Raw genomic sequence first — 113,853 nt, 5'->3', positions numbered from 1 at the left:
TCCAGACGACAGACCCTAGCGGGCTCCACTGCGCGGCCGCTTGGCGGTTGCGGGTGGGTTGGTGGTTGCGGTGCCCCGCCCCTCCGCCCCCGGGCACCTTGCGTTCCAACCCTGTCGTCTGCGGTGGGGGAAAGTCCGCAGGAGGCGGACCGCTAGTCCGGACGTTCCGGTGTCGGACGGTGCTCCGGCGGGATCCACGTCGCTGTCCGGGTGTCCTCGGGCTCGGTCCCCGACGGTTCCGGGGGGGTCTCGGGTGGGGCCGGCCAGGTCGCTGTCCGGGTGTCGTCGGGCTCGGTCCAGGCTGGTTCGGGGGTGGTCTCGGGCGGGGGCCAGGTGGGGGGAGCGGTCACGGTGTCGATGGGGTGGGGCGAGGGGCTGCCGTAGTGGCGGTGGCGGCGGCCGGACATCGTGGCGGCGCCGATCAGGAGCAGGGCTCCGCCGCCGAGGGCGTTCGCGACACCGATGCCGAGGCCGTCGCCGCCCGCGGTGAGGGAGCCGGCGGCCATTCCCTGGCGGACCATCCACAGGATGGTGAAGCCGAGGACCAGGACGCCGGAGAAGGCGACGAGGAGCCGGGAGCGCAGCAGGATCCCCAGGAGGGTGATCAGGGTGGCGAAGAGCATGGGGAGGAACAGGGAGCCCATGACGGCGGCCCGGTCCGTGGTGATCCCGTTGAAGAGGTCTTCGATGCGGATCTCGGAGCCGTGACGGCCGTCGTACCAGGCACGGAAGGGGCTCCAGACGGCGGCCGCCGCTCCGAGGAGGGCGATGAGGGACCCGAAGACGTTGCGGATCATCGTGCGTCGTCCAATCTCGGCGCCCCCGTGTGCCCCACGCTATGCCGGGCGGCGTGAGCTCGCCACGCGGGGCAGACTCTGGCCCATGGACACCGGGAAGCTGCGCGCGTGGTGGTCGCACTGTCAGGGGCTGGACGGGGTAGCGGCTGGTTCGGCGGCCGGGACGCTGGGGCGTACCGGGTGGGCGCGGTCCGTGGGTGGGTCCGGGCCGTATCTGGGGCTGTACGCGCGGGCCGGGCTGTCGCGGGAGGCGGTGGACGCGGCGGTGGCGCGGCTGGAGGTCCATGAGCTGCCGTCGGTGCGGGGATGTACGTATGTGCTGCCGGCCGCCGACTTCGCGCTGGGGCTGCGGCTGGGCGCGGGGGCGCCCGAGGGTGAGCTGGCGGCGGCGGTGAAGCACCTGAGGGTGACCGGCGCGGAGATCGAGGGGCTGTGCGAGGCGGTCACGGGCGTGCTGGGGGAGCGGCCGCTCGATCCGGCCGCGATCAAGGCCGCGACCGGTGGCGCCGTCCGCGGGCTGGGCGAGGCGGGGAAGAAGCGCGGGACGGCGACGACGCTGCCGCTGGCGCTCGGGCTGCTGCAGGCCCGCGGTGCGATCCGCCGGGTGCCCGTGAACGGGCGGCTGGACCAGCAGCGGTACGGGTATGTGGCGTGGGGCCTGGACCTGGGGGAGTGGACGGCGGAGTCGGCGCGGGCCGAGCTGGCCCGGCGTTACTTCGGGTGGGCCGGGCCGGCGTCGATGGTGCACTTCCGGTGGTTCTCCGGTTTCACGGCGACCGCCGCCAAGGCCGCGGTGGCCGGGCTCGGTCTGCGGCCCGTCGACGGTACGGATCTGCTGTGGACGGAGGCGACGGCGGCGGAGTACGCGCGGTTCACCGCGCCGGAGGAGCCCTCGTACGCGCTGGTCGCGGGCATCGACGGGATCCATCTGCTGCACCGCGACTTCGGGCGGCTGCTCGATCCGGCGGACGCGCAGCGCCCGGAGCTCACCGGACCGAAGGCGCTGGGCGCCCTGTCGGACTCGCCCGCGCACATGATCGTGGACCGGGGGCGGCTGGTCGGGCTGTGGGAGTTCGACACGGCGGCGCAGGAGATCGTCCGGCAGACGTGGGTGGCGCCGGACGCGGAACTGCGGGCGGCCGTCGCGTCGGCGGAGGCGTTCGTCCGGGATCAGTTGGGCGACGCCCGCAGCTTCAGTCTGGATTCGCCGAAGAGCCGGGCGCCGCGGATCGCGGCGCTCCGGGCGGGGCGATGAGGCTGCTAGCCTGACGCGCTCCTGCCAACCACTGGGGATGGTCAGCCTTGCAGCTCCGCCAACTGCGCCTTGTCGCGGTACTCGCCGTCGTCGTTCTTTCGCTCACCGGTTTCAGCGGGAGCAAGAGCAAAAGCAAGAGTCACAGCAAGGGGGGCGGTTGCAGCAGCAGTCACAGCGGCAGCAGTTCGTCGAGCTCGAATTCCGGCTCCAGCTCCAGCGCGGGCTCCACTTCCGGCTCCAGTTCGGGTTCCACTTCCGATTCCTCGACGTACAGCCCTCGACCGCAGTCCACCAGCACCTACCGCCGGAGCACCAGCTCACCGACGTCCTCCGGTTCGGCCGGTCCGACGGCGCTGCCGGCCGCGATCGACCAGGTGTCCGTCGTGCAGTGCCACAGCTCCGGCGCCGCGCGGCCCACGTCCCAGCTGCGGATCGACAACGGCCGGGGCGCCAAGTCGTACTACTTCACCGCCGTGGTGCGGCTGAAGAACGCCCAGGGCGTGCAGATCGGCAGCTCCACCCTGGCCCGCACCCTGGTGAAGGCCCGCTCGGCGAAGACGGTCGACGTCACCGGGACGCTGGACTCGGGCGTCGCGAGCGGGGAATGGACCGACTGCGCCGTCGCGAGCGCCAACCGCAGCTGAGCTGCTGGGTCCGTGACGGTCAGCGCACCCGGAACTCCCCGCTGCGCGACGTGAACAGCCCCGCCTGACGTTCCGGCGGCAGGTTCCCGAGCGCGATGAGGTGCGGGGCCTGCGCCAGCGCGTGCGCGCGGGCCGCCTCGCGGGCGGACCAGACGGCGCGGACCGTGCCCTGGACCGCCTCCGTCGGGTAGGAGGCGATGACGGCGGCGGCGCGCAGGGCCGCGTCGAGCAGCTCGTCCGCCGGGACGACCTCCGACACGAGACCGGTCTCGTAGGCCCGTCGCGCGCCGATCCGCTCCGCGGTGCCCATCAGCGACATCCGCATCACCTCGCCGTACGGCATGCGCTGCGCCATGAGGACGGACTCGTAGGCGCTGACCATGCCGTACGTCGTGTGCGGGTCGAAGAAGGTGGCGTGCTCGGCGGCGATGACGAACTCGGCCTCGCCGAGGAGGTAGAACGCGCCGCCGCAGGCCATGCCGTTGACGGCCGCGACGACCGGCTTCCACAGGTCGTTGGACTTGGGGCCGAGGCGCAGCAGCGGATCGTCGATGGAGTACGGGGACGGCGGCTGCGGGACGTCGACGGAGCGGTCGATCCCGGTGCAGAAGGCCTTGTCGCCGGCGCCGGTGAGGACGATGGCGCGGACGTCGTCGGTCATCCGGAACTCCCGCCACAGGGCGGTGAGTTCGGTGACGGTGTCGAGGTCGATCGCGTTGTGGCGCCGCGGGCGGTCCAGGGTGACGACGGCGACGCCGTCCTTCGACGTACAGGTGACGCTCACGGCCGCTCCAGCAGCCAGCGCGGCACGGTGACGCCGTCCGCCATCGCGTGGAAGGCGACCTTCACCCCGGCGCCGATGCGGAGTCTCGACGGATCGACGGAGTCGAGCGGGGCGTCGGCCGACGTGACGAGGTTGCCGACCAGGCGGATCCGCGGGGCGTCCAGCAGCTCCACGACGATGGCGTTGTACGGCGCCTGTTCGGCGTAGGCGGGCAGCAGCGGCGGATGCGGGAAGACGTACGACCAGATGCGGCCGCGGCCGCTCATCCGCCGCCACTCGCTGTCGAAGGACTGGCAGTGCGGGCAGCAGGGGCGCGGCGGGAAGCGCAGGACGCCGCAGGCGGCGCACGCCTGGACGCGCAGCTCGCCGCGGCGCGCGTACTCCCAGAAGGGCGCGCCGTCGTCGTCGGGTACGGGCAGCAGCAGTCCGTCGCCGGTCGTGGCGGGGGCGGGCTCGGCGGACCGGGCGGGTTCGGTGGGCAGGGCGGTCATGGCGGTCAGCTCCTCAGCTTCGCAGCAGCAGCGCGGATGTCGGTACGCCCTCGCCCGCCGTGACCAGGCAGGTCGCGGCGTCGGGGACCTGGGCGGTGGAGTCGCCGCGCAGTTGCTTGACGCCCTCGTTGATGAGGTTGAAGCCATGGACGTATGCCTCGCTGAGACCGCCGCCGCCCGTGTTGATGGGGAGCCGGCCGCCGATCTCCAGGGCGCCGCCCTCGGTGAACGCGGCGCCCTCGCCGCGTCCGCAGAAGCCGTAGCCCTCCAGGGAGAGCGGGATGAGCGGGGTGAACGCGTCGTAGATCTGGGCGACGTCCACGTCCTCGGGGGTGAGGTCGGAGTTCTTCCACAGATGGCGTGCGGTGGCCCAGGACGGACCGGTCAGCGGGTCGTCGTTCCAGTAGTTGACCATGCCGTGGTGCTGGGCGGGCAGGCCCTGGGCGGCGGAGTGCACATAGACGGGCTTGCGGCGGCAGTCGCGGGCGCGCTCGGCGCTGACGACGACGCAGGCCAGCGCCCCGTCGGTCTCCAGGCAGTTGTCGAAGAGGCAGAGCGGTTCACTGATCCAGCGGGACGTCATGTACATCTCGCGGGTCAGCGGGCGCTCGTACATCATCGCGGCGGGGTTCTGGTTGGCGCGGTTGCGGCAGGCGAGGGCGACGTTGAACAGATGGTCGCGGGTCGCGCCGAACTCGTGCATGTAGCGGCGGGCGAGCAGCCCGATCTCGTCGGCGGGGCGCAGCAGCCCGAAGGGGCGGGTCCACTGGCCGGGGGTGGGGAGCTGGACCGCGGTGTTGGTCCAGGGGCGCTTGCCGCTGCCGCGTTTGCGGGACCGCCAGGCCACGCCGACGGTCGCCTGACCGGTGGCGACGGCCGCCGCGAGGTGCGCCACGGTAGCGCAGGAGCCGCCGCCGCCGTACCCGACCTTGGAGAAGAAGGTGACGTCCCCGGCGCCGATGGACTTCGCCACCTCGACCTCGTCGGTCTCCTCCATCGTGTAGGAGGCGAAGCCGTCGACCTCGGCGGGTGCTATCCCGGCGTCGTCGAGTGCGGCGATGATCGCGCGGCAGGCCAGGGTGCGTTCGGACTCCACAAGGTTCTTGGCGAACGGGGTCTGGCCTATTCCCACGATCGCTGTCGCGTCCTTCAGGGCACCGCTCACGGACACCTCCCGGCATGGTCATCACTGCTGACAGCCAGTCAGGGTACCGCTAATCTGACGGGTAGTCAGGTAGTGGTGGGCCAGAGGTGACCCGGGATTTCCGGTAGCGGTGGTCAGACAGTCGGTAAGCCCGTTGAGGGGAGCATCATGCGCGGTGACCTGGACTGGGGCAGCATCCCGGGGCTGGTACGAGCGGCGGTACGACAGTACGGCGACCACGAGGCCGTCGTCGACGGCCGGACCCGCATCAGCTACGCGGAGCTGGGCGAGCGCGTCGAGCGGGCCGCCGCCGCCACGATCGCGGCCGGCGTCGAGGCCGGCGACCGGGTCGCCATCTGGGCGCCCAACACGCTCGACTGGATCGTCGCGGCGCTCGGCGCCGTGTCCGCGGGCGGTGTCCTCGTCCCCCTCAACACCCGCTTCAAGGGCACCGAGGCGGCCTATGTCCTGGAACGGACCCGCGCCAAACTGCTCTTCGTCACCGGCACCTTCCTCGGCACGTCCTACGTGGCCTCGCTGCGCCGCGCCGACGCCGAACTGCCGCACCTGCGCGAGGTCGTCGTGCTCTCCGACACCGCTCCCGAGGGGTACCGCACCTGGCGGGACTTCCTGGCGGGCGGCGAGACGGTCTCCCGCGAGGCGGTACGCCGCCGGGCGGACTCGCTGCGCCCCGACGACCCCTCGGACATCACGTTCACCTCCGGGACCACGGGCCACCCCAAGGGCGCGGTCATCAGCCACGCCCAGACGCTGCGCGTCTACAGCGTCTGGAGCGAACTGGCCGGCCTGACCGAGGGCGACCGCTACCTGATCATCAACCCGTTCTTCCACACCTTCGGCTACAAGGCGGGCATCATCGCCTGCCTCATGCGCGGCGCCACGATGGTGCCCCAGCCCGTCTTCAACGTCGACACCGCGCTCGCCAACATCGCCGCCGAACGCATCAGCGTCCTCCCCGGGCCGCCCACCCTCCACCAGTCGATCCTCGACCACCCGGCCCGCGCCCAGCACGACCTGAGCGCGCTGCGCCTCGTCGTCACCGGCGCCGCCGTCGTCCCGCTCGAACTCGTCGAACGGCTGCGCTCCGAGCTGAAGATCGCCACCGTCCTGACGGCGTACGGCCTCACCGAGGCCAGCGGAACGGTCACGATGTGCCGCCAGGGCGACCCCGCCGAAGTCATCGCCTCCACGTCGGGCCGTGCCATCCCCGACACCGAGGTACGCGTCCTGTCCGCGGGGCCGGGCGAACCCGGCGAGGTCCTGGTCCGCGGCTACCACGTCATGCGCGGCTATTTCGAGGACCCCGACGAGACCGACCGCGCGATCGACGCCGACGGCTGGCTGCACACCGGCGACGTCGGCGTCATGGACGCCGACGGCAACCTGCGCATCACCGACCGCATCAAGGACATGTTCATCGTCGGCGGCTTCAACGCCTACCCCGCCGAGATAGAACAGGCCCTGCGCCACCACTCCGACGTCACGGACGCCGCCGTCATCGGCATCCCCGACCCCCGCCTCGGCGAGGTGGGCAAGGCCTACGTCATCCGCCGCCCCGGCTCCACCCTCTCCGCCGACGACCTCATCGCCTGGTCCCGCCGCGAAATGGCCAACTACAAGGTCCCGAGGGAGGTGACCTTCCTGACGGAACTGCCGCGCAACGCGAGCGGCAAGGTGGTGAAGGCGGAGCTGCGGGGGGCGGGGCGGACGCCGCCCGCGTAGCCAGGAAAAAGTGCCTGTTCCTCGAAGACCTCGCAGGTCTAAGCTCTTCGGATGACCTTGGAATGGGAACAGGTAATCGTTCACTCGCTGGACCCGGCGGCCCTGGGACAGTGGTGGGCCGACGCCCTCGGCTGGGTTGTCGTCCACTCCTCCGACGACGAGTTCGAGATCCGCCCGGCACCGGATCGCCTGCCCGGACTGGACTTCGTCCGGATCGATGAGCTCAAGCAGTCCAAGAGCCGACTGCACCTCGACTTCCGGCCCGACGACCAGGCCGCCGAGGTGGCCCGCCTGGAGGCGCACGGCGCCCAGCGCGTCGACATCGGCCAGGGCGAGCAGGCATGGGTCGTCCTGGCGGACCCCGAGGGCAACGAGTTCTGCATCCTGGGCCAGCGGAGCCAGTAGGGCTCCCTCGCGGTGCGCGAGGTGATGCCGAGCAGTGGTATCGATCGCATCGGGCCTGCGGTAGCGGGAGCCAACCCGCCAGGCCGGGATGCACCTCCGCCCCACCGGCCCCCGGTGCTGCCGCTCCGGCCCCGCGCTCTGGCCTCAGCCTGTGAGCCGGTCGTACGTTCCAGCCTTGACGCTGGCTATGAACGACGCGAGCAGGGCGGGGGTGGTGGTGAGGACGACGCCGGGGGCGTCGCTTTCACGGAGGTGGGCGGCTGAGCCGGTCTTTGCTAGTTCGACGCAGTGATCGCCGTCCATGTTGGACGAGTAGGACGACTTCTGCCAATGGAGGGTAGTTGGCATGGGCTTGCCTCTCAGAGTTCTTCGGCGATCCGGTGGATCATGTCCCGCGACTCAGCCGGACCGAGCGCCGATTCCTGGGCTTTGTCAAGGATCGACCGGTACTTCCACAGTTGCGGTTCGGTGTTCACGGCCGAGCCACTTGCTCCGTTCATCAGCACGGTGTCGAGCTTTGCGACCGGGCTTCCCACGTAGTACATCGAGTTCCCAGCACCTCCGAACCCTTCGAGACTGAAGGGGATGATGCGCACAGTCACCCCTGGATGTTCCGATAGGTCCAGGAGATACAGCAACTGCGCGTTGGCAGTCTTACGAGTTCCGACCATGATCCGCAGTGCGGCTTCGTGAATGACTGGCGAGAACTCGGGTGGATCGTCCTTGTCGAGTGCCACCCTCCGTCCCATGCGATGCGCTACACGGGCATCGACGTCCTCGGGTGAGAGCTCTGGTCGGACGTAGGAGAAGACTGCTCGCGCGTAATCCTCGGTCTGCAGCAGTCCGGGGATGTGCGGAATCTCAAGGGAGCGCAAATACGTTGCCCAGTGCTCGAATTCAGCCAGGTCATGGAAAGCAGGAGGCAGGATCCCCCGGAAATCCTCCCACCAGCCTCGGTGGCGTTCGACGGCCATCTTCACCAGGGCGTCGATCAGCGTGGGGTCGCCGCACCCGTAGAAGCCGGCGAGTCGTCGCAACCTCACCTCGCTGAGCCCACTGCGGCCGGACTCTATCTGGCTCATCTGAATCGGGTTCACATCGAGTAGCGCTGCCGCCTCTCGAGCCGTCATGCCGGCTTCATCGCGAAGCCTTCGCAGCTCGTATCCCAGCCGCTCTTGCCGTGCTGTGGGGCTGGTCCTCGTAGGCATGTTCCCTTTTCTCGGGCCGAGTTGAACCGTGTTTGAGGCCCAGGATGGCCGATCTCCCCGATCGGGGCAAGCTTCCGCCGAAAGGTTGCTCCGCCGAAAGCTTTCGGCCTACTGTATGTATCGCCTTGCTCACTCAAAGGTGCGGGCGGCCTACGCCACCCGCACCCTATTTTGCGCTGCCCACAAGGCGAAGTGCACCTTCTGTGAACGGCCGATCGCAGAGGGCGTTGCCACCGTGCGTTGGTGCGGCGCGGAACAACTCCTCACGCTGCCCAGGGAGATCACCCATGGGCACAACCAAGGGCGCCCCCGTGTGGCCGCCGGACGGCCGCGGCGTTCCGCACTCGTACACGATGTTCAGCCCACCACTGGATACGTCACCGAAGATCGCCCGCGAGTTCATCGCCAGCGTGCTGCGGTCGCTCGACCTCGCGCACATCCTCGACGCGGCCCAACTCTGTGTGAGCGAGCTGGGGACCAACTCGCTTCAGCACGCGCCCTGCACCGGGTCTCTGCTGTGGCTGGACGTTCGGAACATCTGTATCCGGATCCACGTGTACGACGCTTCCCCGGCCGGCCCGTTACTGCGTCGCGGCACCCGTGCCTCCGCCGAGCACCGGCGGGGGCTCGTCCTCGTCGACGCTGTCGCCGACCGGTGGGGCACCGAGCCGGGTGGGCCGGTCGGTCTCGGCGGGGTGGGCGGTAAGGGGGTGTGGTGTGAGATCCGTACGCGCTAGCGGACCCCAGTTCGTGCTGCCTCACTCCCATCTCTCTGACCTCAGACCCGGCGCTCCGGATTCCGGCCCATGCGGTTCAGGAGCCGGAGCTGCCGGGACGCTTCCGGCGGGAGGTTCTCCCCGGGCGCCGCGAAGAAGCGGTGGGTTGATTCGGGGGCGGTGGGGGATTCGGCCAGGTCGGCGTAGATCTCCTCGAGGTGATCGTCGATCCAGGCGACCAGGCCGGTGTCCAGGTTCTCGTCGGCGCCGGTGGCCCGGGCGAGGTCCCAGGTGTGGATGACGCTGTCCGTGGTCCGCACGGCGAGGGCCTGGGCTCCGGTCACCCGGCCCAAGGGGTAGTCGAGGACCTGCCGCAGCGCGCCCGGGCGGGCGAAGGCGGCGGCGCACTGCTGGACGGACCGGGTGTACGCGCCGAGCGGTTCGGCGCCGAGAGCGTCGGTGTCCCGCAGGCGGAGGAAGTCCGCGCCGGTGGCACCGTGCAGCAGGCCCACGTAGCCGAGGTTGCCCCGCGTCATGTGGTTGGTCAGGAGGCGCACGTCCCACTCCGTGCACGGAGTCGGCCACGCCCACTGCTCGGCCCGCACCGCCCGCAGCACCCGTTCGAACCCGGCCCCGGCCAGGACGAACCGTTCCATGAGTCCCTCGAAGGCATCGACCATGCCCCCAGCCTGCCCGCCACCGGCGCCCAGCGCTGGCGGGCATCGGACGCCGACCGTTCCCGCGCAGGAAGAGAGACCGGCCACGGCGCCCCCTCCACGCCATGGTCGGTCTCTCGCGTTCCCCCTGTGCGGTCCCGTGCGTTCCGCTGAGTCCCCCCGGACTCTGGATTCGTGCCGGGTCCCCCCGGACCCGTTCACCTGTGGGCTCCCCCGAGCCCCGTGCACTCCTGGGTTCCCCCGAACCCCTGAGCTTCCCCCGTGCGGTCCCCCGGACCGTGGGCTCCCCCGAGCCCGTTCGCTCGTGAGCTCCCCCGAGCTCCTGAGCGTTCCCCCGTGCTTCCCCCCGGTCACCCCTGGCGCTCCCCCGAGCGGGCGGGGCCTGTTGGGTGGCCTCCTACTTGAGGGGCTCCGAGTCGCTGTGCCAGTTGTCGGGCTTGGTCTCGGTGCCGCCGTCGGCGAGCAGTACGTCGGGGATGGGCTCCGTGGTGCTGTCGCTGTGCCAGTTGTCCGGCTTGACGGTGCCGCCGTCGTTCTTTGGCTTTGGCGTCTCGGTGGTCATATGGACTCCCCAGGTTTTGTCGGTCCTGTGTTGCACCCACCCGGTGGCGACCCCCGTGCGCCACCAGGTGGGTAGCTCGTGCAATGAATGGAATCCTGGCATCCCGAGATAATCAACAGATAAACGAGCGCGTTGCTCGGGGTGACCTGCGATTATATGGCGACGGCGGGGGACGATCGGTCGTCGATGAGCCGGCGCACCTCGTCCGCCTCCGGGGAACCGAGCGCGGTGAAGATGCTCAGGGCGTCGTGCCAGCACGCGCGGGCGCGTACGGTCTGCCCGAATCCGGCGAGGGCCCGGCCGAGTACGGTCAGGGCGTTCGCGGTGCGCCATTCGCCGCCGACCTCGCGGAGGATGACGAGGGCCTGCTCGGCGTGGGACGCGGACTGGCGCCACTGGCCGTCCGCCAGGTGCACCTTGGAGAGCCGGAAGAGCGTCATGCCTTCCCAGAACCGCTGCCGCGCTTCGCGGAAGATGCCCAGGCCCTCGGTCAGGCAGGCCGATGCCTCGTTGAGGCGGCGGGTCGCGGTGAGGGCGATGGCCATGGCGTAGAGGCCGTTGCCGAGCCGGAAGCCGACGCCCAGTTGACGGTAGATCGAGACGGCCTGCTCGGCGGTGGAGACGGCCGCCTCCGTTTCGCCCAGTTCCAGCTGGGCGCGGGAGAGGTTGCTGAGCGCGGCGGCCTCTCCGTGCCGGTTGCCGTCCTCGCGGAACGCCTCCAGGGCGTTCATGTGGTACTCGGCGCACTCGGCGAACCGAAGCGCCTGCAGGGCGACACTGCCGCGCAGGTTGGGCGCGTAGCTGCAGGTCAGCGGGTCCTCGGAGGCGAGGCCCAGGATCAGGGAGCGCTGGGCCTCGTTGTCCGCCCCCGCGAACTGCCCGAAGAGCCGGTGGAGTTGGCCGAGGAGCACGCGAGCGCGTCCTTCCACGAGCGGTTCCGCGCAGTCGCCGGCCGTGGTGATGAGGGCCCGCACACCCTGCTCGTACTGCCGGGCGTACACGCCCGACTCCATCAGGTCCTGGGCCGCCCACAGCAGGTCGACCGCCCGCCGCATCGGGCCCTCGCAGCCGCCTCCCGCGGTCTGCTGCACGGCGGCGAGCAGGCCCTGGGCCTCGGAGAAGAGCCATTCCAGGGCCTCTTCGCGGGTGCCGAAGGCCAGGCCGGTCCTTTCGGTGGGGGCGAGGTGGTCCAGGACGCGGTCGCCGGGGTTCTCCAGCTCGTACGCGCACGCGGCGGAGGAGAGGTAGAAGTCGAGCAGCCGGGACAGCGCGCGGCAGCGGGCCTCGTCGGTCTCGTCGCGGTCGGCGCACTCGCGGGCGTAGAGCCGCAGCAGGTCGTGGAAGCGGTAGCGGGCCGGGGCGGCGGACTCGATGAGGCTGATGTCGACGAGGGCTTCGAGCAGTTCCTCGGTCGAGTACGGGTCCATGTCCAGGACGGCGGCGGCCGCGTCCAGCGAGATGTCCGGGCCGTCGGGCAGCGACAGCAGGCGGAACGCGCGGGCCTGGAGCGGCTCGAGCTGGCCGTAGCCGAGTTCGAAGGTGGCCTTGACGGCCAGGTCGCCGGCGCGCAGTTCGTCGAGGCGGCGGCGCTGGTCGGCGAGCTTGCGGGCCAGGACGGCGACGGTCCAGGTGCGGCGCGCGGCCAGCCGGGAGGCGGCGATGCGGATGGCGAGCGGCAGGAAACCGCAGGCGGCGACGACGTCGAGGGCGGACTGGCGCTCGCTGGTGACACGCTCCTCGCCGACGATCCGGGTGAAGAGCTGCAGCGCCTCCTCGGGGCTCATCACGTCCAGGTCGACGAGGTGGGCGCCCGCGAGGTCGACCATCCGGACCCGGCTGGTGATCAGCGCGGCGCAGCCGGGCGTACCGGGCAGCAGCGGCCGGACCTGGGCGGCGTCGTGCGCGTTGTCGAGCAGCGCCAGCACCCGGCGGCCGTCGAGGGTGGAGCGGTAGAGCGCGGCGCGGTCCGCGAGCGAATCGGGGATCGCGTTGTCGGACAGGCCCAGCGCCCGCAGGAACGAGCCGAGGACGGCTTCGGGTTCCGCGGGCCTGGCGTCGGTGCCCTGCAGATCGACGTAGAGCTGCCCGTCGGGGAAGGCCTCGCGGGCGGCGTGGGCGACATGGACGGCGAGGGTGGTCTTGCCGACGCCGCCGATGCCGGCCAGCGCGGAGACGGCCATGACGCCCTTGTCGGCCTCGGTGAGCTGGGCGCCGAGCTCCCGGACGAAGGCGGCGCGGCCGGTGAAGTCGGAGACGGTCGCGGGGAGCTGGGCCGGCCGGACCACCTCGGCGGTGTGCGCGCCGGGCCCGGCGGGGGCGGCCAGGCCCGGATCGGCCTCCAGGATCCGCTGGTGGAGTTCGCTGAGCTCGGCGCAGGGGTCGACGCCCAGCTCGTCGGCGAGCAGCCGGCGGGTGTCCGCGTACACACCGAGCGCCTCGGCCTGCCGCCCGCTGCGGTAGAGCGCGAGCATCAGCAGGCAGCGCAGCCGTTCGCGCAGCGGCTGCTCGGCGGAGAGCGCGGTCAGTTCGGAGACGGCCTCGGCGTGCGCGGCCAGCTCCAGGTCCAGTTCCAGGCGGGTCTCGGTGACGGTGAGCCGCCACTCCTCCAGCCGGTTGCGCTGGGCCTCCGCGTACGGGCCCGGCAGCCCGGCCAACGGCTCGCCGTTCCACATGGCCAGCGCCGTCGCGAGCAACTCGCGGGCCCGCACCGGGTCGCCCGCGCCCCGGGCCTTCTCGGCCTCGGCGGCGAGCCGCTCCGCCGCGGCGAAGTCCAGCCCGTCGGGCGCCACGTGCAGTGCGTAGCCACCGGATTCGGTGACGAGCGCGTCGGCGCCGAGCGCCTTGCGCAGCCGGAAAGCGTACGAGCGCAGTGCGGCCAGCGCGGTGGTCGGTGCGGTCTCGCCCCACAGGGCGTCGAGGAGTTCGGATGCGGTCGCGGTCCGGCCGCCGCGCAGCAGCAACGCGGCCAGGAGCGCGCGCTGCTGCGGGGAACCGGTGACGATCGGCTGGTCGTCGCGCCATGCCCGTACCGGACCGAGAACTGCGAACCGCAGTCCCCGGCCGGGCCCTGTCGCGCTGTCCATGCTGCCCCCTGAGGCGTGCCGGCCGATGCGGTGTCAATCGGCACGACGCGCGTATATCTATCGTTCATCGCGTACCGGAACAGTGTCCGCATGACGGGTGGGGCCGATCGCTCAGCCCCCCGTCCCGTGCCAGTTTGCCGTGTCGGAGGGCCGGGGTCACCCCGTGCTAGGGCCCGACCCGGCGTTACGGGGAAAGTTGTGCTGAATTTGAGGTTCCGTCTGTGTCTGCCCGCGGCTTGTGCTGTGTGAATTTCGGTGGTGCCGGTGTGTTTCCTGGTGCGAGGGAGGTGAGAGGTCAGTCATGTGTTCACAATGCGTACCGGTGGCGGTGACAAGAGGCGGCTCCGGATCCGGTTCCGGGACCGGATCCGGTTCGGGAAGCGGTTCAGGACCGGGTTCGGGGTCAGGGTCGGGTTCCGGCCATGGTCCGGGGTCCGGATCTCGCCCCCGGAGCGGAGCCAGGGGCCTGGCGGCCGTCGACCGCCTGCCCGGACCGTGGTTGCGGCGACGGGCCGCGTGGGCACCGCAGTCGGTGCCGGCGCTGCCGTTCCCCGACGGCGCCACGGCGGGCACCGCCGGTTGCAGCTACCGGGAGTTGGACCGCCGGGCACGGGCGGTGGCCGCCCGCCTCGGGCAGTTGCTGCCGCCCGGCAGCCGGGTCCTGCTCGCCTACCCCGAAGGGGCCGATCTCGCGGGGGCGTTCTTCGGCTGCCTCTACGCGGGGATGACGGCGGTGCCGCTCGTGCTGCCCGCGCCGGGCGTGACGTCGGCGGTGGCCCGCTGCGTCGAGCGCTGCGCGCCGGCCGCGGTACTGACGGGCGGCGACGGCTGGACCGCGCTGGCGGTGGACCGGTCCCGTACGCAGGTGGTGGAGGCGGACGGCACCCTCGTCGGCGGTGAGCCGGTGTGGAGCCTGGCCGAGAGCTGGCGCCCGGTGGGCGTCCTGCGCACCGCGCCGGGCTACCAGCGCTACCTGGACGACGGTCCGGCGGGCGGCCGGCTGGAGCCGGCGATGGGGCACGGGGATCTGGCGGACGTGGTGGCGGAGCTGGCGCAGGCGGTGCGGCTGGGGACGGAGGAGGAGAACGTGGGGTGGATCGCGGCGGTGCACGGGGTCGAGGACGCGGTGTGGCGGATTCTGCTGCCGACGCACGTTTCTCTGTAGCGCGCGGGTGGGCCGGGAACAGAAGGCCGTTCACGTAGCTGACGGATCGTCAGATGGGCGCTACCGTGGTGGCCATGGAGACCTTCCCGAAGATCATCTCGGTGGACGACCACACGGTTGAGCCCCCCAACGTCTGGCGGGACCGGCTCCCGTCCAAGTACCACGACATCGGCCCGCGCGTGGTCCGCGCCCCCCTGAAGGAAATGACCTTCATGGGGGGCAAGTTCGCCCCCGTCATGGGGCAGCCGGGTGACGACGGACCGATCGGCGACTGGTGGATCTACGAGGATCTGCACCGCCCGCTGACCCGCCTCGACACCGCCGTCGGGTACTCCCGCGACGAGATCAAGCTCGAGGTGATCACCTACGAGCAGATGCGTCCCGGTTCCTTCAGCGTGCCCGAGCGGCTGGCCGACATGGACGTCAACCACGTCCAGTCCGCGCTCTGCTTCCCGACCTTCCCGCGGTTCTGCGGCCAGACGTTCACCGAGGCCAAGGACCGGGAGCTCGGGCTGCTCGGAGTGCGGGCGTACAACGACTGGATGGTGGAGGAGTGGTGCGGCCCCGAGGCGCACGGGCGCCTCATACCGCTCACCCTCGTCCCGCTCTGGGACGCGGAGCTGGCGGCGGCCGAGGTGCGCAGGAACGCGGCGCGCGGGGTGCGGGCCGTCTGCTTCTCGGAGATCCCGCCGCACCTGGGGCTGCCCTCCATCCACACCGACGAGTGGGACCCGTTCCTGCGGGCCTGCGACGAGACCGGCACCGTCATCGCGATGCACATCGGCTCGTCCAGCAAGATGCCCTCCACCTCGGCGGACGCGCCGCCCGCGGTCGGTTCGACGATCACCTTCGCCAACTGCTGCTTCTCGATGGTCGACTGGCTGATGTCGGGCAAGTTCGAGCGCTTCCCGAACCTCAAGATCATGTACGCGGAGGGCCAGATCGGCTGGATCCCGTACATCCTGGAGCGCGCGAACGTCGTCTGGGAGGAGAACCGGGCCTGGGGCGGGGTGGCGGACAAGGTGTTCCGGCCGCCGTCCGAGCTCTTCGCCGAGCATGTCTACGGCTGCTTCTTCGACGACGCCTTCGGCCTGAAGAACCTCGACGCCATCGGCGTGGCCAACGTGCTCTACGAGACGGACTACCCGCACTCCGACTCGACGTGGCCCAAGTCGAAGGAGGTCGGCGAGGCGCAGATGGGGCACCTGGCCCCGGACGTCGTCGACCGCATCGTCCGCGGCAACGCCATTTCCCTGCTGGGGCTCACGGACGACGGCCTGTGGGCCGGGCCGGGAGCGTAGCACCGGCCGTGGCCTGACCCCCGCGGGGGTCAGGCCACGGCCTGACCCCCGCGGCGCTGAACCCGGTCGCACCCCTTGTCTGATGGGTCGTCAGCTATCACGATGGACCCCGTCGTAATACTTGACGGTCCGTCAGATAAGAGGGAGTTCCCATGGTGCGGATCCTGCCCGAGGGGCGGCTGGTGTACGGGATGCAACTCCCCATCCAGTCGCAGAGCACCATCTATGCCGAGCCCTGGGAGGCGGACGCCACCCCGGGGGACCTCGCCGCGATAGCCCGCACCGCCGACCGCGCCGGCTTCTTCTACATCGCGAGCTGTGACCACGTGGCCATCCCCCACCGCCTCGCCGGGCCCATGAGCACCATCTGGTACGACCCGGTCGCCACCCTCTCCTTCCTCGCGGGGGTCACCACCCGCGTCCGGCTGATGAGCCATGTCGCCGTCGTCGGGCTGCGCCATCCGCTGATCACCGCCAAGCAGTACGCGACCCTCGACCATCTCAGCGGGGGCCGGCTGATCCTCGGGGTCGGGGCCGGTCACGTGCAGGAGGAGTTCGACGCGGTGGGTGCGGACTTCGCGCGGCGGGGGCCCGTTCTCGACGAGACCATCGACGCGCTGAAGGCGGCGCTGGGGCCCGAGGAGTTCCCCGAGCACCACGGGGAGCTCTTCGATTTCGGCGGCCTCGGGCAGCGGCCCCGGCCGGCCCAGGAGCACGTTCCGGTCTGGGTGGGCGGATCGTCGCCCGCCGCCGTTCGCAGGGCTGCGGTGAAGGCCGACGGATGGCTGCCGCAGGGCGACCCCCGGGACCGGATCCCTGAGCAGATCGCGAAGCTCAGGGAACTGCGGGAGCGGGCCGGCATCGAGGAGCCGATCGAGATCGGCGCGATCGCCGAGCCGCTGCACATCGGCGAGCCCACCTGGAACGTCGGGCGGCGCACGCTGCACGGCAAGCCGGACGCGCTCGCCGAGAGTCTGCGCGAGTACCGCGCGATGGGTGTGGGCCAGATCCAGGTGCGGTTCCGGAGCCGCAGCCGGGACGAGCTGATCGAGCAGATGGAGGCGTTCGGTACGGACGTCGCCCCGCTCCTCAACGACTGAACGGCACGACCGGCCGAACAACGTGAGCGACCGAGGGAGAGACATGGGCAAGCTGGACGGGCGCGTGGTGCTGATCACCGGCGCGTCGCGCGGGCAGGGCGAGCAGGAGGCGCGGCTGTTCGCCGCCGAGGGGGCGAACGTCGTCCTCGCGGACGTGCTCGACGAGCAGGGCGAGGCGCTGGCCAAGGAGATAGGGGACAGCGCGCGCTACGTCCATCTGGACGTGAGCCGCGAGGAGGACTGGGCGGCGGCCGTCGCCGCTACGACGGAGGCCTTCGGCCGGCTCGACGGGCTGGTCAACAACGCGGGCATCCTGCGCTTCAACGAGCTGGCGAGCACCCCGCTGGAGGAGTACCAGCTGGTGGTGCAGGTCAACCAGGTGGGCGCGTTCCTCGGCATGCGGGCGGCGATCCCCGCCATCGAGGCGGCCGGCGGCGGCACCATCGTCAACACCGCCTCGTACACCGCGCTGACCGGCATGGCGCTGCTGACGTCGTACGCCGCCACGAAGGCCGCGATCGTCGGGATGACGCGGGTGGCGGCGATGGAGGGCGCGCCCAAGGGGATCCGGGTGAACGCGATGTGCCCCGGCGCCATCGACACCCCCATGTCCAACCCCTCCCAGCTCGATCCGGAGGCGGACCCGGCGGAGTCCTCGGCGGCGCTGGACGAGTTCTACAGGAAGCTCGTACCGCTCGGCCGGATCGGTCAGCCGGTCGAGGTGGCGAAGCTCGCACTGTTCCTGACCAGCGATGACTCGTCGTACATCACCGGGCAGCCGTTCGTGATCGACGGCGGCTGGCTCGCCGGGGTCTCGGTCTTCTAGTCGCTGAATCTGACACATCATCAGCTATTGACGCTCCGCCGAGGCGGTGCCAGAGTCGTTCGTATCTGACGGAGTGTCAGAAAACTTTAGGACGGTGAACCTCCTTGGAATTCGGGCTCTTTGTACAGGGATATGTGCCTGTCGCGCGCTCCGCGGTCGACCCCCAGGCGGAGCACAAGGTGCTGCTGGAGGAGACCGAGTACGTCATCCAGGCGGACAAGTCCGGCTTCAAGTACGCCTGGGCCTCCGAGCACCACTTCCTGGAGGAGTACTCGCACCTGTCGGCGAACGAGGTCTTCCTCGGCTACCTCGCCCACGCCACCGAGCGCATCCACCTCGGATCCGGCATCTTCAACCCCCTCGCCCCCGTCAACCACCCGGTGAAGGTCGCCGAGAAGGTCGCGATGCTCGACCACCTCTCCGAGGGCCGGTTCGAGTTCGGCTCGGGGCGCGGGGCGGGCAGCCACGAGATCCTGGGGTTCATGCCGGGCATCACCGACATGAACCACACCAAGGAGATCTGGGAAGAGACCATCGCCGAGTTCCCCAAGATGTGGCTCCAGGACGAGTACGTCGGCTTCCAGGGGAAGCACTGGTCACTGCCGCCGCGCAAGATCTTCCCCAAGCCGTACGGGAAGTCGCACCCGGCCATGTGGTACGCCGCCGGATCGCCGTCCTCGTACGCGATGGCCGCCAAGAAGGGCCTGGGAGTACTCGGCTTCAGCGTCCAGAAGGTCTCCGACATGGAGTGGGTGCTGGAGCAGTACAAGAACGGCATCCAGGAGGCCGAGCCGATCGGCGACTTCGTCAACGACAACGTCATGGTGACGTCCACCGCCATCTGCGCGGAGACGCACGCCAAGGCCGTCGAGATCGCCGCCAAGGGCGGCCTCAACCGGCTGCAGTCGCTGGTCTTCCGCTACCACGACACCTTCCCCCGGCCCGAGGGCATCCCCGAGTGGCCGGAACTGCTCCCCGAGTACAGCGAGGAGATCATCGAACTCCTCATCGCCGAGGAGCTGATGATCTGCGGCGACCCGGACGAGGTCACCGCGCAGTGCAAGCGCTGGGAGCAGGCCGGCGCCGACCAGCTCTCCTTCGGGCTGCCGATCGGGATCTCGTACGAGGACACGATGAACACGATCAAGCTCATCGGTGAGCACGTCATCCCGAAGATCGACACGGACCCGGTGCACCGCACCACCCGGTTCCGCCAGGCGGCGGGCCAGTAGAAGCGGGGGCGGCGTCTTCCCGGACCGCCGCCCCGCGCCTCCGGCCGGGACAGGGCGTCATACGGCAGCGGTCTGCCGACCTGTCCGGACCGGAGGCGCAACCACGCCCGCACGACTTCACAACCCGGAGAGGTGAGATCGACCATGCTTGACCACCTGATCAAGGGCGCCACCGTGGTGGACGGCACGGGATCCCCCGCGTACACCGCCGACGTCGGTCTGCGCGGCGGCAAGATCGCCACCATCGCCGAACCCGGCACCGTCACGGAGCCCGCCCGGACCCAGGAGGACGCCACCGGCCTCGTCCTGACCCCCGGCTTCGTCGACCCCCACACCCACTACGACGCCCAGCTGTTCTGGGACCCCTTCGCCACCCCGTCCATGAACCACGGTGTCACCACCATCGCGGGCGGCAACTGCGGCTTCACCCTCGCTCCGCTCAACCCCGCCCGCCCCGAGGACGCCGACTACACGCGCCGCATGATGTCCAAGGTCGAGGGCATGTCCCTCAAGGCCCTGGAGGACGGCGTCGACTGGACCTGGTCCTCCTTCGGCGACTACCTCGACGCCCTCGAAGGACGCATCGCCGTCAACGCGGGCTTCATGGTCGGCCACTGCGCGCTCCGCCGGCACGTCATGGGCCCGGACGCCGTCGGCGGACAGCCGACCGAGCAGCAGCTGGAGCAGATGCTCCAGCTCTTCCACGAATCCATGGCCGCCGGCGGCTGGGGACTGTCCACCACCCAGTCCTCCACCCACTCCGACGGCGACGGCCGACCCGTCGCCTCCCGGCACGCGGGCCGCGACGAACTCATCGCCCTGTCCCGCGCCGTCGGCGAACACGAGGGCACCCAGATCGAGGCGATCGTCGCCGGCTGCCTCGACCAGTTCGCCGACGAGGAGATCGACCTCTTCGTCGACATGAGCGCCGCCGCCGGACGCCCCCTCAACTGGAACGTCCTCACCATCGACGCCTCCGTCCCGGCCCGCGTCCCCCGCCAGCTCGCCGCCTCCGAACGCGCCCGCAAGGCCGGCGGCCGCATCGTCGCCCTCACCATGCCGATCCTCACCCCCATGAACATGTCCCTCGGCACGTTCTGCGCCCTCAACCTCATTCCCGGCTGGGGCGAGATCCTCAACCTCCCCATCCCGGAACGCATCGCGAAACTCCGCGACCCCGCCGTCCGCACCGAAATGCTGCGCAGCGCCAACAGCCCCGAAGCCGGCGTCTTCCGCCGCCTCGCCAACTTCGGCCGCTACGTCATCGGCGACACGTACACCGAGGCCAACGCCGGCGTCAGCGGCCGCGTCGTCAAGGACATCGCCGCAGAACGCGGGCAGGAGGCGTTCGAGACCATCGTCGAGATCTGCGCCAACGACGACATGCGCACCGTCCTGTGGCCGATGCCCACCGACAACGACCCGGACAGCTGGGCCCTCCGCGCCCGCACCTGGGAACACGAGGACGTCCTGCTCGGCGGCTCCGACGCGGGCGCCCACCTCGACCGCATGTGCGGCGCCCCCTACACCACCCGCTTCCTCGGCGACTGCCTCCGCGGCCGCCGCCTGGTCCCGCTGGAACAGGCCGTCCGCATGCTCACCGACGACCCCGCCCAGCTCTTCGGCCTCCGCGGCCGGGGCCGGATCACCGAGGGCTACTACGCCGACCTCGTCCTCTTCGACCCCGCCCGCATCGACGCCGGCATCGCCACCCTCGTCCACGACCTCCCGGGCAACAGCCCCCGGCTCGACTCGCGGGCGATCGGCATCGTCTCCGTACGGGTGAACGGGGTCGAGACGATCAGGGACGACGAGATCACGGGCGCCGTCCCCGGAACGGTGTTGCGGTCGGGCCGCGACACGGCATCCGTATCGACGGTTTGAGAACCCGCCCCAGGCGGGGGCGGGTACGCCAGCCAGCGCGGGTCGCGCCTGCTCCAGCGGGGGGTGCGGGTACGCCAGCGCGCGCGACGCCGTTGCGCCTGCGGCGGGCTTTTCCCCACCCACCCGCCCGATCCCGGCACCGATGCAGGCGCGTCGGCACCCGCCCGCAGACCCGGGGACGGTGTTCCCGCCCGCACCAGCAGCCAGGCTGTGACGTGAGGGGGACGGGGCCGCAGGGGTGGGGTTTCGAAATGCTGCCGAGCTATTTGTGGGCGGCCACGCCCGTAAATAGTCGATTTCGAAGCCCCGCCCCGGAGGACCCGGCCCCCGACCCCCCACCAACCGGCCCGCCCGCTACCGAACGTCCAGCCAAACCGGATTCGTCAACGCAGCAACCGCGCCCGGAAGGCCACTCGCCCCACCGTCAGTAACCGGATGCCGCACCTCCGCCCGGACGTACGCCGCCAGCGACGCCGTCGTCCGCCACTCGACGGAACCCACCCCGGAGGGAGCAAGCTGCGTGGCGAACATCTGGCCCTCGTCCGTCATCAACCGCACCTGCGCCCCGAACACCCCGCCCCCGTCCGGCGCCCCCGGCGCCCCCGGCGCCCCCGGCGCCCCCCTCACCCCCGACACCTCCAGCCGCACCGTCACCACATCCTCCGCCCCCACCACCAACCGCTCCCCGATCCCCGCATGCTCCCCCCGCGGCCCGGTCGCCGTGAAAGCGAGCTGCACGCCGGACGACTCCGCCAGCCAGCTGCGCCCCGCGCGGATTCCCGCGAGCAGAGCGTCACGGTCGAGGCCGTCCGCGAGGACGACCGTCTGGGGGAGGCCCACGACATTCGGCTCGCGGTGGGCGTCCGAGTTGCCCATGGCGGGGATCCAGTGACCGTCGCCGCGGGTGGACGCCGTGAGGAGGTTGTCCCAGGTGTTGAGGGAGAGCTCGTCGTCGGGGCCCCAGGGGCCGTTCCAGACCTCGATGGCGTCCGCCTGGTCGTAGCCGAACTTCCACTGGCTGGCGGGGAAGATCCCGTACGGATGGGCCGGCACCACCAGGCCGCCCGCGCCACGGATCCTGCGCGCGAACCGCGGGTACGCGTCGTCGCGGGCGCGGTAGCGCCAGTCGAACCAGACGCCGGGGTCCGTGCCGATGGCCAGGTAGTGGCCGTTGCGGGTGGTGATCTCCTCGCCGGTGAGGACGAGCAGGTCGTCGCCGGCGAGCGGTCCGTAGGCGGAGTGCGCGGACGTGGTGTTGTGTTCGCTGGTGTTGATGAAGTCGAGTCCGGCGGCGCGCGCGGCGGCGGTGACCTCGGCCGGGGTGCGCTGCCCGTCGGAGTGGACGGTGTGCAGATGGCAGTCGCCGCGGTACCAGGCGCGGCCGCGCCCCTTGGCGTGCTGCGGCGGGTAGGTGGGCGCCGGGGTGGTGTCCCGCGGGCCGTAGCGCAGGGTGATGGTGACGGAGTAGTCCAGCCCCTGTGGCGCGACGGTGTACGGCCCGAGGACGACGTTCCAGGTGCCGGGAGAGACGGGTCCCGCGAGATACCCCGGCGTGGCCTGCTCGGCGCTGATCGCGAACGCGGTGCGCGCGCCGCCGGACCAGCCACGGAAGCCCTTGCCGCCGAGCGCGGTGCCGTGCTGGTCGAAGATGCCGATGTCGCAGGCGTTGCCGACGGTTCCGACGGGCACGGCCGGCCGGTCGTAGGTGTAGGAGACGGCGATCTCACGGACGCCGTGCGGCACGTTCACGGGCAGGTAGACGAAGTCCGCCACACCGGTGGGCAGATGTCCGGTGACGGTACGGGTCTCCTCGGCCGCGGGGGCGCTGTCCTGCGCACCCGCCGGCTCGGCTCCGGCGAAGCTCACAGGAGCCAGCGTAAACACTCCGGTGGCTCCCGCGAGCGCCGTGAACTTCAGAACTTCGCGTCGTTCCATCCGTCGTGCCTCCTGGGCGAGAGGGGTGGGAGGTGCCGCAGCGAAGTGTTCTACTCCGGAGCGTCGGCGGCCGGAACGGCGAGCGGCCGGCGGATGACCGGATCGCATGCAAACGCACACGTACCTGAACGACCTGAACGAAGTTCGACTCCACCCCGTTGCCACCCCACCCCGTTGTCGCCCCACCCTCAACCGGAGGTTGCCCGTGCGGATCAACACCACGATCTTCCTGACCGACGAGACCATCGGCCCCGTCCGCCTCGCCGAGGAGCTGGAGCAGCGCGGGTTCGCCGGGCTGTTCCTGCCGGAGCACACGCACATTCCGGTGGCCAGGACCACTCCGGCGCCGATGGGGGAGCCGCTGCCGCGCGAGTACGGGCGGACGCTCGACCCGTTCACCGCGCTCGCGGCCGCCGCGGCGGTCACCCGGCGGATCGCGCTGGGGACCGCCATCACGCTGGTGGCGCAGCACGATCCGATCGTGCTGGCGAAGCAGATCGCCACGCTCGACCACCTGTCGGGCGGGCGGTTCACGCTCGGGGTGGGTTTCGGCTGGAACGTGGAGGAGGCGGCGGACCACGGGGTGGAGTGGGCGCGGCGGCGCGATCTCGTACGGGACCGGATGCGGGTGATGCGGGCACTGTGGGCGCCCGAGCCGACGGCGTACGCGGGGGAGTTCGCGTCGGTGGCGGCGAGCCAGGCCCATCCCAAGCCGGTGGGTCCGCTGCGGACGCTGGTCGGCGGGGCCGCGGGACCGAAGCTGTTCGGACACATCGCGGACTACGCGGACGGCTGGATGCCGATCGGGGGCGGCGGCCTCGCGGACGCGCTGCCGCGGCTGCGCGAGGTGTGGGACGGGGCGGGCCGCGGGCCGGGCGGGCCGCGGATCGTTCCGTCGGCGGTGCGCCCGACCGAGGGCAAGCTCGCGCACTTCGGTGAGCTGGGCATCGAGGAGTGCGTGGTCCAGCTGCCGCCGGCCGGCGAGGACGAGGTGCTGCGCGTGCTGGACGACTACGCGCGGTTCCTGTGACCGGCGCTGGGCCCCGCGTAAAGCGCAGCGCGACCCGCCCGCCGGAGTTCTCGCGTCCCGATCGAGCCGCCCCCCGGGTGGCCAACGCCATAGCAAGTGCCATGACCCCGGGTGCCGGGCAGCGACCTATGCTCGGGAGATGACCATGAGCCTGTCCCGCCCCGAGGAGCCGACCCCCACTGCCAACGGCATGCGGCGCGCGCTGAAGCGTGCCCGCGACGGAGTCGCGCTGGACACCGCCGAGGCGGCGGTGCTGCTGCAGGCACGTGGTGACGACCTGGTGGACCTGTCCGCGACCGCGGCCCGGGTGCGTGACGCGGGCCTGGAGACGGCCGGGCGGCCCGGGGTGATCACGTACTCGCGGAAGGTCTTCATCCCGCTGACCCGGCTGTGCCGTGACAAGTGCCACTACTGCACCTTCGTGACGGTGCCGGGCAAGCTGCGCCGTGCGGGCCACGGGATGTTCCTGTCTCCCGACGAGGTCCTCGACATCGCGCGCAAGGGCGCGGAAATGGGCTGCAAGGAGGCCCTGTTCACGCTCGGGGACCGTCCGGAGGAGCGCTGGCCGGAGGCGCGGGAGTGGCTCGACGCGCACGGGTACGACGACACGCTCGCGTATGTGCGGGCGATGTCGATCCGGGTGCTGGAGGAGACCGGCCTGCTGCCGCACCTGAACCCCGGTGTGCTGTCCTGGCAGGACCTGCAGCGTCTCAAGCCGGTCGCGCCGTCGATGGGCATGATGCTGGAGACGACGGCGACCCGGCTGTGGTCCGAGCCCGGCGGCCCGCACTACGGCTCGCCCGACAAGGACCCGGCCGTACGGCTGCGGGTCCTCGAGGACGCCGGCCGCTCCAACGTCCCGTTCACCACCGGCATCCTGATCGGGATCGGCGAGACGTACGCGGAGCGCGCCGAATCGCTGTTCGCCATACGGAAGATCGCCCGGCAGTACCACGGCATCCAGGAAGTGATCATTCAGAACTTCCGCGCCAAGCCGGACACCGCGATGCGCGGGATGCCGGACGCGGAGCTGGAGGAGCTGGCGGCGGCGATCGCGGTCGCCCGGCTGCTCCTCGGCCCGGCGGCCCGCGTCCAGGCGCCGCCGAACCTGGTGGACGGGGAGTACGCGCGGTTCATCGACGCGGGGATCGACGACTGGGGCGGGGTGTCCCCGCTGACCCCCGACCACGTCAACCCCGAGCGCCCGTGGCCGAACATCGACGAGCTGGCGGAGCGGACCGCGGCCGCCGGGTTCACGCTGCGCGAGCGGCTCACGATCTACCCCGAGTTCATCCAGCGCGGCGAGCCGTGGCTCGACCCGCGGCTGCTGCCGCACGTCCGGGCCCTGGCGGACCCCGGGACGGCGCTGGCGGACGAGAACGCCAAGCCCGTCGGGCTGCTCTGGCAGGAGCCGGACGAGGCGTTCACCGCCACCGGCCGCACCGACCTGCACGCGACGATCGACACCACCGGGCGCACCGGCGACCGCAGGGACGACTTCGACGACGTGTACGGGGACTGGGAGTCGCTGCGCGAGCAGGCGGCGCCCGGGATGGTGCCTGACCGGGTCGACGGGGACGTACGGTCCGCGCTCGTGACCGCCGCGGACGACCCGACGAAGCTCACCGACGAGCAGGCGCTCGCGCTGCTGCACGCGGACGGCCCGGCGCTGGACGCGCTGTGCCGGATCGCGGACGACGTGCGGCGCGACACGGTCGGCGACGAGGTCACGTACATCGTCACCAGGAACATCAACTTCACCAACGTCTGCTACACCGGCTGCCGCTTCTGCGCCTTCGCGCAGCGCCGCACCGACGCGGACGCGTACACGCTGTCCCTGTCGCAGGTCGCCGACCGCGCCGAGCAGGCGTGGGAGGTCGGCGCGACCGAGGTGTGCATGCAGGGCGGCATCCACCCGGACCTGCCGGGCACCGCGTACTTCGACATCGCGCGGGCGGTGAAGGAGCGCGTGCCGGGCATGCATGTGCACGCCTTCTCACCGATGGAGGTCGCCAACGGGGCGACGCGTACGGGTATGTCGATCCGCGACTGGCTGGCGGCGGCCCAGGAGGCCGGGCTCGACTCGATCCCCGGCACGGCCGCCGAGATCCTGGACGACGAGGTGCGCTGGGTCCTCACCAAGGGCAAGCTGCCGACGGCGACATGGGTGGAGGTGGTGAAGGCCGCGCACTCGCTGGGCCTGCGCTCGTCCTCCACGATGATGTACGGGCATGTGGACCAGCCGCACCACTGGCTGGGCCATCTGCGGCTGCTCGCCGAGATCCAGCAGGAGACCGGCGGCTTCACGGAGTTCGTGACGCTGCCCTTCATCCACACCAACGCGCCCGTCTACCTGGCCGGTATCGCCCGCCCGGGTCCGACCCTGCGGGACAACCGCGCGGTCACGGCGATGGCCCGGCTGCTGCTGCACACCCATATCCCCAATATCCAGACCAGTTGGGTCAAGCTGGGCGCGGAGGGCGCGGCGGAGATGCTGCGCTCCGGGGCGAACGACCTGGGCGGCACGCTGATGGAGGAGACCATCTCCCGGATGGCCGGCTCCAGTTACGGTTCCTACCGGTCGATCCAGGACCTGGTCGCCATCGCGGAATCGGCCGGCCGGCCGTCCCGTCAGCGCACCACCCTGTACGGCGAGGTCTCCGAGGAGCGCCGGGCGGCGGGCCTCGCCTCCGACGGCCATCTGCCCGAGCTGCTGCCGGTGCTCGACGCGTAGCGGTGCGGGGCGGACGGCGGATGGACAGGGGGCGTGCGACGGCCTCGGGGGCGTGCGCGGGGCCACTGGCCGGTGCACCCCCTGTGCCGTCGGGCACACGGGACGTGAGCGGCATTGTCGACTATCGTGCTGCGACTGACAGCTGCTGACCGAAGGGGCTCGCTTTGACGGCGGTTTGGGGACGGGCGCAGCAGCAGGATTTCCGCAGCCGCGTACGCGGCTGCCTGCTCGGCGGGGCCATCGGCGACGCGCTGGGCGCGGGCATCGAGTTCGACTCGCTCAAGGCGATCCGGGCCGAGCACGGCCCGGACGGCGTCACGGACTTCGTGCCGGCGTTCGGCCGCCGGGGCACGGTCACCGACGACACCCAGATGACCCTTTTCACCACAGAAGGCTTGATACGGGCCCAGGTGCGCCGCGACAGCGGCGCCTGGCATCCGCCCACCGATGTGCACCGCGCCTATCTGCGCTGGGCGGCCACCCAGAGCGACTGGGGGCCCGACGAGCGCCGCAAGGACACCGGGTGGCTGGCGCGCGAGGAGTGGCTGTACGCGCGCCGCGCGCCCGGCCGGGCGTGTCTGAACGGGCTCGGCGACGACCGGATGGGCACCGTCGAGAATCCCAAGAACCCCGGCTCCAAGGGCTGCGGCACGGTGATGCGCTCCGCGCCGTTCGGGCTGCTGGTCGGCTGGGAGCCGGGGCTGGTGTTCCAGCTCGCCGTCGAGTGCGCGGCGCAGACCCACGGCCATCCCACCGGGCAGCTGGCCGCGGGCGCGTTCGCCGTCATCGTGCACGGACTGGCGCGCGGGGACGCGCTCGACGGTGCCGTGCAGCACGCGCTGGCGCTGCTCGGCTCGCGCCCTGACCACCAGGAGACCACGGACGCCCTGCAGCGGGCGCTGGGCGCCGTCCGGCAGGGGATGCCGTCACCGGAGCGCGTGGAGTCGCTGGGGGAGGGCTGGACGGCGGAGGAGGCGCTGGCGATCGGCGTGTACTGCGCGCTCGTCGCCGAGGACGTCCGGCACGGTCTGCTGCTGGCGGTGAACCACGGCGGGGACAGCGACTCGACCGGTTCGGTCTGCGGCAACCTGCTGGGCGCGCAGCACGGCGAGACGGCGCTGCCGCCGTCGTGGATAGCGGAGCTGGAGGGGCGCGGCACGATCCTGCAGCTCGCCGACGACTTCGCGATGGAGATGACGCAGGCCCCGGCGCTGCACGGCCCGGCCGGGTCGTCACCGTCCTGGCTGGAGCGCTACCCGAACGCGTAAGGGCCGGTCCCGTCGGAGGATCCCGTCGGAGGACCGGCCCTTACGTCTGGTAGCCGCCGGCTCAGTCGTTGGCGGGGACCGCCGCCGTGTCCTGCGGCTCGGCCGGCTCCGGGATGGCCGCCGCCGCGGCGGAACCGCCGTCGCCGCCACCGTCGGTGTTGATCTTCTCCAGCAGCGCGTCCCGCTCCGGGGTGTCCTCCGGCTTGATGAAGCCGATGACGATGTACAGGACGAGCGAGACCGCGAGCGGCACCGAGATCTGGTACTCCAGGTTCACCCCGCCGTCGATCGCGTCGTTGACCGGGTAGTTGAGCAGGTAGAACGCCAGGAGACCCATCGCCCAGCTGGTGAGCGCGGCGGTCGGCCCGGACTTACGGAACGGTCGCAGCAGGCCGAGCATGAAGGGGATCGCGATCGGCCCCATCAGTCCCGCCACCCACTTGATGACGATGGTGATGATGTCCTTGAAGGTGGGCGAGTTGACCTGGGTGGCGATGGCCATGGACAGGCCGAGGAAGGCGAGCGTGGTGAGCCGCGCGGCGATCAGGCCGGCGCGCTGGGTCCAGGCCCGTGCCGTCTTGGAGAACGCCGGGGCGATGTCGCGGGTGACGACGGCCGCGATGGCGTTGGCGTCGGAGGAGCACATGGCCATCGTGTGCGAGAAGAAGCCGACGACGACCAGGCCCAGCAGTCCGTGCGGCAGCAGCTGCTCGACCATCAGGCCGTACGAGTCCGACCCGTCGGGCTTCTTGGCGGTCACCAGCAGCGGGGAGACCCACATCGGGAAGAAGAGGACCAGCGGCCAGACGAACCACAGGGCGGCGGAGAGCCGGGCCGAACGGACGGCCTCCTTGGCGTTGGCGGTGGCCATGTAGCGCTGGGCCTGGTTCCACATGCCGCCGTTGTACTCGAAGGTCTTGATGAACAGATACGCCAGCAGGAAGATCAGCGTGTACGGCCCCGCGGTGCCGCTGGTGTGGCCCTGCAGCTTCGGGTCGTCCCAGACGTTCCAGATCCCGCTGATGCCGCCGATCTTGCCGAGGGCGGCCACCAGCATGGCGATCCCGGCCAGCAGCTGGATGACGAACTGCCCCAGCTCGGTGAGCGCGTCGGCCCACAGACCGCCGACCGTGCAGTAGATGGCGGTGATCGCGCCGGTGATGACGATGCCCTGGGTGATCGTGACGCCGGTGAACACCGACAGCAGGGTCGCGATCGCCGCCCACTTGGCTCCCACGTCGACGATCTTCAGCAGCACACCGGACCAGGCGAGCGCCTGCTGGGTGGTGAGGTTGTACCGGTTCTTGAGGTATTCGAGCGGTGAGGCGACATGCAGCCGGGAGCGCAGCCGGCTGATCCGGGGCGCGAAGAGGTTGGCGCCGATGGCGATGCCGATCGCGATCGGGAAGGACCAGGTGACGTAGGACGTCACCCCGTACTTGTAGGCGATGCCCGCGTATCCGGTGAACATCACCGCGCTGTATCCGGACATGTGGTGCGAGATGCCCGCCAGCCACCAGGGCATCTTGCCGCCGGCGGTGAAGTAGTCGCCGACATCGTCGATGCGCTTGTGCGACCAGACTCCGATCGCGATCATCACGCCGAAGTAGGCGATGAGTACGGCCCAGTCGAGATTGTTCATGTCCCCTCCAGGGGGTCCGCCTTGTGAACGTGAAACGCACTTCGCTGTGACGTTCGCTGCGGCGGGTGTCCCCGTGCGGGAGTGGGGACTTCCGGGATTGAACCCCCTGTCAGGGCGGGCGGTCAAGGGTCTTCGCGTTCAAGAGTCTGAACAGGAATCAGAAAGCCGAACGATTTTACTCGTTCTTGACCTTCCTTGGCATTGTCGTGACCGTGACGGCGAACACACGATGAGCGGGCACTTCGCTGGACGTCCTGCAGGGCATGACGAAGTACCGCGCGGGAACGGGATCCCGCGCGGTAGAGAGAGGAGGGGGCCTGCCGAGCCGGGTGCCGCCGCGTCCGACGGGCGGCCAGCCGAGTGCCGCCGGGCCTGCTGCCGCCGAGCGTTACCGCATCAGCTCGCCGGCGTTCACCAGCAGCGACTGCCCGGTGATCGCACGAGCCCGGTCGGAGGCCAGGAAGACCGCGGCCTCCGCCACGTCCCCGTCCGTCGCCAGCTCCGGGAGCGCCATCCGCTCGGTGAGCCGGCCCAGCACCTCGTCCTCGGACACGCCTTCGGTGTGCGCCGTGAACTGGACGAACGCCTGCACCGGCGGGCCCCACATCCAGCCGGGCAGCACCGTGTTCACCCGGATCCGGTACGGGCCCAGCTCGCGCGCCACCGAGTACATGGCCGACGTCAGGGCGCCCTTCGATGCCGCGTACGCCGCCTGCCGCACCTGTGAGGGCGCCGCCACCGCGGACTGCGTCCCGATGATCACCACCGAGCCGCCGTGCGCCTTCAGCGCCGGCAGGCACGCCTTGGTGAGCCGCAGCGTCCCCAGCAGATTGACGTCGATGACGCGCTGCCACGAGGCGAAGTCCGCGTCCTCCAGGCCGCCGAAGTAGCCGTCCATGGCGGCGACGTGCACGACCGCGTCGATACCGCCGAACCGCTCGACCGCCAGCGCCGCGAGCGCCTCGCACTGGTCGCCTTCGGCGATGTCGGTGGAGAGCCACGCCACCTTCGATCCCCCGGGGTCGATCTCCTCCGCCACTTTCGCGAGCTGCGCCTCGGTCCGCGCCCCGAGCACCACGTTCGCACCGTCGCGCGCGGCGGTGGTGGCCACGCGCTGCCCGAGCCCGGCGCCGACCCCGGATACGACCACGGTCTTTCCTGACAGCAACATGTTCGCCTCCGGCGCGGTTCCCCTGTCCTGACGGACCGTCAGGTTAGATCCCCGCTGTGCAGAACACCACCCCCGCGCCGTGCGGGTGCCGGTGCCCGGGTCAGCGCACCGCCGGCGCCGTGGACAGCGCGGTGGCCAGGCGCCGCAGGCCCTCCGCGATCTCGGTGGGGGTGTGCGTCGTGAAGGACATGCGCAGGGTGGCCGGGTCGCCGGGGCCGGCGAAGAAGGGGGCGCCGGGGACGTACGCGACATCGTGCGCGACGGCGACCGGCAGCAGGGCGGTGGCGTCGAAGCCGTCCGGCAGCCGGACCCACAGGAACATCCCGCCGTCGGGCCGGTTCCAGGCGCTGCCCGCCGGGAGCGCGGCCGGCAGGCCGGCCAGCAGGGCGTCGCGCCGCAGGCGGTACGCGTCGCGCACGCGGTGGAGGTGGGCGTCGAGGTCGCGGTCGGCGAGATAGCGCGCCGCCGCGGCCTGGTCGACGGTGGAGGAGTGCAGGTCCGCGGCCTGCTTGGCGATGACGCAGGCCCGCCGCAGCGCTTCCGGCGCCCGCAGCCAGCCGAGCCGCATGCCGGGCGCCATGATCTTGGAGAACGAGCCCAGCAGGACGGTGCGGTCGGCGGCCGCCTCCAGGGAGGCGATCCACGGCACGGGCTCCCCGTCGAAGCGCAGCTCGCCGTACGGGTCGTCCTCGACGATCCACAGCCCGTGCCGTGCGGCGACCTCGGCCACCGCCTGCCGGCGGGCGAGCGGGAGCGTACGCCCGGTGGGGTTCTGGAAGTTCGGGATCAGATAGAGCAGTTTCGGCCGCTCGCGGACGACGAGTTCCTCCAGTGCGGCGGGGTCGATCCCGTCCTCGTCGGACGGCACCGGCAGCACCCGCGCCCCGGTGAAGCCGAAGCACTGCAGCGCGGCCAGATAGGTGGGGTCCTCGACGAGGACGGTGTCGCCCGGCTCCAGCAGCGCGGTGGCGAGGAGCGCCAGGCCCTGCTGGGAGCCGGCGGTGACGAGCAGGTCGTCCGCGTCGGTCGGGAGCCCGCGGGCGCCGAGCCGGGCGGCGACGGCGCCGCGCAGCGCCGGGTCGCCCTCGGTGGTGGAGTACTGGAGCACCCGCTGGGGCGCCTCGGCGAGCACCTGGTCGTAGGCGGCGCGGATCCCCTCGGCGTCGAAGAGCTCGGGGGCCGGCAGCCCGCCCGCGAAGGAGATCACTTCGGGGCGTGCGGTGAGCGCGAGGATCTCGCGTACCGGCGACGCGCCGACCGAGGCGGCGCGGGCGGCCAGTGCGGGGACGTCGGCTCGGTTCACTCGATGCATTCGCGTCATGCGCGCAGCCTACGAATAATCGGTGGCCTGTCCACCTATTTGACCAACATGCGAACGGGAACGCGGGGCGCGACCGGCTCTTCCCCAGCTGACGTATCGTCAGCTACACCTGTAGGCATGACAGAAGAGACGCGCAGCGAGGTGTACGCGGAGCTGGCCTCCGTCGGGCCGTACGGGGTGCGGGTCGGGCACGCCCTGATCACCATGGTGGAACCCCTGCCGGGCCATGAGTACGCCTACAACAGGTGGTACGAGGACGATCACTTCATCGCGGGCGCGATGGCCATGCCCTGGATGTACGCCGGGCGCCGCTGGGTCGCCACCCGCGATCTGCAGCTGCTCCGCTACCCGGAGAAGTCCGCCGTCGCCCAGCCGGTCACGGCGGGCTGCTACATCTCCACCTACTGGGTCACCGCCGGCCGCTACGACGACCACATGAAGTGGACCGTCGGCATCAACAAGCGCCTCAACCGGGACGGCCGGGTCTACCAGGACCGCACCCATGTCTTCACGGCGTTCCAGGACCACTCCGCCACCGTCTATCGCGACGGTGCCGCCGGCCCCCGGGACTTCCACGCGCTCGACCACCCCTACGGCGGGCTGGTCGTGGAGGTCATCGACGCCGAATCGGCGGAGCGGCGCGAGGAGCTGCTGGAGTGGCTGCGCTCCCGGCACCTGCCCAAGCGCCTCGCGGGCTCACCGGCCGCGATGGTGACGATCTTCAAGCCGACGCCGCTGCCCGGCGACAGGATGACGTACGTGAAGCAGGTCGAGGGGGTCGACACCCGTCTGACGCTGCTCTGGTTCCTGCAACAGGATCCGCGCGAGGCGTGGGACGCCCATTTCACCGGCCTGGACGACGAGGTCGCCGCCTCCGGTCTGGGCCGCGTCGAGCTGGTCGCGCCCTTCGTCCCCACCGTCCCCGGCACGGACACCTACGTGGACCGGCTCCGCTAGCGGAGCCGGCTGCGGGCCGCTCACGGCCTGCAGTGAGCCCTCTCGGCCAGGACGGCGGGCCGGACGAGAGGGCTCTTCGGCACTGCTGATCGGTGCTGCTGCTCCCACGGGGTCAGTCGAGGTCGTACGAACCCCGGCCGACGTCGGTGACGAAGGCTGCCCAGGACTCCGGCGAGAAGTCGAGGGTCGGACCGTAGGGATCCTTGGAGTCACGGACGGCGACAGCGCTGAGGGTGGGTGAGGCCACCTCCACGCATGCGCCGTTCCCCTGCGAACGCGAGGACTTGGTCCACGCCTTGGTGTTGCCCAGCTGAATTGCCATGATCGCTCCGAGCTTTTCTGGTTGTGCAGCTCTGACGCGACTGAAGCTACTCGCCAACATCACCCACCGCAGGGTCTATTCACTCGACCGGATGGCATATTCCATGTGACTCTTCCGCATTGAGCCGACGGGGGTGTACTCTCCCGCCTTTCCCAGTCCAAGGTGGATCGGAGAGCCGAGTTGCCGGCCCGCCGACCCTCAACTCGCTTCAGCGCGCGTATTCCTTCGCGGCGTCGGCGATGAACTGGCGGCTCGCTTCGGCACTCAGCGCCTGTGCACGGAGATGCTCGTACATCACGCTGTATCCGTGTACATCGACCGGCTTCTCCAGATACAGGTCGGAGGTCACGCCTTCGATGTACACCACACTGGAATCGGTGGTGTCCGGAAATTCGAGAATCGCGAAGTTTCCCGACATGCCGGGGTGTGCGCCGGCTTCGTACGGAAGTACCTGAACGGTCACGTGCGCCTGTGAGCCCATCTGCACGAGGTACTCGAGCTGTTCGCGCATGACGTCCTTGCTGCCGACCACCCGGCGCAGCGCGGATTCGTCCATGACGACCCAGAACCGGAGCGGAGAGGCCGGGTCGGTGATCCGCTCCTGGCGCCGCAGCCGGATGTCGATGCGCTTGTCGACCTGCTCGGGGGTGGCCTCGGGCAGCGTGCCCTCGATGACCGCCTCGGCGTAGTTCCGGGTCTGCAGAAGGCCCGGAACTACGAGCGAGTCGTACACCCGGAGTGATTCCGCTTCGGTCTCCAGGCCGATGTAGACGCTGTACGGCACATCGCCGAACGCGTGCCACCAGCCCTGCTGACGGGATTCCTTCGCCATGTGCATGAGGGAATCGACGATTCGCTGGTCCTCGACGCCGTACACGCCGCACAGGTCGCGGACATCGCGCTGGCTGATGCTGCGGCGGCCGTTCTCCAGCCTGCTGATCTTGGACTGCGAGACCAGCAGCCGGGCCGCCACCTCCTCCGCGGTCATCCCCTTGGTCTCGCGGAGTTTGCGCAACTCCGATCCAAGTCGGCGTCGCCTGACGGTGGGATTAACGTTGGCCGCCACGGGTGGTGCACCTCCGGCTCCGGACTACTTCTCGTACTTCTTCTCTGCCGCACTGGTGACGCTTTTCCTACCGCGTGCGTACTGCTGGTCAGCAGCCTGCCACTACCGGTCATCACCGCGCTGGCGATTGGTCGTACGAACTGCGCAAACGCAACGCGCGGGGTGGGGGACCGGCGTTGACCGGTGCCCCACCCCGCGCGTCGCGGCGGCTCCCTGGATTCCCCGGGCCCGGAGGCCGGGGGAGGGTCGCTCAGGACGACGGGCCTTCGGTGTCCGGTCCCTGCCGCCGGACACCGTGCCCTTGCCTGCCGTCCCTGCTGTCTGCTCACTGCTCGTCCGCCGGGTACCGCGAACTGCGAACCTCGCCCCGCGCACTGCTCCGGGGCGCCGCTATCGCGCTCCGGCCCGGGCCATGCTGTTGTGCCCGGCCGGCCCCACCGCTGCGGGCCGTCCCTGCACGGGAGCCCGTTTCGGCTGAGCCGCGGCGCCGTTCTGCACGTCCATGACGGCGTGCGCGACGAGACCGCCCATCGGGTCGTATCTGATCAGGTCCCGCAGGCGCGATCGCGATGACCGGCCCTCGTTCCCCGGATACAGGTGCTTGCCGAGCCCCACCGCGTGGGCGAGGGCAGCGAGAGCCGCGGTCCGCGGGTCCGGCGGGACGCCGGTGCGGATCGCGTTGTCGAGCCGGGCTCTGATGTCCCGGCTGACCTCGCTGTCGCTCGCCTGGTAGCGAGTCGTCGGCAGCACCCCGCACATCTGTCCCGCCACGGCATGCACCATGCCGCACCGCTCCAGATGCGCGAGATACGTCTGGCGCAGCCCCAGGCGGGGCCCGCCGATCCAGTGGACAGCGCGAACCGGACTGCCACGACGGCGCAGCAGTTCGAGCGCGGAGTCCAGTGTCGGATCTCCTGTCGGCCGTGGGTGTACCACGGCGATACGATCCCCATCAGGGGCTATCCGTCCAGCCAGGGCCAGCTCGACGAGCTGTGCCCCGGCGAGGCCGAGGTCGAGCGACTGCGGCTGCGCTGTGGTCCCGGTCGTCGGGTCCAGAGCGAGCAGCAACAGCTCTTCCGGAATCGTTCTGCGGCTCTTGCCCATCCATGCCTCCCCGCGTGGATGAATGACAGGGTGACGCCTCTCACATTCATCTGTCGAGAGCGCCTGGAGTGTTCGGGAGGGAACCGACTGGTATGTCGTTCTCGTCTAGGGGGTCAGCGGTGGTGTCGCAGACGGGCCGCGATCGGTTCCGGCGGGTCTGATAGGGGCTTCCAGGCCGGGAACTGGAAACTGGTGCAGTGAGATGGGGCGTCGTGCGTCGTGCACGGGACCGCCCCTCGTGATGTGTGGAGGAGGTCTGCGTGGCGGGCGAGTCCCCCGGCAGGGAGCAGCAGCAGGAGTCGTCGGGGGTGGCGGCCGAGCAGAAGGCGCTCGATCCGAGGCTGACGGTGTTCCGTGGGCCGAATGTGGTGCCTGAAGCCGTGCGCGAGGAGCACGGCGCTCTGCCCGACGACCCGGGCGCCGGCACGGACCCCCGTCCCGTAGATCACCCGGTGTCCTCCGGGACCCCCGGCGGGACCGGTGGCGAGGACGAGGACAGCGGCCGTGGGAGCCTGCCGCGCCAGTCCGGCGCGTCTGCATCCGGCAGTGGTCCGGATACGCCGGACGACGTACCCGGCCCGGACGACGCCATCGCGGAACCTACGGTCCCCGAGGACGCGCACGACGGGACGGATGACGCAGCGCCCGCGGATGCGCCCGTCTCCCCGGCCGTGGACACTCCGGAGGATTCCGTCGCGGAAGCGGAGTCCGCGGCCGACGAGCCCGCTGACGAGTCCGTCGCCGTGTCCGCCGAGGAGCCCGTCGGAGAGCCTGCCGACGAGCCGGAGGACGCACGGCCGGTGGGTGCCGGGGACGCGTCCGACGCGTCCGAGGCGTCTGCCCCGCCCGAGGACGGGACCCCGGACGAGCCGGCGGACGAGCCCCGGGACGAACCCCGGGACGCTTCTGCGGAGGAGCCGGCGGAAGAACCGGCGCGGGAGCCGGTGCGGGAGCCGGTGCGGCAGTCCGCCGCGGCGCCCGCCGCCGCGCCCGCCGTCGAGCCTGCCGACCGCCAGCCGGAAGGGAAAGCCGCCAGGAGCGCCCCGGCGGACGTGCTGGCCGCTCCGCGCACGGAATCCCCCGCGGAGCCCCCGCGGGCCTCACAGGAGCAGTCAGCGTCGCCGTACGCCCTCGCATGGCCGGAGGTGGAGCGTCCGGTACGCCCGGCCGCCCCCGAGGCCGCCGCCCCGGCAGCCCCGTCCGCCCCCGCTGCCCCGTCGGCCCCGGCTCCGGCCGCGCCGGCGCCGTCCGCGTTCGGCGAGGCTCCCGACCAGCAGCCCGAGGCCGGCCCGCAGGGCACCCGGCAGATGCCGCTGCCGTTGCCGCCGGCGCCCCCGCAGCCGCTGAAGCTGCTGGCGGAGCTGACGAACACCCCGCCGCCGCCCGACACGAAGCTGCGGACGGTGGTCAGACGGTTCAAGATCTGGACGCCGCTGGTGGTGCTGCTGCTGATCGCCGCCGCGGTCGCGCAGTCGTTCCGTCCGCTGCCGGCTCCGGTGCTGACGCTGACCTCGGCGTCCACGTACACCTTCGACGGCGGTCAGCTGTCGCTGCCGTGGCCCGCGATGGGCCAGTCGGTCGTCGAGGTCGAGGGCGTCGGGGGCATGGGGGTGCGCGGCGCGCAGACCCCGGTGCCGATCGCGAGCGTCACGAAGGTGATGACCGCGTACGTGATCCTCCGCGACCACCCGCTCAAGGGGCAGGAGACCGGCCCGAAGATCAAGATCGACCAGACCGCCGCGGACGAGGCGGCGTCGGTCGACGAGTCCAGGGTGCAGGTCCAGCTCGGCCAGGAGTTCACCGAGCGGCAGATGCTGGAGCTGCTGCTGATCCCGTCCGGCAATAACATCGCCCGCGCGCTGGCCCGCTGGGACTCCGGCACGCAGGAAGCTTTCGTCATCAAGATGCAGAAGGCCGCCGTCGACCTGGGCATGAAGAACACCACGTACACCGGGGCGAGCGGGGTCGAGGCGACGACGAAGAGCACAGCGGTCGACCAGCTGATGCTGGCCCGGACGGTCATGGCGAACGAGGTCTTCCGCTCCGTGGTGGCCATGGAGCACACGATCATTCCCGGCGTGCCGGAGATCTACAACAACAACCTGCTGCTGACCCGCACCCCGGGCGTCATCGGCATCAAGACCGGCTCCAGCACCCCGGCGGCCGGCGCCCTGATGTGGGCGGCGCGGAAGACCATCGACGGCAAGCCGCGGATGGTCCTCGGCGTGGTGCTCCAGCAGCGCAAGGGCTCGACGCCCAACGACATGCTGGCGTACGCCCTGTCCACCAGCGACCCCCTGATCAGGGCCGCGCGCGCCGCGCTCACCTCGGCGGTGGTGGTGAAGAAGGGCACGGTCGTCGGCCAGGTGGACGACGGTCTCGGCGGGACGACGCCGGTCGTCGCCACCAAGGACCTGACGGCGGTCGGCTGGTCGGGTCTGAAGTCCGACCTGAAGCTGGCGGCCGGCACGGCCGGCGTTCCGCACTCGGCGAAGGCCGGGACCGAGGTCGGCACGCTGAGCCTCGGCTCCGGCACGGGCGAGACGAAGGTGCCGGTGGCACTCCAGTCGGACCTCGCCGAGCCGTCCTTCGGGGACAAGCTCATCCGTCTCGGCTGATCCGCCGGACGGCACGGGAGAAGACGGCGGCCGGGTCCAGGTGACCCGGCCGCCCTCGTGTCAGCGGGTAGCAGGCGAAGCCGAGCAGTACGGCGGTGAAGTGGCCGACGTCGGTGAACGTGCGGCCGTGGACCAGGGCGAGACCGTAGAAGCCCAGGACGCAGAAGCCGTAGAAGAACCGCCAGCGGAAGACGAGGAAGTACGTCAGGACGGCCTCGACGACCGCCAGGCCGTAGCTCACGCCCACGTCCAGGGTGTCGACCGAGGTCTCGGGCGCCCGGCCGTGGTGGATCGCCCAGAGCAGCACGCCCTCGCTGATGTACGTCGCCACGACATGGCCGATGAGGACGACGGTGAGCCAGCGCAGGGTGCCGAGCCAGCGCTCGGCGGTGGCGTGGAAGACGGTGTAGAGGAACGCGTAGAACAGCCAGCCGCCGCCGTCGATCCACAGCGCGCTCCTGATCAGCGCCCTGACCGGTTCCTCCGACAGGTTGTGCAGGTTCGTCGACCGCTCGCCGAGCATCTCGTCCAGCTGGGAGGGCGAGACATGGTGCATGACGACGGTCGTCACGAACAGGACGGCCAGCCAGATGTAGGTGCCGGGGGCGCTCCGGATGTAGGACCGTACGGCGCGCAGGAGCGACGTGAGGCGCGACCGCCAGGAAGTGTCCACGCTCGGATTGTGCTCGGATTGTGTCCGATAAGTGGCTTTTGGTGACTCCCGGCGCGCCCCGGACGGCACCGGGGAGCCGGGCCGCGCCTGGTCCCCGCAGGTCGCTCAGGCCGACAGCTCCCGCTCCAGCGGTGTACGGAACCGCGGGGTGACCCGGACGTCCCCCAGCCGGTCGCCGAGCCGCGCCGCCTCGGCCGCGATCGCCGCCTCCGCCTCCTTGCCGGGCCCCTTGCCCGAGCTCTTCCCCGAACCCGTCCCCGAGCTCTTCCCTGAACCCTTTTCCGGACCGGGCAGCAGCCGCCACACGATCTCCCCGTCCGGGCGCTGCGCCCATCCGCCGACGACCCGGCCGTCCCACCACACCGTCGGTCCGACGTTCCCGGTCTTGTCGAAGAGCGCGGGCCGGTGTTCGTCCGGCAGGAACCAGTCGCGCTGCTGCCAGCCCATCGGCGTCGGGTCGAGACCCGGCAGCAGGGCGGCCCACGGGCCGGCGGCCGGCGCGGGTTCCACATCGCCGGGGAGTACGTAGCCGGTGCCCTCGTCCAGCGCGACCGGCTGGGCGCCGACGGCGGCCAGTGCCTTGCGCACCTCCGTCAGCGTCCAGCCCGTCCACCACTTGAGGTCGGCCTCGGTGCCGGGGCCGTACGCCGCCAGCCAGTCACGCGCCAGCGCGGCCTTCGCCTCGGCGGCGGGCGGTTCGGAGAGCGGCTCGGCCACCGCCCACCGGAACTGACTGCTCGTCCACGACCCCACCGGTCTGCGCCGGGTGATCCTGCCCTCCGCCGCGAGCACCCTGATGATGCGGCTCGCCACGTTCTGCCGTGTCTCGTACGGCTTTCCGGCCGCGCGGACCACCTGCTCGCGCAGCCGCGGTTCGTACCCGCCCAGCTGTGCTGCGGTCGACTCGCCGTGCACCGCCAGCGCGGCGACCACCGCCTCCTCGACCTCCGACAGCCAGGCCCCGTCCCAGCCGCCGCCCTCGGCGAGGTACTTGAGCAGCCCCGCCCGTTCCTTCACCGCGATCGCGCGGGCCGCCGCCGCGTACACCACCGGCGCGGAGTCCAGGGTGACGACGAACATCGTCCGGCGCATCGCCAGCAGCCGCACCAGCGAACCGGCCTCGTACAGCGCCCGTTCCACCTCCGTGAAGCCGGGCTCGGTGAGCCGGGCCGCGGTGGAGAGATACACCGTCGCCGCGTCCGTCGCGTGCAGCGCCACCAGCGACCGGGTGACCTCCTCCGCGGACTTCGCGCGCAGCCCCGGCGCCAGGAGATGCCGGACCCCCAGCCGCGCCCGCCGCTCGTCCCCGCCGATCCGCCGCACCGCCCCGTCGACCGTCATTTCCCCATGCTCACACGCACCTCGGACAGTGCCCCGAGCGGCACGTGGCGCACATCACAGTGATCGGGACCGAAGTCACGTAATCCCCGGCCCGATTTCCCTGTCTTGGAGAGGAGTGGACACTACCCAGCGGGAGAGGGACACCTCATGCTGACCGTCATCGACCAGACCCTCCGGGCCCGGCTCTGCGCGTCCCCGGCCGGGGACCGCGTCATCGCCGCGACTTTGATCTACCAGTGCGACGACCCGCTGGCCGCGCGGATGTCGTTCCCGGCGTCGGCGACGCTCGACGGCCTGGACGTCACCTGGACCTTCGCCCGCGACCTGCTGGCGGCGGGGCTCCGGATGCCGTCGGGCGAGGGCGACGTGCACGTCTGGCCCTGCGGGGAGCGGCGGACGATGGTCGAACTCTCCTCGCCGGAGGGCATCGCCCTGCTGCAGCTCGACACCGAGGACGTCCAGGACTTCCTCACCCGCTCCTACACGGCCGTCCCGCCCGGCGACGAGCACCGCCACATCGACCTGGAAGCCGACCTGGCGGCGCTCCTCGCGGACGACTAGAGCCCTGGATCGGGACTGGAAGTCACCCCTTGGAGTCAGGCCTTGAAGCCGCGCAGGCGCAGGCTGTTGCCGACGACGAAGACGGACGAGAAGGCCATGGCGGCGCCCGCGATCATCGGGTTGAGCAGCCCGGCCGCGGCGAGCGGCAGGGCCGCCACGTTGTAGCCGAAGGCCCAGAAGAGATTCACCTTGATCGTGCCGAGGGTCCGGCGCGACAGCCGGATCGCGTCGGCCGCGACCCGCAGGTCGCCCCGTACGAGGGTCAGGTCGCCCGCCTCGATGGCGGCGTCGGTCCCGGTGCCCATCGCCAGGCCCAGGTCGGCCTGGGCCAGCGCGGCGGCGTCGTTGACGCCGTCGCCGACCATCGCGACGGAACGGCCCTCGGACTGCAGCCGCTTGATGACGGCCAGTTTGTCCTCGGGCATGACCTCGGCGATGACATGGTCGGCGGAGATCCCGACCTCCTCGGCCACCGCGCGCGCCACCGCCTCGTTGTCGCCGGTCAGCAGCATCGGGGTGAGGCCGAGGGCGCGCAGCCGCGTCACGGCCTCCGCGCTCGTCGGCTTGACGGCGTCGGTGACGACGAGGACCCCGCGGGCCGCCCCGTCCCAGCCGACGGCCACCGCCGTACGGCCCTTGGCCTCGGCCGCGGCCTTGGCGGCCGCCAGGTCCGCGGGCAGGAACTGGGTCCACTCGTTCAGCAGCTTCTCGCGGCCGACCAGCACCGCGTGGCCTTCGACGACGCCCTGCACCCCGAGCCCCGGGACGTTGGCGAAGTCCTCTGGCACCGGCAGCGGGCCGCCCGTGCGCTCCGCGGCGGCGGTCGCGACGGCCTGGGCGATGGGGTGCTCGGAGGCGTGCTCCAGGGCGCCGGCCAGCCGCAGCACGGTCTTCTCGTCCTCGCCCTCGGCGACGTGCACCTCGGTGAGCGTCATGACGCCGGTGGTCACCGTGCCGGTCTTGTCGAGGACGATCGTGTCCACCGCGCGGGTGGACTCCAGGACCTCCGGGCCCTTGATGAGGATGCCGAGCTGGGCGCCGCGTCCGGTGCCGACCATGAGTGCGGTGGGCGTCGCGAGTCCCAGCGCGCACGGGCAGGCGATGATCAGTACGGCGACGGCGGCGGTGAAGGCCGCGGAAGCGCCCTCGCCGGCGCCGAGCCAGTAGCCGAGGGTCGCGACGGCGAGTGCGATCACGACGGGCACGAAGACCGCCGAGATCCGGTCGGCCAGCCGCTGCACGGCGGCCTTGCCGTTCTGCGCGTCCTCGACGAGCCGTGCCATTCGCGCGAGTTGGGTGTCGGCGCCGACCCGGGTCGCCTCGACGACGATCCGGCCGCCCGCGTTCACCGTGGCGCCGGTGACGCCGTCGCCGGGAGCGACCTCCACCGGTACGGACTCGCCCGTCAGCAGGGAGGCGTCGACGGCGGAGTTGCCTTCGCGGACGGTGCCGTCGGTGGCGATCTTCTCGCCGGGGCGGACGACGAACAGGTCACCCACCGTCAGTTCGCCGGTGGGGACGCGCACTTCGCGCCCGTCCCGCAGTACGGCGACGTCCTTGGCCCCCAGCTGCAGCAGCGCCTTGAGCGCCGCTCCGGCCTTCCGCTTCGAGCGGGCCTCGAAGTACCGTCCGGCCAGGATGAACGCGGTCACCCCGGCGGCGGCCTCCAGGTAGATGTTGCCGCTGCCGTCACCGCGCGAGATCGTGAACTCGAAGGGGTGCTTCATCCCGGTCATACCGGCCGTGCCGAAGAAGAGCGCCCACAGCGACCAGCCGAACGCGGCGAGCGTGCCCACCGAGATCAGCGTGTCCATGGTCGCGGCGCCGTGCCGCAGATTCGTCCAGGCGGCCTGGTGGAACGGCCAGGCCGCGTACACGACGACGGGCGCGGCGAGCGTGAGCGAGAGCCACTGCCAGTTGTCGAACTGCAGCGCCGGCACCATCGCCATCGCGATCACCGGCACGGCGAGCACGACCGCGGTGAGCAGCCGCTGCCGCAGGGAGGTGAGCTCGTCGGGCGCGGACTGCTCGGGCCCGGATCCCGCGGGGTCTGCGGGGTCGGCGGGCGGGGCGGGCAGTACGGCGCTGTAGCCGGTCGCCTCGACGGTGGCGATGAGGTCGTCCACGGCGACGCCGCCGTCGAAGCTGACCCGGGCCTTCTCGGTCGCGTAGTTGACGGTCGCGGTGACGCCGTCCATCCGGTTGAGCTTCTTCTCGATGCGTGCCGCGCAGGAGGCGCAGGTCATGCCACCGATCTCCAGCTCCACCTGCCGGCCGGCGGCCGCCGTGGTCATCGCCACTTCACTCCACTCCTTCGATCAGGGCCGGACTCCGGTCCTTCGGGGCCGGTCTTCCAGGGCCGGTCCTTCGATCAGGGACACGTGCCCTGCATCCCCTACATGCCCTGGTGCGAGGCCGGGCGCGGTTCCGGGGCGGCCGGGCCGCCGCCGTCCCCCCGCACCGCGCGGCCGAGGCCGAACGCGGTGCCGAGGACGACCAGCAGGATCAGCAGATAGCCGCCCAGCCTGACCGGTGCGGTCACGCCCGGCCGACCAGTTCGTAGCCCGCCTCGTCGACGGCGGCGCGGATGGTCTCGTCGTCCAGCGGCTGCTCGGACGCGAGGGTGACCAGCCCGGTGGCGACGTCGACCTTGACGACGGTCACGCCGGATACGGTCGCGAGCTCCTTGGTCACCGCGGACTCGCAGTGGCCGCAGGTCATGCCCGAGACGGAGTAGACGACAGTGCCCGCGGCCTGTGACTCGTCGGTCGCGCCGTCGGTGTGGCAGGTTCCCTCGGGGGAGCAGCAGGACATGGCGTTCTCCTCATGCGTCTCGTGCGGTGACGGCTGTCGCCGTCCACTGGTGACCACCATATACCCCCCAGGGTATTAAGCGAAGCTGGACCCGCCGTGACCCCCGCCCGTCGTCAGGCCCGTCGTTAGGCCCGCCGCTCACCGGGTAGGCGCCGCAGCGACGGATTCGGCCACGTTCGGCCACCGTTCGACAACCGGAGGTGACTCGGATGCTGTTCCTGGGATTGGTGCTTCTCGCCGCGACCGGAACGCTCACGGGACTATTGATCGCGGGCAACCTGGGCGGCGGGCCGGACTACACGGTGGCGCTGCTGGGCCATGACCTGATCACGATGAACTCGCTCTCCATCTTCTGCGCCGGCCTCGCCCTGGCCCTGGTCGCCTGTCTGAGCCTGCTGATGGCGGGCGAAGGCGCCGCGCTGCGCCGCCGCAAGGCGGTACGGCTGCGGGAGGCGCGCAACGACGCGGACGCGGCGGTCGCCGAGCGCGACGCCCTCGCCGCCCGGGTCGAGCGGCAGCGCACCGAGGACGACCACCCCGCGCGGACGTCCGCCCCGGAGATGCCGCTGCAGCAGCCGCGCAAACACCGCGCGCCGCACGCGTTCGGCAGCTGACCGCGGGGCGTCGCCACCCGGGCCCCCATCTCTCCTCTCCTTCTCCGCTCCCCGTGAGTGGGAGAGGGGGATGGGGGAAGCAGAAGGACAGGGGCTACTGATTCTGCGGGGAGTGGTGCGCGATGGACTGGTGGATCTGGATCGTCGTCGTGGTGGCGGTCCTGCTGGTACTGGCCGGATCGGTGGCGGGCGTGCAGGCACGGCGCCGCAGCGGCGGGGTGATCGCGGTACGCCGCGGCGCCATCGGCCGGCGGGCCGGGAAGGGACGCGTGAAATGACCGCACCCCAGCCCCCTTCCTCTTCCTCTTCCTCTTCCGCGATGATGCTGGCCTCGGAGATCACCAAGCGGCCGGTCGTGACACTGGCCGGCGAGGCCGTCGCGCAGGTCAAGGACCTCGTCTTCGACGGCACGGCCGGCCGGATCGCCGGCTTCACCCTGAGTGGCCGCGGCCTGCTCTCCGGACCGCTGCGGCACAGCCTGCCGTGGCCGGGGGTGCACGGGCTCGGCCACGACGCCGTGATGATCAAGGACGAGACCGTCTTCGAGAGCAAGGCCGACGTCCTGGAACGCGGCTCCGCCGGCGGCGGCGACGTGCTCGGCTCGCGGGTGCTGACCGACGGCGGCACCGACCTGGGCAGGATCTCCGACGTCGTCGTCGAGGTCGTCGAGGGCACCACGGCCCACGTCGTGGGCTATGAGATCGCCTCCTCGGACGCCCTCGACCGGCAGGGCCGCAAGGTGTTCATCCCGCTCTCCGAGACCACCGCGGTCTCCGGCGAGGCACTGGTCATCCCGGCGGCCGCGGCCGAGTTCGTCGCCGACGACCTTCCCGGGTTCGCGGCGGCGGTCCAGGCGTACCGCGCCCGCCGCGGAACGGAGGTCTGATGCTCTTCTCGGAAACGGCCGGCCGCCAGGTGGTCAGCGCCACCGAGGCCCGCACGGTCGGCATCGTCGACGGTTTCGTCGTCGACCCGGCGACGGCCTCCGTCGTGGCCCTGCGGCTGAAGAAGACCGACGGCTCCGGCGACACCCTCGTCTGGGAGCACATCCACGCCATCGGACCCGACGCCGTGATCGTCCGCTCCGGCGCCACCCTCGGCACCCCGTCGGGCGAGCTGGCCCCCCTCGCCGACAAGCACCGTTCCCTGCCGGGCAAACGCGTCCTCGACGAACGCGGCGAGGCACTCGGCACCGTCTCCGACGTCGACTTCGACCCCGACTCCGGCGCCCTCCTCACCATCCGCACGACCACCGGCGACCACCCCGGCAAACGCGTCCTGGGCCTGGGCTCCTACGCCCTCATCCTCCGCGAACCCTGACGGACGAACCACCGAACCGGTCCGGCTCCGCCGCCTACGCGAAAGGCCCTCCCGTCAGTGCTGACGGGAGGGCCTCGCGGATGGTGTGCCCCAGGCAGGATTCGAACCTGCGACACCAGCTTTAGGAGAGCTGTGCTCTATCCCCTGAGCTACTGGGGCGGGGGCTTGTCAAAAACCTTGTCGAAAACCCAGTGGTCGGATCTCCGCGCGGAGCGACAAACGCCCTGGTCAGACGGCCTGCAAGCGTCCTTGGCGGTGCCCGTGCAGGGGTTGCGCCGAGATCGCAGCGGGGATAGCCGACCGACCGACATCAGCCTAGCGGATCGTGCTGCCGAGGTTCGCCCCTGTTAAGCACGAGGCTCAGGGCCGTCCGAGAAACTACCTCCGACCTGCGCATTTATCGGCCTGGTGTTGAGGCTTGGGGGAGCTGGCGGGCCGGCCTCTGGGGACTGGGACGTGCCCCGCGTTCCGTTCCGTAGGGACGATGCCTGTTATGGGGCTCATCACCGATCCGAGGAGCGGGATGAGGAAATGGGCCCTCGCACGGTAGTGCCGAAGGAGGGGCCGGGCCCCGTTCAAGGTGCTGCGTCCCGCCGCTTTGCAGCGGCGGGACGCAGTTGGTTCGCCTTCAGCAAGGCGTGGTGCTGGTGTCTGCAGACCGGGTGTTGGGGGCCGGTCAGGCGCTCGGGCAGAGGATGAGGACCTGTTCGGGAGTCAGAGCTGCGGGGATGGTGTGGACGTCGCTGATTGCGGCGTGGGCGGGGTTGTAGAGGTTGCTGCTGCTGGTGAGTTGGATGGCGCCGATGCTGAGGCGGCCGGGGGCGTGCCAAGGCGCGGTGTTGGTGGTGGCACCGGCGTATTTGCCGTTGATGTAGAGGGTCTGGGTGTGGCTGGTGGCGTCGTAGACGCCGGTGAGGTGGGTCCAGGTGTCGATGGCGGCGGCGTTGGCAGGTGCGTTGGCGGCGGGGGCGGCGTTGGCCATGGTGTCGCCGGTGGTGGTCATGAAGGTCCAGGTCTTGGTGTCCGGGCGGTACCCGAGGTCGAAGGCCTGGCGGGTCGAGCCGCCCTGTGAGACGAGGTATTGGTCGCCGGTGAGGGTGTCGATTTTGACCCAGGCGGAGACGGTGTAGCTCTGGGTGGTGTCCAGGGCCGATGAACTGCTGACGACTGCGGAGATGCCGTCGAACGCGGCAGCGCCTGGTGTGACGCCGTTGTGGTCGGCAACCCAGGTGATGCCGCCGGTGGTCGCAGCGGGGTTGAGGCCGTTGGTGTCGGCAGGGGTGCCGGCCAGGGTCCACTGGTTGGCGGCGCCGTTGATGCTTCCGGCGGTGAAGCGGGTGCCGAAGGCGGCGTGGGTGGCGTCTGCGGTCTGACCGGCCCAGACGACAATGTCGTTGCTGCTGGTGATGGCCCACAGGTCGGGGCGGCCGTCGCCGGTGATATCGCCTTCGGATCCCACCAGCGGGTAGGAGCTGGAGGGTGACGTGGCGAGAAATGTGCCGTTGCTGATACCCGTCACTCGCGGGGTGAGGGGCAGCGGGTGGTTGTGACTGTCGTACGGGGTGAAAGTGTCGGTTGTGAGCGTGTAGCCGTTGAGTTCGCCGCTGTTGCGGTTGCGGGCCCAGACTCCGGGGTGGCCTTGGGCCGCCCAGTCGCCGGGGGAAATGAGGTCCCAGCCCTTCCAGCCCGTTACGGAGAGGCGGACCGGGGTCCCTAGGGTGGCGTTGGAGATGGTGGGGTAGAACCACAGACCTGCGTCGCCGTCGGGGCTGGATTCCTCGGTGAGGATGCCGGTTCGATTGAGGTAGTGCTTGTTCGGGTCGAGGTTGGTGGTGGAGACATCGCCCAGGGCGACGATTTGCAGGGTGGTGGACCAGTCGCTGGCGTAGCCGGTGCAGTAAGTGCCGGAGGCGTCCTCGACACAGGCGGGCTTGACGAGAGGTGCCTTCTTGTCGAAGCGACCGTCGGTGTTGGTGTTGCCGGGGTTGTAGTAGAAGTTGAGGTCCGGACTACCGTCCTTGTGGACGATGAGGTCGTCGACGTTCATGGCACCGCGCAGGCTGCCGCGGTGGGTGATGCGGTAGTCCTTCCACGCGTCGCCCGGCTGGGCGATGTCGGCTGCCGTTGCGGCCAGAGAGACGGCGGGGCTGGTGGCCTGGGTGTTGCCGGGAACGGTGTGGTTGTAGAGGTTGCCGTCGGTGCCGGGGGTGAGGATGTCGGGGGAGCCGTCGCCAGTGGTGTCGCCGAAGATGGGGGCGGGGCCGTGGGGGTTCCAGGGCACGTAGAAGGCGTACGGGGTGATCTGGGAGTAGTTCCCGGCGTTGTCCTCGGCCTGGAGGTAGGCGATGTTGGTGCCCCAGTGGGTCGGGGTCACGTTCAGGGTGCTGGGGCGGGCACTGCCGCATTGCCAGGGGCCGTCAGTGAGCTGGGGGTCGAAACCCACGCGCAGACAGGCCATTCCGGAGGCGGATCCTTCGGAGGGGGCGGGGTCGACGGCGGTGAAGGGGATCTGGCCTTGGTGGCCGGGGTACAGGGTGGTGCTCTGGCCGTTGCCGGCCGGAGGGAAGACGGTGTTGGGGTCGGCTACCTGATCGCCTGACGTGGGGGTCGTGATGATCGGGGGGCTCAGGTCGATGCGGAAACGGCAGGTGCCGACGGCGGCGGAGGACAGGATGCCGTCGCTGTCGATGGCGTTCCAGCCGTAGGCGTGTCCGTCGGTGAAGTCCCCGGTGGGAACGGTGTAGGTGACGGTGTTTCCGGTGGGAACGTAGCCGGTGTAACCCTGGCCGTGGGGTGTGATTTTGTCGCCGGGGGCGGTGTCGTCCCAGAGGCTGAAGTAGCCGCGGACCGGTTGGTTGACCTCGCTGGCGACCTTCGCCGTCAACTGGATGCCGCTGGTGCCGGGGTTGCCGACGAAGGCCTGGTTGGTGGGCTCGGCGACATCCACACATGGCTGGGTGGTGCCGTTGGAGGCGTATCGCGGGGTCGGCGTGGTTTTCAGGCCGGTCGGCGGCAGGGGGTGTCGGTCGTACTGGATGGTCAGCACCGGGTCGGTGGTGAGGCGTTTGAACGCGGTGGTGTTGCCCTCGTTGCCGTGCAGGCCGAAGGTGATGTGCTGCCAGCCGGTGTTGGCCGCCTGCTGCACGGTTGAGGTGACATCGAAGGCGAACCCTACGTTGGCGGAACACCCGGAGTGGCCAGAGCCCCCGACCTGCCGGGTCTGCCCCAGTGAGGTGTCGTCCTGGTGGTTGTTCCAGGTGGTGCCCTCGCTGATCTGCGTGGACAGATACAGGGACACCGGGTAGGTGGTGGTGCAGGAGAAGGAGGACGACTCGTACTCGGCGAGATTCAGCGACGCTGAGTGGATGATGTTGCCCAGTAGGGGCGCGGTGTTGTTGAACTGGTAGTAGGCCCGCTCGATGCCCGTTTTGGTCACGTAGTCCTGCAGGCCCACACCGGGATGGGTCTCTTTGGTGACATCGTTCCCCCGCCAGTTGGACGTGGTGGGGTAGCCCTGTTGGATCCAGGTCCAGTCGAGGTTGGTGCGGTCGAACGGCAGCCAGGCGGGGTCGATGTAGACGGGATAGTGGGTGGCCGCACCGGTCAGGACGCTTTGGACCGGGGTGATGGTCACGCTGCCCGCGCCGGCGGTGGTGGGCATGACCGCAGTCTTCGCGCCCGGCCCGGGCCCGGCCGCACTGCTGCCGGGAGCAGGCTCCGCGGCGGTGGCGGTGGCGGCGTCCTGCACGGTGGCAGTCTTCGCCATCCGGGTTGTCAGCGGGCTGGCGGCCGGAGTGGCGGCTGGGGTGGAGTCCCACATGGTGGGGGCGGGGGCGGTGAAGGCCGCCTGACCGGTGGCGCTGTCCGTCGCTTGCAGGCTTCCTGCGGCATTGGCGGTGACGGTCAGCCCCGCGCCGGAGGTGCCCAGTTTCAGGTCTTTCAGCGCCGGATTGGCCGCGGCCGTGGCGGACTTGACGACGAACACGTGGCGCAGGCCGCCCTGTGTGGTGACGGTGACCTGCAGGTCCACGTCCGGCAGCACATTGGCGTAACTCGCGGTGTCCCCGGCCAGTGTTGGGGCGGGCAGCGTGAACGGCACGCTCAACGACAGGGTTCTGCCGGCCGCATTGGTCAATGTCGCCAGCGGTCCGGTGCCGCCGTGCGACAGGACCACGGGGTGGATCGCGGCCTTCGGAGTGATGGTGCCGTCCGCATTCGACCGCAAACCGGCGTCCACCGGCACCCACGCCCCGGCGACCTTCGCCCGCACCGGCGGGCCGCTCGTGGTGGTCGTGAACGTGCCATCCGGATTGACGACCGTCTGCTCGAACTCCGTGGTCATGCTGTCGATAACCACCGGCTGACCTGTCGATGCCGCCTTTACCTGCGAGGCATCGGCAGCAGCCTCATCCGGCGGCACGATCGCGGCATGCTGCGCCTCGGTCGAGTCCGGCGTGCCGTCAGCGTGAGCGGGGGCGCTCACGCTCAGCATGCCCGCGGCGAGGGCCAAGGCGACCAGCCCGGCCGCCCTTCGGTGCGGCCCTGAGCGGGCGCTCTTGGTGCGTGGACGTGCGGTGCTGCCACTCATGGACGGGTCCCCTCCCGACAACGGAGTGCCCGTGCACGTCCGTGAAATGCGCACAGTAACCACACATGCCGACAACAGGGCAAGCACAATTGACCGAATGAAACGGATCAACGATGACATGTCCAGTGTTGTGGATGTGTCTGATGTTAAAGATGAGGAAAAGAGGCGACCATGTGCTGATCAAGTGTTCGATATGGGAGCTACATTCCCCCTTCGGTGATCGCTTGTCTCGGACGGTGCGGCGCTGGGGTGTGGGGGGAGTTTCGTCGTGCGGTCATGGGGAGCGTTTTCGCGGGGCCGCCAGCGGTCGCGGCGCGGCTGGCTGGGCGCCGTCACGGTGTTGGCCACTACCGCGACGCTGCTGGGGCCGGTGTCGGCCGAGGCCGGTGCCGCGTCACCGGACTGGCACAAGCTTTGGTCTCCGCCCGGCACCGCCCTGCCGAAGACCGGCTCGGTCAAGGGAAGTGACGCTCCGCGCCCGGCTGCGGCCAAGCCGCACTACAAGGTCCCCAGGGCGTGGACAGGGCCAACTGCGGGACTGTCCCAGAACGGTGCGGCCACCGCCAACCTGAGCACCAGCCCGACCTTCGCCACCTCACAAACCACTCAGGCCGGCCACCTACCTGTGTGGCTGACCCCGATAGCCACGGCCAACAAGCCCGGTGACCGCGCCACGCCCCCCGGGACGGCGTCTCCGGCCGCTCCAAAAAACTCGGAAGTCAAGGTCACGGTCGCGGCTCCCGCCAACGCACGGGCGGCAGGCATCGCCGGGCCGCTCATCACCCTGCAGCGCGGTGACGCCAGCCCGGCCGGGCGCATAGCGGTCGGCATCGGCGCGGATCAGCTCGACGTCGCCTACGGAGCTGACGCCGCCACCCGCGCTCACCTCGTCACACTGCCCGCCTGCGCGCTGACGACACCCCAGGTCAAAGGCTGCCTGCAGCAGACCCCCGTGGTCTCCCACTACGACGTGAATACCCGGCGCCTGGTCACCGACGTGACCCTCCCCGCCGCACAGAGCCCGATCACCGCCCGCAGCACGACGGGAACCTCAGCCCCGGCACCGTTGGTCCTGGCCGCGACGGCAACCCCGTCCGGCGGAGGCGGCACCTATAAGGCATCCAGTCTGACGCCGAGCGCGGCCTGGTCGGCAGGGTCCAACAGCGGTGGCTTCGGCTATGGTTACCCCATCCCGGTGCCATCCGCCTTGGGCGGTACCGCCCCGCAGGTCGCTCTGTCGTACAACTCCTCCTCGGTCGACGGACGAACGTCCTCCACGAACGCGCAGGCATCGTGGGTCGGTGACGGCTGGGACTACAGCCCGGGATTCGTTGAGCGGTCCTACAAGGCATGTGACAAGGCGGGCATTCCGAAGTCGGGTGACAGCTGCTGGGCCGGATACAACGCCTCCTTGTCCCTGGCCGGGCACTCCAGCGAACTCGTCCATGACGACGCCACCGGGAAGTGGCGGCTGAAGAACGACGACGGCTCGAAGGTCGAATTCCTCACCGGTGCCGCGAACGGGACCGGCTCCGGCGAATACATCAAGGTCAGCGTTGCCAGCGGATCGGTGTACTACTTCGGCTTGAACCACCTGCCCGGTGGTGACAAGAGCGACCCGGCCACCAACTCGGCCTGGACCGAGCCGGTTTACTCACCCAAGGCCGGGGATCCGTGTTACGACGCGGCCAAGGGCACCGCCTCGTGGTGCCAGATGGGCTGGCGTTTCAACCTCGACTACGCCGTCGACTCACACGGCAACCTCACCACCTACACGTACACGCCCGAGACCAACTGGTACTCCCGCGGTGGCGGCCAGAACCAGGGCACCGGAACCCTCACTTCGTACACCCGCGGCGGGGTGGTCGCCTCCATCGGCTACGGCCAGCGACTTGCCGATCAGGTCACTGCCAAGGGAATTCTCAAGCCCGCGGCCAAGGTCATCTTCACCCCGGCTCCGGAGGGACGCTGCTCCACCGCTGGCGGCTTTACCTGCACGGGTGCTGTCCTATCGGCGGCCAATGCCGCGCATTGGCCGGACGTGCCCTATGACCAGAACTGCCCCAGCACCGGTACATGCACCAACTATGGGCCGACGTTCTGGTCCAACACCCGCCTGGCGTCCATCGCCACCCAGGTGCTGTCCGCAGGCGCTTACAAGCCGGTCGACGCTTTTACCCTCACCCACACCTATCCCGACCCGGCGGACGGGAACAAGCCCACGCTGTGGCTGGCGGCCATCCAACGCACCGGCCAGAGCTCCACTCCGGCCATCACCCTGCCGAAGGTCACCTTCACGCCCGTCGAACTGCCCAACCGGGTGGACGGCACCGATCTGGTCCCGGCTCCGACCGCCTTCAACCGGCCCCGCATCCAGGCAATCACCACGGAGACCGGAGAGCAGGTGGTGGTCGACTACAACCTGCCCGCCTGTTCCCGCGTGAACAAGGTCATGCCCGTCTCCGCGGACAGCGACACGATGGCCTGCTACAACGTCAAATGGTCCCCGCCCGGTTCGGCCATTGGCGCGGACCCAATCTCGGACTGGTTCAACCACTACACCGTCAAGGACATCACCGAGAGCGACCCGGTCGCTCACGCCACGGCGAAGGTCACCAACTACCAGTACGGTCCGGCTGCCTGGCACCGAAACGACAGTGAACTGACCGACCCCAAGTCGCGGACCTGGGACGACTTCCGGGGCTTTGCCACCGTCACCATCACCATCGGTTCCGGGCAGGATGGGCCCGTCTCACAGACGGCAACAAAATACCTGCAGGGCATGGACGGCGACGCCACCGCAGCAGGCGGCACCAAATCCGTGCAGGCCACGAACTCGCTCGGAGAGCAGGTCACGGACGCCGACTGGCTATCCGGACAGGTCCTGGAGAACGACACCTACGACCGTGCCGGCGGCAGTATTACCAGCTACTCGGTCACCAAGGCCACCGGTCCCTCCACCACCGGAACGCACGTCCGGGGATCTGGTCTTCCAGACCTGGTCGCGCGGTACAACGAGACCACCACCGTGGCCACCTCCAAGTCGCTCAAAGCCGACGGCACCTGGCGTACCGCGACCACGACGACCCGCACGGATCCGGCCTACGCCAATCGCACTGTCAGCGTGCTGTCCACCGCCGATGCGCAGCCTGACCAGTGCACCGTCAGCTTCTATGCCGCCAGCAGTAACCCGCTGGAGACAGGGCTGGTCTCTGAGAGCAGAAGTCTCTCCGGCAACAACGCGTGCACCGCCACAGCGACGGCTGCCAACACCGTCACCAATACGCGTACGCTCTACGACGGCCAGGCCCTCGGCCAAGCCGGAATCACGGGCGACGCCAGCTCTGTCCAGGTCCTGGACCACTACGACGGCAACGGTGCGCCGGTCTTCGTGACCACTACGACGAGCACCTACGACGCATACGGTCGCATCGCCACGGTCACCGACCCGAACACCACTGATCCTCAGCATCCCGCCGGTGCGACGACCAGCACCGTCTACACCCCGGCAGCCCCGGGCGAACTGCCCTCCACCATCAAGATCACCGCGCCGGCGCCCGGGCAGACCACTGGTTGGACGACCACCAGCACTCTCGACAACACCCGAGACGTTGCTCTGTCGAGTACCGACGCCAATGGCAAGACCACGAATCAGGCATACGACGGGCTCGGCCGCCTGACCCGCGTCTGGCAACCGGGCCGCACGACGAGCCAGGCGGCCAACCTCGTCTACACCTACGCGGTCAACGGTGTTTCCGCCCCCTCGACGGTGACCACCGACACCCTGCGCGCGGACGGCCATCAGTACAACCGGTCGGTCCAGCTACTCAATGGCTTTGGCCAGGTCCGCCAGACCCAGGACACCCCCGGTATCTCTGCCTACCACGGGCGGGTGCTTACCGACACCCTCTATGACTCCCACGGGCGGGCCATCGAGACCCGCTCCCCGTACTACGACGATACTTCCGGTCCCGCCACCACGCTGTTCCAGACCACTGACGGTCAGGTGCCGGGCCAGACCAGCACCGTCTACGACGGTCAGGGTCGTCCCACCGCCACAGTGTTCTCCTCCTACGGCGTAGAACAATCGCGGACCACTTCCGAGTACCCGGGCCTCGACCAGATCAATGTCACCCCGCCCAACGGCGCCACCGCCAACACCACCATCACCGACAGCCTGGGCCGCACCAGCCAGCTGTGGCAGTACAAGACTGCTTCCGCGACCGGACATGCCGCTGATGCGGACATCACCACCTACACCTACACACCCGCCGGCAACCCGGCGTCCCGCACCGATGCGACAGGCAAGAACACCTGGACGTACTCCTACGACCTACGTGGCCGACAAATCTCAGCCACCGACCCCGACACCGGCACCACCAAGAGCAGCTACGACACCGCCGGACGTCTGGTCACCACCACCGACGCACGCCAGCAGTCCCTCACCTCCACGTTCGACCTGATCGGCCGCACCACCGGCACCTACACCGGTATTACCGCCACTCCGGCCAACCAGCTGACCAGCGCAACCTACGACAGCATCAGCGGCGCCAAGGGCCACCCCGTCGCCTCCACCCGCTATGTAGGCGGAGCCGTGACCGGCAGCGCCTACACCAGCCAGATCAACAGCTACGACGTCGGCTACCAGCCGACGTCCACCACGGTCACCATCCCGGCAAGCGAGGACAAGCTTGCCGGCGCGTACACCTCCGAAGCGGACCACGACCCCATCACCGGCGCCCTCACCTACTCCTACGCCCCTGCCATGGGTGATGTCCCGGCCGAGAGCCTCGACTACACCTATGACGTCAACGGTGCTCTGAGCAGCTTCGGCTCCGCCAACATCACCTACGACCTGTCCACCGACTACGACGCCTTCGGCAGGGCCCTGCGCACCACGGTCAATCCATGGGGCACCCAGATCGTGGCGACCCAAAACTATGACCAGGCCACCGGCCGCCTGCTTTCGTCATGGCTCGACAAGCAGACCGCAGCCAACGGTGCCACCCAGCAGAGCACCTACGACTACAACCCCGCAGGACAGCTCACCGCCGTCCAGAACATCCCCGACAACACCCCCGCCCAGACCGACCTGCAGTGCTTCAGCTACGACTACCTCAACCGGCTGACCACCGCGTGGACCGACACCGGCGGCACCACCAGCAAGCCGCAGCCCTCGACTCCGAACGTCGGCGGCTGCAAGAACACCACCCCGACCAGCGGCGCGACCGCAGGGGCAACGACGGTCGGCGGACCCTCCCCGTACTGGACGTCCTACGGATACGACAGCACCGGCAACCGGACCGGACTCACCCAGCACGACACCGCCGGAAACACGTCCAAGGACATCACCACCACTCAGAGCTTCGCCCCCGCCGGGCAGACCAACCAGCCCACCACGGCCCCCGACACCGGAGGGGGGACGGGTGGCCCCCACGGGCTGATCTCCTCCACCAGCACCGGTCCCAGCAACCCCGGCAGCTCCGCCTACCAGTACGACGCAGCGGGAGACACCACAGCTGTCACCACCACGGCCGGCACCACTACCTTGAAATGGGACAGCGAGGGCAAACTCGCCTCTGCCACACCCACAGGCAGCGTTGGCAGCACCTATGTGTATGACGCCGGCGGCGGCCAGCTGATCCGCCGCGATCCTGGCAAGACCACCCTCAACCTCGGCGTCGACGAACTCACCCTCGACACCACCACCAAGCAGCTCCACGACACCCGCACCTACCCCCTGCCCAACGGCCTCACCGCTGTGGTCCAAGGCACCACCCTCACGTGGCAGGTCTCCGACCCGCACGGCACCGCCGAACTCGCCCTGGACGCCACCACCCTCGCCGAAACCCGCCGTCCCACCGACCCCTTCGGCAACCCCCGCGGCACCACCCCCACCGCCTGGGCCGGTGACCACGGCTTCGTCGGCGGCACCCAGGACCTCGCAACCGGCCTCACCAACCTCGGCGCCCGCGAATACCAACCCACCACCGGACGCTTCCTCAACCCCGACCCGCTACTCAACGCCGACACACCCCAGCAATGGAACGGCTACGCCTACGCAGGCAACAACCCGACCTCTAACAGCGACCCATCCGGCATGCTCTGCATGCGTGGTGACTGCAACGCCCCCGGGGCCGGACTCAACGGCGGCAATGGCCCAGCGCCGGGCGACAAGCAATACGACGCCAACGTCAGCTATTGCTCTGCTCACAACTGTGACAACCCAACGCGCCCGCCGACAAAGAACGACATCGACGCACTCAGCGGCAGCGGCGGCGGCGGCGGTGGCGGCAAGAAGAAGCACAGCGGCGCCCTGGGATGGCTCAGCGACGCCGGTGACTGGGTTGAAGACCACGCGGCCCCTATCACTGGCGTAGTCGTCGAGGTCACCACCTTTAGCGTCTGTATGGGCCTTGGAGCCGCCGCAGCACCGGAGACCGCGGGCGGAACCCTCGTCGCGGCTACCGCCGTCTGCGGCGGCATGGCGGCGGACGCTAACTACTTGACGGTGGAAGCCCTCAGCGGGAGTGATAAGAGCACAAGCGAGTCTCTGCAGGAGCAGGCCGTCGTCATTACAGGCGGGGCACTCACCGCCGGAGCTACTTCAGCAGTAACGCAAGTGGTCCTAAACAAACTGGCGTTCCGTGAGGCCGTGACACTCGGCTGCAACAGTTTCCCCGCAAACGTAGGAGTACTACTTTCCGACAATTCACGCGAGGACATAAGCGCAATAGAGATCGGTGACCGAGTCCAGGCCACGGATCCACTCACCGGCACGACGAAACCTGAAACCGTCACTGCCGTCACCGTGACTCAGGATGACAAGGATTTCACCGACCTCACCGTTGACGCCGGTGACAACGACCAGACCATCACCTCCACACAGCACCACCCATACTGGAATGCCAGCCGTAACCAGTGGGTAGACGCAGCAGACCTCCGCTTCGGTGAAACGCTCCGCCAGCCCAACGGCACGCGTCTTACTGTCAAAGCAGTCCGCAATTACCACCGTGCCATTGTTACCTACAACCTCACGGTAAATCAGCTCCACACATTCTACGTAGTCATCGGAGACTCATCTGTACTTGTACACAACTGCCCGATTGATCTAACGCCAAAATACACAAGGAGGGAGTATAAGCGCCCGACCACAGGTGTGCGCCTAGCGGCAATTGCAAAGTCTCCCACCTGTCCTTACTGCGGCGAGCGTCCCTCGGTCGAGTTCGAGCATGTTAGGCCTCAGAAAGAGGACTGGGATTCAGGCGGCTGGCTGAGCAGCAGGGATGTGAGATCTGACCGGGTGAACGATCCCAGTAACACCACGGGTGCTTGTAAGCCTTGCAATGCTAGCAAGCAAGACAAGCCTATCGGGGCCGGCCCTGGTCAATGGTGGCCGCCAGGGTGGACCCCTGGTGTAATGTGGCCCCTTGGAGGTCATCCATGACTAATAGTGAAAGCATCAGGGAATATTACGCCGACAAGTGGGGCGAGCCTGCTCGTGTAGCGGAATTCCGTAAGAGTGGATTGGTTGTCGGTCTACAAAAGTGGAAAATTGAGAGACCAGCGCAGCCAGTCCCGTTTCTGTACGCCACTGCAGGCGCCAGTGACTACGAGTTGCCCAATATGGACCCTCTGCATCGACAGGAGTTCATTGCAACATTCTCCGCAGAGTGCGACGGTGTTGCCCGTACTTTGGCCTGGTTGGGAGTGCAGGCGCACTTGACGGGTAGAGGTTTTTCCCCAGGGGATACCTATCGCGATGGAAACGGGGTTATCGAAGGCCTTGGCTTTGGAGGTTTTCTCGTCATCACGCCTCGTGGAGAATTGCCAACCTCTGTGCTGCTGGCTAACGGCAACCATGTCGAGTTCTTGTTGGCGATTCCTGCCTTCGATGACGAGTTGGCTTTTGCGTCGACCCAAGGGATGGACGAACTCATGGGTGTCATGGAGAATCACCGTGCGCCGTTGTCGGATCCGAAACGAAGGTCGGTCTTCGGCTGATGGAGGCACGAGATGCGCCCCGGTCGAATCGGCGTGAAGGCTGCTGCCCGAGCTGGGATTGGGAGGGGGCTCTAGGAGACCGGCCGGTCGCATAAGTGTGCTCGTAGACGTGCCGGCCGCGACGGCGGCAACTCGGTGGGGAACGAACCGATGTCCCCGATCCCGGTCGGCCCCGCCCCTCGAAGTGGCTCGGGCGGCGACTGCGGTGGCCGGTCCAGTAGCGACAGGTCAGGCTTCAGGCGGCCCGGGGCGAGGATCGTCTCGCTGACCGAAATCGCGTGTGGCGCGCCAGAGCGCCCCGCGCCCTCGGCGATCCCACTTATCGCGTCCATCGGCCGCTCGAACTCGAAGGACGTGGCCTCCACTCCAGAGGTGGCAAAGTGCGCAACACTCTGGGAGCCCAATACGCAGCGCTCGGCTCGGCGTGGGCGGCCGGGGACTTCGCGCACCAGGCGCCTCAGTAGTCCGTTGTGGTGCCTCGAACACCTCGCCCCGATGCCAACCAGGCGAAGTAGCGGCACGTCGTGGGCCACGCCACTCTGCGGAATCAACGAGGCCACGTGGGCGGTGTGGGTGCTGTCAGTGGGATCGGCTTGGATAGGGCTGTGTCTGTCTATGAGCTCACCAGTCAACTGCCGGAGATCTCGATCGTTCGGGATCGCTCCCGCGCCATGGCCGTCCTCGACGCCATCATGAGTCCGGACTGGGAGTCCAGGTACTACTCTTTCGACTCCCAGTGGTCGCCGACCGAGGAGATGGCCTCGATGCGTGACGGGTGTGGCAATGACTACGCGATCCTCTTTTCGCGAGCGGGTGCGTACGCCCGCGGCTTCGATCACGAGTCGCCGATGAGCCCGTATCGGGTCACGCCTCCGGTTCCGTGGCCGGGCCTGTTCGACGGAGTGCCGGAGGTGTTTCTTCATCACCTCTCGGAGCCCGCGTTCAGGGAACAGGACGGGACACCTCGGGCGACCGTGTGCTTCTGGCGTGAACAGACAGACTCCGAGTGGAGGACTGGGACCAGCGAGGCTCTACCGGCGGGTGTGGAGGACGGCGACAGTGCGGAGTGGCTGTTCGACGTTCTGCTGGATGGCCGCCCGGAGGCATATCAGCAGTTCGCGCAGGAGTACTACGAGGTCCCGGTGGATATCGGGGCCATCCGTTACGTCTATGCGCTGCAGCGTCTTACCCAGAGCGTTGTATCTGCGCTGAACCCGGACGTCGACCTCGCTCACCTTGCCGCGGATCTGACGAAGATGGGCTATCCCACTGCAGGGTCAGAAACTGGTCACCGGACAACGTGATCACGGAATGTGCTCTTCCTTCACCGCAACTACAGGCAGTTGCTTTACGGCAACCGGACGCGCGATAGGGCAGAGCCGTGCCTGAAGTGCCGGGAGCTGGTGGGCCGGTCGTAGCTCCCGCAGATGGCTTCGTCGCCCTTCTAAGGGTTGTCCCGCAAAGATCTTGAAGTCGCCTCGGGCATGTTGGCCGCCTTGCGGCCCGCTTGCCTATCCGGCGAGGGTGAGGTTGTGCATCCGGGCGATGCCGAGCATGGCGTGGTGGACGCCGTCGCCTTTGAGGCGGCAGTCGCGGAGAATCTTCCACGTCTTCATGCGGGCGAAGACGTGCTCGACGCGGGCTCGGACCTGCTTGTGGGACTTGTTGTGTTCCTCTTTCCAGTCCGAGAGGTCACTCTGGCCGCGCTGTCGGCGGTGCGGGATGACGAGTCCGGTGCCCGGGTAGCCGCCGTCGGCGATCGTCGTGGTTTTGCCGACGGCGGCCTTGGCACCGGATTCCTCCCCACGCCTTGCAGTCGTTGCGGTTCCCGGCGAGCGGCCGACCGACCACGACGACCAGGCGGGTGTCGGCGTCGATGACGACCTGGTGGTTGGTGGAGTACCGGTAGTTTTTCGACCGCTCGGCGACGGTGTGGTCCCGGGTGGGGACCAGGGTGCCGTCCACGATGAGCACGGTGTCCTTGGCGAACCGCTTGCGGGGCTGCAGTGCGAGCAGGGGGCCGAGGTGGCTGATGACTCGGCCAGCCGTCGACTTCGAGACGCCGAACAGCGGAGCGAGTTGCCGCAACGTCAGATTGGTGCGCCAGTAGGCCGTGACCAGCAACACCCGGTCCTCCAACGGCAGACTCCATGGCCGGCCTCGGTGGACCACATCTGCTCCATCGCGCCGCAGCGTGGTCAGCAGTTTGCCGAAGCAGCGCGGGGTCAGCCCCGCGAACGGGGTTATCCAGGACGGCTCCGACGCCGTGATCACACTCGCCACATCATGATCATCACTCAGGCTGGCCCAATGCCGAGGCAATCCCACAGTTACGCTGATCGGGGCAGTCCACAGTGCGCAAGACCGGGGGAAACCGTGAACCGACCACTGCTGTTCCTCGACGTGGACGGGCCGCTCAACCCTTACGCGGCCAAGCCGGAGAGGCGTCCCGACGGCTACACCACACTCAGAGTCCCCCGGAACGACGCGAATCGGGACGACAGAGGCCTCTCGTCCCGACGGCCCCTGCGAGTCTGGCTTAACCCAGAGCACGGACGAATCCTGCTCCAGCTCGGCTTCGAGCTGTGCTGGGCCACCACATGGATGGACGACGCCAACCGGTGGATCGCACCTGTCCTGGGCCTTCCAGAACTTCCCTTCGTGGACTTCGGTGACGTCCTACTCCGAGAACGCCCTGATGGAGTCCACTGGAAGACCGGGCCGCTGGTGGACTACGCAGGCGGCCGTCCTTTCGCCTGGGTGGACGACGAGCAGAGCGAGCTGGATCAGACCTACCTGAGAGCCCACCACCAAGGTGCCGGGCTCCTGCACCACGTCAACCCGCGAATCGGCCTACGGGAGAACGACTTCCACACGCTCGCCGACTTCGCCCGGTCCCTGGACACCTCACGAACCACCGGCTGAGCACCTCGCCAGCTCTTCCGGATGCTCCGCACTCGGAGCCAAGATCTTTGCGGGACAGCCCTTAGGTACCACGTTTTATGCGGATGGATCACGTGCCGCCACGGGCAACGGGTAATTAATACAGCTGACTCGAGCCAAGGGGTATCCAGGCGGATTCTACATCTCAACTCTGTATCCGAAGCGAGGAACGATGGAAAGATTTACTAGTTTCGACTTCGGTCTATCCGGTCTGGCTGGTCTATTTCACCAAGATTGGACTCACCTGGGTAATGTTGAAGAAGTGGTCCTGTCCTATCTTTCTGTAGGCGAAGAATCATTTGCCGACGAGGCGCAGCAGAAGGAATCCACTGGGCTGGCGAGCGACGTTGTCGTATTGGCGGACTCGATATTGGCCGGTGGGCAGATCGAGATGCTGTTCTCGATGGCCTCTGGGGGGAACTACCCCTTCCGAAATGGCGAGACGGGGCGCGTGCTACTTGAGCGTATCCAAGGTGCTTTTCGATATTGGCAGCAAATGTACGGGGGTGCGCCTGTTGAGGCTGACCCGAAATGGAGTTCTCCGGGTATCCTGACAGAGGTGCGCAGCGTTATTAACCACACGCCCCTAAATCTCCCTGAAGAATGCCGCGTCTATTTCGATTCTGATGCCCAAAAGCTACGCGATGTGCTCGACTCTTGCGCTCGCCACGCTTCGCCCGAGCTAGCCTTTCGGATTCTGCTGAGGATTCATCTCTCGAATTTCATTCCAGTCGAACAGTCTTCTTGGTCAAGATACAAGATTATTGCTGCTGAATTGTCGCTTGGAGAGGAGCTGGTGTCGGCGGTTGAATTCCTGGCCCATTGATACCGGATGGCGAGCGGGTGGACCGGCTGCGGATGTGGGCCGTTGACGGCACCTGGGAGCGGGTCTTCACCGCCCTGGTCGCCCAGGCCGACGCCGACGAGGACCTCAACTGGGCCGTTTCGGTGGACTGCACCATCGTGCGGGCCCACCAGCACGCGGCCGGGGCCCGCGGGAGGGGTCCCCGGCCGGCGAGCCGGACGACCATGCCATCGGCCGCTCCCGCGGCGGACTGACCACGAAGATCCACCTCGCCGCCGACGGCTACTGCCGGCCTCTGTCGTTCGTTCTCACCGCCGGACAGGCCGGTGACGCACCCGCCTTCACCGACGTCATGGCCCGCTTGCGCGTTCCCCGAAGGCAAGGACGGCCCCGCACCAGGCCGGATGTGGTCCGGGCCGACAAGGCGTACTCATCGCGCGCGATCCGCGAGCACCTGCGCAAGCGCGGCATCCCCGCAGCGATTCCCGTCCCCCCGACCAGCGCGCACACCGACTGCGTCGCGGCAGCCGCGGCGGCAGGCCACCGGCCTTCGACCGGGAGACCTACAAACAGCGCAACACCGTTGAGCGCTGCATCAACCGCCTGAAGCAGTGGCGCGGCCTCGCCAGCCGCTACGAGAAGACTGCCACCATCTACCTGGCCGGACTCCACATCGCAGGCATCTTCCTCTGGTCCGCCCGATGATCCAAACGAAACCGCCTAGCGCTGCACTCTCTCAGCCGCCCAGTGCCGCGCATCGAGGAGGTCGTGTGGCGCTGGATCAGAGAGGTGCCCAGGCGAGCGGGCTGTGCGGTTCGGCCCTGACGTCCTCGGCTGGGGCCACCGCAGCGCATACCCAGCCGTGCGTCTGGTGCGCTAAGGCTGGGGGCGTTTTGAAATCCAGGGGTGCCCGTTTTGAGCATCTTGGCGCTAAAGCGCTGACCTGGGCCTCGAGAGTTTCCGACAGATCCTACTGGGGCGGGGTGAGGACAGGTTAGCGGATTCGGGGTGCTCGGCGCTGGCGGGTCCCGTGGTCGCGGTGTCGGGCGGCCGGGTTACTCGGGGGTGGGGTCGGTCGTCGGGTCCGGGGTGGCCGCGTCGAGGGTGGCGGTCAGGTGGTGGAGGCGGGTGCGCAGGTCGGTCAGGTCGGTGAGGGTGAGGCCGGTGGCCGTCGCGATCTGTTCCGGGACCCGCTGGGCGCGCTCGCGCAGGGCGTCGCCCGCGGTGGTGAGGCGGACGGTGACCGAGCGCTCGTCGAGGGCGCTGCGCTCGCGCTGGACGAGGCCGGCGGTCTCCAGGCGCTTCAGGAGCGGGGAGAGGGTGCCGGAGTCGAGGCGCAGATGCTCGCCGATCTTCTTGACGGGGAGCTCGCCGTGTTCCCACAGGACCAGCATCACCAGGTACTGGGGGTAGGTCAGGGCGAGGTCGCGCAGCGCCGTCCGGTAGAGGCTGCCGAACGCTCTGGACGCCGCGTGCAGCGCGAAGCAGATCTGGTTGTCCAGTCGCAGGTATTCCGCGGGTGCCGTTTCGGTCGTCCTCATGTAACAAGCGTACCCTTTAGTTGTGCACAATTCAGTTGTGTGCTCTAGTAGTGCCGAGGGCGGCCCGGGGCAACCGGGCCGTGAAGTGTGGAGAGGGATGGTTCCGATGAGTGCGCTGTACACCGCTGTGGCCACGGCCAATGGACGCGACGGCCGGGCCGTGAGCTCGGACGGGCAGCTGGACCTGCAGCTGGCCATGCCGCCGGCGCTGGGCGGGAGCGGCAAGGGCACCAACCCCGAGCAGCTCTTCGCGGCGGGCTACGCGGCGTGCTTCTCCAGCGCGCTCGGGCTGGTGGGGCGTGAGGCGAAGGTCGACACCAAGGACATCTCGGTGACCGCTGAGGTCGGCATAGGCGCCGACGCCGCGAACGGCGGCTTCGAGCTCGCCGTCACGCTGCGCGTGGAGCTGCCCGCGGAGCTGGAGGGCGAGATCGGCCGCAAGCTCGTCGAGCAGGCGCACGGTGTGTGCCCCTACTCGAAGGCGACCCGCGGGAACATCACCGTCGAGATCGTCGTGGAGTAGTCAGCGGTTGCAGGACCGAGCGGTTCCCCCGGACCCGCTCCTGGATTCCCGACAAGGCGCCGATCGGCCCTGGCTCACCGCAGCCAGGGCAGGTCGGCGCCTTCCGGCTGCAGGCCCTCGGCGATGATGCGGGAGATCTCGCCGAGCTGCTGGACCTGCTCCGGGGTGAGCCGGTCGAAGATCGCCGAGCGGACGGCCGTGACGTGTCCGGGCGCGGTCCGCACCAGAACCTCGTACCCTTCGTCGGTGAGCACCGCCATCTGACCGCGGCGGTCGGAGGGGCAGTCCTCGCGGGCGATCCAGCCGTTCTTCTCCAGCCGGGTGACGGCGTGCGAGAGCCGGGAGCGGGTGATCTTCGTCTGCTGCGCCAGCTCGGTCATCCGCATCCGGCGGGTGGGGGCGTCGGAGAGCGTGGTCAGCAGCGCGTAGTACATGTGCGGCATGCCGGCGTCGCGCTGCAGCTGCCGGTCGAGGTGGTCCTCCAGGAGCGTCGTGGCGTGCACGTACGCGCGCCAGGAGGCCTGCTCTTCTTCGGTCAGCCATTTCATGCTGTCCATCCTACGTCCACTTCTTGAAGATTCAATGAAAGGGTTCCATCGGGCTTGCGACCGGCCGTTCCGTGCCTGGTCGCGGACGTTGATCCGGAATGTGCCGCAGGTCACACGCGGGACCCGAAATATCCGGGGACCATCTCCCCGTTTAGTCTGGTGTCAGAGCGAAGCGGGGAGTGATTCCCCGCTTCAGATCCCACTTTCGCCAGAAGGAGTGTCCGGTGGTCGGCAGCGCCGTGAAATCGCGAGCCCCCCGGTTGCGGGCAGATGCCTCGCGCAACCGGGAGCGGATCGTCGCCGCCGCGCGCGAAGCCTTCGTCGAGCACGGGGCCGAGGTCCCGCTGGACGAGGTCGCGCGTCGCGCCGGAGTCGGCAACGCCACGCTCTACCGGCACTTCGCGGACCGGGCCGAACTCGTCCGGGAGGTGGTCCTGTCGGTGATGGCGCGGATCACCGAGCGGACCGAGGCGGCGGCCGCCCAGGAGCCCGACGCCTTCGAGGCACTGCGGCGCTTCGTCTTCGAATCGGCGGAGGACCGGGTCGGCGCCCTGTGTCCGATGCTCTCCGAGGCCTTCGACGGGAACGATCCGGCGATCTTCGCCGCTCGCGACCGGCTGAATCGCTCGATCGAGGACATAATGGACAGAGCGCGAACCTCTGGCCAACTCCGCACCGACATCGCCGTCGGTGACCTGATGGTCGCGATCACGCAGCTCACGCGACCGCTGCCCGGTAAGGCGTGCATGGACATGGACCGGTTCGTGCACCGTCACCTGCAGATCTTCCTCGATGGGCTGCGCGCCCCGGCACGATCGGCGCTACCGGGCGCCGCCGTGACGTTGGAGGACCTGCAGCAGCAGCGCTGACGAATTCCCACAAACGTCCCCATTTCCTGCCCCTCCGCACCCTTAGTGAGTACAGCTATGCCTGCTATGCCCGACAAGACACTGCAGCCGGATCCCCGGCGCTGGAAAGCACTCATATTCATCGCGATCGCTCAGCTGATGGTCGTGCTCGACGCGACCATCGTGAACATCGCCCTTCCGTCCGCCCAGACGGACCTCGGCATCTCCGACGCCAACAAGCAGTGGGTCATCACGGCCTACAGCCTCGCCTTCGGCGGACTGCTGCTCTTCGGTGGCCGGATCTCCGACCTGTTCGGCCGTAAGAACGCCTTCATCGTCGGTCTGCTCGGCTTCGCCGCCGCCTCCGCGATCGGTGGCGCGGCCGTCAACACCGGCATGCTGCTCGGCGCCCGCGCCCTGCAGGGTGCGTTCGGCGCACTGCTCGCGCCGGCCGCCCTGTCGCTGCTCGCGGTGCTGTTCACCGACGCCAAGGAACGTGCCAAGGCGTTCGGCGTCTACGGTGCCATCGCCGGTGCCGGTGCCGCTGTCGGCCTGATCCTCGGCGGTATCCTCACCGAGTTCCTGAACTGGCGCTGGACGCTCTTCGTCAACATCGCCTTCGCGGTCATCGCCGCCATCGGCGCCTACCTGGTGGTGCACGAGCCGGCCGGTTCGCGTAACCCGAACCGCCTCGACATCCCCGGCGTGATCCTTTCCACCCTGGGTCTGGTCTCCCTGGTCTACGGCTTCACCGTCGCGGCCGAGGACGGCTGGAGCTCCACCAAGACGATCTCCCTGCTGATCGCGTCCGTCGTGCTGCTCGCGGCGTTCGTGTTCTACGAGAGCCGGGCCAAGGCACCACTGCTCCCGCTGCGCGTCATCTCCGACCGCAACCGTGGCGGCGTCTACCTGTCGCTCGGTATCGCGATCATCGGCATGTTCGGTCTGTTCCTGTTCCTGACGTTCTACCTGCAGAACATCCTGGGCTACTCGGCGATGAAGTCCGGGTTCGCGTTCCTGCCCATGGTCGCGGGCATGATCGTCGGCTCCACGCAGATCGGCGCCCGGCTCATGCTCCGTGTGCCGCCGCGCCTGCTGATGGCACCGGGCTTCCTGGTCGCCTCGGTCGGCATGCTGATCCTCACCCAGATCAAGCCCGAAGCGAACTACGTGGGCATCGTTCTGCCCGGCCTGGTCCTGATGGGTCTCGGCATGGGTTCCGCCTTCATGCCGGCCATGAGCCTGGCGACGCACGGCGTCCAGCCGCGCGACTCCGGAATCGCTTCCGCGATGGTCAACACCTCGCAGCAGGTCGGTGGCTCCATCGGCACCGCGCTGCTGAACACCATCGCGGCCAGCGCCACCACCACATGGATCGCGGCCAACGCGGCGACCGCCGGCAAGGTCGGCAAGGTGGAGTTCGGTCACCAGGCGGCCGTGCACGGCTTCTCCGTCGCGATCTGGTGGGCCTTCGGCGCGCTGGTGCTCGCGGCCCTCATCGCCGCGACGTTCATCAACACGGGCGTCCCCGGCAGCGAGGTCTCGGACCAGAGCCTCGAGGACGAGATGGCCGAGGGCCTGCCGATCCCGGTCATCGTTCACTGATCAGGATCCACTCGTAGTAAGTAGTGGTCAGTAGTACGCGGCAAGTCAGTACGCAGTAAGTCAGTACGCGGAACCAGGAAGGGCCCCGTCGCCGGAAATCCGGCGGCGGGGCCCTTCCTGTGTCGGCCGTTCAGTTCGGTTCAGGTCAGGTCAGACCCCCGCCGGGAAGGCGTAGCTGGACGGCACCTCCGTGCCGGGCTTGCCGTAGACGATGGCGATCTCCGCGTGCGCGGTGAGCTTGATGGCGGCCGGATCGCCGCTCTGCTCCTTGCCGTTGACGTAGACGTGCAGCTCCTTGCCGCCGCCGGTCTTCAGGGGGCCGAGCCGGTCCTTGGTGAGCTGCACGTTCCACTCGGTCATGAACTGGCCGAGGGTGAAGTCCGCCTGCACCGGCGACTCGATGTGGACGATTCCGGTGGTGTCGTGCGTGTGCAGCGGGCTGATCTTCTGCTGCTCCAGGTCGATGCCGATGTCGGCGGGCACCACCAGGGACCGGCCGTTGACCAGGACGTCCACGTGGCTGTGGATGTGCAGCACCTGGCCCTCGGCGCCCAGCATCGGCAGCCCCGCCACCTTGGCGCGGGCGGAGGCGTCGGTGGGCGCGGGCCAGGGGGCGCCGCCGGTGACGGGAACCGGAGCGGGAGCGGTGGCGCTGGTGGTGGCCGGGGCGGAAGCGGGAGAGGTGGGCTTCGTGCCGCCGTCCCCGGAACCGCAGGCGGCCAGGGTGACGGTGCCGGCCAGGACGGCCGATCCGATCAGGAGGCGGCGTACGAGCATGGTGAGTGGCTTCCGTTCAGCTGATCGGGCGCGAGCGCTTGGCGCCGTCGAGCGTAGACGAAGGCGGGGGCGCCCGGAGCGGACTCCGGACACCCCCGCCACGCCCGCGCTCCAGGCCCGGACACCGGTTCCGACACCGGTTCCGACACCGGTTCGGACGTCCCTGCCGGACCCGCGCTACAGAGCGGGCTCGATCAGCTCGGTCGCTCGGACGGCTGCCACCAGGGCGTCCGTACTGCCGGTGGCCGCGGCCACGTCGACCGCGGTGTCGGCGAACTTCACCGTGTGCTCGTCACCGTGCCGGGCCGCCCGCGCGAAGAGCTCCTCGGAGGCCTCGGCCACGGATCCGGCCGGCGGCTTCGGCAGTTCGGCGGCGGGGGTGGGCGCGGCCGGCGAGTAGAGCGCGGTCACGGCCGCGCTCGCCGCCCAGGCCGCGCCCAGGCTCGGCACCCACAGCTCGGACGGCAGTGCGGGGAGGGTGCGCAGCACGGCGTTGGGCGCCGTCGCGGAGTGCACCAGCATGACCGGGCTCTGGTGGCCGTAGGCCGCGTAGCGGTACGTGGCCGCCCTGACCAGCTCGGCGAGCAGGTCCCGGGCCTCGTCCGGGGTGGCGGGCGCGCGGAGCGCCGCGCTGGCCGCCGTCCAGCCGGGGGTGCCGGCCAGCAGGGCGATGCCTTCGCGGTACCCCGACCCCTGGCCGGCTATCGGCGGGACGCCGTCCAGGGCCTCGGCCGGGCCGGCCGGGCCGGACAGCGGCGCGAGGCCGGGCGTCGGGAGGCTGCGGGCCGCCCAGTAACCGAGCCCGTGGGCGAGTTCGGCGAGCCGGGGTCCGTCGGTCGCGATCGGGACCGGGCGCCCGGCCTTCCCCTCCACGCTGTCCGCCTCATCGGCGAGCAGGGTGCGGACGGCATGGCCGACGCGGATCACCGGGTGGGTGGCGCCGGCGGCGATCCCGGGGAGCAGCCGGGGCCACCACTGCGCCAGCACGTCACGCCACGGGCGCTCGCCGGTCTCGCGGACGAAGTACTCCGTCCAGTCGGCGGTCCTGCGCGGATCGCCGAGCGCCTCCTGCCAGCCGCCGGCGGTGATCGGCTCGGTGGGGCGCGGCGGATCCTCCAGTTTGGAGCGGTAGTAGTCCAGCCAGTGGTGGACGTCGGCGGCGTGGCCGCCCCGGACCAGGGCCTCGACGGCCATCGGGCCGTGGTTCGTCAGCCAGCCGTGGAATTCCGGGCCGGTGGAGTGCAGCCGCTGGAGGGCCTCGTCGAGTACGCCGGTCGTGTCGGTGGTGCGCCTGGGTTCCATGGGGCCGACCGTAGGCCGGGGGTGTGGTGGGGCGTAACGGGCTGAGGACCTAGGTCCCGGGGACGAGGGACGAGGGACAAGGGCCGTTCGGGGCTTCTTCGCCTGTTTGGGCAACCAATAAGCGGTACGGGCCGTCTTGTGGGTAGGAGAGCAGCCACGGGCGACGAAGCCCGGGGCACGGGACCCGACAGCGGACCCGACAGCGGACAGTGACCGTGGATTCCGGTGCCGGATGCCGGTGACGGTGCCGGATGCCGGTCGCCTGTCACCGGCCGCGGATGTGAGCGGCGTCTCACGGGCACGGCGGCCGTGGAGGTCCCTGAGGGCCTCGGGTCGCCCCGCGACCGGCCCTGACCTGGGCTTCCCGACCACCCGCACCGCTTCGCCTCCCCGTGTGGCGGCACAGGGTACTGCAAGATCGCGAAAATCAGTGATCGACATGGGAATTGTGTCCGGATTCCAGTCGTTATCCAGATCAGAGCGGGCAGCCGAGAGGCAGCATCAAGAGTCCCGCTCCAACCGACACCCGACCGAACCTTCGCAAGGGAGCACGCATGGCAACCCGTGCCGTCGCCCGTCGTTCCGCAGGCGGGAGCAGCAGCGTCCGCGCCGTTGGCGGGGAAGCCGCAGACCGCGACCTCGTCGGTATGTACCTCGACGAGATCGCACGTACTCCGCTGCTCGACGCTGCGCAGGAAGTCGAACTGTCCCGTGAGATCGAGGCCGGCGTCTACGCCGAGCGCATACTCTCCGGTGACTCCCAGCTCGTCGAAGGTGCCGGGGCCGGTGCCGATCGCGAGGAGCTGGAGGCGCTGGTCGCCATCGGCGACCGTGCCAAGGACGTCTTCATCCGCTCCAATCTGCGCCTCGTCGTAGCGGTCGCCCGCCGCTACCCGCGCAGCGGCCTCCCGCTGCTCGACCTCATCCAGGAGGGGAACGCGGGCCTGGTGCGCGCCGTCGAGAAGTTCGACTACGCCAAGGGCTTCAAGTTCTCCACGTACGCGACCTGGTGGATCCGCCAGGCCATCACGCGCTCCATCGCCGACCAATCCCGCACCATCCGGCTCCCCGTCCATCTGGTGGAGGAGCTGGGCCGGATCCGGCGTGTGCAGCGGGAGTTCAACCGTGAGCACGGGCGCGACCCGGAGCACGAGGAGATCGCCGCCGAGCTGGACTCGACGCCGTCCCGCGTGCATGACGTGCTCGACTGGGCCCGTGACCCGGTCAGCCTGAACATGTCGGTGGACGCGGACGGCGAGACCGAGTTCGGGGATCTCGTGGAGGACGGCGCCGCCGCCTCTCCCGAGCAGTCCGTCCTCGTCATGCTGCGCCGCGAGGAGCTCGAAGAGCTCATCGGCCGACTCGACGAACGCACGGCTTCGATCATCCGGTCCCGGTACGGTATTGAGGACGGCCGCGAGCGGACGCTGACCGAGGTCGGCAAGCAGCACGGCCTGACGCGTGAGCGCATCCGGCAGATCGAGAAGCACGCCCTGGCAGACCTCAAGCGCATGGCCCGCGACACGGGCCTGGAGTACGAGGCCGCCTGACCCGCGGCGGGGTCCGTCCCCGCCGCCCCTGGACCCGAACCTCGGCGCAACCCCCCCCGCGCCGGGGTTCGGCCATGTCCGGACCCGGTCAGGTGCGGGATCCATCGGCCCTCTCCTGGCCATGGCGTTCCCGTGTGTGGACGCCCCGTGTGTGGATGCCCGTGCATGTCCGAATGGATCTGCTGCATGCCTGCTTGTGTTTACTTTCTGTCGAACCGTGGGTACGGTGACGGCATAGCAACACACTCGGACATGAGGCGGAGACAGAACCACATGTACGCCCCGGAGCGGCAGCAAGAGATCCTGCGGCGGGCCCGCGAGCTCGGAAGCGTCGACGTCCCCTCGTTGGCCGAGGAGTTCGACGTCACGCCGGAGACGATCCGCCGCGACCTCAAGGCGCTCGACCGGGCCGGACTGATCCAGCGCGTGCACGGTGGGGCCATACCGGCCGGGCGCCTCGACTTCGAGCCCGACCTCGCCGAGCGCGAGGCGACGGCCGCCGACGAGAAGGACCGGATCGCCCGCGCCGCGCTGGCCGAACTGCCCGCCGAGGGCAGCGTCGTCATCGACGCAGGCAGCACCGCGGCCCGGCTCGCCGCCGTCCTTCCGCTCGACTCGCGGCTCACCGTCGTGACGCACGCCCTGCCCATCGCCGCACGCCTGTCGGAGTACCCGGACCTCACCCTCCACCTCGTCGGCGGCCGGCTCCGGCACCGCACCCGCGCCGCGGTGGACGCGTGGGCGCTGCGCGCCTACAGCGAGATCCACGCCGACGTGCTCTTCCTCGCCGCGAACGGCTTCTCCGCCGACGGCGGCCTCACCACCCCCGACCTCGCCGAAGCCGCCGTGAAGCGGGCGATGATCGCCGCCGCGCGGCGCGTCGTGCTACTCGCCGACTCCTCGAAGTATGGACAACGGAACTTCGCACGCTTCGGAGACCTCTCCCATGTCGACCTGCTCATCACCGACCAGGGACTCAGCCCCGAAGCAGCCCGCGCGATCGAGAGCGCGGGCACGGAAGTAGTACGCGCATGATCGTGACCGTCACGCCGAATCCGAGCCTGGACCGTACGTACGAGATCCCCGTGCTCGAACGCGGAGCCGTGCTGCGGGCCACCGCCGACCGGGTCGACCCCGGCGGCAAGGGCGTCAACGTGTCGCGCGCGGTGGCCGCCGCCGGGCGGCGCACCGTCGCCGTGCTGCCGATCGGCGGTCCCGAAGGTGCGCTGCTCGGCCGGCTGCTGGAGGAGCAGGGCATCGAGGTCGCGGGAGTCGGCATCGCCGGCTCGACCCGGGTCAACGTCTCGGTCGCCGAGCCGGACGGCACCCTGACCAAGCTCAACGCGGCCGGGCCCACGCTCACCACCACCGAGGCCGAGGCACTGCTGGACGCGGTCGGCACCCGGTCCGCCGACGCCCGCTGGATCGCCTGTTGCGGCAGCCTCCCGCGCGGGCTGCCGCCCGAGTGGTACGCCGAACTCGTCGCCCGCGCGCACCGGGCCGGAGCCCGCGTCGCGCTCGACACCTCGGGGCCCTCGCTGCTCGCCGCGCTCGCGATGCGCCCCGACGTCGTCAAGCCCAACGCCGGGGAACTGGCCGCCGCCGTCGGCCGATCGCTCACGACGGTCGGTGACGTGGTGAAGGCGGCGGGAGAACTGCGCGCCCTGGGCGCGCGGGCGGTACTCGCCAGCCTCGGCGCGGACGGCCAACTGCTCGTCGACGACTCCGGCACGTACTTCGGGCAGGCGCGGGTCGCGGCGGTACGGAGCAACGTCGGGGCCGGGGACGCCTCGTTGGCGGGGTTCCTCGCCGCGGGCGGCGACGGGGAGGCCGCCCTCGCCTCGGCCGTCGCCCACGGGGCGGCCGCGGTGCAACTGCCGGGCAGCGTCATGCCGGCCCCGGCGGATCTCGACCCGTCGGCGGTCACCGTGACCGCGGACGTCCCTTTCTCCCGCCTGCTGCGGGAACCGGCATGAGGGGCGCGTGCGTGACGGGCGCCGGCATGGCGGGCGCCTGCATCACGGACGCCTGCATGACGGGCGTCCGTATGGCGGGCGCCGGGCAGCCGACCGGCCCGGTGGCCGCAGCACCCCGATCCACCCACAGTCCGTTCCGCCCGCCGGGCGGGGACGCGAGCAATGGAGCCGCGCGATGAGTGCCATGATCACCGCGGAGCTGGTCGATCTCGACCTGGCCGCCGACAGCAAGGAAGCGGCGGCACGTTCGCTCGCCGAGCGGATGGTGGCCGCCGGACGCGTCACCGATCTGGAGGGTTTCCTCGCGGATGTGGCCGCGCGCGAGGCCCAGATGCCGACCGGTCTCGACGGCGGCATCGGGATCCCGCACTGCCGCAGCGCGCATGTCGCCGAGCCGACCTTCGCGTTCGGCCGCAGCGCCACCGGTATCGACTTCGGCGCCCCGGACGGCCCCGCCGACCTCGTCTTCCTCATCGCGGCACCGGCCGGTGCCGACACCGACCACCTGACGATCCTGTCGGCCCTCGCCCGCCGCCTCATGGACCCGGAGTTCACCGCGGCCCTGCGCACGGCCGACGACCCGGCGACGGCCGCGGCCCTGATCGCGGGCGAGCCGGTGGCGGAGCCCGCGACCGCGGAGCCGGAGACTGCGGAACGCGTGAGCCCGGAAGCGGAGACCATAGCGCCCGCGGCCGAAGGCGTTCCGCAGGAGCGGACGTTCCGCGTCGTGGCGGTGACGTCGTGCCCGACGGGCATCGCGCACACGTACATGGCGGCGGAGTCCCTGGAGAACGCCGCCCGGGACGCCGGTGTGGAGATCACCGTGGAGACCCAGGGCTCGGCCGGCTTCAAGAAGCTGCCGAAGGCGGCGATCGAGGCCGCGGACGCGGTGATCCTCGCCCATGACGTGGAGGTCCGCGACAAGGAGCGCTTCGCGGGGAAGCCGACGGTGGACGTCGGAGTGAAGGCGGGCATCAGCCGCGCGCCGGAGCTCATCGCCGAGGCGCGCGGCAAGGCGGAACGCGGCGAGGTGACGGCCACGGCCCACCCGGCGGACCGGGGAGAGGCCGGAGCGACCGCCGACGAGTCCGGTGAAGGCTTCGGCACGCGGCTGCGCAAGTGGCTGATGACCGGCGTCAGTTACATGGTGCCGTTCGTCGCCGCCGGCGGGCTGCTGATCGCGCTCGCCTTCGCGATCGGCGGGTACGAGATCAACGCCGCGCCCTCCGTGACGGAGCACTTCATCTGGAGCGAGGGCGCGAGCTGGGCGGCACTGCTCTTCCAGATCGGCGACACCGCGTTCACGTTCCTCGTACCGATCCTGGCCGGATACATCGCGTTCGGGATGGTGGACCGGCCGGGGCTGGTCCCCGGCATCGTCGGCGGTGCCATCGCGCTGACGATCAACGCCGGCTTCCTCGGCGGCCTGGTCGCCGGTCTGCTCGCGGGCACCGTCGTCATGGCGATCCAGCGGATCGCGATCCCACCGGTGCTGCGCGGCATCATGCCGGTGGTGGTGATCCCGCTGATCTCCTCGGCGGTGGTGGGCTTCCTGATGTTCCTGGTGGTCGGCAAGCCGATCACCTGGCTGCAGAAGCAGCTCACCGACTGGCTGAACGGCCTGACGGGCTCGAACGCGATCATCCTCGGCGTCGTCCTCGGCCTGATGATGTGCTTCGACATGGGCGGTCCGCTGAACAAGGTCGCGTACGCCTTCGCCGTCGGCGGTCTCGCCGACCCGAACGACGGCAGCCTGAAGGTCATGGCGTGCGTGATGGCGGCGGGCATGGTGCCGCCGCTGGGCCTGGCGCTGGCGACGACCGTCCGGGGGCGGCTCTTCACCCGTACAGAACGCGAGAACGGCAAGGCGGCCTGGGTGCTGGGCGCTTCGTTCATCACCGAGGGCGCGATTCCGTTCGCCGCGGCCGACCCGCTGCGGGTCATCCCGTCGGCGATGGTCGGCGGCGCGGTCACCGGCGCCCTGTCGATGGCCTTCGGCTGCACCCTGCGCGCCCCGCACGGCGGCATCTTCGTGGTGCCGCTGATCGGCAACCCATGGCTGTACCTGGTCGCCGTCGCGGCGGGCACGGTCGTCACCGCGGCCCTCGTCGTCCTGCTGAAGGGGCTGCGCAGGCCCGCCGCCCCCGAGGCGGCACTGCCGGTGCCGGACGCCGCCAGGACACCGGTCGCGGCCTGACCGCCCGCGGCCACCGCGAATGAGACCCTCGCGGCATGAGCGACGGCGAACAGAGCGGTGGGCGGGACAGCGGTGGACAGAACGGCAACGGTGAACCGTCGGAGCACGGCGAACCGTCGGAGCACGGTGAACCGCACCACGAGGGCGGGCTCGCGAGCCGGCTGAACTGGCTGCGGGCGGGGGTGCTGGGCGCCAACGACGGAGTCGTGTCGACGGCCGGGATCGTCGTCGGCGTGGCGGGGGCCACCGACTCCCGTTCCGCGATCCTGACCGCCGGGCTGGCCGGACTGCTGGCCGGATCCCTGTCGATGGCGGCGGGGGAGTACGTCTCGGTCAGCACCCAGCGCGACTCCGAGCAGGCCGCCCTGGCCATGGAGCGCGAGGAGCTGGCCACCGAGCCGAAGGCGGAACTCGCCGAGCTCACCGGTCTGCTGGAGGACCGCGGGCTGACCCGGGACCTCGCCCGCGAGGTCGCCGAGCAGCTCACCGAACGCGACGCGCTCGGCGCGCACGCCCGGGTCGAGCTCGGCATCAACCCCGACGAACTGACCAACCCGTGGCACGCGGCGGCCGCGAGCTTCGCCGCGTTCACCGCCGGGGCGCTGCTGCCGCTGCTGGCGATCGTGCTGCTGCCCCCGCCGCTGCGGCTGTCCGTCACGGTGGTGGCGGTGCTGATCGCGCTCGCGCTGTGCGGCTGGGAGAGCGCGCGGCTGGGCAGCGCGCCGACCCGCCCCGCCGTCCTGCGGAACATGGCGGGCGGGGCGGCGGCGATGGCCGTCACATACGCGGCCGGATCACTGCTCGGCGCCACGGGCCTCTGATGCGATGAGACCCCTGGCGAGGACCCTCACACCTGGACCGCTCGGAACGCTCAGACCTGAGGGGAGACGCCGCGCCGCGCCAGCCCGACCCCGACCGCGACGGTCAGCGCCGACACCACCCCGGCCAGCAGCACCGCCGATTCCCCGCCGAATGTGCAGGCCAGGACCAGCAACGAGGCCACCGGCAGGACGAGTTGCTGTGCGATGCCCCTCTTGTAGTGCCGGGAGTGCAGCAGCCAGACGGTGAAGAACAGGACGGCGGTCGGCACGGTCACCGCGGCGGAGGCGGCCCGCACCGAGATCTCCGCCTTCCCGACGCTCTGCTCCACGGCCACTTCCAGGCCGGCGCCGATCGCCGCGGCGGAGACGAACACGATGTAGTGGCCGTAACCCCAGGGGATCGCCTCGCGGTTGGAGACCAGGTGCTCCTCGATGGGCACGGCGAAGTAGATCCACCAGGCCGCGAAGACGATCAGCAGCCCGCCGCCCGCGATGGGCAGCAGCTCGGCCACCGCCTCGTGCTCGTCGAGCGCGGACTGCACGGCGACGGTCGCCGCCGCGATCGATTCGCCGAGCACGATGATGGTGAACAGGCCGTACCGCTCCGCGATGTGCTGCGGGTGCCAGGACGTCTGGTGGCGGCGCTCGGCGAACAGCGGCACGGACAGCTCGACGACGATCAGGCCGAGGAACGCCCACACCTTCGCCCCGTCGGGCAGGAAGAGCAGCCCGATCCACCCGAACTGGCAGACGGTGACGCCGAACGCGTAACGGAGCGCGCAGCCGCGCGCGTCGCCGGTCTCGCCGTGCGCGGCCCGCAGCCACTGCGAGGCCAGCGCCAGCCGCATCACCGAATAGCCGATCACCGTGATCGTCCAGTCGTTGTCGTCGAAGGCGCGCGGCACGCCCGCGGCGAAGATGAGGACGCCGGTGATCTGCACCAGTGTGGTGATCCGGTACAGCACATCGTCCGTGTCGTAGGCGGAGGCGAACCAGGAGAAGTTCATCCAGGCCCACCAGATGCCGAAGAACACCAGCAGATAGCCGACAACCCCGTTGCCGGGATGGCCCGCCGCCAGCGCGTGCACCAGCCGGGCGCCCGCCTGGGCGACGGCGACCACGAAGCAGAGGTCGAAGAAGAGCTCGAGCGGGGTCGACGCCCGGTGCGTCTCGTCACGGCTGCGGGCGGTCATACGGCGGAACGCGGCGCCGGCGGGGTTGCTCATGGAGGCCACCTTGCGCCAGAACCCGCGCGAGGAACACCATGGCACGCTGCCGTATCCGGGTCTTTCGGCCCTGGCGGCCGGTCCGCCCCCCACGGACCCTGGAAGGACCATGGTCACTGCCAAGCCCGACATCGCCGACCGCGCCGACCTCGGCACCCTGCTGCGCCGCTTCTACGAGGCGGCGCTCGCCGACCGGCTGATCGGCCCGTACTTCACCGAGATCGCGGGCCTGGACCTCGAGGACCACCTCCCCAGGATCACCGACTTCTGGGAACGCGCCCTGCTCCGGACGGCCGAGTACGGCGGCAACGCCTTCGCTCCGCACGCCGCCCTGCACGACACCCGGCCGATGACCGCCGAGCACTTCGGCCGCTGGGTCCAGCTGTGGCGCGCCTCCGTCGACGGGCTGTACGCGGGCCCCAACGCGGATCACGCCAAGGCGCAGGGCGAACGGATAGCGCTGTCGATGCTGCGCCGGCTGGCGGGAGCCGACGCCTCGACCGATGGGTCCGGCGGCCCCGGCTTCGTACCGCTCGCCGCCGTGCGGCTCCGCACGGAGGCCTGACGGCGCCGGGTCCCCTGAGCGTCACACGGCAGCGGGCTCACTGACGGCCGCGGGCTCGCTGAAGGGCACGGCTCCTCTGACGGGCGTGGCGGTGCCGGGCACGGCCGTGCTGAGTTCGCCCGTCGTGAGGAAGTGCTCGATGCGCGCGCTGAACGGGGCGATGTCGATGCCCTGCGCGGCCAGCCACTCGTCCGAGTAGTACTTCTCCAGGTACCGCTCGCCCGGGTCGCACAACAGGCCCACCACGCTGCCCTGTTCACCGGCCGCCCGCATGTCGGAGATGATCCGGAAGGCGGCCCACAGACCGGTGCCGGTGGAGGCGCCGGCCTTACGTCCCAGCAGTCGTTCCAGCACCCGGATACTGGCGACGGACGCGGCGTCCGGCACCCGCATCATGCGGTCGATCGCCCCGGGGACGAAGCTCGGCTCCACGCGCTGGCGCCCGATGCCCTCGATGCGGGAGCCGCGGTCGGTGACGACGTCCGGGTCGTCCGACTGCCAGCTGGGGAAGAACGCGGAGTTCTCCGGGTCGGCGACACAGACCCCGGTGTCCTGCTGGGTGTAGTGCACGAAGCGGGCGATGGTGGCGGACGTTCCGCCGGTGCCCGCGGTCGCGACGATCCAGGCCGGGACGGGGTGCCGCTCCAGCGCCAGCTGCCGGAAGATCGAGTCGGCGATGTTGTTGTTGCCGCGCCAGTCGGTGGCGCGCTCGGCGTACGTGAACTGGTCCATGTAGTGGCCGCCCGATTCGGCCGCGAGCCGCACCGCCACCTCGTAGACCTCGCAGGGGTCGTCGACGAGATGACACCGGCCGCCGTGGAACTCGATCAGGTCGATCTTGGAGCGCACGGTGCTCTTCGCCATGACGGCGATGAACGGCACTCCGATCAGCTTCGCGAAGTACGCCTCGGAGACCGCCGTCGAGCCGCTGGACGCCTCGATGACCGGCTTCCCGGGGCGGATCCAGCCGTTGCACAGCCCGTACAGGAACAGCGAGCGGGCCAGCCGGTGCTTGAGCGAGCCGGTCGGGTGCGTCGACTCGTCCTTCAGATACAGGTCGATGCCCCACTCGGCCGGCAGCGGCACCGACAGCAGATGGGTGTCGGCGGACCGGTTGGCGTCGGCCTGCACCTTGCCGACGGCGTCCTTGAGCCAGTTCCGGTACACCGGGTCGCGCCGGTCGATGTCGAGTTCCATGGCCCCAGGTATAGCGGCAGGGGTGTCCCAAACCGGCGCTTGGGGTTTCTCCCCGCTGACGCTTGGGGGGCCGTTGGACCGCCGCGGCCGGTGACCTTCGCGGAACGGTCAGGTGGCCGACGCGTATGACGGACACCCCGCCGCCCGACCATCCCGGCAGCGACCAGCCGCGGCTGAACCGGCCGGTGCGCGAGCGCTACCCCCAGATCCGCCCGACCAGCGGCTACGGCGACCCCCGGGTGCGCCACACCGGTCCCGGCCCCGGTGCCGGCACCGACCAGGACCCGGAACGCTCCGCCAAGCTCTCCGCCCGGCTGGCGCTGGCGATCACGGTCGTCATCGGCCAGCTGTGGGCGCTGTCCGTCGCCGTCGACGAATGAATGCAGGGCGACACGTCCATCGCCTGGTGGTGCGCCGGCTTCCTCGGGGTGTCCTTCCTGGTGGTGCTCGCCATCTGGCTGCTGGACCCGAAGGACCGATGACGCGGGCCCGCGCGGGGCGGCCCGGTGCCCGTGCGGACGCGGAGCCGTCCCGCAGGCCCGCGGCCGTACCCTGGAGGCATGAGCACCGCTCCCGAACCCGAGTCCGACCCCCGGCCCGCAGCACGGCCCGGGAAGCCGCGCCGCGACCCCGCCGCCGCGCTGGTCTTCGACGACCCGCTCAGCCGGCAGTCGTCCGACGACACCGACGGGGGCTGGGGCGAGCGCCCGTCCGGCGGCGGGAGCGACGATCTCGCCCGCTTCCTCGACGAGAAGCCCCCGCACCACATCTGATCCCGGTGGCTCAGCTGCGCTGGGACACCATGACGTCGCGGATCTCGCGCAGCAGCGCCACCTCGGCGGCCTCCGCCTCCGCGTGCACCACGGCCTCCTGCCGGGCCCGCGCCGCCTTCTTCGCCAGGTAGCGGGACATCGGCAGCACCATCAGGAAATAGACCACGGCGGCGGTGATCAGGAAGGTGAGGACCGCGCTGAGCACCGAGCCCCACAGGATCGGAATCCCGCTCACCGCGTCGCCCGCGTCGTTCACCACGCACGGGCCCTTGAGGCACGACCGGTAGTGCTCCAGATCCTTGGTGCCGAACGCACCGACCAGGGGATTGATGACGCCCTTGACCACGGAACTCACGACACTCGTGAACGCGGCACCGATGACGACGGCGACGGCCAGGTCGATCACATTCCCGCGCATCAGGAATTCCTTGAAGCCGCCCAGGACCCCGGTCTTCTCGTCGCTCATTGCATTCTCTCTTTCCCCGCGCACAGGTGATGGCACAGCAAGTCCCGCAACCTAAGGCATCACGGGAGTTAGGTGTCCAATCCGTACACACGAAAGAGTGAGTCAACACAGCGTCACCGCCAGGGGAGTTGACGCCGCCGCGCCGATGATCACGGCAGCCGTCCGGCGCGGCACCGCCAGCACGATCAGCGCGCCCTCACCGGTCCGGCCGGCCGTCTCGCCGCCGTCCGCCGGCACGGACACCACCGGCGCCGCCACGGCCACCACCCGGTCGGCGGCCAGCACGTCCACCCGGTCGCCGGGCCGCAGCAGCCGCACCGCCGCCGCGTCCGCGATCCGCACCGGCGCCCGCACCGTGTCCGGGGCGGCGCGCACGTCCTGAGCCGCCGTCGTATCGCGACCGGGCGCCATGGCCCGCGCACCCCGGGCGTCCTGTGCGGCAGCCGCCGCCGGGGGTACCCGTGGTTCACCGCGCGGTGGTTGGGAGTCCGCGCGCGGGGCGGAGGCCGCCAGCGCGGCGGCGGCCATCGCCAGCCCCGCGGCCACGGCCCGCCGCCTGCGGTGCACCGGCGTCCACAGCCGGATCCGCCCGCGCCCGCCGCCGGCCCGGATCGGCTGGAAGGACGGCACGACGCAGCGCGGGAGCGCGTAGGACGGGGGAGCGGGGCTGGGAGAAGGGGAGGGAGAAGGGGAGGGAGAAGGAACGGGAGAAGGAACGGGAGAAGGAGCGGGACTGGGAAATGCGGGCACGGCGACCACCGCCTCGTAAGGATCTCTGCGACTGAGATCCCTACGATCCCGCACTCCGCCGACGGCCCCCTCGGGCCTGTGGATTACTCACCGGTTGTGGAAAACTCCGTCACCCGCGCGAGTGAAAACACCGAACCCGCGGACCCGCGAGCCCACAGATCCGCGAGCCCACAGATCCGCGAACCCACAGATCCGCGAACCCCCGAACCTCCGAACCCTCAGATCCGCGAGCCCACAGACCCCCGAACCCACTGCCCTACGGCAGCGTGATCCCCGGGTCCTGCCCGCCCCACGGGTCCACGCACAGGCAGTTCCGCTCCGCGATCGGCGGCAGCCCGCCGACCACGTCGAACAGCACGGTCCGCATCCGGCCGACGTTCGCCGCGAAGACCTCCAGGACCTCCTCGTGGGAGACCCCCTCGCCCGTCTCGGCGCCCGCGTCCAGGTCCGTCACCAGCGTCAGGGACGTGTAGCAGAGCCCGAGTTCCCGCGCGAGGATCGCCTCGGGGTGCCCCGTCATGCCGACCACCGACCAGCCCTGCGCCGCATGCCACCGGGACTCGGCCCGGGTCGAGAACCGGGGCCCCTCGACGACGACGAGCGTCCCGCCGTCCACCGCGTCCCAGCCGCCCGCCCGCGCGGTGTCCACCGCGACCCGGCGGCCCACCGGGCAGTACGGGTCGGCCAGCGAGACGTGCACGACGTTCGGCTGCCCGCCGTCCGGCAGCACCTCACCGTCGAAGTACGTCTGGACGCGCGACTTCGTGCGGTCCACGAGCTGGTCGGGGACCAGCAGGGTGCCGGGGCCGAACTCCGCGCGCAGGCCGCCCACCGCGCACGGACCGAGCACCTGGCGCGCGCCGACCGAGCGCAGCGCCCACAGGTTGGCCCGGTAGTTGATTTTGTGCGGCGGCAAGTGGTGCTTGCGGCCGTGCCGTGGCAGGAACGCCACCCGCCGGCCGGCGACCTCGCCGAGGAAGAGCGAGTCGCTCGGCGGACCGTAGGGGGTCTCGACCGTGATCTCGGTCACATCCTCGAGGAACGAGTAGAAACCGGACCCGCCAATGACGCCGATATCGGCTCGCGCACCGCTCATCTCCACCATGCGGATCACCCTAACGGCGGCCGGATACGACGAGGACCCCGCCGACTGGATCGGCGGGGTCCGTCATCGACGCGTAAGCCTTGCGACCGCCTTGCGACTCGCTCGCGGGCTCACACGTGCACAGCGATCAGGCTGCGGAAGACCCGCTGGAAGAGCTGCTCGAACCGGATGAGGAGCTGCCGGACGATGCCGAGGACGGCGCGGACGTCGTCGAAGGCTTCGCATCCGAGCTGCTCTTGGCCGCGGGGGTGCTCGCCGAGGACGAGCCACGGCTGTCGGTCCGGTAGAAACCGGAACCCTTGAACACGACCCCGACCGCCGAGAAGATCTTGCGCAGGCGTCCGCTGCAGGTCGGGCAAACGGTCAGAGCGTCATCGCTGAACTTCTGCACCGCCTCGAGGCCCTCGCCGCACTCGGTGCACTGGTACTGGTACGTCGGCACTTGATCCTCCTGGCACTCTCACTCGATGAGTGCTAACGACATTCAATAGTGCAGCATTCCGCCGCGTCAGTCCACCGTGACCGGCACGCGGTGACTCATCCCACGTGTCGAAGCCTGGACGATCCGTCCCTCGGAGCGTGGTTTGAGCCGCTTGCGCAGCGCCACGAGGGTGGCCAGTGCCAGCGCCGTACCGGCCAGCGGCACCACGAAGGCGGCGCTCGCGCTGACCCGGTCGGCCAGCTGGCCCGCGGCCGTGACCGCGATGGCCTGGCCGAGCGCGACCGAGCCGGTCAGCCAGGTGAAGGCCTCGGTGCGGGAGGTGGCCGGCACCAGGGATTCGACCAGGGTGTAGCCGGTGATCAGGGCGGGGGCGATGCACAGCCCGATGAGCAGGCCGAGCGCGCCGAGCAGCGGCACCGAGTGCACGGCCCACAGCGCGGAACAGGCCAGCGCCAGCGCCGCGTACGCGATCAGCAGCCGGCCCTGCGGGCTGCGGCGCCAGGCGATGGCACCGCAGACGACTCCGGCCAGCATGTTGCCCGCCGCGAAGGTGCCGTACAGCAGTCCCGCGATGCCCTGGCGGCCGATCTCCTCGGTGAAGGACGTCAGGCCGACCTGCATGCCGCCGAAGACCGCGCCGATGCCGAGGAAGGCCACGGCCAGCGCCCTGACGCCCGGGATGGTCAGCGCCGAGGTCTGCTTAGCACGGACGCCGTCGACGGTCCTGCTGGGTGCCGGGGCGGTGCTGCGCTGGGCGGCGAAGAACAGCCCGCCGACCAGGGTGAGGGTGGCCTCGGCGATCAGGCCGGCCGCCGGGTGCACTCCCGTGCACAGCGCGGTGGCCAGCACCGGGCCGATGACGAAGGTGAACTCGTCCGTCACGGACTCGAAGGCCGCGGCGGTCGACATCAGAGGCGAGCCGTCCAGCTTGGCCGCCCAGCGCGCCCGCACCATGGGGCCGATCTGCGGCACCGAGGCGCCGGCCGGCACGGCGGCCGCGAACAGCGCCCACATGGGGGCGTGCGACAGGGCCAGCACGGTCAGCAGGACGACGGAGGCCGTGTGCACGAAGACACCCGGCAGCAGGACGGCGCTCTGTCCGAAACGGTCGGCGAGCTTGCCGTTCTGCGGGGCGAAGATCGCCATGGAGACACCGGTCACCGCGGCCACGGCACCGGCCGTGCCGTACGAGCCGGTGGTGTTCTGGACGAGCAGCACGATGCCGATGGTGAGCATCGCGAAGGGCTGCCGGGCCGCGAACCCGGGCAGCAGGAACGTCCAGGCGCGGGGTGTGCGCAGGAGTTGTCCGTAACCGGGCCGCTTGGTGGCGGGGCTGTCCGGCTGGTTCACCGTGGATGCCACGGCTTGGTCCTTTGTGCTGTCTGGTAGCGGCATCCGTCACGGATGGCGCCGAGAACTGTCCGCTCGCGCAAGACACGTGACGACTGTGGTCGTCCCGTCGCGCCAGCTCTGCGTCAGACAGAGGTCTGTGTACTCAACACGTACGTGGTCAAGACGTACCGGCCCAGCTTAGCGGCACTCAGTGCCATTCGCTCCGAGTGTCACCCGATTCCCCCTGAGACCTCGCTCACCCCGGCCCCCTCGTTCACTCTGGCCCCCTCGCTCACCCCGGCTCCCTCGCTACCCCTCACCCAGCCAGTTCGCGAGCTTGCCGCCCTTCCCGATCGCGCGCAGCCGCCGCTCCGCCGCGTCCCGCACCGGGTCGGTGGCGACGACCAGCAGTTCGTCGCCGCGCCGCAGCACCGTGTTCGGCAGCGGTACGAAGCTGGCCCCGTCCCGTACGACGAGGGTGACGGCCGCCCCGGCAGGCAGCCGCAGCTCGCTGACCTCGACGCCGTGCATCCGGGACTCCTCGGGGATGGACACCGAGAGCAGATGGCCGCGCAGCCGTTCCAGCGGCGCCGACTCGATGCCGAGATCGGCCGCACCGTCGCGGACGCCGAGGCGCAGCCGCCGGGCCAGCCACGGCAGCGTCGGGCCCTGCACCAGGGTGTAGACGATCACCAGGATGAAGACGATGTTGAATATCCGGCGGCTGTTGGGCACACCCGCGACCATCGGGATGGTGGCCAGCACGATGGGCACGGCGCCGCGCAGCCCGGCCCAGGACATCAACGCCTGCTCCCGCCAGGGGATGCGGAACGGCGCCAGGCTCGCGGTGACCGACAGCGGTCTGGCCACCGCGGTCAGGATCAGGCCGATGACCAGTGCGGGCAGGATGTCGTCGCCGAGTTCGTGCGGGGTGACGAGCAGTCCGAGCAGGACGAAGAGGCCGATCTGCGCGATCCAGCCGAGCCCTTCGGCGAAGCCCCGGGTGGCCGGCCGGTGCGGCAGTTTCGCGTTGCCCAGTATCAGGGAGGCGATGTAGACGGCGAGGAATCCGGAACCGTGCGCCGTCGCGCCGGCGGCGTAGGCGAAGACCGCGATGGCCATCACCGCGATCGGGTAGAGGCCGGAGGCGGGCAGGGCGATGTGCCGCAGCGCGTAGGCGCCGAGCCAGCCGACCGCCAGTCCGATCGCGGCGCCGATCGCCAGCTCCATGGCGATCTCCGCGACGAGCACGTACCAGTGGTCGACGGGTCCCGCCGTGGAGAAGGCGACCACGAGGATGACGACCGGGGCGTCGTTGAAGCCGGATTCCGCTTCGAGCACTCCGGTGATTCGTTTCGGCAGCGGCACGTTGCGCAGTACCGAGAAGACCGCCGCCGCGTCCGTGGACGACACCACCGCTCCGATGATGAGCGCCTGCCGCCAGTCCAGCCCCACCAGATAGTGGGCCGCGCCCGCCGTGATGAAGACGCTCAGCATGAGGCCGAACGTCGAGAGCACCGCGGCGGCGGGCACCACCGGTTTGATCTCCTGCCACTTCGTGCCGAGTCCGCCTTCGGCAAGAATCACCACAAGTGCCGCATATCCCAGGACCTGGGTCAGTTGGACGTCGTCGAAGGTAAAGCCGAACGGGCCGTCCTGGCCGATCGCGACGCCGATGCCGAGGTAGATGAGCAGAGTGGGCAAGCCGCTGCGCGACGCCAGTCGCACGGCGACCACCGCGATGAGCAGCACGAGGGCGCCGATCAACAGGAGTTCATTGAGACGGTGGACAGTCAGGGCGCGGTCCTTCCTCGAAGGCCAGGGAGAAGTTCATTGCCTTGCCTAACATTTTACCGGTACTTGAACTTCCGCGGTCAACGATGACTCCGCGTAGGGGTGCCCCGAGCGCTGCGCCTATGGTTGCTCCAGCACCAATCCAGCACCAAGAGCACCCGGTCCACCCTGCCCCTCGAAGGACAGAGATGCCCGCCAAGAAGAAGTCCCGCCGCCTTCGCCTCTTTGTGATCGCGTTCGTGGTCCTGCTGGTGGGGGGCATCGGATACGGGTCGTACTGGAGCGTCAGCACCGTGCGCGCCTCGTTCCCCGAGACCACCGGATCGCTGAAACTCAAAGGCCTGACCTCGCCGGTCGACGTGGAGCGTGACGGCAACGGCATCCCGCAGATCTACGCGGACACCTCCGAGGACCTGTTCCGGGCCCAGGGCTTCGTCCAGGCGCAGGACCGGTTCTACGAGATGGACGTCCGACGCCACCTCACCTCGGGCCGGCTGTCGGAGATGTTCGGCTCGGGACAGGTCGAGACCGACGCGTTCCTGCGCACTCTCGGCTGGCGCGACATCGCGCAGAAGGAGTACGACACCAAGCTCGACGCGACCACCAAGAAGTACCTGCAGGCCTATTCGGACGGCGTCAACGCCTATCTGAAGGACCACAGCGGTGCGAGCCTGTCCGTCGAGTACGCGGCCCTGTCGTTCTCCAACGACTACAAGCCCGAGCAGTGGACCCCGGTCGACTCCGTCGCCTGGCTCAAGGCCATGGCGTGGGACCTGCGCGGCAACATGCAGGAGGAGATCGACCGGGCGCTGATGACGAGCCGGCTCGACAGCAGCCAGATCGAGCAGCTCTACCCGGGCTACCCGTACCAGCGGCACCAGCCGATCGTCGACGGCGGCAAGCTCGACCCGATCACCAAGAAGTACACGCCGGCCGGCGCCGGGGGCACCCCGATCGCCGCCAGCGCCCTGAACAGCCAGCTCTCCGGGCTCTCCGAGATCATCGACCAGATGCCCAACCTGCTCGGCCCGTCCGGCAACGGCATCGGCTCCAACTCCTGGGTCGTCTCCGGCACGTACACGACCACCGGCAAGCCGATGCTGGCCAACGACCCGCACCTGGCACCGCAGATGCCGTCCCTCTGGTACCAGATGGGGCTGCACTGCCGCAGCGTCGGCACGGCCTGCCCGTTCGACGTGGCCGGCTACACGTTCTCCGGAATGCCCGGTGTCGTCATCGGCCACAACCAGAACATCGCCTGGGGGATGACCAACCTCGGCGCCGATGTGACCGACCTCTACCTGGAGAAGGTCACCGCGGGCAGCTACCTCTACGACGGCAGGCAGGTGCCGTTCGCCACGCGCAAGGAGACCATCAAGGTCGCGGGCGGCGGCGACCGCGAGATCGTCGTGCGCAGCACCAACAACGGTCCGGTGATCTCCGACCGCGCCGACGAACTGCTCAGGGTCGGTGAGACCGCACCCGTCCAGGACGCCGCCCCGGACCGCAGCGGCGGTTACGCGGTCGCCCTGCGGTGGACGGCGCTGGACCCCGGCAAGAGCATGGACGCGGTCTTCGAGATCAACAGGGCGCAGGACTTCACCCAGTTCCGCGCCGCGGCGGCCGACTTCGCGGTCCCGTCGCAGAACCTGATCTATGCCGACAAACAGGGCAACATCGGCTACCAGGCGCCCGGCCAGATCCCGGTCCGCACCAAGGGCGACGGCCGCTACCCGGCGCCCGGCTGGGACTCGCGCTACCGCTGGAGCGACTACATCCCGTTCAAGTCCATGCCGTGGGAGTACAACCCCAAGCGCGGCTACATCGTCACCGCCAACCAGGCCGTGATCGACGAGGACAAGTACGGCCCCATGCTGACCAAGGACTGGGGCTACGGCGCCCGCAGCCAGCGCATCAACGACCTCATCGCGTCCAAGATCAAGGACGGCGGCAAGGTCTCCATGGACGACATGCAGTCCATGCAGTCCGACAGCAGCAGCGAGATCGCGAAGCTGCTGGTGCCGTATCTGCTCAAGGTCGACGTCAAGGACTCCTACGTCCGCGACGCCCAGCAGCTGCTGGAGGGCTGGGACTTCAACCAGGACGCCGACTCCGCGGCGGCCGCCTACTTCAACGCCGTCTGGCGCAACACCCTCAAGCTCGCCTTCGGCAACAAGCTGCCCAAGGAGCTGCGCCCCGAGGACCAGTGCCTGCGCGTCCCGGCCGTCGACCAGTCGGGCCCGGTCGACGACCTCAACGGCAAGAGCGAGACGGTCAACGAGTGCGGTGAGCGCGCCGCCGACCAGGCGCAGCCGGACGGCGGCGACCGCTGGTTCGAGGTGGTCCGCAAGATCCTTCCGGACGAGACGAACGCCTGGTGGACGATGTCGCCGACCGCGTTCTTCGACAAGACCTCCGCGCCGTCCGCGCACACCACGCGCGACCAGCTGCTCCGGCAGGCGATGCAGGACGCGCGGTACGAGCTGACCGCCAAGCTCGGCAAGGACATCGACACCTGGAGCTGGGGCCGGCTGCACAAGCTGGAGCTCAAGAACCAGACCCTGGGCACCGGCGGCCCCGCGGTGGTGAGGTGGCTGCTCAACCGCGGCCCGTGGCAGCTCGGCGGCGGCGAGGCGGCCGTCAACGCGACCGGCTGGAACGCGGCCGGCGGCTACGACGTCGTCTGGGTGCCGTCGATGCGCATGATCGTCAACCTCGACGACTTCGACAAGTCCCGCTGGATCAACCTCACCGGCGCCTCGGGGCACGCGTACAACGCGCACTACTCCGACCAGACGGCGCTGTGGGCGAAGGGCGAACTCCTGCCGTGGGTCTTCTCCAGACCCAAGGTGGACGGCGCGACGGACGACAAGATGGCGCTGACGCCGTAACCCCCTTTCAGGGGGTGAAGCGGTGGATCCCCCCGGGGGTCACCGCGAGGTGCACGGGGTGGTCGTGCGGTTCCCTCGGGACCCGCGCGACCACCTCGTTCGCGTACAGCAGCACCATCAGGGACGGCCGCCCGCCCGCCCGCTCCAGCCGCGCCAGCACGCGGTCGTACGAGCCACCGCCGCGGCCCAGCCGCAGCCCGCGCCCGTCCACCGCGAGCCCCGGCAGCAGCACCACCCGGGCCCGCGTCACCGCGTCGGGTCCCAGGCGCGGGCCGGTCGGCTCGAACAGCCCCCGGTCCGTGCGCTCCAGCGCCCCCGATCCCTCGTACTCCGCCCAGTCCAGGTCGTTATCGGCCATCAGTACGGGAAGCAGTACGCGGGTGCCGGCGGCGCGCAGCGCGTCGATCAGGTCGCGGGTGCCGGGCTCCGTGCCCATCGACACATAGCCGGCGACGGTGCCCGCCGCCCGGACCTCGGGCAGGTCAGCCACCCGGTCGGCCAGCGAGCGGGCCGCCGTCGTACGCTCCTGCGGCGTCAGTCCGCGCCGCACGCGCAGCAACTCGGTGCGCAGCGCCGCCTTGGTGCCGTGGTCGTCGCTCATACCCCGCACTACCGCCGCCTATCAGCCGTTATCAACCGGATCTTCATCTTCACCTCACGCGCAGCGGTTATGGTGCACGGCATGACTCAAGCACGTACTCGGATCACCAAGGCCGTCATCCCGGCGGCGGGACTCGGCACCCGGTTTCTGCCGGCGACCAAGGCCACGCCCAAGGAGATGCTGCCGGTCGTCGACAAGCCGGCGATCCAGTACGTGGTGGAGGAGGCGCGGGCGGCGAACCTCAGCGATGTGCTGATGATCACAGGGCGGAACAAGCGCGCCCTGGAGGACCACTTCGACCGGAACTACGAGCTCGAAGAGGCGCTGACCCGCAAGGGCGACGAGTCGCGGCTGGCGCGGGTGCGGGAGTCCAGCGACCTGGCCACGATGCACTACGTGCGGCAGGGGGACCCGAAGGGTCTGGGGCACGCGGTGCTGTGCGCGGAGCCGCACGTGGGCGACCAGCCCTTCGCGGTACTGCTGGGCGACGACCTGATCGACCCGCGGGACCCGCTGCTGTCGCGCATGATCGACATCCAGGAGCGGTTCGGCGGCAGCGTCATCGCGCTGATGGAGGTCGACCCGGCCCAGATCCACCTCTACGGCTGCGCGGCGGTCGCGCCCACCGCCGAGGACGACGTGGTGCGGGTGACGGACCTGGTCGAGAAGCCCGCCGCCGGCGAGGCACCGTCCTCGTACGCGATCATCGGCCGCTACGTACTGGACCCGGCGGTGTTCGACGCGATCAAGAAGACGCCGCCCGGCCGCGGCGGCGAGATCCAGCTCACCGACGCGCTCCGGGAGATGTCCCACCGCGACGACGACGGCGGCCCGGTCCACGGCGTGGTCTTCACCGGCCGCCGCTACGACACCGGCGACCGCGCCGACTATCTGCGGGCCATTGTCAGACTCGCGTGCGAACGTGAAGACCTGGGCCCGGACTTCCGGACCTGGCTCCGCTCGTACGTGACCGAGGAGATGCAAGATTGAGCACCGTGGCTGACCGAATCTGGTCTGTCTCCGAGCACCTCGACAACATCCTCGGGCAGTTGTCCCCGCTGGAATCGATCGAGCTGCAACTCCTCGACGCCCAGGGCTGCGTCCTCGTCGAGGACGTCACCGTCCCCGTCGCACTGCCGCCCTTCGACAACAGCTCGATGGACGGCTACGCGGTCCGCACCGCGGACACGGACGGGGCCACCGACGCGCACCCGGCGGTCCTCACCGTCATCGGCGATGTCGCGGCGGGCAGCGACCACCTGCCGACCGTCGGCCCCGGCCAGGCCGCCCGCATCATGACCGGCGCCCCGCTGCCGCCCGGCGCGGAGGCCGTCGTCCCCGTGGAGTGGACCGACGCCGGCACCGGCGGTGGACCGGCCACCACCATGCGGTCGCACAGCTCCGACCCGGCCGGCGCCGGCGGCGAGGTCCGGGTGCACCGTCCCGTCGAGGCGCGCCAGTACGTCCGGGCCCGCGGCAGCGACGTCGCGGCGGGGGAGCTGGCGCTCGCCGCCGGCACGATCCTCGGCCCGCCGCAGATCGGTCTGCTCGCCGCCATCGGCCGCGGCAGCGTCCGGGTGCGCCCGCGCCCCCGCGTCGTGGTGCTGTCGACCGGCAGCGAGCTCGTACAGCCCGGCGAGGAGCTCCGCCCCGGCCGGATCCATGACTCCAACAGCTTCGCGCTGACCGCCGCCGCGCGGGACGCGGGCGCCATCGCGTACCGGGTGGGCGCCGTCGCCGATGACGTCGAGACACTGCGTGCCACCATCGAGGACCAGCTCATCCGGGCCGACATCATCGTCACCAGTGGTGGGGTGAGCGTCGGCGCGTACGACGTCGTCAAGGAGGCGCTCGCCTCGATCGAGGACGACGAGAGCCGTGTCGACTTCCGCAAGCTCGCCATGCAGCCCGGCAAGCCCCAGGGCTTCGGCCGGATCGGCCCCGACCGCATCCCGCTGCTGGCCCTGCCCGGCAACCCGGTCAGCGCGTATGTCTCCTTCGAGCTCTTCGTACGCCCCGCGATCCGCACGCTGATGGGTGCCGGAGCCGTTCACCGCGAGGTCGTGCGCGCGCTCTGCGACACCGCGATCGAGTCGTCGCCCGAGGGCAAGCGCCAGTTCCTCCGCGGCAGGTACGCGAACGGCACGGTGACCCCCGTCGGCGGCTCCGCGTCCCACCTGGTCAGGTCGCTCGCGCACGCCAACGCGCTGATCGTCGTCCCGGAGGACACCACCTCCGTGGACAAGGGCACGGAGGTCGACGTGATCCGGCTGGATTAGTCCCGTGCGGTGCCGACCTGAGTCCCGTGCGGTGCCGACCTGAGTCCCGTGCGGTGCTGACCGAAGTCCGGTGCGGTGCTGACCGGGCCCTCCCGATGCAGGCCCTGCGGCCCTTTTGATCCGCCCTCCCGGTACGGTGGCTGCCCAGAGGACCGGACCGGGAGAACGATGAGCAGCGCGCAAGAGCACCTCACCCACATCGACGAGGCCGGTGCGGCCCGGATGGTGGACGTCTCCGGCAAGGACGTCACCGCCCGTACGGCCCGTGCCACCGGCCGGGTACTCGTCGCCCCGCGCGTGATCGAGCTGCTGCGCGGTGAGGGCGTTCCCAAGGGCGACGCCCTCGCCACCGCGCGCATCGCGGGCATCATGGGCGCCAAGCGGACGCCGGACCTGATCCCGCTCTGCCATCCGCTCGCGCTGTCCGGGGTGACGCTCGACCTCGCCGTCACCGACGAGGCCGTGGAGATCGCCGCGACCGTGCGGACCACCGACCGCACCGGGGTCGAGATGGAGGCGCTGACCGCCGTCACCGTCGCGGCCCTGACCGTCATCGACATGGTCAAGGCCGTGGACAAGGCCGCCGTCATCACCGACGTCCGGGTCGAGACGAAGACCGGCGGCAAGTCCGGCGACTGGCAGCGGCCATGAGGGCGCTGGCGGTCACCGCGTCGAACCGCGCCGCCGCGGGCGTCTACGAGGACCGCGGCGGACCGCTGATCGTCGCGGCGCTGCGGGCCCTCGGCTTCGAGACCGACGGCCCGCGGGTGGTCCCGGACGGGGAGCCCGTCGGCCAGGCCCTGCGCGACGCCGTGGCGGCCTCCTACGACGTGGTCGTGACCACCGGTGGGACCGGGATCTCGCCCACCGACCGCACGCCCGAGGTCACCCGCGACGTGCTGGACTACGAGATCCCCGGCATCGCCGAGGCGATCCGGGCCGCCGGCCGGGAGAAGGTGCCCACCGCGGTGCTCTCCCGCGGCATCGCGGGCGTCGCCGGCGGCACCCTGGTGGTGAACCTTCCGGGCTCGACCGGTGGCGTCAAGGACGGCCTGGACGTGCTCGCCCCGCTCCTCGTCCACGCCGTCGACCAGATCCGCGGCGGCGACCACCCGCAATCCGGGCCCACCGGCCAGAAAAGAGGGGCGAGCTGAACGCGTCCTGGCCGGCCGAGCTGGTGGACGGTGACATCACCCTCCGCCCGATCCGGATGCGCGACCAGCGCTCCTGGCGCGAGGTCAACCGCCGCAACCGCGACTGGCTGCGGCCCTGGGAGGCCACCGTGCCGCCCGCGCCGCCCGGCCATGTCGTCCAGCGCCCCACGTACCGTCAGATGGTGCGCCACCTGCGCTCGGAGGCGAACGCGGGCCGCATGCTGCCCTTCGTCATCGAGTACCAGGGGCGGCTGGCCGGTCAGTTGACCGTCGCCGGCATCACCTGGGGCTCGATGTGCTCCGCCCATGTCGGTTACTGGGTCGACCAGTCGGTCGCCGGACGCGGTGTCATGCCGACCTCCGTCGCGCTCGCCGTCGACCACTGTTTCCGCCATGTCGGGCTGCACCGCGTCGAGGTGTGCATCCGGCCGGAGAACACCCCCAGCCGACGGGTGGTGGAAAAACTCGGATTTCGCGAAGAGGGTCCGCGCCCGCGCTATCTCCACATCGACGGTGCGTGGCGTGACCACTTGGTGTTCGCGTTGACGGCCGAGGAAGTGCCGGAGGGGCTGCTCAACCGATGGCGCCAGGCCAGGCCGGGAACGCCACAGAAATAAGATAAACGTTCGAAAATGAACCCAATCACAAAAAAATCTCGGCATATCAGCCAGATCGTGCGACACACCGTGCGGAATTGCGTATGGCGTGTCTCTGCGGCACCTACCGTGTAATCCGTGAGCAGTAGCGGCCTCATCTACGCAGTCATCGTCGGGGCCTGGGCTGCCTACTTGGTGCCGATGTGGCTCCGTAGGCAGGATGAGCTCAACGAAGCGCGTCCGACGGAACGCTTCAGCACCGCCATCCGGCTGCTGTCCGGAAGGGCGGGGATGGAGCGTCGCGTCGCGAGAGCGCGCGATGAGAGCGATCAGCCCGCCGATGCACCGGACTCCGCCCACGACGTGGTGGACGTCCGGGGCCTCGCCGTGCCCGCGACCGAGATCAAACCCGCCCCGACGGCCGTTCCGGCGCAGCAGTCCGCCCCGGCGCACCACCCCGCCCCGGCGCACCAGAAGGCACAGCGTCCCGGCCCGGTGCACAACCCCCGGGCCAAGGTCCTCGCGCGCCGCCGCCGCACCACCACGCTCCTCTTCCTGGCCTTCACCGTCGGCGCGATCGTCGCCGCCGTGGGCGGCCTCGCGTTCCTGTGGGCGCCGGCGGCGCCCGCCGCGCTGCTGACCCTCTACATCGGCCACCTGCGCCGCCAGGAGCGCCGCCGCTTCGAGGTCAAGATCGACCAGCGCCGGGCCGCCGACGCCGCGGTGCGGCTGCGCGACCGCCCGCGGCCCCAGGCCGCCGACGAGCCGGACCTCGACGACGAGCCCGAGCCCGCCACCTCGCCGCGCACCGCGGACCGGCGGGCCCTGGTCGAGCAGACCGATCACGCGGAGTGGGTGGACCAGCAGCAGCGCGAGCAGCACGCCGTCCCTGACGACGGCTGGGACCCCGTACCGGTGCCGCTCCCCACGTACGTCACGGCGCCGGTCGCGCCCCGCACCCCGGGCGGCATCGACTTCACCGCCCCGGGCAACTGGAGCTCGGCCCGCTCCGGCACCACGCCGGGCCACCAGCCGGCCACCCCGGCCCCGGCGGCGGCCCCCGAGCCCGAGCCCCAGCGCGAGCTCCCCCGCCCCACCTCCGGCCGCCGCTCCCGCGACCGTTCCCGCACCCCCCTGTTCGACCAGTACGCCGACCCGGACCGGCCGCGCGCCGCCAACGAGTGAGCGATCGGTGACCAGCGAGGATCTCGTTAACAACCACCCCCGAGAGGGTGCTATCGTTTTCCTCGTTGCAAGGGCCTGTGGCGCAGTCTGGTAGCGCACCTCGTTCGCATCGAGGGGGTCTGGGGTTCAAATCCCCACAGGTCCACCGCAGCTCAAAGCCCCTGGCGGGGAAACCCGCCAGGGGCTTTTTGGTTCCGGGGCGGCTGCCGTCCGCCGGAGCCCGCTCCGGGGGCCGCGGTCAGCTCTTCCGGAGCCGCCACTTCCGCCGCAGCCAGCCCGTGCTGAGGGTGACGACGGCGACCACGAGCAGGACGGCGGAGCCCAGGACCGCGGTCACTCCTCCGACCCATGCCAGCATGACCGAGATGGTTTCCCAGGCCGGTGGATCGTCCTGCATGCGTACCCCCTTGATCCTTGTCCAGGACGCCGTGGGGCGGGCGGCGGTTCCGCTGTCGGGCCGCGCGGCGGGCGTCAGCCGGAGTCGCGGGCCGCTACGACGACACGGGTCAACTGGTGGGTCTCCGGGGCCGTTTCCGGTTCGCGGATGGCGCGGTCGACCAGGCCGACGATGCGGGCGGTGGGGATGGTGTCGAAGTGGACGCTGGTGAGGCGGGGGCGCAGCAGGCGGGCCAGGAGGAGGTCGTCGGCGCCGACGATCGCGAGGTCGCCGGGGATGGTGAGGCCGGCGTCCTGGAAGGCGCGCATCACGAGCATCGCGTACTCGTCGTTGTAGGCGAAGAGGGAGTCGAGGCCGAGCCGGGGCCAGCGGGCGGCGAGTTCGGCCGCCGACTCCTCGGTGCAGTCGAGCGTGAGCGGCTCGACGTGAGTGCCGGTCTCGAGGGTGGCGGCCGCCCGGACGCCGGCGAGGCGGGGAACGCTGAAGAGGTCGAGGCCGGACTCGGTCGGCATGACGACGCCGATCCGGCGGCGGCCGCGCTCCAGCAGATGGGTGCCGGCGCGGGCGCCGAGCATCTCCTGGTCGAGGAGCAGGGCGTGCGCGCCCGCCACCGGCCGCATGCCGAGGGTGAGGACGGCGCGGGTGCCCGAGCGCTTGAGCAGCTCGACGGCGGACGGGGTCAGACCGGTGCCCGGCAGGGCGAGGACGGCGGCCGGGCGCAGTTCCGCCCAGGCGCGCGCGGCCTGCTCGCCGGCGCCCGCGACGGGGCCGTGCCAGACGCTGGTGTAGCCCAGCTGGTGCAGGGCGCCCTGCAGCTCCATCAGGAAGTCGCCGAAGAGCGCGCCGATCCGGGGGATCGGGGTGGCCGGGGTGGTCAGCAGGACGAGGCCGGAGTGCCCGGCCCGCAGGGTGCGGGCGGCGGCGTGCGGCACATAGCCGAGCTCTTCCGCGGCGGCGCGCACCCGGTCCTGGGTCCGTGTGCTGACGCGGCCGGCGGCCTGCGCGTTCAGGACGTACGAGACGGTGGCGCGGGACACGCCGGCGAGGCGCGCGACATCGGTGCTGGTCGGCGTGGCCGGGGGGCTCGTGGGCTCGGGTGACTGTGTCATTCCGCTCGGCATCTTTTCAGAGATCCGGTCTGGCCGAGAGTTCGGGGTGGATGCTACACATATAGTTACACGTGTCATGCGACAGGTGTCACCGCCCGCGCCCGAAGATGGGACCGAACCCTCCGTCGGAGCCCCCCCGGCAGCCCGGCAGCACCCCAACAGCAGGAGAGGCATCAACACCATGAAGCTCAACACCCGCGAGTGGGGCACCGGCGACCGGATCGCGCTCCTGGTCCACGGCATCATGTCCGACCACCGCACCTGGCGCCGGGTCGGTCCCGCGCTCGCGGACCGGGGCTACCGCGTCATCGCCGTGGACCTGCGCGGTCACGGTGAGAGCCCGCGCGGCGAGTACAGCCCCGAGCTGTTCGCCGAGGACCTCGTCGAGACGCTGCCGGGCGGCGCGGAGCTGGCGGTCGGGCATTCGCTGGGCGGGCTGGCGCTGTCGCTCGCCGCCGAGCGCCTCGCGCCCGCGCGCGCCGTCTACTCCGACCCCGCCTGGGCCTCGGCGGATCCCGTGCAGCAGGTCGACCCGGCGATCTTCGTCCACTTCGCCCGGGCCACCCGGGAGCAGATCGCCGGTCTGAACCCGCGCTGGGAGGAGGCGGACATCGAGGTGGAGCTCGCCACCCTGGCGCTGTGGGACACCGACTCCGCCGCCTTCCTGGGCGGCCGGCCGCTGACCGGCTATCTGCCGCAGAAGCCCGCCGTCCCGTCGCTCGTGCAGCTCGCCGAGAACAGCTTCCTGATCGGCCCGGACGACGCGGGACTGCTCAGCGAGCGCGGCTTCGGGATCCGTACGGTCGTGGGCGCCGGCCACACCATCCACCGCGATGACTTCGACGGGTTCTTCCGTTCGCTGGACGGCTGGATCTGAGCGGCCCGAGGATCCGTCCGGGGATCCCGGCAGCAGTCCGGCCGGCGGGGATCCCGGCCGCGGCCCTACGGGCGGGGTCCCGGAGCCGCCCGGCGGGCGGCAAACCGGGTGTATGGGGCGGTCCGCCGGCCGTAAAGACGGACAACGTGACCCACACCACCCATCGAAACGTTTCCGTTTCGATGGGTGGTGTTCTACTCTCTAGGAGTCAGCTGTACGAAACCGTTTCGTTTGGATGGAGGCCGAGGATGTCGACGGATGCCCCGGCACGCCGCACCAGGCTCACGCCCGAACGCGAGCAGGAGCTCTACGCCGCGGTGGTCGAGATGCTGCGGGAAGTGGGCTACGAGGCGCTCACCATGGACGCGATCGCCTCGCGCACCCGCTCCAGCAAGGCCACGCTCTACCGCCAGTGGAAGGGCAAGCCCGAGCTGGTGGCGACCGCGCTGCGGCACACCAAGCCGGTGCGGATCGAGGACATCGACACCGGATCGGTGCGGGGCGACCTGCGCGAGCTGGTGCGGTGCCACGACGCGACGGGCGACTCGAAGCGGGACAACGAACTGATGCGGGCGCTCGGACAGGCCGCACATCAGAATCCGGACCTCTTCCAGGCGCTGCGGCAACTGCTCATCGAACCGGAAATGGCCGCCTTCGACGGCATGTTGCAACGTGCCGTGGAACGGGGCGAACTGGCGGCCGACGTGCCGGCCAGGAAATTCGTACCGCACATGCTGATCGGCGCCGCGATGGGGCGGCCGCTGATCGAGGGCGTCGATCCTGACCCCGAATTCGCCTTCCGATACATCGACGCGGTGGTACTCCCCGCCCTGCGTCTGACCTGATCCGACCGGCCGGATCAACCGCCTGATCCCACGCCGGAACCACGGAACAAGGCCCCACCTGACACGCCGCTCTCGTCGTCGGGCAGGCACCGTACGCCCTTTTTTCCTCGACCTGACGGGAGCGCCGCGACTCGTGGCTACTTTCCTTTACAAACTCGGCCGGTTCGCCTTCAGGCGACGCCGGTACGTCGCCCTCGCATGGGTGGCTCTGCTGGTACTCGCCGGAGTCGGCGCCGCGTCGGCCTCCACTTCCACGTCGAGCAGTTTCTCGATACCCGGCACGGAGGCCCAGAAGGCCTTCGACCTGATGGAGCAGCGCTTCCCGGACGCCAGCGCCAACGGCGCGTCCGCGCGGGTGGTGTTCACGGCCCCCGGCGGGCAGAAGGTGGACGTCGGCGCGCAGAAGGCCGCCGTCGAGAACGTCGTCAAGGAGCTGAAGACCGGCAAGCAGGTCAGCTCCGTCGCCGACCCCTTCGAGTCGAAGGCCGTCAGCAAGGACGGCGGCACCGCCTACGCGTCCGTGAAGTACAAGCTCACCTCGATGGAGCTGACCGACGCGGACCGCGAAGCGCTCAAGGACGCAGCGCAGCACGGCCGGGACGCCGGGCTCACCGTCGAGATCGGCGGTGACGCGCTGCAGGCGATGCCCGAGACCGGCGCCACCGAGATCATCGGCATCGGTATCTCCGCCGTCGTTCTGCTCGTCACCTTCGGGTCGCTGGTCGCCGCGGGACTGCCGCTGCTGACCGCGCTCATCGGCGTGGGCATCGGCGTCTCGTCGATCACCGCGCTCGCGAACGTCCTGGACCTGGGCAGCTCCACGTCCACCCTCGCGATGATGATCGGCCTCGCGGTCGGCATCGACTACGCGCTCTTCATCGTCTCGCGCTTCCGGCACGAACTCACCGAGGGCCGGGAACCGGAGGACGCGGCCGGACGGGCCGTGGGCACCGCCGGATCCGCGGTGGTCTTCGCGGGCCTCACGGTGCTCATCGCCCTCGCGGGCCTCGCCGTCGTCAACATCCCGATGCTCACCAAGATGGGCCTCGCGGCGGCCGGCACGGTCGCCATCGCGGTCCTCATCGCGCTCACCCTGATCCCGGCGCTGCTCGGCTTCGCCAAGCACCGGGTGCTCGGCCGCAAGGTGCGCAGCGGCCTCAAGGGGATCAAGGACGACGCCGCCGACAGCAGCACGGGTGGGGCCGGTTCCGCCGCCGCGAAGAAGCCCAACATGGGCACCCGCTGGGCGCGGTTCGTGCTGCGCCGCCCGATCTGGGTGCTGGTGGTGGGTGTGCTCGGCCTGGGCGCGATCGCCATCCCGGCGGCCAGCCTGGAGCTCGGTCTGCCGGACGACGGGTCGCAGCCCGTCAGCACCACCCAGCGCAAGGCGTACGACCTGCTGTCGGACGGCTTCGGCCCCGGCTTCAACGGCCCGCTGATGATCGCCGTGGACGCCGCGCACAGCGACGACCCGAAGGCGGCCCTCGACAAGATCTCCAAGACCATCTCCGGGATGGGAGACGTCGAGAAGGTCACCGAGCCCGCGTTCAACAAGGCCGGCGACACCGCGATGCTGACGGTCGTCCCGAAGTCCAAGCCCAGCGGCCTGGAGACCGAGGACCTGGTCCACACCATCCGCGGCCAGGCGGCCGGGCTGAAGTCCGAGACCGGCGCCGTGACGCTGGTCACCGGCACGACGGCCATGAACATCGATGTGTCGCAGAAGCTCAACGACGCGCTGCTGCCGTACCTGGCGCTCGTCGTCGGCCTGGCGTTCCTGCTGCTGATGGTGGTCTTCCGCTCGGTGCTGGTGCCGCTGAAGGCGGCCCTCGGCTTCCTGCTCTCGGTGGTCGCGGCCCTCGGCGCCGTCGTCGCGGTCTTCCAGTGGGGCTGGCTGGCGAGCCTGCTCGGTGTCGAGCAGACCGGGCCGATCATGAGCATGATGCCGATCTTCATGATCGGTGTGGTGTTCGGTCTCGCGATGGACTACGAGGTCTTCCTCGTCACCCGGATGCGTGAGGCGTACGTGCACGGCGAGCGGCCGGGACAGGCGATCGTCACCGGCTTCACGCACGGCGCCCGGGTGGTCGCCGCGGCCGCGGTCATCATGATCAGCGTCTTCGCGGGCTTCATCGGCTCGTCGGAATCGATGATCAAGATGATGGGCTTCGGTCTCGCCATCGCCGTCGCGTTCGACGCGTTCGTGGTGCGCATGGCCGTCGTCCCGGCGGTCCTCGCCCTGCTCGGCAAGGCCGCCTGGTGGCTGCCGCGCTGGCTCGACCGGCTGCTGCCCAACGTCGACGTCGAGGGCGAACAGCTCCAGAAGAACCTGGCGGCACAGGCCGCCGGTTCCGCGCCCGAGCGGGTACCGGAGCCGAGCCGCGTCTGACGCGGCACACCAGCTGGGGCCGCCGGTTGGCGGAGAGCTCGACGGCGGCCCCATGACGCGCCTGCCCCGTGGGGACGGGGGGATGGCGCGCAGGACAGGGCCCGGCGAATCGCCGGGCCCTGTGTCGTACCCGCGGAGCCCCGTGTCCCCCGGGCACGGGGCCGGCCGGCGGGCCCTGTGCCGGCCGGCGGTCAGAACAGCGCCCCCGTCGGGCCCGTGCCGGCCGGGGGTCAGAACAGCGCCGCCGGCTCGTGGGTTCCGTTCTCGAAGGCGAGGAGGTAGCGCTTGCGGTCGAGGCCGCCTCCGTAGCCGGTGAGGGAGCCGTCGGCTCCGACGACGCGGTGGCAGGGGACGATGATGCCGATGGGGTTCTTGCCGTTGGCGAGCCCGACCGCGCGGGAGGCGCCGGCGTTGCCGAGGAGGTCGGCGAGCTGCCCGTAGGAGCGGGTCTCGCCGTACGGGATGTCCTGGAGGGCGGACCAGACGCGCTGCTGGAACGGGGTGCCCAGCAGCGTCAAGGGGACGCCGAAGTCGGTCAGCTCGCCGGCGAAGTAGGCGGTGAGCTGCTCCTCGACGGCGCCGAACGCGGAGTCGTCGCGGTCGCCGAAGGTCTCCTCGGCGGGAAGGTGCCGCTGCTGCGTCATGTACAGGCCGCAGAGGGTTCCGTCGAGGGCGACGAGGGTCAGCGGGCCGCAGGGGGAATCGGTCACGGTGTGGGTGCGGGTGGGCATCACGCGGCTCCGTTCACGGGGAGGGTGTTGATGGCGTGGTCGCCGGTCGCCCACAGGTACTGGACGGCGTAGGCGCGCCACGGCGCCCAGGCGGCGGCATGGCGGGTGAGCGCAGCGGGGGTGGTGGGCAGGCCCAACTCCTTCGCGGCGAAGCGGATTCCGAGGTCGCTCGCCAGGAACGCGTCCGGGTCGCCGAGCGCGCGCATCGCGATCGACTCGACGGTCCACGGGCCGAACCCCGGCAGCGCGGACAGCTGCGCGCGGGCGCGCTGCCAGTCGCTGCCGACGTCGAGGTCGAGTTCGCCGCCGGCCAGGGCGGTGACCAGGGTGGTGAGGGTGGTGCGGCGGGTCTGCGGCATGGCGAGCGCCGCCGGGTCGAGGGCGGCCAGCGCCGCCGGATCGGGGAACAGATGGGTCAGCCCGCCCGCCGGATCCCCGACGCGCTCGCCGTACGCCGTCACCAGCCGTCCGGCGTGCGTCCGCGCGGCGGCCGTCGAGATCTGCTGGCCGAGCACGGCGCGCACCGCGAACTCGGGCCCGTCCGCGACCCGCGGCACCCGGCGGCCGGGCGCTTTGGCGACGAGCGGCGCCAGTACCGGGTCCTTGCCCAGCTGCGCGTCGACCGCGACCGGGTCCGCGTCGAGGTCCAGCAGCCACCGGCAGCGGCTGATGGCGTGCGCCAGATCGCGCAGGTCCGTCAGGCGCAGCCGGCACGCGATGTGATCGGGCCGCGGGCGCAGGCTGACGATGCCGGGGCCGTGCGGCAGCCGCAGGGTGCGGCGGTAGGCGCCGTCGCGCCACTCCTCGACGCCCGGCACCGCCGTCGCCGCCAGATGTCCGAAGAGGTTGTCCGGGCACAGCGGGGCCCGGAAGGGCAGCCGCAGCGACAGCTCGCCCGGGGTGGCGGCGGGGCGGCCCTTGGCGACACGGGCGCGCAGTTCGGTGGGGGAGAGGGCGAAGACCTCGCGGACGGTGTCGTTGAAGGTGCGGATGCTGGAGAAGCCGGCCGCGAAGGCGGATTCCCCCATCGGCAGCGTCGTCGTCTCGATCAGCAGCCGGGCGGTCTGCGCGCGCTGTGCCCGCGCCAACGCCAGTGGCCCGGCGCCCAGTTCGGCGAGCAGCTGGCGCTCCACCTGCCGGGTGCTGTAGCCCAGCCGGGCGGCGAGCCCCGGGACTCCGTCCCGGTCGACGACGCCGTCCGCGATCAGCCGCATGGCCCGCGCCACCAGGTCCGCCCGCTCGTTCCACTGCGGCGAACCCGGGCTCGCGTCCGGCCGGCAGCGCTTGCAGGCCCGGAAGCCGGCCTGTTGCGCCGCCGCCGCGCTCGGGTAGAAACTCATGTTCCTGACCTTGGGCGGCACCACGGGGCAGCTGGGCCGGCAGTAGATCCTGGTCGTCAGCACCGCGGTGAAGAACCATCCGTCGAACCGGGCGTCCTTCGACTGCACGGCTCGTACGCAACGCTCGAAGTCGGTGTGCATATCTCCAGCATCGCCCCGGGTCACGGCGCCGGTCTAGCGAGAATCCGACATGTAGGTCGTGGGTGGACCTGTGGACCGGCCCTCGCACCGCGACGTCCAGGTCGCGGAATTGCCGGACGATGTCACAGGGCGGTGATGGACTGTCCCCATGACTACGTCGAACCTCCGTGACAAGGCCCAGCTCCTCCACTCCCTGCACACCGCCGACAAGCCGCTCGCCCTCGCCAACGCCTGGGACGTCGCCAGCGCGCGGATCATCGAGGAGGCGGGGGCGGCGGCCGTCGCCACCACCAGTTGCGGCGTCGCCTGGAGCCTCGGCTACGCCGACGGCGACCGGCTGCCCCGCGAGCTGGCGCTCGCGCTCATCGGCCGGGTCGCGGGCGGGGTCGGGGTGCCGGTGACCGCCGACATCGAGGCGGGCTTCGCGGACGACGCGGCCGGTGTCGCCGAGACCGTGCGCGGGGTCCTCGCCGCCGGGGCCGTCGGCATCAACATCGAGGACGCGCTCGTGAACGGGCCCGAGCCGCTGCGCAGCCTCGCGGAGCAGGTGGAACGGATCGCCGCCGCCCGCAAGGCGGCCGACGGGGCGGGCGTCCCGCTGTTCATCAACGCCCGCACCGATGTCTACCTCGGTGCCGTCGGCGCGCCGGAGACGCGGCTGGGTGTGGCGCTCGACCGTGCCGCCGCCTTCATCGAGGCGGGCGCGGACGGGATCTTCGTCCCCGGGGTGACCGATCTCGCGGTCGTCGCCGAACTGGCGAAGGGCATCGCCGCCCCGCTCAACATCCTCACCGGACCGGGCGGTCCGTCCGTCGCCGAACTCGGCGGCGCCGGAGCGGCGCGCGTCAGCATCGGCGGCCGGATGGCCGAGGCCGCGTACGGCATGATGCGGCAGGAGGCCCGTGAGTTCCTGACGGAGGGCACCTGCACCCCGGTCGTGGAGGGGCCCGGATACGGCGAGATGCAGGCGCTGTTCACGTCCTGAAGCATGGCCGGACCGGCCCTCGGGCCCGTGGGGAACGGACCGTCAGCGGGTCGCCGTTCCGCACGGGCCGGTGTGGTCGCAGTACGGCGCGTGATGCGTGGCGCCGCAGCCGCACAGGACGGCGCGGGTCTCGGTCCTGGCCGCGCCGTCCGTGTGGATGACGAGGTCGCCGCGGATGGTGATGCCTCCGGAGGAGGAGCGGCTGATCTCGGTCGGGTGGGTCGGCTCCTCGGGGTGCCCGCCGTCGAGCCGGTACTGCAGCGCGCCCGAGGGGCAGCGCCGGACGACCTGGGCGACGAGGTCGGCGGGAGCGCCGTCGGGCCGGATCCACGGGCGCTCGGCGGTGTCGAAGACCTGGGGGAGACCGCGCACGCATTCGGCGGCGTGCAGACAGCGGCCGGCCTCGAAGGTGACGGTGATGCCGTCCCCCGGGTAGGCCTTCGCCCCCTCGGGAATCGGCACTTCGGCGCTTCCCGTCATGAGGTGTAGCCCTCCACGGTGAATTCCGACCGGACGCTGGCCTGGCCCGGGTCCTCGCCGGCCGCGCCCTTGGCGCGGCGCTGGCGCAGCAGGTCCCAGCACTGGTCGAGTTCGCGTTCCAGGGCGCCGAGCCGGGCGTGTTCGGTGACCGCGTCGATACTGCCGTCGGTCAGCTGCTCACGCAGGGCCTTCTCGTCCGCGACCATGGCCTTGATCCTGGAGAGGATCGCCTGTTCTGCCTTGGTGTCGTCGGGCTGGTCCATGGGGTGCCTCCTCAATGCGGCGATGCGGTCGTCCGGACGGTGCGCTGATCGAGCCGGTGCGGTGACCCGGGCGGTGCGGGGCCGCGGTGCCCGCGGCCCCTTCTCCACCTTCGCAGTTCACAGCGCGGTGCGCTCGAGATGTGCCTCCTCCTCGTCCAGGAGGCGGCGGGCGATGCCGTCGATGGCCCGGTCGAGGCGCGCGCGGTCCGCCGGATCCGATACGTCCCAGTCGTCCAGCCGCTCGTCGAGCCAGCGGCGCCACGCCCCGGCGAGCAGGTCGATCTGCGCCCGGCCGGAGTCGGTGATGGCGAGCTGCTCGCCGTCGAAATCGGCGTAGCCGGCCTGGGCGATCCTGGAGAAGGCCGGTTCGAGGACCTCTCCGGGCATCCGGTGGGCCTTGGCGACGGTGCTGAGCCGGGCTCCGCCCTGGAGTTTGCCGCGCCAGTGGATCTGCCCGAGGGCCCAGGCCTGGCCGGGGGTGAGGTGGCTGCCGGAGTCGGCGAGGATCCGCAGCGAGACCGGCTCCTCGGCCTTGGCCCGGCGCATCACGCGGGCGATGGAGCGCTCCAGCTGCCGGTCGGCGTCCGCGGAGTTGGGGGCGGCGAAGGCGTCGCCCATGTCGGAGGCACCGGCCCTGGCGCTGTCGCGCAGCGGCACCTCCTTGAGGAACCAGGCGACGACGAAGCCGACGAGGGCGACCGGTACGACCCACTGGAAGACGTAGTTCACGGTGTCGGCGTAGGCGTCGACGATATGGGTGATCCGGTCGGCGGGCAGCGCGTGCAGGGCGGCCGGGCTCTGCACGGCGGCGGGGCTGACGCCGGGCGACTGTGCGAAGGCCTTCTCGAGGTTGGGGCCGAGCTGGTTGCTGTAGAGCGTGCCGAAGATGGCGGTGCCGAAGGCGCTGCCCAGGGTGCGGAAGAACGTGACGCCCGAGGTCGCGGAGCCCAGCTCGTGGTAGGGCACGGTGTTCTGCACGGCGATGGTGAGCACCTGCATGGCCAGGCCGATGCCGAGGCCGAGCACGAGCATGTACAGCGATTCCAGCCAGACGCCGGTGGACGGGCCCATGGTGGACATCAGGTACAGGCCGATCGCCATGACGCCGGTGCCGACGATCGGGAAGATCCGGTACCGGCCGGTGCGGCTGACGACGATGCCGGAGAGCATCGAGGTGCCGAGCAGCCCGACGACCATGGGGAGGGTGCGGACGCCCGACATCGTCGCGGACACCCCGTCCACGTACTGCAGATACGTCGGCAGGTAGGTCAGCGCGCCGAGCATCGCGAAGCCGACGATGAAGCTGAGCACCGAGCAGATCGTGAAGACCCGGCTGCGGAACAGGTGCATGGGGAGCATCGGTTCCTTGGCACGCAGTTCCACGAAGACGAACGCGGTGAGTGCCAGGACGGAGCCGACGAACAGGCCGATGATGGCCGCCGAGCCCCAGGCGTACTCGTTGCCGCCCCACTCCAGGGCCAGCACGAGTCCGGAGGCGCCGAGCGCCACCAGCACGATGCCCAGGTAGTCGATGGTGGGGCGGGTGGCGGCCTTGACCGAGGGGATCGTCCGCGCGGCCATCACGACCATGACGACGGCGACGGGCACGTTGACGTAGAAGCACCAGCGCCAGGTGGCGTGGTCGGTGAAGAGACCGCCGAGCGTCGGGCCGACGACGGTGGTGACGCCGAAGACCGCGCCGAGCGCGCCCTGGTACTTGCCGCGTTCGCGCAGCGGGATGACGTCGGCGATCAGGGCCATCGCGGTGACCATCAGACCACCGCCGCCGATGCCCTGGATCGCGCGGGCGAGGATGAGCATGCCCATGCCGTTGGCGGCGCCCGCGAGGACGGAACCGCCGACGAAGACGATCGCGCTGACCTGGAAGACGATCTTTCGGCCGAACAGGTCACCGAACTTGCCGACCAGGACGGTGGAGACGGTCTCGGCGAGGAGGTACGCGGTCACCACCCAGGCCATGTGCCCGGCGCCGCCGAGGTCCGCGACGATGGTCGGCAGGGCGGTGGAGACGATGGTCTGGTCGAGGGCCGCCAGCAGCATGCCGAGGACGATCGTCACGAAGACGACGTTGGTCTGGCGGCGGCTGAGCGAGGACGGGCCCGTGGGCGGCCCCGTCGCGGGTCCGGCCTCGGCGAGCGTGGTCATCGGGCCGGTACCTCCTGCGCAGGGGGCGGGTCCCCCTCAGGATTGGACGCGGTGCCGCGTTCCGCCACCGCTGGTACGTCCGCCGGGGCCGCCCAGGAGATGCCAGCCGCCGTCCAGGCGCGGGCGAGGAATGGGCCCCACGACTTATGGAGCGGGGGTGGCCGGGTCCTCGGCCGGGTCCTCGGACGGGCCTTCCGGCGGGTTCGGACCGGGTGCGGCTCCGGGCGCCGCGTGGTCCTGCAGCCAGCTCTCCAGCTCGGTCCTGACACGCCGGTCCATGGCCAGCGACAGCTCCGCGTCGACCACGTTCTTGGCCAGCGGATGCAGCCGTTCCAGGGCCTCGGCGAGCCGGGTCACCTCGCCCGGCGGCAGGTGGTCGACGGTGGCGGCGTCCACCACGTGCTTGCGGATGAGCACCGTGAACAGATCGGCGAGCGCGTCCACCTGGATCCGTACGGCGCGGCCCGTCTCCAGCACGGCGGCGAGCGGGACGCCCTCGCGGACCAGGGCGGCGGACGCGTCGAGCAGCCGGCGGCTGGTGTGGACGACGTTCTCGCCGTCGACGGCGATGTAGCCGATGTCGAGGGCCGTCGTCAGGTTCTCCGGGGTGACGTCCTCGCCGAAGTAGTCGGCGAGGGCCTCGGGGGTGAGCCTGACCGGGGTCTCCTCCGACCAGGGCGAGATCAACGCGCCTTCCAGGCCCAGGAGTTCGGCGACGCCGTCGAGGGTCCGGCCGTTCTCCCACGCACCGATCAGCTCGGCGATGCCGCCGAGGGTGTGGCCCCGCTCCAGGAGGGCGGCGATCGTGTGCAGACGGGCGAGATGGGCCTCGTTGTACCAGGCGATACGGCCTTCGCGGCGCGGTGGCGGGATGAGCTTGCGCTCGCGGTAGAAGCGAACGGTGCGCACGGGGATGCCGGCCGCCTCGGCCAGCGCCTCCATCCGGTATTCCTGCCCGGGCTTCCGCTCCTCGGGCTGCTCCCTGGTCTCCTGCACGTCCTCGGCCACCTCGTCAGCCTATGCGTTCCCCGGAGCGTGCCGGGGCCGGTGCGCGGGTGCCGGGCGGGTGCGCACTCCGGCCGGGGGTCCGTTTCGTCTTGGGTGGCCCTGACCCCTACCGCCGGTAACCGCAGTGGTCTACCGTACCAATCGTGCCAGTGATTGCTGGCGTGATTGAACGCAGGGAGGCGGCGCCATGGCTGAGCACGTGCGGGTGGCGGTGATCGGATCAGGGTTCGGCGGGCTCGGCGCGGCCGTCCGGCTGCGCCGGGAGGGCATCACGGACTTCGTGATCCTCGAACGCGCCGGCTCGGTCGGGGGGACCTGGCGCGACAACAGCTACCCGGGATGCGCCTGCGACGTCCCCTCCCACCTGTACTCGTTCTCCTTCGCGCCGAACGCGGACTGGCCCCGTACGTTCTCCGGTCAGCCGCACATCCGCGCCTATCTGGAGCGGGTCACCGACACCTTCGGGCTGCGGCAGCATCTGCGGTTCGACTCCGAGGTGCTGCAGGCGAGCTGGGACGACGAGGCCAAGCACTGGCGGATACGGACCACGCAGGGCGAGCTGACCGCCGATGTCGTGGTCTCCGCCACCGGCCCGCTGTCCGACCCCAAGCTGCCGGACATCCCCGGGCTCGACACGTTCCCCGGCGCGGTCTTCCACTCCTCGCGCTGGGACCACGACTTCGACATCAAGGACAAGCGCATCGCGATGGTCGGCACCGGTGCCTCCGCGATCCAGATCGTGCCGTCCATCCAGCCGCAGGTGAAGTCGCTGACCGTGCTGCAGCGCACCCCGCCGTGGGTGATGCCGCGGATGGACCGCGGCATCAACAAGGCCGAGCGGTGGCTGCACGGCACGGTGCCCGGCACCGCGAAGGCGCGGCGCGGACTGCTCTGGCTGATCAGGGAGTTCCAGGTCGGCGCGTTCGTCAAGCGTCCGCAGCTGATGAAGGCGACCGAGCAGATCGCGAAGAACCACATGCGCCGCGCGATCAAGGACCCGGCGATGCGGGCGAAACTGACGCCCGACTACACCATCGGCTGCAAGCGCATCCTGCTCTCCAACGACTACTATCCGGCGCTCGCCCAGCCCAACACCGAGGTGGTCACCTCGGCGCTCCAGGAGGTGCGCGGCTCGACGATCGTCACGTCGGACGGCACCGAGCGCGAGGTCGACGCGATCGTCTTCGGCACCGGCTTCCATGTGACGGACATGCCGATCGGCGACCGGATCACCGGCGTCGGCGGCCGTTCGCTGGCCGAGCACTGGAAGGGCGGGATGGCCGCGCTGCGCGGCACCACGATCGACGGCTTCCCGAACCTGCTGCTGATCATCGGCCCCAACACCGGCCTCGGGAACAGCTCGATGATCCTGATGATCGAGTCGTCCATCAACTACGTCGCCGACTACCTGCGCACCCTGGAGCGGACCGGGGCGGCCGCGCTGGACGCCAAGCCCGCGGCGGTCAGGGCGTGGAACGCCGAGATGCAGCGGCGGACCGCCAGGACCGTGTGGAACACCGGCGGCTGCAAGAGCTGGTACCTGGACTCCGAGGGCCGCAACACGACGGCCTGGCCCGGCACGACGGCCGAGTTCCGGCGGGCCACCCGCGCACTGAAACCGGCGGAGTACGACCTGGTGCCGGCGCCCGTGCGCACGGCGGAGCCGGTGGAGGTGCCCGCGTCATGAGCAGGATCACCGCAAAGGGCGCAGCGGCGGCGGACAGCCCGTTCACCCTCCCCACCCCCCGCCGGGAGCTCGTCGTGAACTCGGCGGACGGCACCCGGATCCACGTCGAGGAGCACGGGCCGGCCGGCCGGCCGACCGTCGTCCTGATCCACGGCTGGACCTGTTCCACGCTCTTCTGGGCACCGCTGATCCGGGACCTGACAGCCGACTTCCGGGTGATCGCCTACGACCAGCGCGGACACGGCCGCAGCGGCACCCCGCACCGCACCGGCTACAGCACGCGGGTACTGGCCGACGATCTGTCGGCGGTGCTGCAGGCCGTCGTTCCCGAGGGGGAACGGGCGGTGCTGGTCGGCCACTCGATGGGCGGGATGACGCTGATGGCCGCCTCCGGCCGCGCCGCCGTACGCTCCCGCACGGCCGCCACGCTGCTGGCCAGCACCGGCAGCGGACGGCTGCTCGCCGAGACCCAGGTGCTGCCGCAGCGGTTCCGCTCCCAGAAGGTCCGCGACCGCTTCCACCGGCTGCTGCTCAGCTCGCGCGCCCCGCTCGGGCCGGTCAGCGGGATGTCGCGCGCGGCGCTCAAGTACGGCGTGATGGCGGCGGGTTCGACCCCGGAACAGGTCGCCGCGACCGCGCGTATCGTGCATGCCTGCGGGACCCGGCCGCGCTCCGCGTGGGGACGGGTGCTGGCGGGACTCGACCTGGACGCGGCGCTCCGCGGGATCACCGCGCCGACCGCCGTCCTGGTCGGCACGGCGGACAAGCTGACCCCGCCGGTGCACGCGCGCGGCATGGCCGCCGCGCTGCCCGCCTGCGTGGGTCTGACCGAACTCGAAGGCCTCGGCCATATGACACCCATCGAAGGCACGGCCGCGGTCGCGGGCGTCGTCCGCGGTCTGGTCAGGGACCACCTCCCGGTCCAGGAGAACCTTTCCGTGAAGGAGCAGACGGTATGAGCCAGTCGTTGAACGGACAGGTCGTGGTGGTCACGGGCGCCGCCCGCGGGGTCGGCGAGATGCTCGCGCGCAAACTCGCGCGGCGCGGCGCCAAGCTGGCGCTGGTCGGCCTGGAGCCGGACCAGCTCAAGCTGGTGGCGGAGGGGCTCGGCGGCGGCGCGGCGCACTGGGTCGCCGATGTCACCGACCTCGCGGCGATGGAGCGGGCCGCGGCCGAGATCCTGGAGCACTTCGGGCGGATCGACGTCGTGGTCGCCAACGCGGGTGTGGCGACCGGGGGTCCGTTCCTGGACTCCGACCCCGTCGCGTTCGAGCGGGTCATCAACGTCAACCTGCTGGGCAGCGTCACCACCGCCCGCGCCTTCCTGCCCGCGCTCCTCACCTCGCGCGGCTATCTGCTGCAGATCGCCTCGCTGGCGGCGATCACCCCGGCCCCGATGATGACCGCGTACTGCGCGAGCAAGGCGGGCGTCGAGGCGTTCGCGCACAGCCTGCGCGCCGAGGTCGGCCACAAGGGCGTCAAGGTCGGCGTCGGGTATCTGAGCTGGACCGACACCGACATGGTGCGCGGCGCCGACGAGGACGAGCTCATGCGCCACATGCGCGCCAAGCTGCCCTGGCCGGCGAACCGCACGTACCCGCTGGAGCCGGCCGTCGAGCGGATCGCCGCCGGGATCGAGCGGCGCTCGCCGCATGTGTACGCGCAGTGGTGGCTGCGTGGCATGCAGTCGGTGCGCGGCTGTCTGCCGTCGGTCATCGGAGGTGCGCTCGGGCAGCGGGAGATGCGCCGGGCCGAGCCGCGGTTCGCCGCCACGGCGGGCACCCGGCGGGGGCTCGTCGGACGGGGCGGAGAGGCGGACGAGGCAGCGCAGTCGTCACGCTCCGTAGGGTGACAAAAGGATAGCTGACCTGCGGTTTTTCTCCCGACATGCGAGCTATGTCCGCCCGTGTCAGTCTGGTCGAGGCCCCAACCCGACAAACTCCAGGAGGAGTGATCATGGGCGGTTTCGACCAGTTCAAGGACAAGGCCGGCAACCTCTCGAACAAGGCCAAGGAGGCCATGGGCGAGAAGCGGGACAAGTCTGCGGAGATGGAAGACGAGAACCGCGACAAGGCTGCCGACATGCGCGACCAGGGCAAGGACAAGGCCCAGGACGCGGCCGAGGACGCCCAGGACAACTGGAGCTAGTCCGCCTGCGCGGCGCGAACGGTGAAGGGGCGCACCCGTCGAGGGTGCGCCCCTTCATGCTGCGCCGACCCCTTCATGCTGCGCCGACCCCTTCATGCTGCGCCGACCCCTTCATGCTGCGCCGACCCCTTCATGCTGCGCCGACCCCTTCATGCTGCGCCGACCCCTTCATGCTGCGCCGACCCGTTCATGCTGCGCCGACCCCTTTCGCCCCGGACCGGATCAGCGCGGCGGCAGCGGCGGGCGGCGGCGGTCCGGGCGCCGGGAGAGGTCCGGCGGGGTGACGGCGGGGTGTTCGGCCAGCAGCGCGAGGGCCGTGTCGACGGCCACGTCCAGTTGGGCGTGCCGCCCCTCCGCCCAGTCCAACGGGGTGCGCAGCGACTCGACATCGGGATCGACGCCGTAGTTCTCGACGCCCCACCCGTACGCGTCGAACCAGCCCGCGTTCATCGGCACCGTGATCACCGTGCCGTCCCCCAGCTTGTGCCGGCCGGTCATCCCGACCACGCCGCCCCACGTCCGCAGCCCCACCACCGGGCCGAGGCCCAGCAGTTTGAACGCGGCGGTGATCATGTCGCCGTCGGACGAGGTCGCCTCGTCGGCGAGCGCGACGACCGGACCGCGCGGCGCTTGGCTCGCGTACGAGACGGGCTGCGCGTTGCGGGTCAGGTCCCAGCCGAGGATGGTGCGGGTGAGCTTCTCGACGACGAGTTCGCTGATGTGCCCGCCGGCGTTGCCCCGGACGTCCACGATGAGCGCCTCGTAGGCGACCTCCATCCGCAGATCGCGGTTGAACTGCGCCCAGCCGGAGCCGCCCATGTCGGGGATGTGCAGATAGCCGCACCGGCCGCCGCTCAGATTCCGTACGACGGCCCGCCGTTTGGCGACCCAGTCCTGGTAGCGCAGCGGCCGTTCGTCGACCAGCGGGACGACGGCGACCCGGCGCGGATGCCCCTCGCCGGGCGGGGTGAACGTCAGCTCCACGGTCGTGCCGCCCGCGCCCGCGAGCAGCGGATACGGTCCCGCGCACGGGTCGACGGGGCGCCCGTCGACATGGGTGAGCACCGCGCCCTCGCGGATCCCGGTGCCGGCCAGTGGCGAGCGGGCCTTGGAGTCCGAGGACTCACCGGGCAGGATCCGCGCCACCGTCCACGTACCGTCCTTGTTGTGCTGGAAGTTGGCGCCGAGCAGCCCGATCGGCCGCTGGTAGTGCGCCGGGCCCTCGTTGCGGCGGGCGGGGCTGACGTAGGCGTGCGAGGTGCCCAGCTCGCCGAGGAGCTCGCGCAGCAGATCGGCGAACTCGTCGGGGGTGGCGACCCGTTCGACCAGCGGCCGGTACTGGTCGAGGATCGCGGGCCAGTCGATGCCGCACATGTCGGGGGCCCAGAAGTAGTCCCGGATGAGCCGGCCGGCCTCGGCGTAGGACTGCTGCCATTCCGAGGGCGGGTCGACCTCGTGCAGGATCCGCCGCATGTCGACGAAGACCGTCGAGTCGTCGTCGCCGCGCTCGGTGGCCGGGAGCACGGCCAGTTCGCCCTCGTCGAAGACCGCCAGCCGCTTGCCGTCCCCGCTGACCGCGTACCAGTCCATGTGATGGACGAGCTCGGTCCGCTTGGACTTGCCCAGGTTGAAGTACTCCAGGGTCGGGCGCGCGGAGGGGTCCGTCGGGTTGGTGAACGTCTCGCCGAGCGCGCCGGAGATCGGCCAGCGCAGCCACACCAGGCCGTCCGCCACCGGCTCCAGTGCCGAGTACTTGGACGCCGGGACCGGGAACGGCGTGACGCGGCTCTCCAGCCCCTCCGTCTCGACCACCACCGGACCGTCGCCGCCGCCCTCCGCCGGATCCAGGCCGCCGCCGATCGGGCGGCCGTCGACGGGCAGCGCGAACGGTGACGGCGTCGCGGAGTTCAGCGGTACGAGGTAGGGGCGGCAGCCGAGCGGGAACGACAGGTCGCCGGTGTGCACGTCGTAGACCGGGTCGAAGCCGCGCCAGGACAGGAACGCCAGATAGCGGCCGTCGAGGGTGAAGACCGGCTGCTCGTCCTCGAAGCGGCCGTTCGTCACGTCGATGATCATGCGGTCCGCGAGCTTGGCGATCTTCACCGAGCGCAGCGACCGGCCGATCCCCGGGTGGGACCAGGTCAGCCAGGCCGAGTCGGGGGAGAACGCGAGATCTCGGACGGGGCCGTTCGTGGACCGGATCAGCTCGGTCACCGTCCCGGACGAGCTGCTCGCGTGGTCGGGGTCGGTCACGAAGCCCCCGCCTTCCGTTTCCCCGTTCCCGCCCGCATCGCCCCCTTCGCCAGTGGCGACGAGCAGCAGCCGCCCGTCGTTCGCGGCGACGGCCAGGGTGCGGCCGTCAGGGGACGAGACCAGCTCCAGTACGCGGCCCAGTTCGCCGACGCCGAGCCGGGGCCCGGTGCCGGTGACGGCGGCGCGGCCGGCGGTGCCGGTGGAGACCGCGGGGGTGTTCAGGGGAGTGGCGGTCTCCTCGTCGTCCTCGTCCAGGGCGTTGCCTTCGTCGTCCTCGTCGAGGCCCTCCAGCGCCGCGCGGACCGCCGGACGGCTGGCCCGGCCCGGCAGATGGGCGATCTCGATGCCGTCCTCGCCCTCCGCGTCCGTGACGAAGGCGATCCGGCCGGTGTCCCCGAGCATCTCGGGCAGCCGGACGCGCGCGCCCGGCTCGTCGGCGATGGTGCGGGCCGGTCCGTCGCGGTGGGTCAGCCAGTACAGGCTGCCGCGGACGCAGACCGCGCTGGCGCGGCCGGTCCGGTCGCAGGCCAGGCCGTCCAGGTTCGACGCGGCGGGCACCTGGTAGGGCCGCCGGCCGGCGCGCGGGCCGCCCAGCCGGACGTCCAGCTTGCGGGGCCGGGCGCCGGGGGAGAGGTCGTCGACGATCCACAGCTCGCCCGCGCACTGGTAGACGACCCGCTCCCCGTCGGTCGAGGCGCTGCGGGCGTAGAAGTCCGCGTGGTCGGTGTGGCGGCGCAGGTCCGTACCGTCCGGCGCGCACGAGTAGAGATTGCCGACGCCCTCGTGGTCGGAGAGGAACGCGATACGGGCGCCCACGAACATCGGCGAGTTCAGATGCCCGTCGATCGTCGGCACCAGCCGCTCGCCGTGCAGCCACAGCCGCCCCGTCGCACCGCCCCGGTACCGCTTCCAGGCGTGCGGCTCGTGCGGCGGGGTGCCGCTCAGCAGCAGCGTGTGGCGCTCCCCGGCGGCGTCGCTCACCGCGATGTCCGAGACCGGGCCCCACGGCAGCCGGCCGCCGGGACAACCGTCGGTCGGCACGCTGTGGGCCCAGGAGAAGTACGAGAACGGCTGGCCGTGCGAGGAGACCGCGAGGATCTGCCCGTCGGGCGTCCAGGAGCACACGCGGGTGTCGAAGCTGC

96 protein-coding genes, 2 tRNA genes and 3 pseudogenes (1 of these 101 only partly in view) are annotated in these 113,853 nt (G+C 70.5%); 54 read left to right on the top strand and 47 right to left on the bottom strand.

The features are described from left to right. Positions 1–152: 152 nt before the first annotated feature. Positions 153–797 (bottom strand): hypothetical protein, encoded by a 645-nt coding sequence (locus LNW72_RS17950; RefSeq protein WP_250980493.1) that lies wholly within the window; start codon positions 795–797, stop codon positions 153–155. A gap of 85 nt (positions 798–882) precedes the next feature. On the opposite strand from LNW72_RS17950, the gene LNW72_RS17945 reads away from it, so the two are divergent. Further along, positions 883–2,052 carry a DNA glycosylase AlkZ-like family protein gene (locus tag LNW72_RS17945; protein WP_250976350.1) on the top strand — a complete coding sequence of 390 codons (1,170 nt, stop codon included), beginning with the start codon at positions 883–885 and terminating at the stop codon, positions 2,050–2,052. A gap of 169 nt (positions 2,053–2,221) precedes the next feature. Here LNW72_RS17945 and LNW72_RS41210 read toward each other — a convergent pair whose 3' ends face one another. Next, positions 2,222–2,344 carry a hypothetical protein gene (locus tag LNW72_RS41210; RefSeq protein WP_285369611.1) on the bottom strand — a complete coding sequence of 41 codons (123 nt, stop codon included), beginning with the start codon at positions 2,342–2,344 and terminating at the stop codon, positions 2,222–2,224. A 91-nt stretch (positions 2,345–2,435) separates the two neighbouring features. On the opposite strand from LNW72_RS41210, the gene LNW72_RS17940 reads away from it, so the two are divergent. Further along, the gene (locus LNW72_RS17940) at positions 2,436–2,696 is read left to right on the top strand and encodes a hypothetical protein (RefSeq protein WP_250976349.1); all 261 of its coding nucleotides are present in this window, start codon (positions 2,436–2,438) and stop codon (positions 2,694–2,696) included. A 19-nt stretch (positions 2,697–2,715) separates the two neighbouring features. Here LNW72_RS17940 and LNW72_RS17935 read toward each other — a convergent pair whose 3' ends face one another. From LNW72_RS17935 to LNW72_RS17925, 3 genes are read right to left on the bottom strand one after another with little or no spacing between them, the layout of a single operon-like run. After that, positions 2,716–3,480, bottom strand: coding sequence for an enoyl-CoA hydratase/isomerase family protein (locus LNW72_RS17935; protein ID WP_250976348.1), 765 nt, complete (start codon positions 3,478–3,480; stop codon positions 2,716–2,718). After that, positions 3,477–3,971, bottom strand: coding sequence for a zinc ribbon domain-containing protein (locus tag LNW72_RS17930; RefSeq protein ID WP_250976347.1), 495 nt, complete (start codon positions 3,969–3,971; stop codon positions 3,477–3,479). Before LNW72_RS17930 ends, LNW72_RS17935 begins: the two co-directional genes overlap by 4 nt. 13 nt (positions 3,972–3,984) lie before the next feature. Further along, positions 3,985–5,136 (bottom strand): lipid-transfer protein, encoded by a 1,152-nt coding sequence (locus LNW72_RS17925; RefSeq protein ID WP_250976346.1) that lies wholly within the window; start codon positions 5,134–5,136, stop codon positions 3,985–3,987. Between the two features lie 147 nt (positions 5,137–5,283). Between LNW72_RS17925 and LNW72_RS17920 the strand changes: the two genes are divergently transcribed. Together LNW72_RS17920 and LNW72_RS17915 are read left to right on the top strand one after the other, a co-directional pair. Next, positions 5,284–6,858, top strand: a complete 1,575-nt coding sequence (locus tag LNW72_RS17920; RefSeq protein ID WP_250976345.1) for a FadD3 family acyl-CoA ligase — start codon at positions 5,284–5,286, stop codon at positions 6,856–6,858. A gap of 51 nt (positions 6,859–6,909) precedes the next feature. Then, positions 6,910–7,263, top strand: coding sequence for a VOC family protein (locus LNW72_RS17915; protein ID WP_250976344.1), 354 nt, complete (start codon positions 6,910–6,912; stop codon positions 7,261–7,263). A 144-nt stretch (positions 7,264–7,407) separates the two neighbouring features. On the opposite strand, the gene LNW72_RS17910 is transcribed toward LNW72_RS17915, so the two are convergent. Together LNW72_RS17910 and LNW72_RS17905 are read right to left on the bottom strand one after the other, a co-directional pair. After that, positions 7,408–7,611: a DUF397 domain-containing protein gene (locus tag LNW72_RS17910; RefSeq protein ID WP_250976343.1), complete on the bottom strand. Its 204-nt coding sequence runs from the start codon at positions 7,609–7,611 to the stop codon at positions 7,408–7,410. An 11-nt stretch (positions 7,612–7,622) separates the two neighbouring features. Then, positions 7,623–8,471, bottom strand: a complete 849-nt coding sequence (locus LNW72_RS17905; RefSeq protein ID WP_250976342.1) for a helix-turn-helix transcriptional regulator — start codon at positions 8,469–8,471, stop codon at positions 7,623–7,625. A gap of 287 nt (positions 8,472–8,758) precedes the next feature. Here LNW72_RS17905 and LNW72_RS17900 point away from each other — a divergent pair, with 287 nt between their 5' ends. After that, on the top strand, positions 8,759–9,208 hold the full coding sequence (locus tag LNW72_RS17900) for an ATP-binding protein (RefSeq protein WP_250976341.1): 450 nt from the start codon (positions 8,759–8,761) through the stop codon (positions 9,206–9,208). Between the two features lie 41 nt (positions 9,209–9,249). Here the strand turns inward: LNW72_RS17900 and LNW72_RS17895 are convergent, their stop codons facing one another. The 3 genes from LNW72_RS17895 to LNW72_RS17885 form a co-directional block, all read right to left on the bottom strand. After that, positions 9,250–9,867, bottom strand: a complete 618-nt coding sequence (locus LNW72_RS17895; RefSeq protein ID WP_250976340.1) for a TIGR03086 family metal-binding protein — start codon at positions 9,865–9,867, stop codon at positions 9,250–9,252. 394 nt (positions 9,868–10,261) lie between these two features. Beyond that, positions 10,262–10,426 carry a hypothetical protein gene (locus tag LNW72_RS17890; protein WP_250976339.1) on the bottom strand — a complete coding sequence of 55 codons (165 nt, stop codon included), beginning with the start codon at positions 10,424–10,426 and terminating at the stop codon, positions 10,262–10,264. Between the two features lie 152 nt (positions 10,427–10,578). After that, positions 10,579–13,509: a BTAD domain-containing putative transcriptional regulator gene (locus LNW72_RS17885; RefSeq protein ID WP_250976338.1), complete on the bottom strand. Its 2,931-nt coding sequence runs from the start codon at positions 13,507–13,509 to the stop codon at positions 10,579–10,581. Positions 13,510–14,008: 499 nt separating this feature from the next. On the opposite strand from LNW72_RS17885, the gene LNW72_RS17880 reads away from it, so the two are divergent. From LNW72_RS17880 to LNW72_RS17855, 6 genes are all read left to right on the top strand, one after another. Further along, positions 14,009–14,674, top strand: coding sequence for an AMP-binding protein (locus LNW72_RS17880; RefSeq protein ID WP_250976337.1), 666 nt, complete (start codon positions 14,009–14,011; stop codon positions 14,672–14,674). Between the two features lie 74 nt (positions 14,675–14,748). Further along, complete coding sequence (locus LNW72_RS17875; RefSeq protein WP_250980201.1) at positions 14,749–15,975, top strand: amidohydrolase family protein; 1,227 nt, start codon at positions 14,749–14,751, stop codon at positions 15,973–15,975. 152 nt (positions 15,976–16,127) lie between these two features. After that, complete coding sequence (locus LNW72_RS17870) at positions 16,128–17,075, top strand: LLM class F420-dependent oxidoreductase (RefSeq protein WP_250976336.1); 948 nt, start codon at positions 16,128–16,130, stop codon at positions 17,073–17,075. A 43-nt stretch (positions 17,076–17,118) separates the two neighbouring features. After that, positions 17,119–17,901: a glucose 1-dehydrogenase gene (locus LNW72_RS17865; protein ID WP_250976335.1), complete on the top strand. Its 783-nt coding sequence runs from the start codon at positions 17,119–17,121 to the stop codon at positions 17,899–17,901. 104 nt (positions 17,902–18,005) lie between these two features. Further along, the gene (locus tag LNW72_RS17860; RefSeq protein WP_138353581.1) at positions 18,006–19,133 is read left to right on the top strand and encodes an LLM class flavin-dependent oxidoreductase; all 1,128 of its coding nucleotides are present in this window, start codon (positions 18,006–18,008) and stop codon (positions 19,131–19,133) included. 144 nt (positions 19,134–19,277) lie between these two features. Further along, positions 19,278–21,017 (top strand): D-aminoacylase, encoded by a 1,740-nt coding sequence (locus tag LNW72_RS17855; protein ID WP_250976334.1) that lies wholly within the window; start codon positions 19,278–19,280, stop codon positions 21,015–21,017. 354 nt (positions 21,018–21,371) lie between these two features. On the opposite strand, the gene LNW72_RS17850 is transcribed toward LNW72_RS17855, so the two are convergent. Next, positions 21,372–22,952: a CehA/McbA family metallohydrolase gene (locus LNW72_RS17850; RefSeq protein ID WP_250976333.1), complete on the bottom strand. Its 1,581-nt coding sequence runs from the start codon at positions 22,950–22,952 to the stop codon at positions 21,372–21,374. Between the two features lie 205 nt (positions 22,953–23,157). Here LNW72_RS17850 and LNW72_RS17845 point away from each other — a divergent pair, with 205 nt between their 5' ends. The 3 genes from LNW72_RS17845 (at position 23,158) to LNW72_RS17835 (ending at position 27,984) form a co-directional block, all read left to right on the top strand. Further along, positions 23,158–23,982 carry a TIGR03619 family F420-dependent LLM class oxidoreductase gene (locus tag LNW72_RS17845; protein ID WP_250976332.1) on the top strand — a complete coding sequence of 275 codons (825 nt, stop codon included), beginning with the start codon at positions 23,158–23,160 and terminating at the stop codon, positions 23,980–23,982. A gap of 139 nt (positions 23,983–24,121) precedes the next feature. Then, on the top strand, positions 24,122–26,716 hold the full coding sequence (locus LNW72_RS17840) for a bifunctional FO biosynthesis protein CofGH (protein WP_250976331.1): 2,595 nt from the start codon (positions 24,122–24,124) through the stop codon (positions 26,714–26,716). 164 nt (positions 26,717–26,880) lie between these two features. Then, positions 26,881–27,984, top strand: a complete 1,104-nt coding sequence (locus LNW72_RS17835) for an ADP-ribosylglycohydrolase family protein (protein ID WP_250976330.1) — start codon at positions 26,881–26,883, stop codon at positions 27,982–27,984. 61 nt (positions 27,985–28,045) lie between these two features. On the opposite strand, the gene LNW72_RS17830 is transcribed toward LNW72_RS17835, so the two are convergent. From LNW72_RS17830 to LNW72_RS17820, 3 genes are all read right to left on the bottom strand, one after another. Continuing rightward, complete coding sequence (locus LNW72_RS17830; protein ID WP_250976329.1) at positions 28,046–29,626, bottom strand: sodium:solute symporter family protein; 1,581 nt, start codon at positions 29,624–29,626, stop codon at positions 28,046–28,048. 388 nt (positions 29,627–30,014) lie between these two features. Then, a complete protein-coding gene (locus LNW72_RS17825) occupies positions 30,015–30,797 on the bottom strand; it encodes an SDR family oxidoreductase (RefSeq protein WP_250976328.1) in 783 nt (260 codons plus the stop codon). Between the two features lie 100 nt (positions 30,798–30,897). Continuing rightward, positions 30,898–32,118, bottom strand: a complete 1,221-nt coding sequence (locus LNW72_RS17820) for a PLP-dependent aminotransferase family protein (RefSeq protein WP_250976327.1) — start codon at positions 32,116–32,118, stop codon at positions 30,898–30,900. A 117-nt stretch (positions 32,119–32,235) separates the two neighbouring features. Here LNW72_RS17820 and LNW72_RS17815 point away from each other — a divergent pair, with 117 nt between their 5' ends. After that, positions 32,236–33,075: a hypothetical protein gene (locus tag LNW72_RS17815; RefSeq protein WP_250976326.1), complete on the top strand. Its 840-nt coding sequence runs from the start codon at positions 32,236–32,238 to the stop codon at positions 33,073–33,075. Positions 33,076–33,187: 112 nt separating this feature from the next. On the opposite strand, the gene LNW72_RS17810 is transcribed toward LNW72_RS17815, so the two are convergent. From LNW72_RS17810 to LNW72_RS17800, 3 genes are all read right to left on the bottom strand, one after another. Then, entirely contained in the window at positions 33,188–33,397 is a 210-nt protein-coding gene (locus LNW72_RS17810) for a DUF397 domain-containing protein (RefSeq protein ID WP_138353591.1), read from the bottom strand. A 208-nt stretch (positions 33,398–33,605) separates the two neighbouring features. After that, positions 33,606–34,463: a helix-turn-helix transcriptional regulator gene (locus tag LNW72_RS17805; protein ID WP_250976325.1), complete on the bottom strand. Its 858-nt coding sequence runs from the start codon at positions 34,461–34,463 to the stop codon at positions 33,606–33,608. Positions 34,464–34,853: 390 nt separating this feature from the next. After that, complete coding sequence (locus LNW72_RS17800) at positions 34,854–35,567, bottom strand: GPP34 family phosphoprotein (RefSeq protein ID WP_164294345.1); 714 nt, start codon at positions 35,565–35,567, stop codon at positions 34,854–34,856. Positions 35,568–35,827: 260 nt separating this feature from the next. On the opposite strand from LNW72_RS17800, the gene LNW72_RS41675 reads away from it, so the two are divergent. Then, complete coding sequence (locus tag LNW72_RS41675; RefSeq protein ID WP_308401964.1) at positions 35,828–38,185, top strand: D-alanyl-D-alanine carboxypeptidase; 2,358 nt, start codon at positions 35,828–35,830, stop codon at positions 38,183–38,185. Here the strand turns inward: LNW72_RS41675 and LNW72_RS17790 are convergent. Then, positions 38,169–38,858, bottom strand: a complete 690-nt coding sequence (locus tag LNW72_RS17790) for a rhomboid-like protein (protein WP_250976324.1) — start codon at positions 38,856–38,858, stop codon at positions 38,169–38,171. The genes LNW72_RS41675 and LNW72_RS17790 overlap by 17 nt on opposite strands. Positions 38,859–38,963: 105 nt before the next feature. Then, positions 38,964–40,199 (bottom strand): winged helix DNA-binding domain-containing protein, encoded by a 1,236-nt coding sequence (locus LNW72_RS17785; protein WP_250976323.1) that lies wholly within the window; start codon positions 40,197–40,199, stop codon positions 38,964–38,966. A 147-nt stretch (positions 40,200–40,346) separates the two neighbouring features. On the opposite strand from LNW72_RS17785, the gene LNW72_RS17780 reads away from it, so the two are divergent. Further along, the gene (locus tag LNW72_RS17780; protein ID WP_250976322.1) at positions 40,347–40,760 is read left to right on the top strand and encodes an SsgA family sporulation/cell division regulator; all 414 of its coding nucleotides are present in this window, start codon (positions 40,347–40,349) and stop codon (positions 40,758–40,760) included. 35 nt (positions 40,761–40,795) lie between these two features. Here the strand turns inward: LNW72_RS17780 and LNW72_RS17775 are convergent, their stop codons facing one another. The 3 genes from LNW72_RS17775 to LNW72_RS17765 all read right to left on the bottom strand — a co-directional run bounded on the left by LNW72_RS17775 (position 40,796) and on the right by LNW72_RS17765 (position 43,574). Continuing rightward, complete coding sequence (locus LNW72_RS17775; protein ID WP_250980199.1) at positions 40,796–43,054, bottom strand: heavy metal translocating P-type ATPase; 2,259 nt, start codon at positions 43,052–43,054, stop codon at positions 40,796–40,798. Between the two features lie 101 nt (positions 43,055–43,155). Then, positions 43,156–43,302, bottom strand: a complete 147-nt coding sequence (locus tag LNW72_RS17770; protein WP_250976321.1) for a hypothetical protein — start codon at positions 43,300–43,302, stop codon at positions 43,156–43,158. Then, positions 43,299–43,574 carry a heavy-metal-associated domain-containing protein gene (locus LNW72_RS17765; protein WP_187145296.1) on the bottom strand — a complete coding sequence of 92 codons (276 nt, stop codon included), beginning with the start codon at positions 43,572–43,574 and terminating at the stop codon, positions 43,299–43,301. The genes LNW72_RS17770 and LNW72_RS17765 overlap by 4 nt, the downstream gene beginning before the upstream one ends. 209 nt (positions 43,575–43,783) lie before the next feature. Between LNW72_RS17765 and LNW72_RS17760 the strand changes: the two genes are divergently transcribed. The 4 genes from LNW72_RS17760 (at position 43,784) to LNW72_RS17745 (ending at position 45,508) form a co-directional block, all read left to right on the top strand. Continuing rightward, entirely contained in the window at positions 43,784–44,188 is a 405-nt protein-coding gene (locus LNW72_RS17760) for a hypothetical protein (RefSeq protein WP_250976320.1), read from the top strand. 122 nt (positions 44,189–44,310) lie between these two features. Next, positions 44,311–44,466 carry a hypothetical protein gene (locus LNW72_RS17755; RefSeq protein WP_250976319.1) on the top strand — a complete coding sequence of 52 codons (156 nt, stop codon included), beginning with the start codon at positions 44,311–44,313 and terminating at the stop codon, positions 44,464–44,466. A 41-nt stretch (positions 44,467–44,507) separates the two neighbouring features. Beyond that, positions 44,508–45,074, top strand: coding sequence for a PRC-barrel domain-containing protein (locus LNW72_RS17750; RefSeq protein WP_250976318.1), 567 nt, complete (start codon positions 44,508–44,510; stop codon positions 45,072–45,074). After that, positions 45,074–45,508 (top strand): PRC-barrel domain-containing protein, encoded by a 435-nt coding sequence (locus LNW72_RS17745; protein WP_250976317.1) that lies wholly within the window; start codon positions 45,074–45,076, stop codon positions 45,506–45,508. The genes LNW72_RS17750 and LNW72_RS17745 overlap by 1 nt, the downstream gene beginning before the upstream one ends. Before the next feature lie 86 nt (positions 45,509–45,594). On the opposite strand, the gene LNW72_RS17740 is transcribed toward LNW72_RS17745, so the two are convergent. Continuing rightward, a tRNA-Arg gene (locus tag LNW72_RS17740) sits at positions 45,595–45,667 on the bottom strand. 517 nt (positions 45,668–46,184) lie between these two features. Next, positions 46,185–49,850, bottom strand: coding sequence for a LamG-like jellyroll fold domain-containing protein (locus tag LNW72_RS17735; protein WP_250976316.1), 3,666 nt, complete (start codon positions 49,848–49,850; stop codon positions 46,185–46,187). Positions 49,851–50,436: 586 nt separating this feature from the next. Here LNW72_RS17735 and LNW72_RS17730 point away from each other — a divergent pair. The 3 genes from LNW72_RS17730 to LNW72_RS17720 all read left to right on the top strand — a co-directional run bounded on the left by LNW72_RS17730 (position 50,437) and on the right by LNW72_RS17720 (position 59,404). Continuing rightward, a complete protein-coding gene (locus tag LNW72_RS17730) occupies positions 50,437–57,543 on the top strand; it encodes a polymorphic toxin-type HINT domain-containing protein (protein WP_250976315.1) in 7,107 nt (2,368 codons plus the stop codon). Continuing rightward, positions 57,540–58,100: a suppressor of fused domain protein gene (locus LNW72_RS17725; protein ID WP_250976314.1), complete on the top strand. Its 561-nt coding sequence runs from the start codon at positions 57,540–57,542 to the stop codon at positions 58,098–58,100. The genes LNW72_RS17730 and LNW72_RS17725 overlap by 4 nt, the downstream gene beginning before the upstream one ends. 605 nt (positions 58,101–58,705) lie before the next feature. After that, positions 58,706–59,404, top strand: coding sequence for a hypothetical protein (locus LNW72_RS17720; RefSeq protein WP_250976313.1), 699 nt, complete (start codon positions 58,706–58,708; stop codon positions 59,402–59,404). Between the two features lie 207 nt (positions 59,405–59,611). On the opposite strand, the pseudogene LNW72_RS17715 reads toward LNW72_RS17720, so the two are convergent. Continuing rightward, positions 59,612–60,383, bottom strand: a pseudogene (locus LNW72_RS17715) (transposase). A gap of 93 nt (positions 60,384–60,476) precedes the next feature. On the opposite strand from LNW72_RS17715, the gene LNW72_RS17710 reads away from it, so the two are divergent. From LNW72_RS17710 to LNW72_RS17695, 3 genes and pseudogenes are all read left to right on the top strand, one after another. Beyond that, positions 60,477–61,025: a hypothetical protein gene (locus LNW72_RS17710; RefSeq protein WP_250976312.1), complete on the top strand. Its 549-nt coding sequence runs from the start codon at positions 60,477–60,479 to the stop codon at positions 61,023–61,025. Positions 61,026–61,215: 190 nt separating this feature from the next. Then, a complete protein-coding gene (locus LNW72_RS17705) occupies positions 61,216–61,869 on the top strand; it encodes a hypothetical protein (RefSeq protein ID WP_250976311.1) in 654 nt (217 codons plus the stop codon). 23 nt (positions 61,870–61,892) lie between these two features. After that, a pseudogene (locus tag LNW72_RS17695) lies at positions 61,893–62,553 on the top strand (IS5 family transposase); the annotation flags it as partial. A 350-nt stretch (positions 62,554–62,903) separates the two neighbouring features. Here LNW72_RS17695 and LNW72_RS17690 read toward each other — a convergent pair. Continuing rightward, a complete protein-coding gene (locus LNW72_RS17690; RefSeq protein WP_250976309.1) occupies positions 62,904–63,389 on the bottom strand; it encodes a MarR family transcriptional regulator in 486 nt (161 codons plus the stop codon). Between the two features lie 106 nt (positions 63,390–63,495). Here LNW72_RS17690 and LNW72_RS17685 point away from each other — a divergent pair, with 106 nt between their 5' ends. Beyond that, entirely contained in the window at positions 63,496–63,912 is a 417-nt protein-coding gene (locus LNW72_RS17685; RefSeq protein ID WP_285369606.1) for an organic hydroperoxide resistance protein, read from the top strand. 74 nt (positions 63,913–63,986) lie between these two features. On the opposite strand, the gene LNW72_RS17680 is transcribed toward LNW72_RS17685, so the two are convergent. Next, complete coding sequence (locus LNW72_RS17680) at positions 63,987–64,469, bottom strand: MarR family transcriptional regulator (RefSeq protein WP_250976307.1); 483 nt, start codon at positions 64,467–64,469, stop codon at positions 63,987–63,989. Positions 64,470–64,684: 215 nt separating this feature from the next. On the opposite strand from LNW72_RS17680, the gene LNW72_RS17675 reads away from it, so the two are divergent. Both LNW72_RS17675 and LNW72_RS17670 read left to right on the top strand, forming a co-directional pair. Then, a complete protein-coding gene (locus LNW72_RS17675; protein WP_250976306.1) occupies positions 64,685–65,329 on the top strand; it encodes a TetR/AcrR family transcriptional regulator in 645 nt (214 codons plus the stop codon). A 57-nt stretch (positions 65,330–65,386) separates the two neighbouring features. Beyond that, the gene (locus tag LNW72_RS17670) at positions 65,387–66,913 is read left to right on the top strand and encodes an MFS transporter (protein WP_250976305.1); all 1,527 of its coding nucleotides are present in this window, start codon (positions 65,387–65,389) and stop codon (positions 66,911–66,913) included. Positions 66,914–67,063: 150 nt separating this feature from the next. Here the strand turns inward: LNW72_RS17670 and LNW72_RS17665 are convergent, their stop codons facing one another. Both LNW72_RS17665 and LNW72_RS17660 read right to left on the bottom strand, forming a co-directional pair. Then, positions 67,064–67,690 (bottom strand): hypothetical protein, encoded by a 627-nt coding sequence (locus LNW72_RS17665; RefSeq protein ID WP_250980492.1) that lies wholly within the window; start codon positions 67,688–67,690, stop codon positions 67,064–67,066. Between the two features lie 177 nt (positions 67,691–67,867). Then, entirely contained in the window at positions 67,868–68,992 is a 1,125-nt protein-coding gene (locus LNW72_RS17660; protein WP_250976304.1) for a questin oxidase family protein, read from the bottom strand. A gap of 554 nt (positions 68,993–69,546) precedes the next feature. Here LNW72_RS17660 and LNW72_RS17655 point away from each other — a divergent pair. The 5 genes from LNW72_RS17655 (at position 69,547) to LNW72_RS17635 (ending at position 75,536) form a co-directional block, all read left to right on the top strand. Beyond that, the gene (locus LNW72_RS17655) at positions 69,547–70,542 is read left to right on the top strand and encodes an RNA polymerase sigma factor RpoD/SigA (protein ID WP_138354754.1); all 996 of its coding nucleotides are present in this window, start codon (positions 69,547–69,549) and stop codon (positions 70,540–70,542) included. A gap of 273 nt (positions 70,543–70,815) precedes the next feature. Beyond that, on the top strand, positions 70,816–71,577 hold the full coding sequence (locus LNW72_RS17650; RefSeq protein WP_250980198.1) for a DeoR/GlpR family DNA-binding transcription regulator: 762 nt from the start codon (positions 70,816–70,818) through the stop codon (positions 71,575–71,577). Next, a complete protein-coding gene (gene pfkB, locus LNW72_RS17645; protein WP_250976303.1) occupies positions 71,574–72,518 on the top strand; it encodes a 1-phosphofructokinase in 945 nt (314 codons plus the stop codon). The genes LNW72_RS17650 and pfkB overlap by 4 nt, the downstream gene beginning before the upstream one ends. Before the next feature lie 175 nt (positions 72,519–72,693). Further along, positions 72,694–74,715, top strand: coding sequence for a fructose-specific PTS transporter subunit EIIC (locus LNW72_RS17640; RefSeq protein WP_250976302.1), 2,022 nt, complete (start codon positions 72,694–72,696; stop codon positions 74,713–74,715). Between the two features lie 35 nt (positions 74,716–74,750). Beyond that, a complete protein-coding gene (locus tag LNW72_RS17635; RefSeq protein ID WP_250976301.1) occupies positions 74,751–75,536 on the top strand; it encodes a VIT family protein in 786 nt (261 codons plus the stop codon). A 50-nt stretch (positions 75,537–75,586) separates the two neighbouring features. Here LNW72_RS17635 and LNW72_RS17630 read toward each other — a convergent pair whose 3' ends face one another. Further along, positions 75,587–76,762 carry a low temperature requirement protein A gene (locus tag LNW72_RS17630; RefSeq protein ID WP_250976300.1) on the bottom strand — a complete coding sequence of 392 codons (1,176 nt, stop codon included), beginning with the start codon at positions 76,760–76,762 and terminating at the stop codon, positions 75,587–75,589. A gap of 109 nt (positions 76,763–76,871) precedes the next feature. Here LNW72_RS17630 and LNW72_RS17625 point away from each other — a divergent pair, with 109 nt between their 5' ends. After that, a complete protein-coding gene (locus LNW72_RS17625; protein ID WP_250976299.1) occupies positions 76,872–77,327 on the top strand; it encodes a group III truncated hemoglobin in 456 nt (151 codons plus the stop codon). 21 nt (positions 77,328–77,348) lie between these two features. Here LNW72_RS17625 and LNW72_RS17620 read toward each other — a convergent pair whose 3' ends face one another. Then, positions 77,349–78,524, bottom strand: a complete 1,176-nt coding sequence (locus LNW72_RS17620; protein WP_250976298.1) for a PLP-dependent cysteine synthase family protein — start codon at positions 78,522–78,524, stop codon at positions 77,349–77,351. Positions 78,525–78,649: 125 nt separating this feature from the next. Here LNW72_RS17620 and LNW72_RS17615 point away from each other — a divergent pair. Continuing rightward, a pseudogene (locus LNW72_RS17615) lies at positions 78,650–79,006 on the top strand (hypothetical protein). Between the two features lie 78 nt (positions 79,007–79,084). Beyond that, positions 79,085–79,297: a hypothetical protein gene (locus LNW72_RS17610; protein WP_250976297.1), complete on the top strand. Its 213-nt coding sequence runs from the start codon at positions 79,085–79,087 to the stop codon at positions 79,295–79,297. A gap of 10 nt (positions 79,298–79,307) precedes the next feature. On the opposite strand, the gene mscL is transcribed toward LNW72_RS17610, so the two are convergent. The 6 genes from mscL to LNW72_RS17580 all read right to left on the bottom strand — a co-directional run bounded on the left by mscL (position 79,308) and on the right by LNW72_RS17580 (position 85,159). Beyond that, a complete protein-coding gene (mscL, locus tag LNW72_RS17605; protein ID WP_250976296.1) occupies positions 79,308–79,763 on the bottom strand; it encodes a large conductance mechanosensitive channel protein MscL in 456 nt (151 codons plus the stop codon). Positions 79,764–79,865: 102 nt separating this feature from the next. Further along, positions 79,866–80,393, bottom strand: a complete 528-nt coding sequence (locus LNW72_RS17600; protein ID WP_250976295.1) for a hypothetical protein — start codon at positions 80,391–80,393, stop codon at positions 79,866–79,868. 376 nt (positions 80,394–80,769) lie between these two features. Then, a complete protein-coding gene (locus LNW72_RS17595; protein WP_250976294.1) occupies positions 80,770–81,618 on the bottom strand; it encodes an S-methyl-5'-thioadenosine phosphorylase in 849 nt (282 codons plus the stop codon). A 127-nt stretch (positions 81,619–81,745) separates the two neighbouring features. Further along, entirely contained in the window at positions 81,746–82,060 is a 315-nt protein-coding gene (locus LNW72_RS17590; protein ID WP_138354742.1) for an FmdB family zinc ribbon protein, read from the bottom strand. A 66-nt stretch (positions 82,061–82,126) separates the two neighbouring features. Then, complete coding sequence (locus LNW72_RS17585) at positions 82,127–83,422, bottom strand: MFS transporter (RefSeq protein WP_250976293.1); 1,296 nt, start codon at positions 83,420–83,422, stop codon at positions 82,127–82,129. 279 nt (positions 83,423–83,701) lie between these two features. Beyond that, positions 83,702–85,159 (bottom strand): potassium/proton antiporter, encoded by a 1,458-nt coding sequence (locus LNW72_RS17580; protein WP_250976292.1) that lies wholly within the window; start codon positions 85,157–85,159, stop codon positions 83,702–83,704. Between the two features lie 215 nt (positions 85,160–85,374). On the opposite strand from LNW72_RS17580, the gene LNW72_RS17575 reads away from it, so the two are divergent. Then, a complete protein-coding gene (locus tag LNW72_RS17575; RefSeq protein WP_250976291.1) occupies positions 85,375–88,077 on the top strand; it encodes a penicillin acylase family protein in 2,703 nt (900 codons plus the stop codon). 7 nt (positions 88,078–88,084) lie between these two features. On the opposite strand, the gene LNW72_RS17570 is transcribed toward LNW72_RS17575, so the two are convergent. After that, the gene (locus tag LNW72_RS17570) at positions 88,085–88,678 is read right to left on the bottom strand and encodes a 5-formyltetrahydrofolate cyclo-ligase (RefSeq protein WP_250976290.1); all 594 of its coding nucleotides are present in this window, start codon (positions 88,676–88,678) and stop codon (positions 88,085–88,087) included. Positions 88,679–88,759: 81 nt separating this feature from the next. Between LNW72_RS17570 and galU the strand changes: the two genes are divergently transcribed. The 7 genes from galU to LNW72_RS17535 all read left to right on the top strand — a co-directional run bounded on the left by galU (position 88,760) and on the right by LNW72_RS17535 (position 94,037). Beyond that, on the top strand, positions 88,760–89,668 hold the full coding sequence (gene galU / locus LNW72_RS17565; protein ID WP_250976289.1) for a UTP--glucose-1-phosphate uridylyltransferase GalU: 909 nt from the start codon (positions 88,760–88,762) through the stop codon (positions 89,666–89,668). Positions 89,669–89,673: 5 nt separating this feature from the next. After that, positions 89,674–90,957 (top strand): gephyrin-like molybdotransferase Glp, encoded by a 1,284-nt coding sequence (glp, locus tag LNW72_RS17560; RefSeq protein WP_250976288.1) that lies wholly within the window; start codon positions 89,674–89,676, stop codon positions 90,955–90,957. Positions 90,958–91,125: 168 nt separating this feature from the next. Next, a complete protein-coding gene (gene moaC, locus LNW72_RS17555) occupies positions 91,126–91,608 on the top strand; it encodes a cyclic pyranopterin monophosphate synthase MoaC (RefSeq protein WP_138354735.1) in 483 nt (160 codons plus the stop codon). Further along, positions 91,605–92,111, top strand: a complete 507-nt coding sequence (locus LNW72_RS17550; protein WP_250976287.1) for a MogA/MoaB family molybdenum cofactor biosynthesis protein — start codon at positions 91,605–91,607, stop codon at positions 92,109–92,111. The genes moaC and LNW72_RS17550 overlap by 4 nt, the downstream gene beginning before the upstream one ends. Next, complete coding sequence (locus LNW72_RS17545; protein ID WP_250980197.1) at positions 92,108–92,728, top strand: GNAT family N-acetyltransferase; 621 nt, start codon at positions 92,108–92,110, stop codon at positions 92,726–92,728. The genes LNW72_RS17550 and LNW72_RS17545 overlap by 4 nt, the downstream gene beginning before the upstream one ends. 117 nt (positions 92,729–92,845) lie before the next feature. After that, positions 92,846–93,892 (top strand): gephyrin-like molybdotransferase receptor GlpR, encoded by a 1,047-nt coding sequence (gene glpR / locus LNW72_RS17540; protein WP_250976286.1) that lies wholly within the window; start codon positions 92,846–92,848, stop codon positions 93,890–93,892. 71 nt (positions 93,893–93,963) lie between these two features. Further along, positions 93,964–94,037, top strand: a tRNA-Ala gene (locus LNW72_RS17535). A 93-nt stretch (positions 94,038–94,130) separates the two neighbouring features. Here LNW72_RS17535 and LNW72_RS17530 read toward each other — a convergent pair. Both LNW72_RS17530 and LNW72_RS17525 read right to left on the bottom strand, forming a co-directional pair. Beyond that, the gene (locus tag LNW72_RS17530; RefSeq protein WP_250976285.1) at positions 94,131–94,289 is read right to left on the bottom strand and encodes a hypothetical protein; all 159 of its coding nucleotides are present in this window, start codon (positions 94,287–94,289) and stop codon (positions 94,131–94,133) included. A 74-nt stretch (positions 94,290–94,363) separates the two neighbouring features. Further along, on the bottom strand, positions 94,364–95,398 hold the full coding sequence (locus tag LNW72_RS17525; protein WP_250976284.1) for a LacI family DNA-binding transcriptional regulator: 1,035 nt from the start codon (positions 95,396–95,398) through the stop codon (positions 94,364–94,366). Positions 95,399–95,579: 181 nt separating this feature from the next. Between LNW72_RS17525 and LNW72_RS17520 the strand changes: the two genes are divergently transcribed. From LNW72_RS17520 to LNW72_RS17510, 3 genes are all read left to right on the top strand, one after another. Continuing rightward, complete coding sequence (locus LNW72_RS17520) at positions 95,580–96,275, top strand: alpha/beta fold hydrolase (RefSeq protein WP_250976283.1); 696 nt, start codon at positions 95,580–95,582, stop codon at positions 96,273–96,275. Between the two features lie 248 nt (positions 96,276–96,523). Beyond that, the gene (locus LNW72_RS17515) at positions 96,524–97,120 is read left to right on the top strand and encodes a TetR/AcrR family transcriptional regulator (RefSeq protein ID WP_250976282.1); all 597 of its coding nucleotides are present in this window, start codon (positions 96,524–96,526) and stop codon (positions 97,118–97,120) included. A 133-nt stretch (positions 97,121–97,253) separates the two neighbouring features. Beyond that, on the top strand, positions 97,254–99,509 hold the full coding sequence (locus tag LNW72_RS17510; RefSeq protein ID WP_250976281.1) for an MMPL family transporter: 2,256 nt from the start codon (positions 97,254–97,256) through the stop codon (positions 99,507–99,509). Between the two features lie 230 nt (positions 99,510–99,739). Here the strand turns inward: LNW72_RS17510 and LNW72_RS17505 are convergent, their stop codons facing one another. Next, positions 99,740–100,240, bottom strand: coding sequence for a methylated-DNA--[protein]-cysteine S-methyltransferase (locus LNW72_RS17505; RefSeq protein ID WP_250976280.1), 501 nt, complete (start codon positions 100,238–100,240; stop codon positions 99,740–99,742). After that, on the bottom strand, positions 100,240–101,721 hold the full coding sequence (locus tag LNW72_RS17500; RefSeq protein WP_250976279.1) for an AlkA N-terminal domain-containing protein: 1,482 nt from the start codon (positions 101,719–101,721) through the stop codon (positions 100,240–100,242). The genes LNW72_RS17505 and LNW72_RS17500 overlap by 1 nt, the downstream gene beginning before the upstream one ends. A 148-nt stretch (positions 101,722–101,869) precedes the next feature. On the opposite strand from LNW72_RS17500, the gene LNW72_RS17495 reads away from it, so the two are divergent. Beyond that, the gene (locus LNW72_RS17495; protein ID WP_250976278.1) at positions 101,870–102,706 is read left to right on the top strand and encodes an isocitrate lyase/phosphoenolpyruvate mutase family protein; all 837 of its coding nucleotides are present in this window, start codon (positions 101,870–101,872) and stop codon (positions 102,704–102,706) included. 42 nt (positions 102,707–102,748) lie between these two features. On the opposite strand, the gene LNW72_RS17490 is transcribed toward LNW72_RS17495, so the two are convergent. From LNW72_RS17490 to LNW72_RS17475, 4 genes are all read right to left on the bottom strand, one after another. Then, on the bottom strand, positions 102,749–103,186 hold the full coding sequence (locus LNW72_RS17490; protein WP_250976277.1) for a (4Fe-4S)-binding protein: 438 nt from the start codon (positions 103,184–103,186) through the stop codon (positions 102,749–102,751). Further along, positions 103,183–103,449, bottom strand: a complete 267-nt coding sequence (locus LNW72_RS17485) for a DUF2630 family protein (RefSeq protein ID WP_250976276.1) — start codon at positions 103,447–103,449, stop codon at positions 103,183–103,185. The genes LNW72_RS17490 and LNW72_RS17485 overlap by 4 nt, the downstream gene beginning before the upstream one ends. Positions 103,450–103,566: 117 nt before the next feature. Further along, positions 103,567–105,615, bottom strand: a complete 2,049-nt coding sequence (locus tag LNW72_RS17480) for an MDR family MFS transporter (RefSeq protein WP_285369602.1) — start codon at positions 105,613–105,615, stop codon at positions 103,567–103,569. 144 nt (positions 105,616–105,759) lie between these two features. Then, positions 105,760–106,557, bottom strand: a complete 798-nt coding sequence (locus LNW72_RS17475) for a MerR family transcriptional regulator (RefSeq protein WP_250980195.1) — start codon at positions 106,555–106,557, stop codon at positions 105,760–105,762. 253 nt (positions 106,558–106,810) lie between these two features. On the opposite strand from LNW72_RS17475, the gene LNW72_RS17470 reads away from it, so the two are divergent. The 4 genes from LNW72_RS17470 (at position 106,811) to LNW72_RS17455 (ending at position 110,458) form a co-directional block, all read left to right on the top strand. Continuing rightward, on the top strand, positions 106,811–108,310 hold the full coding sequence (locus LNW72_RS17470; RefSeq protein WP_250976275.1) for an NAD(P)/FAD-dependent oxidoreductase: 1,500 nt from the start codon (positions 106,811–106,813) through the stop codon (positions 108,308–108,310). After that, positions 108,307–109,269: an alpha/beta fold hydrolase gene (locus tag LNW72_RS17465; protein ID WP_250976274.1), complete on the top strand. Its 963-nt coding sequence runs from the start codon at positions 108,307–108,309 to the stop codon at positions 109,267–109,269. The genes LNW72_RS17470 and LNW72_RS17465 overlap by 4 nt, the downstream gene beginning before the upstream one ends. Further along, entirely contained in the window at positions 109,266–110,162 is an 897-nt protein-coding gene (locus LNW72_RS17460) for an SDR family oxidoreductase (protein ID WP_250976273.1), read from the top strand. Before LNW72_RS17465 ends, LNW72_RS17460 begins: the two co-directional genes overlap by 4 nt. Before the next feature lie 104 nt (positions 110,163–110,266). After that, positions 110,267–110,458, top strand: coding sequence for a hypothetical protein (locus LNW72_RS17455; RefSeq protein WP_250976272.1), 192 nt, complete (start codon positions 110,267–110,269; stop codon positions 110,456–110,458). A 222-nt stretch (positions 110,459–110,680) separates the two neighbouring features. On the opposite strand, the gene LNW72_RS17450 is transcribed toward LNW72_RS17455, so the two are convergent. Beyond that, on the bottom strand, positions 110,681–113,853 hold the 3' portion of the coding sequence (locus tag LNW72_RS17450) for a S41 family peptidase (protein WP_250976271.1). 271 nt of this gene lie beyond the right edge of the window; the window shows 3,173 of its 3,444 coding nt (coding positions 272–3,444); the start codon falls outside the window, past its right edge — the gene reads right to left on this strand; the stop codon is at positions 110,681–110,683.

The sequence above is a fragment of the Streptomyces sp. RKAG293 genome, from assembly GCF_023701745.1.
Classification (GTDB): domain Bacteria; phylum Actinomycetota; class Actinomycetes; order Streptomycetales; family Streptomycetaceae; genus Actinacidiphila.
Note: the sequence above shows the minus strand (reverse complement) of the source record. Positions and strands in the feature narration are given on the sequence as shown.

Excerpts from the sequence above, each read along its gene's own strand:
- LNW72_RS17950 (WP_250980493.1), bottom strand. The coding sequence starts at position 797 with ATGATCCGCAACGTCTTCGGGTCCCTCATCGCCCTCCTCGGAGCGGCG.
- LNW72_RS17945 (WP_250976350.1), top strand. The coding sequence starts at position 883 with ATGGACACCGGGAAGCTGCGCGCGTGGTGGTCGCACTGTCAGGGGCTG.
- LNW72_RS17930 (WP_250976347.1), bottom strand. The coding sequence starts at position 3,971 with ATGACCGCCCTGCCCACCGAACCCGCCCGGTCCGCCGAGCCCGCCCCC.
- LNW72_RS17920 (WP_250976345.1), top strand. The coding sequence starts at position 5,284 with ATGCGCGGTGACCTGGACTGGGGCAGCATCCCGGGGCTGGTACGAGCG.
- LNW72_RS17915 (WP_250976344.1), top strand. The coding sequence starts at position 6,910 with ATGACCTTGGAATGGGAACAGGTAATCGTTCACTCGCTGGACCCGGCG.
- LNW72_RS17910 (WP_250976343.1), bottom strand. The coding sequence starts at position 7,611 with ATGCCAACTACCCTCCATTGGCAGAAGTCGTCCTACTCGTCCAACATG.
- LNW72_RS17905 (WP_250976342.1), bottom strand. The coding sequence starts at position 8,471 with ATGCCTACGAGGACCAGCCCCACAGCACGGCAAGAGCGGCTGGGATAC.
- LNW72_RS17900 (WP_250976341.1), top strand. The coding sequence starts at position 8,759 with ATGGGCACAACCAAGGGCGCCCCCGTGTGGCCGCCGGACGGCCGCGGC.
- LNW72_RS17895 (WP_250976340.1), bottom strand. The coding sequence starts at position 9,867 with ATGGTCGATGCCTTCGAGGGACTCATGGAACGGTTCGTCCTGGCCGGG.
- LNW72_RS17890 (WP_250976339.1), bottom strand. The coding sequence starts at position 10,426 with ATGACCACCGAGACGCCAAAGCCAAAGAACGACGGCGGCACCGTCAAG.
- LNW72_RS17885 (WP_250976338.1), bottom strand. The coding sequence starts at position 13,509 with ATGGACAGCGCGACAGGGCCCGGCCGGGGACTGCGGTTCGCAGTTCTC.
- LNW72_RS17875 (WP_250980201.1), top strand. The coding sequence starts at position 14,749 with ATGGAGACCTTCCCGAAGATCATCTCGGTGGACGACCACACGGTTGAG.
- LNW72_RS17870 (WP_250976336.1), top strand. The coding sequence starts at position 16,128 with ATGGTGCGGATCCTGCCCGAGGGGCGGCTGGTGTACGGGATGCAACTC.
- LNW72_RS17865 (WP_250976335.1), top strand. The coding sequence starts at position 17,119 with ATGGGCAAGCTGGACGGGCGCGTGGTGCTGATCACCGGCGCGTCGCGC.
- LNW72_RS17855 (WP_250976334.1), top strand. The coding sequence starts at position 19,278 with ATGCTTGACCACCTGATCAAGGGCGCCACCGTGGTGGACGGCACGGGA.
- LNW72_RS17850 (WP_250976333.1), bottom strand. The coding sequence starts at position 22,952 with ATGGAACGACGCGAAGTTCTGAAGTTCACGGCGCTCGCGGGAGCCACC.
- LNW72_RS17840 (WP_250976331.1), top strand. The coding sequence starts at position 24,122 with ATGACCATGAGCCTGTCCCGCCCCGAGGAGCCGACCCCCACTGCCAAC.
- LNW72_RS17830 (WP_250976329.1), bottom strand. The coding sequence starts at position 29,626 with ATGAACAATCTCGACTGGGCCGTACTCATCGCCTACTTCGGCGTGATG.
- LNW72_RS17825 (WP_250976328.1), bottom strand. The coding sequence starts at position 30,797 with ATGTTGCTGTCAGGAAAGACCGTGGTCGTATCCGGGGTCGGCGCCGGG.
- LNW72_RS17820 (WP_250976327.1), bottom strand. The coding sequence starts at position 32,118 with ATGACGCGAATGCATCGAGTGAACCGAGCCGACGTCCCCGCACTGGCC.
- LNW72_RS17815 (WP_250976326.1), top strand. The coding sequence starts at position 32,236 with ATGACAGAAGAGACGCGCAGCGAGGTGTACGCGGAGCTGGCCTCCGTC.
- LNW72_RS17810 (WP_138353591.1), bottom strand. The coding sequence starts at position 33,397 with ATGGCAATTCAGCTGGGCAACACCAAGGCGTGGACCAAGTCCTCGCGT.
- LNW72_RS17800 (WP_164294345.1), bottom strand. The coding sequence starts at position 35,567 with ATGGGCAAGAGCCGCAGAACGATTCCGGAAGAGCTGTTGCTGCTCGCT.
- LNW72_RS17785 (WP_250976323.1), bottom strand. The coding sequence starts at position 40,199 with ATGACGGTCGACGGGGCGGTGCGGCGGATCGGCGGGGACGAGCGGCGG.
- LNW72_RS17780 (WP_250976322.1), top strand. The coding sequence starts at position 40,347 with ATGCTGACCGTCATCGACCAGACCCTCCGGGCCCGGCTCTGCGCGTCC.
- LNW72_RS17775 (WP_250980199.1), bottom strand. The coding sequence starts at position 43,054 with ATGACCACGGCGGCCGCCGGCCGGCAGGTGGAGCTGGAGATCGGTGGC.
- LNW72_RS17765 (WP_187145296.1), bottom strand. The coding sequence starts at position 43,574 with ATGTCCTGCTGCTCCCCCGAGGGAACCTGCCACACCGACGGCGCGACC.
- LNW72_RS17760 (WP_250976320.1), top strand. The coding sequence starts at position 43,784 with ATGCTGTTCCTGGGATTGGTGCTTCTCGCCGCGACCGGAACGCTCACG.
- LNW72_RS17755 (WP_250976319.1), top strand. The coding sequence starts at position 44,311 with ATGGACTGGTGGATCTGGATCGTCGTCGTGGTGGCGGTCCTGCTGGTA.
- LNW72_RS17750 (WP_250976318.1), top strand. The coding sequence starts at position 44,508 with ATGATGCTGGCCTCGGAGATCACCAAGCGGCCGGTCGTGACACTGGCC.
- LNW72_RS17745 (WP_250976317.1), top strand. The coding sequence starts at position 45,074 with ATGCTCTTCTCGGAAACGGCCGGCCGCCAGGTGGTCAGCGCCACCGAG.
- LNW72_RS17735 (WP_250976316.1), bottom strand. The coding sequence starts at position 49,850 with ATGACCACGGAGTTCGAGCAGACGGTCGTCAATCCGGATGGCACGTTC.
- LNW72_RS17725 (WP_250976314.1), top strand. The coding sequence starts at position 57,540 with ATGACTAATAGTGAAAGCATCAGGGAATATTACGCCGACAAGTGGGGC.
- LNW72_RS17705 (WP_250976311.1), top strand. The coding sequence starts at position 61,216 with ATGGAAAGATTTACTAGTTTCGACTTCGGTCTATCCGGTCTGGCTGGT.
- LNW72_RS17690 (WP_250976309.1), bottom strand. The coding sequence starts at position 63,389 with ATGAGGACGACCGAAACGGCACCCGCGGAATACCTGCGACTGGACAAC.
- LNW72_RS17685 (WP_285369606.1), top strand. The coding sequence starts at position 63,496 with ATGAGTGCGCTGTACACCGCTGTGGCCACGGCCAATGGACGCGACGGC.
- LNW72_RS17680 (WP_250976307.1), bottom strand. The coding sequence starts at position 64,469 with ATGGACAGCATGAAATGGCTGACCGAAGAAGAGCAGGCCTCCTGGCGC.
- LNW72_RS17670 (WP_250976305.1), top strand. The coding sequence starts at position 65,387 with ATGCCTGCTATGCCCGACAAGACACTGCAGCCGGATCCCCGGCGCTGG.
- LNW72_RS17665 (WP_250980492.1), bottom strand. The coding sequence starts at position 67,690 with ATGCTCGTACGCCGCCTCCTGATCGGATCGGCCGTCCTGGCCGGCACC.
- LNW72_RS17660 (WP_250976304.1), bottom strand. The coding sequence starts at position 68,992 with ATGGAACCCAGGCGCACCACCGACACGACCGGCGTACTCGACGAGGCC.
- LNW72_RS17655 (WP_138354754.1), top strand. The coding sequence starts at position 69,547 with ATGGCAACCCGTGCCGTCGCCCGTCGTTCCGCAGGCGGGAGCAGCAGC.
- LNW72_RS17650 (WP_250980198.1), top strand. The coding sequence starts at position 70,816 with ATGTACGCCCCGGAGCGGCAGCAAGAGATCCTGCGGCGGGCCCGCGAG.
- pfkB (WP_250976303.1), top strand. The coding sequence starts at position 71,574 with ATGATCGTGACCGTCACGCCGAATCCGAGCCTGGACCGTACGTACGAG.
- LNW72_RS17640 (WP_250976302.1), top strand. The coding sequence starts at position 72,694 with ATGAGTGCCATGATCACCGCGGAGCTGGTCGATCTCGACCTGGCCGCC.
- LNW72_RS17635 (WP_250976301.1), top strand. The coding sequence starts at position 74,751 with ATGAGCGACGGCGAACAGAGCGGTGGGCGGGACAGCGGTGGACAGAAC.
- LNW72_RS17630 (WP_250976300.1), bottom strand. The coding sequence starts at position 76,762 with ATGAGCAACCCCGCCGGCGCCGCGTTCCGCCGTATGACCGCCCGCAGC.
- LNW72_RS17625 (WP_250976299.1), top strand. The coding sequence starts at position 76,872 with ATGGTCACTGCCAAGCCCGACATCGCCGACCGCGCCGACCTCGGCACC.
- LNW72_RS17620 (WP_250976298.1), bottom strand. The coding sequence starts at position 78,524 with ATGGAACTCGACATCGACCGGCGCGACCCGGTGTACCGGAACTGGCTC.
- LNW72_RS17610 (WP_250976297.1), top strand. The coding sequence starts at position 79,085 with ATGAGCACCGCTCCCGAACCCGAGTCCGACCCCCGGCCCGCAGCACGG.
- mscL (WP_250976296.1), bottom strand. The coding sequence starts at position 79,763 with ATGAGCGACGAGAAGACCGGGGTCCTGGGCGGCTTCAAGGAATTCCTG.
- LNW72_RS17595 (WP_250976294.1), bottom strand. The coding sequence starts at position 81,618 with ATGGTGGAGATGAGCGGTGCGCGAGCCGATATCGGCGTCATTGGCGGG.
- LNW72_RS17575 (WP_250976291.1), top strand. The coding sequence starts at position 85,375 with ATGCCCGCCAAGAAGAAGTCCCGCCGCCTTCGCCTCTTTGTGATCGCG.
- LNW72_RS17570 (WP_250976290.1), bottom strand. The coding sequence starts at position 88,678 with ATGAGCGACGACCACGGCACCAAGGCGGCGCTGCGCACCGAGTTGCTG.
- galU (WP_250976289.1), top strand. The coding sequence starts at position 88,760 with ATGACTCAAGCACGTACTCGGATCACCAAGGCCGTCATCCCGGCGGCG.
- moaC (WP_138354735.1), top strand. The coding sequence starts at position 91,126 with ATGAGCAGCGCGCAAGAGCACCTCACCCACATCGACGAGGCCGGTGCG.
- LNW72_RS17550 (WP_250976287.1), top strand. The coding sequence starts at position 91,605 with ATGAGGGCGCTGGCGGTCACCGCGTCGAACCGCGCCGCCGCGGGCGTC.
- LNW72_RS17530 (WP_250976285.1), bottom strand. The coding sequence starts at position 94,289 with ATGCAGGACGATCCACCGGCCTGGGAAACCATCTCGGTCATGCTGGCA.
- LNW72_RS17525 (WP_250976284.1), bottom strand. The coding sequence starts at position 95,398 with ATGACACAGTCACCCGAGCCCACGAGCCCCCCGGCCACGCCGACCAGC.
- LNW72_RS17520 (WP_250976283.1), top strand. The coding sequence starts at position 95,580 with ATGAAGCTCAACACCCGCGAGTGGGGCACCGGCGACCGGATCGCGCTC.
- LNW72_RS17515 (WP_250976282.1), top strand. The coding sequence starts at position 96,524 with ATGTCGACGGATGCCCCGGCACGCCGCACCAGGCTCACGCCCGAACGC.
- LNW72_RS17505 (WP_250976280.1), bottom strand. The coding sequence starts at position 100,240 with ATGCCCACCCGCACCCACACCGTGACCGATTCCCCCTGCGGCCCGCTG.
- LNW72_RS17500 (WP_250976279.1), bottom strand. The coding sequence starts at position 101,721 with ATGCACACCGACTTCGAGCGTTGCGTACGAGCCGTGCAGTCGAAGGAC.
- LNW72_RS17495 (WP_250976278.1), top strand. The coding sequence starts at position 101,870 with ATGACTACGTCGAACCTCCGTGACAAGGCCCAGCTCCTCCACTCCCTG.
- LNW72_RS17490 (WP_250976277.1), bottom strand. The coding sequence starts at position 103,186 with ATGACGGGAAGCGCCGAAGTGCCGATTCCCGAGGGGGCGAAGGCCTAC.
- LNW72_RS17485 (WP_250976276.1), bottom strand. The coding sequence starts at position 103,449 with ATGGACCAGCCCGACGACACCAAGGCAGAACAGGCGATCCTCTCCAGG.
- LNW72_RS17480 (WP_285369602.1), bottom strand. The coding sequence starts at position 105,615 with ATGACCACGCTCGCCGAGGCCGGACCCGCGACGGGGCCGCCCACGGGC.
- LNW72_RS17475 (WP_250980195.1), bottom strand. The coding sequence starts at position 106,557 with ATGGAGGCGCTGGCCGAGGCGGCCGGCATCCCCGTGCGCACCGTTCGC.
- LNW72_RS17470 (WP_250976275.1), top strand. The coding sequence starts at position 106,811 with ATGGCTGAGCACGTGCGGGTGGCGGTGATCGGATCAGGGTTCGGCGGG.
- LNW72_RS17465 (WP_250976274.1), top strand. The coding sequence starts at position 108,307 with ATGAGCAGGATCACCGCAAAGGGCGCAGCGGCGGCGGACAGCCCGTTC.
- LNW72_RS17460 (WP_250976273.1), top strand. The coding sequence starts at position 109,266 with ATGAGCCAGTCGTTGAACGGACAGGTCGTGGTGGTCACGGGCGCCGCC.
- LNW72_RS17455 (WP_250976272.1), top strand. The coding sequence starts at position 110,267 with ATGGGCGGTTTCGACCAGTTCAAGGACAAGGCCGGCAACCTCTCGAAC.